This window comes from Cupriavidus sp. GW823-FHT07A04, from assembly GCF_058794615.1.
This window is the reverse complement of the sequence record NZ_JBXAHA010000001.1, coordinates 372,763-483,551: the sequence shown is the minus strand read 5'-3', so window position 1 is coordinate 483,551 and position 110,789 is coordinate 372,763. Positions and strand designations below refer to the sequence as shown.

The 110,789-nt window shown below is 66.7% G+C and carries 104 protein-coding genes and 1 tRNA gene (2 of these 105 only partly in view); 41 read left to right on the top strand and 64 right to left on the bottom strand.

Annotation, left to right across the window (positions count from 1 at the left end; translation table 11 throughout):
* The 4 genes in view from AC1Q7Q_RS02250 to AC1Q7Q_RS02235 are tightly spaced (at most 59 nt apart) and all read left to right on the top strand, a layout consistent with a single transcriptional unit that may run on beyond the window.
* Positions 1 to 348 carry the end of a c-type cytochrome gene (locus tag AC1Q7Q_RS02250; protein ID WP_492372641.1) on the top strand. The gene continues 933 nt to the left of window position 1, outside the view, so only the last 348 of its 1,281 coding nucleotides appear in the window; its start codon lies beyond the left edge, outside the window; it ends in the stop codon at positions 346 to 348.
* On the top strand, positions 345 to 854 hold the full coding sequence (locus tag AC1Q7Q_RS02245; RefSeq protein WP_492372642.1) for a (2Fe-2S)-binding protein: 510 nt from the start codon (positions 345 to 347) through the stop codon (positions 852 to 854). Before AC1Q7Q_RS02250 ends, AC1Q7Q_RS02245 begins: the two co-directional genes overlap by 4 nt.
* A complete protein-coding gene (locus AC1Q7Q_RS02240) occupies positions 851 to 3,115 on the top strand; it encodes a xanthine dehydrogenase family protein molybdopterin-binding subunit (RefSeq protein WP_492372643.1) in 2,265 nt (754 codons plus the stop codon). The genes AC1Q7Q_RS02245 and AC1Q7Q_RS02240 overlap by 4 nt, the downstream gene beginning before the upstream one ends.
* Positions 3,116 to 3,174: 59 nt before the next feature.
* Positions 3,175 to 4,338, top strand: a complete 1,164-nt coding sequence (locus tag AC1Q7Q_RS02235) for an FAD binding domain-containing protein (RefSeq protein WP_492372644.1) — start codon at positions 3,175 to 3,177, stop codon at positions 4,336 to 4,338.
* A 328-nt stretch (positions 4,339 to 4,666) separates the two neighbouring features.
* Here AC1Q7Q_RS02235 and AC1Q7Q_RS02230 read toward each other — a convergent pair.
* From AC1Q7Q_RS02230 to cysS, 6 genes are all read right to left on the bottom strand, one after another.
* A tRNA-Ser gene (locus AC1Q7Q_RS02230) sits at positions 4,667 to 4,760 on the bottom strand.
* Between the two features lie 150 nt (positions 4,761 to 4,910).
* On the bottom strand, positions 4,911 to 6,161 hold the full coding sequence (locus AC1Q7Q_RS02225; RefSeq protein WP_174422792.1) for an aspartate kinase: 1,251 nt from the start codon (positions 6,159 to 6,161) through the stop codon (positions 4,911 to 4,913).
* Positions 6,162 to 6,302: 141 nt separating this feature from the next.
* Positions 6,303 to 7,769, bottom strand: a complete 1,467-nt coding sequence (gene tilS, locus AC1Q7Q_RS02220; RefSeq protein ID WP_492372645.1) for a tRNA lysidine(34) synthetase TilS — start codon at positions 7,767 to 7,769, stop codon at positions 6,303 to 6,305.
* A complete protein-coding gene (locus AC1Q7Q_RS02215; RefSeq protein ID WP_253932783.1) occupies positions 7,735 to 8,706 on the bottom strand; it encodes an acetyl-CoA carboxylase carboxyltransferase subunit alpha in 972 nt (323 codons plus the stop codon). Before AC1Q7Q_RS02215 ends, tilS begins: the two co-directional genes overlap by 35 nt.
* 114 nt (positions 8,707 to 8,820) lie before the next feature.
* Positions 8,821 to 9,768 (bottom strand): DNA-3-methyladenine glycosylase family protein, encoded by a 948-nt coding sequence (locus AC1Q7Q_RS02210; protein ID WP_492372646.1) that lies wholly within the window; start codon positions 9,766 to 9,768, stop codon positions 8,821 to 8,823.
* Positions 9,753 to 11,141 carry a cysteine--tRNA ligase gene (cysS, locus tag AC1Q7Q_RS02205; RefSeq protein WP_492372647.1) on the bottom strand — a complete coding sequence of 463 codons (1,389 nt, stop codon included), beginning with the start codon at positions 11,139 to 11,141 and terminating at the stop codon, positions 9,753 to 9,755. The genes AC1Q7Q_RS02210 and cysS overlap by 16 nt, the downstream gene beginning before the upstream one ends.
* 251 nt (positions 11,142 to 11,392) lie before the next feature.
* Between cysS and AC1Q7Q_RS02200 the strand changes: the two genes are divergently transcribed.
* The 4 genes from AC1Q7Q_RS02200 (at position 11,393) to AC1Q7Q_RS02185 (ending at position 14,148) form a co-directional block, all read left to right on the top strand.
* Complete coding sequence (locus AC1Q7Q_RS02200; RefSeq protein ID WP_492372648.1) at positions 11,393 to 12,091, top strand: tetratricopeptide repeat protein; 699 nt, start codon at positions 11,393 to 11,395, stop codon at positions 12,089 to 12,091.
* A 70-nt stretch (positions 12,092 to 12,161) separates the two neighbouring features.
* Complete coding sequence (locus AC1Q7Q_RS02195) at positions 12,162 to 12,743, top strand: peptidylprolyl isomerase (RefSeq protein WP_492372649.1); 582 nt, start codon at positions 12,162 to 12,164, stop codon at positions 12,741 to 12,743.
* A gap of 32 nt (positions 12,744 to 12,775) precedes the next feature.
* Positions 12,776 to 13,276 carry a peptidylprolyl isomerase gene (locus tag AC1Q7Q_RS02190; protein ID WP_150983882.1) on the top strand — a complete coding sequence of 167 codons (501 nt, stop codon included), beginning with the start codon at positions 12,776 to 12,778 and terminating at the stop codon, positions 13,274 to 13,276.
* 83 nt (positions 13,277 to 13,359) lie between these two features.
* Positions 13,360 to 14,148: a UDP-2,3-diacylglucosamine diphosphatase gene (locus tag AC1Q7Q_RS02185; protein WP_492372650.1), complete on the top strand. Its 789-nt coding sequence runs from the start codon at positions 13,360 to 13,362 to the stop codon at positions 14,146 to 14,148.
* Between the two features lie 56 nt (positions 14,149 to 14,204).
* Here AC1Q7Q_RS02185 and cysE read toward each other — a convergent pair whose 3' ends face one another.
* The 3 genes from cysE to AC1Q7Q_RS02170 all read right to left on the bottom strand — a co-directional run bounded on the left by cysE (position 14,205) and on the right by AC1Q7Q_RS02170 (position 16,742).
* Positions 14,205 to 14,948, bottom strand: coding sequence for a serine O-acetyltransferase (cysE, locus tag AC1Q7Q_RS02180; RefSeq protein ID WP_006163142.1), 744 nt, complete (start codon positions 14,946 to 14,948; stop codon positions 14,205 to 14,207).
* A gap of 212 nt (positions 14,949 to 15,160) precedes the next feature.
* Complete coding sequence (locus AC1Q7Q_RS02175; RefSeq protein WP_492372651.1) at positions 15,161 to 15,736, bottom strand: PrpF domain-containing protein; 576 nt, start codon at positions 15,734 to 15,736, stop codon at positions 15,161 to 15,163.
* Between the two features lie 4 nt (positions 15,737 to 15,740).
* Positions 15,741 to 16,742 (bottom strand): RNA methyltransferase, encoded by a 1,002-nt coding sequence (locus AC1Q7Q_RS02170; RefSeq protein ID WP_492372652.1) that lies wholly within the window; start codon positions 16,740 to 16,742, stop codon positions 15,741 to 15,743.
* A 137-nt stretch (positions 16,743 to 16,879) separates the two neighbouring features.
* On the opposite strand from AC1Q7Q_RS02170, the gene AC1Q7Q_RS02165 reads away from it, so the two are divergent.
* A complete protein-coding gene (locus AC1Q7Q_RS02165) occupies positions 16,880 to 17,701 on the top strand; it encodes an inositol monophosphatase family protein (RefSeq protein ID WP_150983880.1) in 822 nt (273 codons plus the stop codon).
* Between the two features lie 39 nt (positions 17,702 to 17,740).
* On the opposite strand, the gene AC1Q7Q_RS02160 is transcribed toward AC1Q7Q_RS02165, so the two are convergent.
* On the bottom strand, positions 17,741 to 17,908 hold the full coding sequence (locus AC1Q7Q_RS02160) for a hypothetical protein (protein ID WP_492372653.1): 168 nt from the start codon (positions 17,906 to 17,908) through the stop codon (positions 17,741 to 17,743).
* A gap of 14 nt (positions 17,909 to 17,922) precedes the next feature.
* Positions 17,923 to 18,639: a pyridoxamine 5'-phosphate oxidase family protein gene (locus AC1Q7Q_RS02155; RefSeq protein ID WP_492372654.1), complete on the bottom strand. Its 717-nt coding sequence runs from the start codon at positions 18,637 to 18,639 to the stop codon at positions 17,923 to 17,925.
* 155 nt (positions 18,640 to 18,794) lie between these two features.
* Here AC1Q7Q_RS02155 and pdxR point away from each other — a divergent pair, with 155 nt between their 5' ends.
* The gene (gene pdxR, locus AC1Q7Q_RS02150; protein ID WP_492372655.1) at positions 18,795 to 20,270 is read left to right on the top strand and encodes a MocR-like pyridoxine biosynthesis transcription factor PdxR; all 1,476 of its coding nucleotides are present in this window, start codon (positions 18,795 to 18,797) and stop codon (positions 20,268 to 20,270) included.
* A 42-nt stretch (positions 20,271 to 20,312) separates the two neighbouring features.
* On the opposite strand, the gene AC1Q7Q_RS02145 is transcribed toward pdxR, so the two are convergent.
* The gene (locus tag AC1Q7Q_RS02145) at positions 20,313 to 20,438 is read right to left on the bottom strand and encodes a hypothetical protein (protein ID WP_492372656.1); all 126 of its coding nucleotides are present in this window, start codon (positions 20,436 to 20,438) and stop codon (positions 20,313 to 20,315) included.
* Between AC1Q7Q_RS02145 and AC1Q7Q_RS02140 the strand changes: the two genes are divergently transcribed.
* On the top strand, positions 20,437 to 22,404 hold the full coding sequence (locus AC1Q7Q_RS02140; RefSeq protein ID WP_492372657.1) for an APC family permease: 1,968 nt from the start codon (positions 20,437 to 20,439) through the stop codon (positions 22,402 to 22,404). The two genes, AC1Q7Q_RS02145 and AC1Q7Q_RS02140, sit on opposite strands and share 2 nt — an antisense overlap.
* A gap of 9 nt (positions 22,405 to 22,413) precedes the next feature.
* On the opposite strand, the gene AC1Q7Q_RS02135 is transcribed toward AC1Q7Q_RS02140, so the two are convergent.
* Positions 22,414 to 22,839 carry a universal stress protein gene (locus AC1Q7Q_RS02135; protein WP_492372658.1) on the bottom strand — a complete coding sequence of 142 codons (426 nt, stop codon included), beginning with the start codon at positions 22,837 to 22,839 and terminating at the stop codon, positions 22,414 to 22,416.
* Positions 22,840 to 23,134: 295 nt separating this feature from the next.
* On the opposite strand from AC1Q7Q_RS02135, the gene mutS reads away from it, so the two are divergent.
* Together mutS and AC1Q7Q_RS02125 are read left to right on the top strand one after the other, a co-directional pair.
* On the top strand, positions 23,135 to 25,849 hold the full coding sequence (gene mutS / locus AC1Q7Q_RS02130) for a DNA mismatch repair protein MutS (protein WP_492372659.1): 2,715 nt from the start codon (positions 23,135 to 23,137) through the stop codon (positions 25,847 to 25,849).
* Positions 25,846 to 26,898, top strand: coding sequence for a hypothetical protein (locus AC1Q7Q_RS02125; protein WP_492372660.1), 1,053 nt, complete (start codon positions 25,846 to 25,848; stop codon positions 26,896 to 26,898). The genes mutS and AC1Q7Q_RS02125 overlap by 4 nt, the downstream gene beginning before the upstream one ends.
* A 94-nt stretch (positions 26,899 to 26,992) precedes the next feature.
* On the opposite strand, the gene AC1Q7Q_RS02120 is transcribed toward AC1Q7Q_RS02125, so the two are convergent.
* The gene (locus tag AC1Q7Q_RS02120) at positions 26,993 to 27,526 is read right to left on the bottom strand and encodes an FKBP-type peptidyl-prolyl cis-trans isomerase (RefSeq protein WP_441633715.1); all 534 of its coding nucleotides are present in this window, start codon (positions 27,524 to 27,526) and stop codon (positions 26,993 to 26,995) included.
* An 11-nt stretch (positions 27,527 to 27,537) separates the two neighbouring features.
* On the opposite strand from AC1Q7Q_RS02120, the gene AC1Q7Q_RS02115 reads away from it, so the two are divergent.
* Complete coding sequence (locus AC1Q7Q_RS02115; RefSeq protein WP_492372661.1) at positions 27,538 to 28,746, top strand: JmjC domain-containing protein; 1,209 nt, start codon at positions 27,538 to 27,540, stop codon at positions 28,744 to 28,746.
* A gap of 199 nt (positions 28,747 to 28,945) precedes the next feature.
* Positions 28,946 to 29,179 carry a hypothetical protein gene (locus tag AC1Q7Q_RS02110; protein WP_492372662.1) on the top strand — a complete coding sequence of 78 codons (234 nt, stop codon included), beginning with the start codon at positions 28,946 to 28,948 and terminating at the stop codon, positions 29,177 to 29,179.
* A 97-nt stretch (positions 29,180 to 29,276) separates the two neighbouring features.
* Here the strand turns inward: AC1Q7Q_RS02110 and AC1Q7Q_RS02105 are convergent, their stop codons facing one another.
* From AC1Q7Q_RS02105 to AC1Q7Q_RS02070, 8 genes are all read right to left on the bottom strand, one after another.
* Positions 29,277 to 30,065 (bottom strand): MBL fold metallo-hydrolase, encoded by a 789-nt coding sequence (locus tag AC1Q7Q_RS02105; RefSeq protein WP_492372663.1) that lies wholly within the window; start codon positions 30,063 to 30,065, stop codon positions 29,277 to 29,279.
* A gap of 79 nt (positions 30,066 to 30,144) precedes the next feature.
* A complete protein-coding gene (gene bamC, locus AC1Q7Q_RS02100; protein WP_492372664.1) occupies positions 30,145 to 31,353 on the bottom strand; it encodes an NlpB/DapX family lipoprotein in 1,209 nt (402 codons plus the stop codon).
* Between the two features lie 45 nt (positions 31,354 to 31,398).
* Positions 31,399 to 32,283, bottom strand: a complete 885-nt coding sequence (dapA, locus tag AC1Q7Q_RS02095; RefSeq protein WP_492372665.1) for a 4-hydroxy-tetrahydrodipicolinate synthase — start codon at positions 32,281 to 32,283, stop codon at positions 31,399 to 31,401.
* Positions 32,284 to 32,433: 150 nt separating this feature from the next.
* The gene (locus tag AC1Q7Q_RS02090; RefSeq protein WP_492372666.1) at positions 32,434 to 33,030 is read right to left on the bottom strand and encodes a class I SAM-dependent methyltransferase; all 597 of its coding nucleotides are present in this window, start codon (positions 33,028 to 33,030) and stop codon (positions 32,434 to 32,436) included.
* Complete coding sequence (locus AC1Q7Q_RS02085; RefSeq protein ID WP_492372667.1) at positions 33,027 to 34,229, bottom strand: tryptophan--tRNA ligase; 1,203 nt, start codon at positions 34,227 to 34,229, stop codon at positions 33,027 to 33,029. Before AC1Q7Q_RS02085 ends, AC1Q7Q_RS02090 begins: the two co-directional genes overlap by 4 nt.
* 88 nt (positions 34,230 to 34,317) lie before the next feature.
* Positions 34,318 to 34,983 carry a site-2 protease family protein gene (locus tag AC1Q7Q_RS02080; RefSeq protein WP_492372668.1) on the bottom strand — a complete coding sequence of 222 codons (666 nt, stop codon included), beginning with the start codon at positions 34,981 to 34,983 and terminating at the stop codon, positions 34,318 to 34,320.
* Between the two features lie 48 nt (positions 34,984 to 35,031).
* Positions 35,032 to 35,655: an L-threonylcarbamoyladenylate synthase gene (locus AC1Q7Q_RS02075; protein WP_492372669.1), complete on the bottom strand. Its 624-nt coding sequence runs from the start codon at positions 35,653 to 35,655 to the stop codon at positions 35,032 to 35,034.
* Between the two features lie 141 nt (positions 35,656 to 35,796).
* Positions 35,797 to 36,642, bottom strand: a complete 846-nt coding sequence (locus AC1Q7Q_RS02070; protein ID WP_416048095.1) for a 3',5'-nucleoside bisphosphate phosphatase — start codon at positions 36,640 to 36,642, stop codon at positions 35,797 to 35,799.
* Positions 36,643 to 36,867: 225 nt separating this feature from the next.
* Between AC1Q7Q_RS02070 and AC1Q7Q_RS02065 the strand changes: the two genes are divergently transcribed.
* The gene (locus AC1Q7Q_RS02065; RefSeq protein WP_492372670.1) at positions 36,868 to 37,980 is read left to right on the top strand and encodes an NAD(P)/FAD-dependent oxidoreductase; all 1,113 of its coding nucleotides are present in this window, start codon (positions 36,868 to 36,870) and stop codon (positions 37,978 to 37,980) included.
* A gap of 27 nt (positions 37,981 to 38,007) precedes the next feature.
* On the opposite strand, the gene AC1Q7Q_RS02060 is transcribed toward AC1Q7Q_RS02065, so the two are convergent.
* A complete protein-coding gene (locus AC1Q7Q_RS02060; RefSeq protein WP_492372671.1) occupies positions 38,008 to 38,901 on the bottom strand; it encodes an alpha/beta fold hydrolase in 894 nt (297 codons plus the stop codon).
* Positions 38,902 to 39,051: 150 nt separating this feature from the next.
* Between AC1Q7Q_RS02060 and AC1Q7Q_RS02055 the strand changes: the two genes are divergently transcribed.
* Both AC1Q7Q_RS02055 and AC1Q7Q_RS02050 read left to right on the top strand, forming a co-directional pair.
* Positions 39,052 to 40,785 (top strand): acetate--CoA ligase, encoded by a 1,734-nt coding sequence (locus AC1Q7Q_RS02055; RefSeq protein ID WP_492372672.1) that lies wholly within the window; start codon positions 39,052 to 39,054, stop codon positions 40,783 to 40,785.
* Positions 40,786 to 41,341: 556 nt separating this feature from the next.
* A complete protein-coding gene (locus AC1Q7Q_RS02050) occupies positions 41,342 to 41,698 on the top strand; it encodes a YmdA family protein (protein WP_492372673.1) in 357 nt (118 codons plus the stop codon).
* Here AC1Q7Q_RS02050 and AC1Q7Q_RS02045 read toward each other — a convergent pair.
* Positions 41,671 to 42,591, bottom strand: a complete 921-nt coding sequence (locus AC1Q7Q_RS02045) for a ferritin-like domain-containing protein (protein WP_241754439.1) — start codon at positions 42,589 to 42,591, stop codon at positions 41,671 to 41,673. The two genes, AC1Q7Q_RS02050 and AC1Q7Q_RS02045, sit on opposite strands and share 28 nt — an antisense overlap.
* A gap of 131 nt (positions 42,592 to 42,722) precedes the next feature.
* Between AC1Q7Q_RS02045 and AC1Q7Q_RS02040 the strand changes: the two genes are divergently transcribed.
* The 3 genes from AC1Q7Q_RS02040 (at position 42,723) to AC1Q7Q_RS02030 (ending at position 44,851) form a co-directional block, all read left to right on the top strand.
* A complete protein-coding gene (locus tag AC1Q7Q_RS02040) occupies positions 42,723 to 43,247 on the top strand; it encodes a gamma carbonic anhydrase family protein (protein WP_416048089.1) in 525 nt (174 codons plus the stop codon).
* A gap of 47 nt (positions 43,248 to 43,294) precedes the next feature.
* Complete coding sequence (gene hslO / locus AC1Q7Q_RS02035) at positions 43,295 to 44,323, top strand: Hsp33 family molecular chaperone HslO (protein ID WP_492372674.1); 1,029 nt, start codon at positions 43,295 to 43,297, stop codon at positions 44,321 to 44,323.
* A 126-nt stretch (positions 44,324 to 44,449) separates the two neighbouring features.
* On the top strand, positions 44,450 to 44,851 hold the full coding sequence (locus AC1Q7Q_RS02030) for a hypothetical protein (protein WP_492372675.1): 402 nt from the start codon (positions 44,450 to 44,452) through the stop codon (positions 44,849 to 44,851).
* 123 nt (positions 44,852 to 44,974) lie between these two features.
* On the opposite strand, the gene ftsB is transcribed toward AC1Q7Q_RS02030, so the two are convergent.
* The 12 genes from ftsB to edd form a co-directional block, all read right to left on the bottom strand.
* The gene (gene ftsB, locus AC1Q7Q_RS02025; protein WP_174422818.1) at positions 44,975 to 45,313 is read right to left on the bottom strand and encodes a cell division protein FtsB; all 339 of its coding nucleotides are present in this window, start codon (positions 45,311 to 45,313) and stop codon (positions 44,975 to 44,977) included.
* A gap of 82 nt (positions 45,314 to 45,395) precedes the next feature.
* Positions 45,396 to 46,685: a phosphopyruvate hydratase gene (gene eno, locus AC1Q7Q_RS02020; protein ID WP_043344931.1), complete on the bottom strand. Its 1,290-nt coding sequence runs from the start codon at positions 46,683 to 46,685 to the stop codon at positions 45,396 to 45,398.
* A 104-nt stretch (positions 46,686 to 46,789) separates the two neighbouring features.
* Complete coding sequence (locus tag AC1Q7Q_RS02015; protein ID WP_006160203.1) at positions 46,790 to 47,080, bottom strand: DUF1330 domain-containing protein; 291 nt, start codon at positions 47,078 to 47,080, stop codon at positions 46,790 to 46,792.
* A 90-nt stretch (positions 47,081 to 47,170) separates the two neighbouring features.
* The gene (gene kdsA / locus AC1Q7Q_RS02010; protein ID WP_492372676.1) at positions 47,171 to 48,043 is read right to left on the bottom strand and encodes a 3-deoxy-8-phosphooctulonate synthase; all 873 of its coding nucleotides are present in this window, start codon (positions 48,041 to 48,043) and stop codon (positions 47,171 to 47,173) included.
* A 29-nt stretch (positions 48,044 to 48,072) separates the two neighbouring features.
* Entirely contained in the window at positions 48,073 to 49,725 is a 1,653-nt protein-coding gene (pyrG, locus tag AC1Q7Q_RS02005) for a CTP synthase (RefSeq protein ID WP_043344927.1), read from the bottom strand.
* A gap of 149 nt (positions 49,726 to 49,874) precedes the next feature.
* Positions 49,875 to 50,696 (bottom strand): alpha/beta fold hydrolase, encoded by an 822-nt coding sequence (locus AC1Q7Q_RS02000; protein ID WP_492372677.1) that lies wholly within the window; start codon positions 50,694 to 50,696, stop codon positions 49,875 to 49,877.
* A 21-nt stretch (positions 50,697 to 50,717) separates the two neighbouring features.
* Positions 50,718 to 51,539, bottom strand: coding sequence for a proteasome-type protease (locus tag AC1Q7Q_RS01995; protein WP_193692133.1), 822 nt, complete (start codon positions 51,537 to 51,539; stop codon positions 50,718 to 50,720).
* Positions 51,540 to 51,681: 142 nt separating this feature from the next.
* Positions 51,682 to 52,506 (bottom strand): transglutaminase family protein, encoded by an 825-nt coding sequence (locus AC1Q7Q_RS01990; RefSeq protein WP_492372678.1) that lies wholly within the window; start codon positions 52,504 to 52,506, stop codon positions 51,682 to 51,684.
* Between the two features lie 40 nt (positions 52,507 to 52,546).
* Entirely contained in the window at positions 52,547 to 53,500 is a 954-nt protein-coding gene (locus AC1Q7Q_RS01985; protein ID WP_441633667.1) for an alpha-E domain-containing protein, read from the bottom strand.
* A gap of 95 nt (positions 53,501 to 53,595) precedes the next feature.
* A complete protein-coding gene (locus tag AC1Q7Q_RS01980) occupies positions 53,596 to 55,068 on the bottom strand; it encodes a circularly permuted type 2 ATP-grasp protein (protein ID WP_492372679.1) in 1,473 nt (490 codons plus the stop codon).
* A 263-nt stretch (positions 55,069 to 55,331) separates the two neighbouring features.
* The gene (locus tag AC1Q7Q_RS01975) at positions 55,332 to 55,841 is read right to left on the bottom strand and encodes a gluconokinase (RefSeq protein WP_492372697.1); all 510 of its coding nucleotides are present in this window, start codon (positions 55,839 to 55,841) and stop codon (positions 55,332 to 55,334) included.
* A 188-nt stretch (positions 55,842 to 56,029) separates the two neighbouring features.
* Entirely contained in the window at positions 56,030 to 57,916 is a 1,887-nt protein-coding gene (edd, locus tag AC1Q7Q_RS01970; protein WP_492372680.1) for a phosphogluconate dehydratase, read from the bottom strand.
* Between the two features lie 318 nt (positions 57,917 to 58,234).
* Between edd and AC1Q7Q_RS01965 the strand changes: the two genes are divergently transcribed.
* The gene (locus tag AC1Q7Q_RS01965; RefSeq protein WP_416048083.1) at positions 58,235 to 59,173 is read left to right on the top strand and encodes a MurR/RpiR family transcriptional regulator; all 939 of its coding nucleotides are present in this window, start codon (positions 58,235 to 58,237) and stop codon (positions 59,171 to 59,173) included.
* Here the strand turns inward: AC1Q7Q_RS01965 and AC1Q7Q_RS01960 are convergent.
* The 4 genes from AC1Q7Q_RS01960 to AC1Q7Q_RS01945 all read right to left on the bottom strand — a co-directional run bounded on the left by AC1Q7Q_RS01960 (position 59,085) and on the right by AC1Q7Q_RS01945 (position 64,487).
* Positions 59,085 to 61,523, bottom strand: coding sequence for a DNA internalization-related competence protein ComEC/Rec2 (locus AC1Q7Q_RS01960; RefSeq protein WP_492372681.1), 2,439 nt, complete (start codon positions 61,521 to 61,523; stop codon positions 59,085 to 59,087). The two genes, AC1Q7Q_RS01965 and AC1Q7Q_RS01960, sit on opposite strands and share 89 nt — an antisense overlap.
* A gap of 73 nt (positions 61,524 to 61,596) precedes the next feature.
* Positions 61,597 to 62,478, bottom strand: a complete 882-nt coding sequence (locus AC1Q7Q_RS01955) for a TatD family hydrolase (protein ID WP_492372682.1) — start codon at positions 62,476 to 62,478, stop codon at positions 61,597 to 61,599.
* Positions 62,479 to 62,494: 16 nt separating this feature from the next.
* A complete protein-coding gene (gene lolD, locus AC1Q7Q_RS01950; protein WP_492372683.1) occupies positions 62,495 to 63,244 on the bottom strand; it encodes a lipoprotein-releasing ABC transporter ATP-binding protein LolD in 750 nt (249 codons plus the stop codon).
* Positions 63,237 to 64,487, bottom strand: a complete 1,251-nt coding sequence (locus AC1Q7Q_RS01945; RefSeq protein WP_150983847.1) for a lipoprotein-releasing ABC transporter permease subunit — start codon at positions 64,485 to 64,487, stop codon at positions 63,237 to 63,239. Before AC1Q7Q_RS01945 ends, lolD begins: the two co-directional genes overlap by 8 nt.
* A gap of 160 nt (positions 64,488 to 64,647) precedes the next feature.
* On the opposite strand from AC1Q7Q_RS01945, the gene AC1Q7Q_RS01940 reads away from it, so the two are divergent.
* Positions 64,648 to 65,772 carry a hypothetical protein gene (locus AC1Q7Q_RS01940; protein ID WP_492372684.1) on the top strand — a complete coding sequence of 375 codons (1,125 nt, stop codon included), beginning with the start codon at positions 64,648 to 64,650 and terminating at the stop codon, positions 65,770 to 65,772.
* Positions 65,773 to 65,799: 27 nt separating this feature from the next.
* On the top strand, positions 65,800 to 67,497 hold the full coding sequence (recJ, locus tag AC1Q7Q_RS01935; RefSeq protein ID WP_492372685.1) for a single-stranded-DNA-specific exonuclease RecJ: 1,698 nt from the start codon (positions 65,800 to 65,802) through the stop codon (positions 67,495 to 67,497).
* 21 nt (positions 67,498 to 67,518) lie between these two features.
* Here the strand turns inward: recJ and AC1Q7Q_RS01930 are convergent, their stop codons facing one another.
* The gene (locus AC1Q7Q_RS01930) at positions 67,519 to 68,241 is read right to left on the bottom strand and encodes a peptidoglycan DD-metalloendopeptidase family protein (protein ID WP_492372686.1); all 723 of its coding nucleotides are present in this window, start codon (positions 68,239 to 68,241) and stop codon (positions 67,519 to 67,521) included.
* 211 nt (positions 68,242 to 68,452) lie between these two features.
* Between AC1Q7Q_RS01930 and prfB the strand changes: the two genes are divergently transcribed.
* From prfB to AC1Q7Q_RS01910, 4 genes are all read left to right on the top strand, one after another.
* A protein-coding gene (gene prfB, locus AC1Q7Q_RS01925) for a peptide chain release factor 2 (RefSeq protein WP_458763439.1) occupies positions 68,453 to 69,557 on the top strand; the annotation gives its coding sequence in 2 pieces (ribosomal slippage) (positions 68,453 to 68,533 and positions 68,535 to 69,557; 1,104 coding nt in all).
* A 98-nt stretch (positions 69,558 to 69,655) separates the two neighbouring features.
* The gene (locus tag AC1Q7Q_RS01920) at positions 69,656 to 70,426 is read left to right on the top strand and encodes an SDR family oxidoreductase (protein ID WP_416048075.1); all 771 of its coding nucleotides are present in this window, start codon (positions 69,656 to 69,658) and stop codon (positions 70,424 to 70,426) included.
* 40 nt (positions 70,427 to 70,466) lie between these two features.
* Positions 70,467 to 72,005 (top strand): lysine--tRNA ligase, encoded by a 1,539-nt coding sequence (gene lysS, locus AC1Q7Q_RS01915; protein WP_043344898.1) that lies wholly within the window; start codon positions 70,467 to 70,469, stop codon positions 72,003 to 72,005.
* 272 nt (positions 72,006 to 72,277) lie between these two features.
* Positions 72,278 to 73,081, top strand: a complete 804-nt coding sequence (locus AC1Q7Q_RS01910; protein WP_492372687.1) for a glycine zipper 2TM domain-containing protein — start codon at positions 72,278 to 72,280, stop codon at positions 73,079 to 73,081.
* A 60-nt stretch (positions 73,082 to 73,141) separates the two neighbouring features.
* Here the strand turns inward: AC1Q7Q_RS01910 and iscX are convergent, their stop codons facing one another.
* The 11 genes from iscX to AC1Q7Q_RS01855 all read right to left on the bottom strand — a co-directional run bounded on the left by iscX (position 73,142) and on the right by AC1Q7Q_RS01855 (position 82,040).
* Positions 73,142 to 73,336, bottom strand: coding sequence for a Fe-S cluster assembly protein IscX (gene iscX, locus AC1Q7Q_RS01905; protein WP_006160183.1), 195 nt, complete (start codon positions 73,334 to 73,336; stop codon positions 73,142 to 73,144).
* A 66-nt stretch (positions 73,337 to 73,402) separates the two neighbouring features.
* Positions 73,403 to 73,741: an ISC system 2Fe-2S type ferredoxin gene (fdx, locus tag AC1Q7Q_RS01900; RefSeq protein ID WP_492372688.1), complete on the bottom strand. Its 339-nt coding sequence runs from the start codon at positions 73,739 to 73,741 to the stop codon at positions 73,403 to 73,405.
* Between the two features lie 42 nt (positions 73,742 to 73,783).
* Positions 73,784 to 75,646 carry a Fe-S protein assembly chaperone HscA gene (hscA, locus tag AC1Q7Q_RS01895; RefSeq protein WP_492372689.1) on the bottom strand — a complete coding sequence of 621 codons (1,863 nt, stop codon included), beginning with the start codon at positions 75,644 to 75,646 and terminating at the stop codon, positions 73,784 to 73,786.
* Between the two features lie 125 nt (positions 75,647 to 75,771).
* A complete protein-coding gene (gene hscB, locus AC1Q7Q_RS01890; RefSeq protein WP_183035675.1) occupies positions 75,772 to 76,290 on the bottom strand; it encodes a Fe-S protein assembly co-chaperone HscB in 519 nt (172 codons plus the stop codon).
* A 112-nt stretch (positions 76,291 to 76,402) separates the two neighbouring features.
* The gene (locus AC1Q7Q_RS01885) at positions 76,403 to 76,636 is read right to left on the bottom strand and encodes a DUF3565 domain-containing protein (RefSeq protein WP_150983836.1); all 234 of its coding nucleotides are present in this window, start codon (positions 76,634 to 76,636) and stop codon (positions 76,403 to 76,405) included.
* A gap of 36 nt (positions 76,637 to 76,672) precedes the next feature.
* Positions 76,673 to 76,993 (bottom strand): iron-sulfur cluster assembly protein IscA, encoded by a 321-nt coding sequence (gene iscA / locus AC1Q7Q_RS01880; RefSeq protein WP_017229301.1) that lies wholly within the window; start codon positions 76,991 to 76,993, stop codon positions 76,673 to 76,675.
* A gap of 31 nt (positions 76,994 to 77,024) precedes the next feature.
* Positions 77,025 to 77,426: a Fe-S cluster assembly scaffold IscU gene (gene iscU, locus AC1Q7Q_RS01875; protein WP_006160178.1), complete on the bottom strand. Its 402-nt coding sequence runs from the start codon at positions 77,424 to 77,426 to the stop codon at positions 77,025 to 77,027.
* Between the two features lie 62 nt (positions 77,427 to 77,488).
* The gene (locus AC1Q7Q_RS01870) at positions 77,489 to 78,712 is read right to left on the bottom strand and encodes an IscS subfamily cysteine desulfurase (RefSeq protein ID WP_492372698.1); all 1,224 of its coding nucleotides are present in this window, start codon (positions 78,710 to 78,712) and stop codon (positions 77,489 to 77,491) included.
* Positions 78,713 to 78,774: 62 nt separating this feature from the next.
* Entirely contained in the window at positions 78,775 to 79,329 is a 555-nt protein-coding gene (gene iscR, locus AC1Q7Q_RS01865; protein ID WP_183035672.1) for a Fe-S cluster assembly transcriptional regulator IscR, read from the bottom strand.
* 80 nt (positions 79,330 to 79,409) lie between these two features.
* Complete coding sequence (locus AC1Q7Q_RS01860; RefSeq protein WP_492372690.1) at positions 79,410 to 81,500, bottom strand: site-specific recombinase; 2,091 nt, start codon at positions 81,498 to 81,500, stop codon at positions 79,410 to 79,412.
* A 48-nt stretch (positions 81,501 to 81,548) separates the two neighbouring features.
* On the bottom strand, positions 81,549 to 82,040 hold the full coding sequence (locus AC1Q7Q_RS01855) for a low molecular weight protein-tyrosine-phosphatase (protein ID WP_492372691.1): 492 nt from the start codon (positions 82,038 to 82,040) through the stop codon (positions 81,549 to 81,551).
* Positions 82,041 to 82,253: 213 nt separating this feature from the next.
* On the opposite strand from AC1Q7Q_RS01855, the gene AC1Q7Q_RS01850 reads away from it, so the two are divergent.
* A complete protein-coding gene (locus AC1Q7Q_RS01850) occupies positions 82,254 to 82,589 on the top strand; it encodes a hypothetical protein (protein ID WP_492372692.1) in 336 nt (111 codons plus the stop codon).
* A gap of 22 nt (positions 82,590 to 82,611) precedes the next feature.
* Here AC1Q7Q_RS01850 and AC1Q7Q_RS01845 read toward each other — a convergent pair whose 3' ends face one another.
* Both AC1Q7Q_RS01845 and uvrB read right to left on the bottom strand, forming a co-directional pair.
* Positions 82,612 to 82,911 carry a putative quinol monooxygenase gene (locus AC1Q7Q_RS01845; RefSeq protein WP_150983831.1) on the bottom strand — a complete coding sequence of 100 codons (300 nt, stop codon included), beginning with the start codon at positions 82,909 to 82,911 and terminating at the stop codon, positions 82,612 to 82,614.
* A gap of 54 nt (positions 82,912 to 82,965) precedes the next feature.
* Positions 82,966 to 85,068, bottom strand: coding sequence for an excinuclease ABC subunit UvrB (gene uvrB / locus AC1Q7Q_RS01840; RefSeq protein WP_253930880.1), 2,103 nt, complete (start codon positions 85,066 to 85,068; stop codon positions 82,966 to 82,968).
* A gap of 157 nt (positions 85,069 to 85,225) precedes the next feature.
* On the opposite strand from uvrB, the gene AC1Q7Q_RS01835 reads away from it, so the two are divergent.
* Together AC1Q7Q_RS01835 and AC1Q7Q_RS01830 are read left to right on the top strand one after the other, a co-directional pair.
* Positions 85,226 to 86,422, top strand: coding sequence for an amino acid aminotransferase (locus tag AC1Q7Q_RS01835; protein WP_043344875.1), 1,197 nt, complete (start codon positions 85,226 to 85,228; stop codon positions 86,420 to 86,422).
* A gap of 274 nt (positions 86,423 to 86,696) precedes the next feature.
* A complete protein-coding gene (locus AC1Q7Q_RS01830) occupies positions 86,697 to 87,938 on the top strand; it encodes a polyhydroxyalkanoate depolymerase (protein WP_492372693.1) in 1,242 nt (413 codons plus the stop codon).
* 91 nt (positions 87,939 to 88,029) lie between these two features.
* Here AC1Q7Q_RS01830 and AC1Q7Q_RS01825 read toward each other — a convergent pair whose 3' ends face one another.
* Positions 88,030 to 88,665 carry a TetR/AcrR family transcriptional regulator gene (locus AC1Q7Q_RS01825; protein WP_043344870.1) on the bottom strand — a complete coding sequence of 212 codons (636 nt, stop codon included), beginning with the start codon at positions 88,663 to 88,665 and terminating at the stop codon, positions 88,030 to 88,032.
* Positions 88,666 to 88,855: 190 nt separating this feature from the next.
* Between AC1Q7Q_RS01825 and rsxB the strand changes: the two genes are divergently transcribed.
* Positions 88,856 to 89,677 carry an electron transport complex subunit RsxB gene (rsxB, locus tag AC1Q7Q_RS01820; protein WP_492372694.1) on the top strand — a complete coding sequence of 274 codons (822 nt, stop codon included), beginning with the start codon at positions 88,856 to 88,858 and terminating at the stop codon, positions 89,675 to 89,677.
* On the top strand, positions 89,677 to 90,321 hold the full coding sequence (nth, locus tag AC1Q7Q_RS01815) for an endonuclease III (protein WP_492372695.1): 645 nt from the start codon (positions 89,677 to 89,679) through the stop codon (positions 90,319 to 90,321). Before rsxB ends, nth begins: the two co-directional genes overlap by 1 nt.
* A 72-nt stretch (positions 90,322 to 90,393) precedes the next feature.
* Here nth and AC1Q7Q_RS01810 read toward each other — a convergent pair whose 3' ends face one another.
* Both AC1Q7Q_RS01810 and AC1Q7Q_RS01805 read right to left on the bottom strand, forming a co-directional pair.
* Positions 90,394 to 90,981 carry a malonic semialdehyde reductase gene (locus tag AC1Q7Q_RS01810; RefSeq protein WP_043344864.1) on the bottom strand — a complete coding sequence of 196 codons (588 nt, stop codon included), beginning with the start codon at positions 90,979 to 90,981 and terminating at the stop codon, positions 90,394 to 90,396.
* Between the two features lie 84 nt (positions 90,982 to 91,065).
* A complete protein-coding gene (locus AC1Q7Q_RS01805; RefSeq protein WP_492387125.1) occupies positions 91,066 to 92,010 on the bottom strand; it encodes a DMT family transporter in 945 nt (314 codons plus the stop codon).
* A 142-nt stretch (positions 92,011 to 92,152) separates the two neighbouring features.
* Between AC1Q7Q_RS01805 and AC1Q7Q_RS01800 the strand changes: the two genes are divergently transcribed.
* The gene (locus AC1Q7Q_RS01800) at positions 92,153 to 92,584 is read left to right on the top strand and encodes a DUF1841 family protein (protein WP_492375759.1); all 432 of its coding nucleotides are present in this window, start codon (positions 92,153 to 92,155) and stop codon (positions 92,582 to 92,584) included.
* 145 nt (positions 92,585 to 92,729) lie between these two features.
* Entirely contained in the window at positions 92,730 to 94,022 is a 1,293-nt protein-coding gene (locus tag AC1Q7Q_RS01795) for a phospholipase A (RefSeq protein WP_492375760.1), read from the top strand.
* A gap of 13 nt (positions 94,023 to 94,035) precedes the next feature.
* On the opposite strand, the gene AC1Q7Q_RS01790 is transcribed toward AC1Q7Q_RS01795, so the two are convergent.
* Complete coding sequence (locus AC1Q7Q_RS01790) at positions 94,036 to 94,476, bottom strand: thioredoxin family protein (protein WP_492375761.1); 441 nt, start codon at positions 94,474 to 94,476, stop codon at positions 94,036 to 94,038.
* 89 nt (positions 94,477 to 94,565) lie between these two features.
* The gene (grpE, locus tag AC1Q7Q_RS01785) at positions 94,566 to 95,123 is read right to left on the bottom strand and encodes a nucleotide exchange factor GrpE (protein WP_253930874.1); all 558 of its coding nucleotides are present in this window, start codon (positions 95,121 to 95,123) and stop codon (positions 94,566 to 94,568) included.
* Positions 95,124 to 95,397: 274 nt separating this feature from the next.
* Between grpE and AC1Q7Q_RS01780 the strand changes: the two genes are divergently transcribed.
* Positions 95,398 to 95,553 carry a hypothetical protein gene (locus tag AC1Q7Q_RS01780; RefSeq protein ID WP_006160162.1) on the top strand — a complete coding sequence of 52 codons (156 nt, stop codon included), beginning with the start codon at positions 95,398 to 95,400 and terminating at the stop codon, positions 95,551 to 95,553.
* 41 nt (positions 95,554 to 95,594) lie between these two features.
* Here the strand turns inward: AC1Q7Q_RS01780 and AC1Q7Q_RS01775 are convergent, their stop codons facing one another.
* The 3 genes from AC1Q7Q_RS01775 to hrcA all read right to left on the bottom strand — a co-directional run bounded on the left by AC1Q7Q_RS01775 (position 95,595) and on the right by hrcA (position 98,289).
* Positions 95,595 to 95,990: an RNA-binding S4 domain-containing protein gene (locus tag AC1Q7Q_RS01775; RefSeq protein ID WP_492375762.1), complete on the bottom strand. Its 396-nt coding sequence runs from the start codon at positions 95,988 to 95,990 to the stop codon at positions 95,595 to 95,597.
* A gap of 33 nt (positions 95,991 to 96,023) precedes the next feature.
* Positions 96,024 to 97,139 (bottom strand): ferrochelatase, encoded by a 1,116-nt coding sequence (hemH, locus tag AC1Q7Q_RS01770; protein WP_492375763.1) that lies wholly within the window; start codon positions 97,137 to 97,139, stop codon positions 96,024 to 96,026.
* 112 nt (positions 97,140 to 97,251) lie between these two features.
* Entirely contained in the window at positions 97,252 to 98,289 is a 1,038-nt protein-coding gene (gene hrcA, locus AC1Q7Q_RS01765; RefSeq protein ID WP_492375764.1) for a heat-inducible transcriptional repressor HrcA, read from the bottom strand.
* A gap of 114 nt (positions 98,290 to 98,403) precedes the next feature.
* On the opposite strand from hrcA, the gene AC1Q7Q_RS01760 reads away from it, so the two are divergent.
* The 4 genes from AC1Q7Q_RS01760 (at position 98,404) to AC1Q7Q_RS01745 (ending at position 103,408) form a co-directional block, all read left to right on the top strand.
* On the top strand, positions 98,404 to 99,321 hold the full coding sequence (locus AC1Q7Q_RS01760) for an NAD kinase (RefSeq protein ID WP_174422855.1): 918 nt from the start codon (positions 98,404 to 98,406) through the stop codon (positions 99,319 to 99,321).
* A 72-nt stretch (positions 99,322 to 99,393) separates the two neighbouring features.
* Entirely contained in the window at positions 99,394 to 101,118 is a 1,725-nt protein-coding gene (recN, locus tag AC1Q7Q_RS01755; protein WP_416048056.1) for a DNA repair protein RecN, read from the top strand.
* 40 nt (positions 101,119 to 101,158) lie between these two features.
* Entirely contained in the window at positions 101,159 to 101,596 is a 438-nt protein-coding gene (locus tag AC1Q7Q_RS01750) for a hypothetical protein (protein WP_492375765.1), read from the top strand.
* A 129-nt stretch (positions 101,597 to 101,725) separates the two neighbouring features.
* Positions 101,726 to 103,408 carry a S8 family peptidase gene (locus tag AC1Q7Q_RS01745; protein WP_492375766.1) on the top strand — a complete coding sequence of 561 codons (1,683 nt, stop codon included), beginning with the start codon at positions 101,726 to 101,728 and terminating at the stop codon, positions 103,406 to 103,408.
* Positions 103,409 to 103,521: 113 nt separating this feature from the next.
* Here AC1Q7Q_RS01745 and rrtA read toward each other — a convergent pair whose 3' ends face one another.
* Together rrtA and glnE are read right to left on the bottom strand one after the other, a co-directional pair.
* Complete coding sequence (gene rrtA / locus AC1Q7Q_RS01740; RefSeq protein WP_492375767.1) at positions 103,522 to 104,157, bottom strand: rhombosortase; 636 nt, start codon at positions 104,155 to 104,157, stop codon at positions 103,522 to 103,524.
* Positions 104,154 to 106,994, bottom strand: a complete 2,841-nt coding sequence (gene glnE, locus AC1Q7Q_RS01735) for a bifunctional [glutamate--ammonia ligase]-adenylyl-L-tyrosine phosphorylase/[glutamate--ammonia-ligase] adenylyltransferase (RefSeq protein ID WP_492375774.1) — start codon at positions 106,992 to 106,994, stop codon at positions 104,154 to 104,156. Before glnE ends, rrtA begins: the two co-directional genes overlap by 4 nt.
* Positions 106,995 to 107,222: 228 nt before the next feature.
* Here glnE and AC1Q7Q_RS01730 point away from each other — a divergent pair, with 228 nt between their 5' ends.
* Positions 107,223 to 110,789, top strand: the 5' portion of a protein-coding gene (locus tag AC1Q7Q_RS01730; protein WP_492375768.1) for a YhdP family protein. The gene runs 744 nt beyond the window's last position; only the first 3,567 of its 4,311 coding nucleotides appear in the window; it begins with the start codon at positions 107,223 to 107,225; the stop codon falls past the right edge of the window.

Sequence of the window (110,789 nt, the reverse complement as noted above, 5' to 3'; positions counted from 1 at the left end):
ACCGACCAGTCCGCCATCGCGCGCGGCGCGGCGCTCTTCACCGGAGCGTGCGCCGCCTGCCATGGTCCCGGCTCGCCAATGCAAAGCGTGGGGGCCCGGCCCAGCCTCGCCACCAGTTCCGCGGTCAACGCGAGCACGCCGCGCAACGCCATCCAGATGATGCTGCAAGGCGTGGCGTGGAACGGCGAGGACGCGATGCACTACATGCCAGCGTTCGCGCAAGCCTTCGACGACCAGCAACTTGCCGACCTGGCGGCCTACCTGCGCGCCACCTACACCCGGCAGCCGCCGTGGACCGGCGTGCAGGACACCATCGCCAACCTCAGGAAAGGGGACGAATCGAGATGATCAAGCTCACCGTCAACGGCGCCAGCCACGCGCTGGACATCGATCCGTCCACGCCGCTGCTCTATGCCCTGCGCGACGAGCTGCACCTACACGGCGCCAAGTTCGGCTGCGGCCTGGGCCAGTGCGGCGCCTGCACCGTCATCGTCGGCGACCGCGCGGTGTTTTCGTGCCTGATGCCGGTGGCATCGATCGGCGCCCGGCCGGTGCGCACCATCGAGAGCCTGGGCACCGCCGACAGGCCGGGGCCCTTGCAGAAGGCGTTCATCGACCACCAAGCGGCGCAATGCGGCTACTGCATCGCTGGCATGATCATGCGCGCGCAGGCCCTGCTGGAGGTCAACGCGCATCCCACCGAGGCCGAGCTGCGCGCGCACATGGAACCCAACCTGTGCCGGTGCGGCACCCATATGCGCATCCTGGCGGCCATCCGCGCCGTGGCCGGCACGCCTGGCGCCATGCGCCCGGGCGGGGTCAAGGCCGAGAGCAGCAATGAGGGGGCGCGATGAGCGGCCATGACGACCACATCGACCTGGGTCGCCGCACCTTCCTGGTCTCGGGTTCGCTGGTGGTGGGCTTCACGCTGCTGCCGGGACGCGAGGCCATGGCGCAGACCGTGCTGGCCGACGAGGGCGCGGCCGTGCAGATCGCGCGGCAATACCAGGCGCTGGCGGGCAGCCTGAAGACCAACCCCTATCTCGACGCCTGGATCAGGATCGCCCCCGACAACCAGGTCACGGTGTACACCGGCAAGGTCGAGCTGGGCACTGGTGTGCGCACCGCGCTGCTGCAGGTGGCAGCGGAAGAACTGCAGATGGCGCCCGCGCTGATCACCTTCCTGAGCGCCGATACCGGCCGTTCGCCGGACGAAGGGCTGACCGCCGGCAGCCACACCATGGCCGACAGCGGCAGCGCCCTGCTCAACGCGGCGGCCCAGGTGCGCGGGCTGCTGACCGACGCCGCCGCGCGGCAGCTGCGTGTCAATGCGGCGTCGCTGTCGGTCGGCAATGCGCGCATCACGGCCCCCGACGGGCGCTCACTGTCGTTCGGCGAACTGCTGCCTACGGTGAACCTGCACCGCGCGGCAACGCCCGCCTCGCCGCTGCGCGACCCCAAGTCGTTCTCCGTGATCGGCACGCCGATGCCTCGGCTGGACATTCCCGGCAAGGTCACCGGCAAGCCGAGCTATGTCCAGGACCTGGCCATGCCGGGCATGGTGCATGCGCGCGTGGTGCTGCCGCCTGCCTATGACGCTGCCCTGTTGTCGGTCGACGAGACCGCGGTCAAGTCCATGCCCGGCGTGATCGCCGTCGTGCGCGACGGCAACCTGCTCGGCGTGGTGGCCACGGGAGAATGGCAGGCGGTACTGGCTCAGCGCGCGCTCGGCGCCGCCTGCCGCTGGAGCAAGGGGCGCGCGCTGCCCCGCCCCGCCGACGTGATCGCGCAGCTCAAGCAGCTCGCCACGCAGCACATCGAGATCGCCAACACGCGGAGCGCTGTGCCGGCAGGCACCAGGACGCTGGCCGCCAGCTATTCCAAGCACTACCTGATGCACGGATCGATTGGCCCCTCGTGCGCCGTCGCGCAGATGCAGGACGGCGTACTGACCGTATGGACCCACTCCCAGGGCGTCTACCCGCTGCGCGACGGCCTGGCCGAGATGCTGTCGATGCCCAAGGACAAGCTGCGCTGCATCCACGTGGAAGGCTCGGGATGCTACGGGCACAACGGCGCCGACGACGCCGCCGCGCATGCCGCCTATCTGGCCCGCGCCCTGCCGGGAAAGCCGGTGCGCGTGCAATGGATGCGTGACCAGGAGAACCTGTGGGACCACTTCACGCCGGCCATGGTCACCGAGGTCCAGGCCTCGCTCGACGCCGGTGGCCATATCGTCGACTGGGACTACGCGCTGTGGAGCAGCTCGCATAACGAGCGCGTGGTCAACGCGGGCCGGCTGCTGCCCGCCACCCAGCTGGCCAGGCCCTTCGTCCCCGCGCCCTCGGTCCCGATGCTGCAGCCCGAAGGCGGCGGCGACCGCAACGCGATTCCGCTCTACAAGCTCCCGGCCTCGCACATCGTCAACCACTTCTCGCCGACCATGCCGCTGCGCACCTCGGCGATGCGCTCGCTGGGCGCGCACATGAACGTCTTCTCGATCGAGAGCTTCATGGACGAACTGGCCGCCGCGGCCAGCACCGACCCCGTGGCGTTCCGGCTGCGGCATCTGGAAGACCCGCGCGCGCGTGACGTGATCCAGCTTGCCGCCGCCAGGTTCGGCTGGCCCCGGCGCGGCCGCAAGCCCGGCCACGGCGTCGGCTTCGCGTTCGCCAGGTACAAGAACCTGATGGGCTATATGGCGATCGCGCTGGAGATCTCGGTGGTGCGCGACACGGGACTGGTGCGCCTGGAGCATGCGGAGGTGGCCGTCGATTGCGGGCAGATCGTCAATCCGGATGGCGTGCGCAACCAGATCGAGGGCGGCGTCCTGCAGGCCGCGAGCTGGACGCTTTACGAGCAGCTGCGCTTTGACACCGGCGGCATCGGCAGCTTCGATTGGAGTGCCTATCCGATCATGCGCTTCTCCGCCGTGCCCACCACCGTCAACGTGCACCTGATCGACCGCCCCGGCGCGCCGTTCCTCGGCGTGGCCGAAGCCGCGATGGGACCCACCGCGGGCGCCATCGGCAACGCCCTGTTCGATGCCACCGGCAAGCGCCTGCGCGACATGCCGCTGGGCGGCGAGCGGCTGCGCAGGGAAATCGCGCCGTAGCGCGCTGCGTGCCATGACCCCGGGCGCTGACCGGCGCCCGGCCCCTGAACCTCAACGCCATGACCATCATGCCCACCATGCCCACGTCCAGACCTTACCGCGCCATCGTGATCGGCGGCTCGCTCGGCGGGCTCTTTACCGCCATCTGCCTGCGCGCCATCGGCTGGGATGTCGATGTCTTCGAGCGCTCGCCGCAGCAGCTCGACAGCCGCGGCGGCGGGCTCGTGCTGCAGCCCGGCGTGCTCGACGCGCTGGCCTTCGCCGGAGTCGCGCACCCGCCAGAGTTCGGCGTGCCGTCGAAGGACCGCATCTTCCTGGACCGCAAGGGTGTGGTTCGCCGCATCGACATGCCGCAGACGCAAATCGCCTGGAACGGACTCTATGCGCTGATGAAAGGCGCGCTTGATCCGCGCATGATCCATGCGGGCGAGGAACTGGTCACGCTGGACCGCGAGGCCGATCATGTGACGGCCCGCTTTGCCTCGGGCCGCACTGAGCACGCGGATCTGCTGGTCGGCGCCGACGGACCGCTGTCGACGGTGCGGCAGCAACTGCTGCCCGGCGATGCGCCCGCCTATGCCGGCTATGTCGCCTGGCGCGGCGTGCTGCCCGAGGCAGCGCTGGGCGAGCAGGCCAGGTCGCTGCTGGTCGATGCCTTCGCCTTCCAGGACGAGCCGGGACACCAGATGCTGACCTACCTCATCCCCGGCGAGGACGGATCGGCCCGGCGCAACGAACGGCGCCTGAACTGGGTCTGGTACCGCGCGCTGCCCGCGGGAGAACCGCTGGCGGCCGTGCTGCTGGACCGCCATGGCCACCAGCACACGCATTCGCTGCCCCCGGGCGCGGTCAAGGATGCCGATGCCCAGGCGCTGCGGCTTGCTGCGGCGGACAGCCTCGCGCCCGTGTTCGCGGCACTGGTCGCATCGACCCCCGATCCCTTCCTGCAGCTGATCCAGGATTACGCAGCACCGCGCATGCGCTTTGGCCGCGCGGTGCTGCTAGGCGATGCCGCCTTCGTGGCGCGCCCACATACCGGCGCGGGCGCGGGCAAGGCGGCAGCCAATGCCGTGGCCCTGGCGCGCGCACTGCAGGCCGGCGGGGAGCGTATCGACGACGCACTCGTGGTGTGGGATCGAAGCCAGTGGGCCGATGACAAACGCCTGGCCCAGTGGGGCATCTCGCTCGGCCGGCGCATCATGGGCGTGATGCAGCCTGACTGACCGGCACGGCAGCGCGGCTCAGCGTGCCGGGACCAGTGCGATCGATTCATGCACGGTAGATGGCCCGCTCCTTGACGCTAAGGCTGCGCAAGATCTCTCGCTTGCCATAGACGCCATGCGGTCCATCGGCGCGCGCTTGCGCAGGTAGTAGATGCCGTCTCGGAGGGTGAGGTACATGCTCGCTCCCGGTCAGTCTGTGTCAGGTACACACGCGGGAGCAGCAGTGAAAGGGGGAGCAGTGAAACGGGGAGCAGTGAAACGGGGAGCACAAAAAACAAAACCCCGGAAGACCGCAATCTTCCGGGGTTCCGCCGCCATTACGATGTAGTGGCGGAGACGGAGGGATTCGAACCCTCGATCCAGGTTTTGGCCCGGATGCTCCCTTAGCAGGGGAGTGCCTTCGACCTCTCGGCCACGTCTCCCAAATCTGCCGTTGTGTGAGGGAGGCCACACAACGAAGCGCGTATTCTATCGGTCAGATTTCAATTGGTCAACGGTGATTCGATGACTAATTGAAAAAACTTGCACAGCCCGTTAGAAGCGCAGGCCGCGCGCGGCCTGCCTTGCATGGATCACGCCTGATCCAGCTCGAACACCTTATGCAGCGCGCGCACGGCGAGCTCCATGTACTTCTCGTCGATCAGCACCGAGATCTTGATTTCCGAGGTGGAGATCATCTGGATGTTGATGCCTTCTTCGGACAGCGTGCGGAACATCTTGCTGGCGATGCCGACGTGCGAGCGCATGCCCACGCCGACTACCGAGACCTTCGACACCTTCGGGTCGCCCGATACGCTGGCGGCGCCGATATGTGCCTTCACGCCATCGTTGAGGATGGCAAGCGCGCGCTGGTATTCGCCGCGCGGCACGGTGAAGGTGAAGTCGGTCTTGCCGTCGACGGACTGGTTCTGGATGATCATGTCGACGTCGATGTTGGCGTCGGCTACCGGGCCCAGGATCTGGTATGCGATGCCGGGCTTGTCGGGCACGCCCAGGACGGTGATCTTCGCCTCGTCACGGGCAAAGGCGATGCCGGAGATGACGGCTGCTTCCATTTCAGAATTTTCCTCAAAAGTGATCAGCGTGCCCGAGTGCATTTCTTGCTCGAGGGGCATCAGGGGATCGGTGAGCGACGACAGCACGCGGGTCTTCACGCGGTACTTGCCGGCGAATTCCACCGAACGGATCTGCAGCACCTTGGAGCCCAGGCTGGCCATTTCCAGCATTTCCTCGAAGGTGATCTGGTCCAGGCGGCGAGCGTCTTCGACCACGCGCGGATCGGTGGTGTAGACCCCGTCCACGTCGGTGTAGATCAGGCATTCCTCAGCCTCGATGGCGGCGGCGATCGCCACGGCCGAGGTATCGGAACCACCGCGGCCAAGCGTGGTGATGTTGCCGTTGTCGTCGATGCCCTGGAAGCCCGTGACCACCACCACGCGCCCGGCGTCGAGATCGGCCAGGATGCGCTCGTCATCGATGGACTCGATGCGGGCCTTGGTATGGGACGAGTCGGTCTTCACCGGCACTTGCCAGCCGGTGTAGCTGATCGCGTCGACGCCCTCGCTTTGCAGCGCAATCGCGAGCAACGCGGAACTGGCTTGCTCGCCGGTGGCGGCCAGCATATCCAGCTCGCGCGGGCTCGGCTGCGCCGAAATTTCCTTGGCGAGGCCAAGCAAGCGATTGGTCTCGCCTGACATGGCCGAAGGCACCACGACTACGCGGTGACCTGCACGATGCCATTTGGCAACGCGCTTGGCGACATTCTTGATGCGTTCCGGAGAACCCATCGAAGTGCCACCGTATTTGTGAACGATGAGAGCCATCTGTTTGTCGACACCAGCGATTGTGCAAACCCTTGAAAATACACGAAGGGGAGCCCCAAGGCAAGGTGTGGGCGGCTCGGACGACGGCCACGGCAAGTGGCGCGCGAGGAATATTGCGGGCGGAAAGCAGCCTGCCGAGGCTTATCCGATGGCTGCGCCCTGTCCGGGCGATGCAACCGGCTCGACCCACTCGACCCATTCGACACGCCAGCGCGGCGCGGCCGGTGCATCCGGCCAGCGCCGGTGCATGCCCAGGCCAGCCGCGAACACGAGCTGATCGCCCGACCACAACAGCGGCAGCCGCGCGCGCCGCGCCATCGGCACGCCAGCCTCCTGGTAAGCCTGCTTGAGCGCGCGCGCGGGCCCGCCCGGACGCAGCACGATGCGCTCGCCGCCTTGGCGCGCGGCGAGGCGCAGGGGCCGGCGCAGCGCTGCTTCCGGCAGGCCGAAGGTATCGTCGCGCGTAAAGCGCAGCTCACCCTGCCACGCAGGCACGGCCAGGCCTGCCTCGCCCTGCCAGTGCAGCGCCAGGTCTTCAGACTCGATGGCTGGCCCCGCGCGGCGGGCCAGCACACGGCCCCGGAAGCGGTGCAACATCAGGGTCTCGTGCTGGATGGCTGGCTCGCCGCCTTCATGCTCGATCAGTTGCGCGCGCATGGCGGACAGCCGCGCGGTGGACGGGGCCTGCGTGCCAAGCTCGCGCAGCCACAGGCGCAGCACGGCATCGGCCTCGGCCGGTGGTAGCGCGCGCAGCCCGGCAAGATCGAGTTCAGCCAGCGTGCTGGCATCGCGCGGCGTGCGCACCAGCCCCGCCATCCATTGCGTAGCCAGCGCGTCGAGCAATTCGCTGGCCTGCGCCAGGTGTGCGGCGGCTTGCGCCACATTGGCGCGCAACGCGGGAAACGCCGCGGCCAGCGCGGGCATATGCTGCCTCAGCGCGTTGCGGGCGAATCGGGAATCGTCATTGGAAGGGTCGTCGATCCAGGGGAGCGCATTCACGGCGCAGTACGCATCGATGTCGTCGCGGCCGACCTCGAGCCACGGGCGCAGCAAGACGATCTGCTGCCTTGCCCCGAGCCGGCGCAGGCGCGGCATGCCGCCAAGCCCGGCCAGCCCGGCGCCACGGAACAGGCGCAGCAGCACCGTCTCGACCTGGTCGTCCAGGTGATGGGCAAACAGCAGCAACTCCGCCCCGGCCTCGTCACACATGGCTTCGAGCGCAGCGTAGCGCGCGCGGCGCGCTGCCGCCTCCAGCCCTTCGCCCTGCCCCTGGCTGACCGAGACACGCTGGCTGTAGAACGGCAGTTGCCAGTCGGCGCACAGCGCCGCGCAGAACACGTCCCACTGGTCCGCCTCGGCCTGCAGGCCATGATGCACATGCAGCGCCACCACGCGCAGCGGCAGCGACGACGCCACCACCGCTGCACGCAGCGCGTGCAGCAGCGCGACCGAATCGCGTCCGCCGGAGAGTGCCACCGCCACCGTGCCCGCCCGTGCGCCGTCGCCAGAAACAACAAAGGCCGCACCGGCCTGAAGCGCCTGTGCGACCTTGTCGGTCAAGCCGGCGGACGGGTCAGCCCGGTGCGCCGGTTTCCTTGAACTTGCCATAGGCCAGCAGACGCTCGTTGCGACGCGCTTGCAGCTCCTTCACGCTCATGCCCTGGAACTGGCGCAGCGAATCCGCCAGCGAACGCTTGAGCATGGCGGCCATGCCCTTGACGTCGCGGTGCGCGCCGCCCAGCGGCTCGCTGACGATCTTGTCGATCAGGCTGAGCGCCTTGAGGCGGTGCGCGGTCAGGCCGAGGGCTTCGGCAGCTTCCGGCGCCTTCTCGGCGGTCTTCCACAGGATGGAAGCGCAGCCTTCCGGCGAGATCACGGCGTAGGTGGCAAATTGCAGCATCTGCACCACATCACCCACGGCAATCGCCAGCGCGCCGCCGGAGCCGCCTTCGCCGATGATGGTGGCGATCAGCGGCACCTTGAGGCCGGCCATCACGTAGAGATTGTGACCGATGGCTTCGGACTGGCCGCGCTCTTCCGCGTCGATGCCGGGGAATGCACCCGGCGTGTCAACGAAGGTGAAGATCGGCAGGCCGAACTTGTCGGCCAACTCCATCAGGCGCTTGGCCTTGCGGTAGCCCTCGGGCTTGGGCATGCCAAAGTTGCGCATCGCGCGCTCTTTGGTGTCGCGTCCCTTCTGGTGACCGATCACCATGCACGCCTGCCCGTTGAAGCGGGCCAGGCCGCCCACGATCGACAGATCGTCGGCAAAGCTGCGGTCGCCGTGCAGTTCGTGGAAGTCGGTGAAGATCTCCCGCACATAGTCCAGCGTGTACGGACGTTGCGGATGCCGGGCGATCTGTGCCACCTGCCATGGGGTCAGGTTGGCGTAGATGTCCTTGGTAAGCTGCTGGCTCTTGCCGGCCAGCCGCGAAATCTCTTCGGAGATATCGACAGCCGAATCGTCCTGCACAAATCGCAGTTCTTCGATCTTTGCCTCGAGTTCGGCAATCGGCTGCTCAAAATCTAGGAAGGTGGTTTTCATGAGACTCGCGTACCTGTCTGTGAAGGAGCGCATTCTACCGGAATTCGCCCACTAAACCGCAAGTCTGCGGATGCAGTCTCGCGCACTTCCATGCAAATTTTGCTGCCTTCCAGCCTAATACGTCACAGGCAGGGGATCAAGACTGCGCCACATGTACCAGGTGGCGACGGTGCGCCAGGGCTCCCAGTTGGCCGCCACCTCGCGCGCCTCGCTGCGCGTGACGGGCTCTCCACTGAAATAATTTGCCGAGATGGCGTTGATCAGGCCGACGTCATCGAGCGGCAGCACATTGGGCCGCATCAGGTTGAACATCAGGAACATTTCGGCGGTCCAGCGGCCAATGCCGCGGATCTGCGTCAGCTCCGCGATGACGGCTTCGTCATCCATCTCGGTCCAGCTATTCACATGCACGCGCCCTGCCTTGAAATGCTCGGCAAGGTCGACGATGTATTCCGCCTTGCGGCGCGACAGGCCGCAGGCGGCCAGGTTGTCGTGCCCCGCCTTGAGCATCTGCGCCGGCGTGAGCTTGGGACAAACCGCCACCAGCCGCTCCCACACTGTCTGCGCGGCCTTCACCGAGATCTGCTGGCCCACCACGGAGCGAGCCAGCGTGATGAACGGGTCGCCGCGCGAGATCAGGTGCGCGGGGCCGTAGGTGGGGATCATCTTGCGCAGGATGCGGTCGCGCTTCATCAGGTCGGCGCAGGCCTCGTCCCAATAAGCCGGACGCACGGCATCCACCACCGTTTCGACCGGCAGGGGCAGCGCCTCGGCTTCCGGCAGCACGGGCGCCTTGGCCGCGCGCGCGCCGATCTTGAGGGCGGGCTTGCCGTCCGCCTTGAGCACCGGGCCAGATGACTTGCCGGCAGCCTTGATAGCCGCTTTCACAGGCTTGGCGACGTTCGCCGCCGGGCTTGCCTTCTGCGGCTTTGGCGGCTTTGCAGGCAGCTTCGCGGGCGCCGGCGGCTTGGCCGCGGGCTTGGCCTTGGTGGTCGCAGCAGTCTTGGACGGCGCCGCGGGCGTCGCCGTCTTGCGCACGGCAGCGTTCAAGCGCGCCTCCACTCGGTAGCACCGCCGGGCTTGTCCTCGAGAACCACGCCGCCCGCCAGCAGCTCGGCACGGATGCGGTCGGCTTCGGCAAAATTGCGCTCGGCCTTGGCCTGCTTGCGCGCCGCGATCAGCCCCTCGATCTGCTCCGGCTCCAGGCCATCGGCCGGCTTGCCGCCTTGCAGGAACGCATGGGCGTCGCGCCCGAGCAGGCCCAGCGTGGCGGCCAGGCCCTTGAGCTGGCGCGCCATCGCGCTGGAGCCGGTGCGATTGACTTCACCGGCCAGGTCGAACAGCACGGCCATGGCGATCGGCGTATTGAAGTCATCGCCCATTGCGTCGATAAAGCGCCGCGCATGCGCCTCTTCCCAGTCCAGCGGCAGGACATCGGGCTGCACGTCCTTGAGCGCCGTGTACAGGCGCGTCAGCGAGTGACGGGCGTCTTCCAGGTGGACATTGCTGTAGTGCAGCGGGCTGCGGTAGTGCGCGCGCAGGATGAAGAAGCGCACCACCTCGGCGTCGTACTCCTTGAGCACATCGCGGATGGTGAAGAAGTTGCCGAGCGACTTCGACATCTTCTCGTCGTTGATGCGCACGAAGCCGTTGTGCATCCACAGGTTGACGAACGTCTTGCCGCTGGCGCCCTCGGACTGTGCGATCTCGTTCTCGTGGTGCGGGAACTGCAGGTCGGCGCCGCCGCCGTGGATGTCGAAATGCTCGCCCAGCAAGGCGCAGCTCATCGCCGAGCACTCGATATGCCAGCCCGGGCGGCCCGAGCCCCACTTGGAATCCCACTTGCTTTCGGCGGGCTCGCTTTCCTTGGCGGACTTCCACAGGACGAAGTCGAGCGGATCGTGCTTGGCTTCGTTGGTGGCCACGCGCTCGCCGGCGCGCAGGTCCTCCAGCGACTTGCCCGACAGGCGGCCGTAGTTGGGAAACTTGCGCACGGCGTAGTTCACGTCGCCATCGCTGGCGTGGTAGGCCAGGCCGCGGGCTTCGAGCTTGCTGATGATGTCGAGCATCTGCGGCACGTAGTCGGTGGCGCGCGGCTCATGGTCCGGGCGCTGGATGCCGAGTGCGTCGGCGTCTTCGTGCATGTAGCGGATGAAGCGGTCAGTCAGCGCGCCGATGGTCTCGCCATTCTCCGCGGCGCGGCGAATGATCTTGTCATCGATGTCGGTGATGTTCTGTACATACGTCACGTCGTAGCCGGCGGTGCGCAGCCAGCGCTGCACCATGTCGAATACCACCATCACGCGCGCATGGCCGACGTGGCAATAGTCGTACACCGTCATGCCGCAGACATACATGCGTACACGGCCGGGTTCGATTGGCACGAAAGGCTGCTTTTCACGCGCGAGCGTGTTGTAGATATTCAGAGGATGCATGAAACGAGGTGAATGAGGGATTGGCGCCATTGTCGCGCCATTCGCGAGACCGGCAACTTGGCGCCAACGCAAAGCCTGGCGCGACCCATATCTTACCGGAAGCGCCCGAGCGCGGCAGGTCGTCGCCCGCCTTGCACCGCACCACGGACAAGCCGGCTCGGGCCGGGCCAGCGCAGGCCGGCGCGCCGATACCCGGGCCGGCATGGCCGCGCTTTGCTAGAATGCCGCGGAGTATAACGGACCGCCCATACATGAGCCTGTTCCTGCCCACCATAGCAACCGTGTCATCCCAGCCCGCGCGCCAACGCATTGCGGCCGCCTCATTCGCCCTGGCGGCGATCCTGGCAGGCCTGCTTGCCATAGCGGGGCCTGCGCGAGCGCAGAACGGTCCGCTATCGCTCGCGGTGCCGGCCACGACGCCAGGCGGCGTGCGCTCGGCCGACCCTGGCATGGCGGACGCCGAGAAGGCGGCAGCGCAGAAGAAATATGGCGAGGCCATCGACCGCTTCGACCGCGTGCTGGCCACCAACCCGCGCAATGCCCAGGCCCGCTTCGAGCGGGCATGGGCCCTGGCCCAGGCCGGGCGCGAGGACGAGGCCATCGCGGCGTTGCAATCCATGGCCCAGGACTTCCCTGAGTTGCCCGAGCCGCACAACAACCTGGCGCTGCTGTACGCCAAGCGCGGGGACTTGAAGCGCGCCGAAGCGGAATTGCTGATCGCGATCGATGTCAAACCTGATTTCGCCGTGGGCTATGCCAACCTTGGCGACGTCTACCGCCGCCTGGCCGAGAATGCCTACCGCAACGCGCTGCGGCGCAATCCCAAGGATGCGGGCGCCGCTGCCGGCCTGAAGCAACTGCAGCCTGTCGCGGCCATCCAGCCGCCGGCCGACGGCACCCGAAAGCCAGGCACGGCCGCCAGCGAGCCAGCCACGGCGCCCAAGCCTTAATTACCTTGCCCAACGGGCCGGACCGCTACCCTGCCCGGCCCTATCGTTTCCCCGATCCACGGAGTCAAGCATGATCTTTTCGCGTCGCCTAGTCCTTGCCGGCATCGCCGCCGCGATGGCGCTCTCGCCGCTGGCCGCACAGGCACAGCAGACGAAAACCGAACGGGTGCAGTTCGTCACCAGCGCCGGCAAGTTCACGCTCGAGGTCTATCCGGACGCCGCGCCCAAGACTGTCGCGAACTTCATGGAGTACGTGAAGAGCGGCTTCTATAGCGGTACCATCTTCCACCGCGTGATCAATGGCTTCATGGTGCAAGGCGGCGGCTTCGACCGCGACATGAAGCAAAAGCCCACGCGCGCGGCGATCCCGCTGGAAGCCCAGAACGGGCTGAAGAACAAGGCCGGCACGGTGGCCATGGCGCGCACCAGCGATCCGAACTCCGCCACCGCCCAGTTCTTCATCAATGTGGTGGATAATTCCAGTCTCGACTATCCGTCGCCGGACGGTAACGGCTATGCCGTGTTCGGCAAGGTGGTGGAAGGCATGGATACCGTCGACAAGATGAAGAACGCGCCCACCACCTCGTATGGCCCGATGCGTAATGTGCCGGCCACGCCGATCGTGATCGAGTCGGCTACTGTCGTCAAATAACCGCCGAACAAACACCGAACAAAGGAACGCAAATGTCCAAGGTAGAGCTCCACACCAACCAGGGTGTCATCACCATCGAACTCGACGCCGAAAAGGCACCGAAGTCGGTTGAGAACTTCCTGTCGTATGTGCGCAAGGGTCACTACGACAACACCATTTTTCACCGCGTGATCAAGAATTTCATGATCCAGGGCGGCGGCTTCGAACCCGGCATGAAGCAAAAGGGCACCGATGCCCCGATCGAGAACGAAGCCGGCAACGGCCTGAAGAACGATCGCTACACGGTTGCCATGGCGCGTACCAACGCACCGCACTCGGCCACCGCGCAGTTCTTCATCAACGCGGTCGACAATGACTTCCTGAACTTCACCTCGCCGACCCCGCAAGGCTTCGGCTACGCCGTGTTCGGCAAGGTGACCGACGGCACCGACGTGGTCGAGAAGATCAAGGGCGTGCGTACCGGCAGCGCTGGCTTCCACCAGGACGTGCCGCTCGAGGACGTGGTCATCGAAAAGGCCGTAGTGGTCGAATAAGCCACGGGCCATCACCGGGACACGTTCCACCGAGCCCCGCGGGGTCGCACCATGAAGTCAGGCCAGCATCTCTTTCCAACCGCATGACTGTGACCCCATCCACGCCGGCCGCCGGTGCCCTCGCGGTGCCAGCGCCGGCGTGGTTCATTTCCGACCTGCATCTCACCCCCGGCATGCCGCGCACGCTGGCCGCCTTCGAGCACGTGCTCGAACGCGCGGCGCAAGAGGCGCGCGCCCTGTTCATCCTGGGTGATTTTTTCGAATTCTGGGTTGGCGACGAAGAAACCGACAGCCCCTTCGCGGCGCAGGTGGCCGCCAGGTTGCGCCAGCTTGCCGGACGCGGCGTCCAGGTCTACCTGATGCACGGCAACCGCGACTTCCTGCTGGGGCAGCGCTTTGCGCGCGCCGCGGGCGCCACCTTGCTGCCCGACCCCACCGTGATCGACTGCGCCGGCCAGCGCGTGGTGCTCAGCCACGGTGACATGCTGTGCACCGACGATGAGCGCTATATGCGGTTTCGCCACTGGACCCGCAAGCGCTGGGTACAGCGGGTATTCCTGTCGCTGCCGTTGGCGCTGCGGCTGCGCGTGGCGCGCCGCCTGCGCGCCGATAGCGAAGCGGGCCGCACGCAGGCCCGCCGCGACGCACCGCCAGACTACGGCGACACCACGCCGCAAGCCGTGGCCGCGCTATTGCGCGCCAGCCAGGCGCCGGCCCTGGTGCATGGCCATACGCACCGCCCCGCCCGGCACGAAAGCCCGGAAGGCGTGCGCTGGGTGCTGACCGACTGGGACCTCGACGGCAAGCGGCCGCGCGCCGCCGTGCTGCAACTCGACGCGGGCGGATTCAACGTGCTGCCGCAAGTAAGCTGACGCAAATAAGCTGACGCCGAATCCCCCTCTACGCTTCATCGACCTTCTGCATCAAACTACTTCATCAGCTTGCGCAGCTCGCTCGCATCGAAGCGGTCGTTCGGCGTGTTCTCGAGATGCTCGCCGAGCCGATCCAGCGCGGCCATCACGGTCTCCAGCCGCTCGTGCTGCTGCGCCGCGTTGTCGATCAGGCTCTTGAGCGCCAGCGAGACCGGGTCGTCCGCGTTCGGCGTGATGCCATAGGCCGAGAACTCCTGCTTGGCGCCCTGCTGCCCGCTGGGTGCGTCCGGCAGGATGATGCGCGCCGGGATGCCGACCGCGGTGGCGCCCGGCGGCACCGGCTTGAGCACCACGGCGTTGGAGCCGATGCGCGCGCCGTCGCCGATGGTGTAGCCGCCGAGCACCTTGGCCCCGGCGCTCACCACCACGTTCGCACCTAGCGTGGGGTGACGCTTCACCCCCTTGTAGAGCGAGGTCCCGCCCAGGGTCACGCCCTGGTAGATGGTGCAGTCGTCGCCGATCTCGGCGGTCTCGCCCACCACCACGCCCATGCCGTGGTCAATGAACACGCGCCGCCCCACCTTGGCGCCAGGGTGGATCTCGATACCGGTGAAAAAGCGAGCCCAGTGCGAGATCCAGCGGCCCAGCCAGTGAAACCCCGCATTCCAGCAGGCGTGCGCGAAGCGATGGAACACCACGGCGTGAAAGCCGGGATAGCAGGTCAGTACCTCCAGACGGCTGCGTGCGGCGGGGTCGCGCCGCATGATGGCGTCGATATCTTCCTTCAGGCGAGTGAACATCTTGGTCGTGTCGTGTTGCCACGCCGTGCGCCGCGCGCCCTGGGCCAGGGCTGGCGCGATCGCCGGCATGGTCATTGGCCGGTGAAAACGGGATCAGGGAGTGTAAGAGATTTGCTGCCCTGCTGCCGCCATGGACATTGGCTGCAATGACGCCGGCCGCCCCGCGGAACATGTTGGACATGCCGGATCGGCGGGACGGGCAGCGCCTGCCATCAACATCGCTCGGGCACGTGCACCAGGCCGGTCATCAGGCGGCGCGCGCTGGTGGGGGGCAACGACCCACTGGCCGGCGCGAGGTAGTCAAGCACGATCCTGGCCGCCGCGAACGGCAAGCCGTCCTCGGCAAAATCGCCATCCTCGAGCGGATGGCCATTGCGGCAAGGCACGCGGGCAACGACGGCCTGGCTCACGTTCAGCAGCCAGATGCGCACCGTGGTGATGCTATCGCGCGCCGGCACGAAACCGCGCCAGATCGCGAACGGCGCTGCCGCCGCCAGCAGCTCGCCGCCATTGCCGGCCCAGTCGATCCGCGGCTCGCCGATGGCCACCGCGCCGAACAGGCAGTCCACATCGCAATCGGGACGCTGCGAGGGGCCCACCAGCACGACATGGCTGGTGCTGGCGGTGGCGCCACCCATGCCATCGCTCTGCCGGCCATGCGGATCGGGCGAGCCGATCACGCGCAGCAGCACGGCATCGCGGTCACCCGGATCGGTGGGCAAGTCGTCAGCCAGGAAGAAGACCCCTTTGCTGGTGCCGCCACGCATGTAGTAGGCCGGAATCTCCACCTGCTCACTTCTCCTGTTTGGTTGGCGCCCGTGCGCCTTGGCCTTGCGTGGCTGCCAGCATGTGCTTGGCAATGCCCCGCAGGATATTGACCTCCTCGCGCTCCAGCCCGCTGCGCGCGAGCAGCCGGCGCAAGCGTGGCATCAGCTTCTTCGGGCTGGCCGGATCAAGGAAGCCGATGGCTTCCAGCCCAGACTGCAGGTGGCCGAACATGGCCTCGATCTGCTCGGCCGTGGCCGGTTCGCCAGCATAGCCGATCTCGGCGAGCGGCGTCGCCCTCACCTCCAGCAGTGCCAGGCGCATCTCGTAGGCCACCAGTTGCACGGCCTGGGCAAGATTGAGCGAGGTGTAGGCGGGATTGGCGGGAATGTGGGTGACTGCCGAGCAGCGGTCGACCACCTCGTTGGGCAGGCCGAAGCGCTCATTGCCGAACACGAAGGCAATGTGGGCGCCGGCGGCTTGCGCGCCTTGCAGGGTGGCTTGCAGGGCGGCAATGCGGGCGCCGGCCTGCGCCACCGCGTCGCGCGGCAGCAAACGAGGCGGCCCGAACTCGCGCTGGCGCGCGGTGAGCGCCACTGCGTAGGCGGTACCGGCCAGCGCGGCCTCGATGTTGTCGACGATCACCGAGCCTGCCAGTACGTCGTCGGCGCCGCTGGCCATGGCGATGGCATCCGGATGCTCGCGCACCGCCGGCTCACGTGGCGAAACCAGCACCAGGCTGCCCGGCACGGTGCCGAAGCCCATGGTCTTCATGGCCCGCGCGACGGCGCCGACATTGCCGGGATGGCTGGTCTCGACCAGCACGAAACGCACTGCGGCAAACGCGGCGGGGGCCATCAGGGCCGCATCGGCTGCAGCCTCCGGAGCGATAGTGGAAACTGCCTGGCAAGGCGCGCCAGATGGCGGATCAAGGTCCTGGCCGGCCTGGGTGGCGGGGGCTGCGGCGGGGGCGCCGTTGGCGTCGGCGCTCGTCTGGTTCTGCGGGTTCATATACAATTCAGGCTTCATCTTCGGTGCGCCGCCCGTTTTATGCGGTAGCGACGCGCCCGTTCTTCTACAATCCGTTGTGTTGTCAGCCGCCCCAAAGGGCAGCGCGCCGGCCTTTTGCGCCAGGCCGCGCACCTTTGGCCGGCCTGGAGAGATTCATGCATCCGATGCTAAATATTGCCGTCAAGGCAGCCCGCAAGGCAGGTTCCGTCATCAACCGCGCGTCGATGGACATCGACCGGGTTCAGGTATCGCGCAAGCAGCACAACGATTTCGTCACCGAAGTCGACCGCGCCGCCGAGGCCGCGATCGTCGAGATCATCCGCACGGCCTATCCGGATCACGCCATTCTAGCGGAAGAGTCCGGCCAGTCCTGGGCCGAGGGCGAAGAACCCACCAGCGAATACGTCTGGGTCATCGACCCGCTCGACGGCACCACCAACTTCATCCACGGCTTTCCCCAGTACGCGGTCTCGATCGCCCAGCTGCACAAGGGCGTGCCGGCACAAGCCGTCGTCTACGACCCGTCGCGTGACGAACTCTTCACAGCCAGCAAGGGCGCCGGCGCGTTCCTGAACAACCGCCGCATCCGCGTGTCGCGCCGCGACAAGCTGGCCGACTGCCTGATCGGCACCGGCTTCCCCTACCGCGACATGGAAGGCCTGGACCAGTACATGGAACTGTTCGCGCTGATGACGCAAAGCTGCGCCGGCCTGCGCCGCCCGGGTGCCGCGGCGCTCGATCTGGCCTACGTGGCCTGCGGCCGCACCGATGGTTTCTTCGAGCAAGGCCTGCACCCGTGGGACATGGCCGCCGGCATGCTGCTGGTGACCGAGGCCGGTGGCCTGGTGGGCAACTACGCCGGCGAAGCGCGCCAGCTCGAACAAGGCGAAGTGCTGGCCGGCAACCCCAAGGCGTTCGCGCAGATGGTGCGCCTGCTGTCGCCGTTCTCGGTGGACAACGCCAAGCCGGCCCGCTAAGGACCCCGGCAACGACGCAGCGCGGCCGCCTGGCCGCGCTCAGCGTGACGGACGCGGCGGCGCCCCGGCAGGATGCCATATGCCGAGCGCCACGCCGCCCACGATCATCGCCATCGCGCCCGGCAGCGGCCGCACAGGCGGTTCACCCGGCACCAGGGCCAGCAGCGCGATGGCGTCACGACGTGAAAGCGCTGCTGGGATGGCCATGGCGCGCTGCCGCCTCAAGCATCCACCGCGACCGCCCTGCCCGGCATCGTCTCGCCGGCCGCCCCTGCAATCGCCTCGGTACAAACACCCTGCCCCCAGCTTCGCACATAGTCCGGCACGCTGGGCTGCATGCCATCCGGCACCGGCCGCTGCCCCTGGAGGCGCAGCGGCAGCACGCCCGCCCATACCGGCAGCGCCATATCGGCCTCGTCATCCTTGGGCCCGCCGCTGCGGATCTTGGTGGCGGCTTCCTCCAGCCCGATGCGCAACACCGTGGTCGCCGCCAGCTCATTGGCATCTCCTGGCCTTGCTTCGCCCGAACGCCCCACCGCAATGCGCTCCAGGAAGGCATCCATCGCCGCCGCCTTCGCTGCGCCAGCCACCACTTCAAAACTGCCGTAGATCACCGCCGAGCGGTAGTTCATCGAATGATGAAATGCGGAGCGCGCCATCACCAGGCCGTCGAGGTGCGTCACGGTTACGCAGACCTGGCTGCCTGCCGCGGCCAGCTTCAGCATGCGGCTGCCATTGGAGCCATGGATGTAGAGGTGCTCGCCCTCACGCCAGCACGCGGTGGGAATGCAGTGGGTGCCGTGATCGTCGGTGAAGGCCAGGTGGCACAGGTAGGCATCGTCGAGGATCGCATGCAGTGTCGCGCGATCATAGTGGCCGCGATCGGCGACGCGCCGCACGCGGGTACGTTCGCTCGGCGGCATGGGTTTCTGGCTCATGGTGGCTCCTTGTCCTGGGGTTGTGGGTGCCGGCGGCAATCTCGTTGCGTTACGGCGATGCCGCCAAGATAGGGATTTCGTGGCACCATGACTAGACCCATCCAATGCACGGTTTTTAGAACCACGGAAACCACAGAAACCACGGAAGCGACGACATGGACTACGGCCTGCTGGTCTCGACCTTCACGCGCCAGCTCGATGGCCGCAAGCTCACCCAGCAGCGGCTCTTGTACGAGTGCTTGCGCGGCGCCATCCTCGACGGGCGAATCGCCCAGGGCAGCCAGCTGATCGCCACGCGCACGCTGGCAGCGGAGCTCGGCATGGCACGCAACTCGGTGATCTACGCCTACGAGAGCCTGGCGGCGGAAGGCTTCGTGGTGCCGACGCGGCACGGCACCACGGTGGCGCGCGTGGGCCTGGCGCAGGCCGGCCACAGCACGGAGGCGGTCAAGCGCGTCGCCGAGTTGTCGCGCCGCGTGCGCGGGCTGCAGCGCGATGCCGACGGTATGCACGACCTGTTGCCGTTCGTGCCCGGCGTGCCCGACCTGGATGGCTTTCCGCTGGCCGCGTGGCGGCGCTGCATCGAACGCGCCTGGCGCCAACTCGGCCCGCGCCATCTTGGCTACGGCAAGGTCGAGGGGCAGCCCGCGCTGCGCCACGCCATCGCCGAGTACCTGAAGGTCTCGCGCGGGGTGCGCTGCGACATGGACCAAGTCTTCATCACCGACGGCACGCAGACCAGTCTGGACCTGTGCGCGCGCATCCTGGCCGATGCCGGCGACACGGCCTGGATCGAGAATCCCGGCTACGGCGGCGCGCGGGCCGCCTTCCAGTCGGCCGGCCTCGTGCTCGAGCCCGTGGCGGTGGACGCAGACGGCCTGGCGCCCCGCCCGGAGCAGTGGCGCGACGCCCCGCCCCGGCTGATCTACATCACGCCATCCCATCAATATCCACTAGGCTCCATTCTCAGCCTGGAACGGCGCCTCAAGCTCATCGAAGATGCCCGCGCCGCCGGTGCCTGGGTTGTCGAGGACGACTACGACAGCGAGTTCCGCCGCGGCGGCGTGCCGCTCTCGGCCGTGCAGGGGCTGAGTGAGGACGCGCCGGTGATCTACCTGGGCACGTTCAGCAAGACCATGTTCCCGGCGCTGCGCCTGGGCTTCATGGTGGTGCCGCGCTACCTGGCCGCGACCATTGCCGGCACGCTTGGCGAAATCTCCCGGCGCGGCCACGTGGCCGAGCAGATCGCGCTGGCGGAATTTATCGACAGCGGCCAGTTCGCCCGCCACCTGCGCCGCATGCGCCAGCGCTACGGGCAGCGCCGCGACGCCCTGGAGGCGGCGCTGGCGCGCCACCTGCGCGGTAGCGTGACGGTATCGGCCAGCGCCGGCGGCATGCACCTGTCCGCGCGCCTGGAACTGCCGCTTGCCGACACCGTGGTCACCCGCGCGGCGCGCGCGCAGGGACTGATCGTGCAGCCGCTGAGCACCTACCGCTTGGCCGGCACGCCGCTGGCGCAGTACAACGGCTTCGTGTTCGGCTACGCCGGCGTGCCGGCCGGCGCCTTCGACGGGCTGATCGCGCGGCTGGCACAGGTAATTGACGCGCTGCCGCGAGAGCCGGTGTCGTAGCACGGTGTTGAGCCCGTTCTTGCGAATCTGCCCACTCGCCGCCTACATTACTTCCATGGGAGTGCCAAGCTCCCGGTGCTGGCGCGCGGGCAGCGGCGCCGCCGGCTGCAATTTCCGGCGCCGCGCTTTCGTGCGCTGCGCCGCAATCGCGTCCAGGGTGGCGAACATGACGGCACTGTCGAAGTGGTGGAGGCACCTGGCCGGCAAACCGCTCGACCCGCTCGCCCCGGAAACCCGCCACGCGATCGCCGTGGTGCCGGTGCTAGCCTGGGTGGGATTAGGCGCCGACGGACTTTCCTCTTCGTGCTATGGACCCGAAGAGGCTTTCCTGGCGCTTGGCACCCATACGCCGCTGGCGCTCTTCCTTGCCCTGGCCACCGCCAGCACGGTATTCATCATCGCGGTCGGCTACAACCAGGTCATCGAGCTGTTCCCCACCGGCGGCGGCGGCTACCGCGTGGCCACGGCCTTGCTGGGACCGCGTCCCGGACTGGTGTCGGGCGCGGCGTTGCTGGTCGATTACGTGCTGACCGTCGCGACGTCGCTGGCCAGTGGCGTCGACGCGTTCTTCAGCCTGCTGCCGGTAGAGGCCCAAGCCTTCAAGCTGGCCACCGAACTGGTAATCGTGATCATGATGACCGGGCTCAATTTCCGCGGCATGAAGGAATCGATCCTGGTGCTGATGCCCATCTTCCTGGCCTTCGTGGTACTGCATCTCGGGCTGATCGTCTATGGCGTTGCCGCGCACGGCGACCATCTCGGCGCGGTCGTGCCCAACGCCATCGGCGAGGCCTCCGGCATGTCGCAAGCGATGGGTCCGATCGTGGTGGCGGCGCTGCTGATGCGCGCGTTCTCGCTGGGTGGCGGTACCTACACCGGGCTGGAGGCGGTCTCGAACAACGTGAACATGCTGGCCGAGCCGCGGGTGCCGAACGGCAAGTGGACGATGTTCTACATGGCGACGTCGCTGGCCTTCACGGCGGGCGGCATCATCCTGCTGTACATGCTGTGGAACGCGGCGCCGGTGGAGGGCAAGACGCTGAACGCCGTGGTCTTCGACCGCATCATCGACCATCTTGGCTTCGGCTCGGCATGGTCCCGCCATGCGCTGCTCGCGGCGCTGCTGGCCTCCGAGGCCGGGCTGCTGCTGGTGGGCGCGCAGACCGGCTTCCTGGACGGCCCGGCGGTGCTGTCGAACATGGCGGCGGACTACTGGGTGCCGCGGCATTTCCGCGATCTCTCCGCCCGGCTGGTGCGGCAGAACGGCGTCATCGTCATGGGCCTGGCCAGCTTGCTGATCCTGTTGTGGACGCACGGCCAGGTCGCGGTACTGGTGGTGCTGTACAGCATCAATGTCTTCCTGACCTTCAGCCTCTCCTTGCTTGGCCTGTGCATCTACTGGTGGCGCCATCGCGGCGAGCCGCGCTGGATCGTGCGCTTCGGCCTGTCCCTGCTGGGCTTGTCGGTCACCGCCACGGTCCTGATGATCACGCTGGTGGAGAAATTCACCGCTGGCGGCTGGCTAACCGTGCTGGTAACGGGCCTGGTGGTTGCGCTGTGCGTCTTCATCAAGCGGCATTACACGACAACCCGCGCCGAGCTGGCCCGGGCGGATGCTCTCTTCGCCGGCAGCCCGCCCCTGGTCGATGCGAGCCGCGTGCGGCCCCTCGACCGCAGCCTGCCCACGGCGATCGTCCTGGTGGGCAAGCACCGCGGCGCCAGCATGCATGCGCTGCTCTGGGTCGAGCGATTATTTCCCGGACACTTCAAGAACATGCTCTTCCTGGCCGTGGGAGAGGTCGATGCGCAAAGCTACGAGGGCCAGGAAACGCTGCATCGCCTTCAACAGACGATTGGTGAGTCACTGCGTTATTACGTCGCCAATTGCCAGCGCCACGGCCTGGCGGCCGATTCGCGCGCGGCATTCGGCACGAACCCGGTGCTTGAGTTCATGAAGCTGGTCGATGCGGTGACGGCCGAGTACCCGAACAGCGTCTGCTTTGCCAGCAAGCTGATCTTCCAGCACGTCAATTTCCTGACAGCTTGGCTGCATAACCAGACACCCGGTGAGTTGCAGGAGCGGCTACACCTGCAAGGCAAGCAGATGGTGCTGCTGCCAATGAAAGTAGCGTGATGGCGCGGCCTATTTGACCAGCGTCACTGGCACGCGCGACATGCGTATCAGCTTGTTGGTCAGCCTGCCCGCCAGCAGCGCGCCAACAGCCGTGCGCCCGGCCGTGCCCATCACGATGGCATCGCAGTCGTTCGCCGCTGCGGCCTGCGCGATGGTCTGCGCCACATCGCCCACCTTGATCTGCGCGACATAGCTGGCCCCGGCGTCGTCCAGGATGCTGCGTGCATCGCGCAGCGCAGCCTCGCCGCTGGCCTCCTCCAGCTTGCGCAACGAGTCCAGCGAATGAAAGGCCGAGGCGCGGCCAAATTCCAGCGGCGGCTGGACATTGAGCAGAACCACCTCGGACACACAGCGGTCCCGGAACATGAAGGCGGCATGACGCACCGCATCCAGCGCGTGCACGGAGCCGTTGACGGGTACCAGAACTCTCAGCATGTCGAACCCCTTGCGTTGTCTCGATCCTCGATCGTTTCGCTACCGGCGCGTATCGCGCTGGTCATCTCGATTCCATATAAGTTCGGATCCCGCAAAGATGCTGTAAAGAGACGGATGGCCGCGTATTTTTTTTGTAAACGCCCGGCCGGCTCGGTTCCTGCCACCCTTCCTGCACCCTTCCGCCCCCTTCGGGGGCCGGCTCGCAGTAAAATGCGGGTTTTATCCGCGCCAGGCCTCCGGGCCGCCGGAGTACCCGAAAACAGGCGGCTTCGCCAAAGCCGCCCGAGAGGATTGCATGTCCGTAGAACCCCGACAGTCCGCCAAGACCGAGCCCAAGGCCGGCAGCGCGGAAAAGCACACGCCCATGATGGCGCAGTACCTCGGCCTGAAAGCCGACCATCCGGACACCTTGCTGTTCTACCGGATGGGCGACTTCTACGAGCTCTTCCACGACGATGCCGAGAAGGCCTCGCGCCTGCTCGACATCACCCTGACGTCGCGCGGCAGCTCCAACGGCGTGCCGATCCGCATGGCCGGGATCCCCTTCCATTCGGTGGACCAATACCTCGCGCGGCTGGTCAAGCTGGGGGAATCGGTGGCAATCTGCGAGCAGATCGGCGACCCGGCCACCAGCAAGGGGCCGGTGGAACGCAAGGTGGTGCGCATCGTCACGCCGGGCACGCTGACCGACGCGGCACTGCTGCCGGACAAGGTCGATACCTACCTGATGGCGGTGCACCAGCAAACCACGCGCCGCGGCGTGAGCAAGACCGGGTTGGCCTGGCTCAACCTGGCTAGCGGCGAGCTGCGCCTGATGGAGTGCGAGGTGGCGCAGCTCGGCCGCGAACTGGAGCGGATCCGCCCGGCGGAGCTGCTGTATGCCGATGGCATCGAGCTGCCTGCGCTGGAGTGCGCACGCACCCGGCTGCCGGAGTGGCATTTCGACCAGGAAGCTGGCACCCGCCGCCTGCGCGAGCAGCTCGGCGTGGCCAGCCTCGATCCGTTTGGCTGTGCCGGGCTCGGCGCGGCGCTTGGCGCCGCCGGCGCGCTACTGAACTACGCGGCTTCCACCCAGGGGCAGTCGCTGCGCCATGTGAAGGGCGTGACGGTCGAGCGCGAATCCGAATTCGTTGGGCTGGACACCGCCACGCGGCGCAACCTGGAACTGACCGAGACCCTGCGCGGCGGCGAGTCACCGACCCTGTTCTCGCTGCTGGACACCTGCGCCACCGCCATGGGCAGCCGCCTGTTGCGCCACTGGCTGCACCATCCGCTGCGCGACAGCGCCATCCCGCAGGCGCGCCAGCAGGCCATCGGCGCGCTGATCGGCCAGGGCACCGATGCGCTGCGCGCGGCGCTGCGCCGGCTGTCCGACGTGGAGCGCATTACCGCGCGCCTGGCCCTGATGAATGCGCGCCCGCGCGACCTGTCCTCCCTGCGCGACACGCTGACCGCCCTGCCCGACGTGCAGGCCTGCCTGCGCGCTGACGATGCCGCGCCGTTGCTCAACCAGACGTTGACGGAACTGGCGGTGCCCTGGGAATGCCATGCCCTGCTGGCCAGCGCGGTGGCGCCGGAGCCGGCCACCGTGGTCCGCGATGGCGGCGTGATCGCCCGTGGCTACGATGCCACGCTCGATGAGCTGCGCGATATCTCGGAGAACTGCGGGCAGTTCCTGGTCGACCTGGAAGCCCGCGAGCGCACTCGCACCGGCATCGCCAACCTGCGCGTGGAATACAACCGCGTGCATGGCTTCTACATCGAGGTGACCAACGGCCAGGCCGACAAGGTCCCCGACGACTACCGCCGCCGCCAGACGCTGAAGAACGCCGAGCGCTACATCACGCCCGAGCTCAAGGTCTTCGAGGACAAGGCCCTGTCCGCGCAAGACCGCGCGCTGGTACGCGAGAAGCAGCTGTACGACGCATTGCTCCAGCAATTGCTGCCGCATATCGGCGAGTTGCAGCGGGTGGCCGGCGCGCTGGCCCGCCTGGACGTCCTCGCGGCGCTGGCCGAGCGTGCGCAGACGCTGGACTGGACCCAGCCCGAGCGCGTAGCCGAGAACGTGATCGACCTGACCCAGGGCCGCCATCCGGTCGTGGAGGGCCAGCTCGCCGCGGAATCCGTGCCGTTCATCGCCAATGATTGCCAGTTGACCGAAGCGCGCAAGCTGCTGCTGATCACCGGCCCGAACATGGGCGGTAAATCGACCTTCATGCGCCAGACCGCGCTGATCGTGCTGCTGGCTTGCGTGGGCGCCTATGTACCGGCGCGGCGCGCGGTGATCGGCCCGATCGACCGCATCTTCACCCGCATCGGCGCCGCCGACGACCTCGCGGGTGGGCGCTCCACCTTCATGGTGGAAATGACCGAGGCCGCCAGCATCCTGCACAACGCCACGCCTGCCAGCCTGGTGCTGATGGACGAGATCGGCCGCGGCACGTCGACCTTCGACGGCCTCGCGCTGGCGTGGGCGATCGCGCGCCACCTGCTGGCGCATAACCGCAGCCATACACTGTTTGCCACCCATTATTTCGAGTTGACGCAACTGCCGCAGGAGTTCACGCAGGCGGCCAATGTCCACCTGTCCGCGGTCGAGCATGGCGATGGCATCGTCTTCCTGCATGCCGTACAGGATGGGCCTGCCAGCCAGAGTTACGGCCTGCAGGTGGCGCAGCTGGCGGGCGTGCCGCAGCCGGTGATCCGCGCCGCGCGCAAGCACCTGGCCTGGCTGGAGCAACAGTCGGCGGATGCCACGCCCACGCCGCAGCTGGATCTGTTCGCCGCGCCGCCCTCGCCCCCGGACGATGACGACGACTACCTGGAACAAGGCGAAGGCAAAGACGGGACCTTTGGCAATGGCCAGCCGGTCAATGCGATTTCCGTGCAGCAGGCCGCCTTGCTAGACGCGGTGGCCGAGCTCGACCCGGACAGCCTGACGCCGCGCGATGCACTCGACGCGCTCTATCGGCTGCGCGCGCTCGCCAAGGATGCCGTAGCCACCGCATGACGCCAACCGGGATCGTGCGCCAGCGCTGGCTGCTCCTGGCCGGACTGGCCATGCTTGGCGTGTTGCTGGCGCTGCCGGGCCAGGCGGCGAACCGTGCCCGGGCTCCGGCTCCAGCTCCAGCTCCGGCTGCCGAAACGATACGCGTGGCCCTGATCGCCGACCAGCCGCAGTGGCCGGCCGCCGAAGCGGGCACCGCCCGCCTGCTCGATTTCCTGGCCGCGCGCCGGCTGGAGTTTGTCGTCCATCTGGGCGGCATCAAGGGCGATACCGAATCCTGCGGCGACACCCTGCTTTCCGCTCGCCAGCGGTTGCTCGACCAGTCGCCGCTGCCGCTCGTCTACCTGCCTGGCGAAACCGACTGGGCGGAATGCGCTCGCGCCGCCAACGGGCGCTTCGATGCGGTGGAGCGGCTGAACCGCCTGCGCGAGCTGTTCTATCCGGCCGATACCACGCTGGGCCAGCGGGTACTGCCGCTGATGCGGCAGTCCGAACAGGCTACCTTTCGCAGCTATCGGGAAAACGTGCGCTGGCACGCTGGGCGCGTCATGCTGGTGGGGTTGAACCTGCCGGGCGACAACAATCACTATCGCTCGGAAGGCGGGCGCAATGGCGAGTTCGAGGATCGCCGCGAGGCCAACCGCCAATGGCTGGCGCGCGCGTTTTCGCTGGCGCAGCAGCAGAACCTGCCCGGCATCGTGCTGCTCATGCATGCCGACCCACAGTTCGGCAACGGCTGGGAGCAGCGCGGCAAGCCCTCCCTGCTCGATGGCTTCCTGCGCCGGCGCGCGCGCGATGGCTTCCTGGAGTTCAAGCGCCAGTTGCGCGAGCTGGCCGGGCGCTACCGTGGCCAGGTCCTGCTGGTGCATACCGGCCTGGGCGGCTTCGGCATCGATACGCCACTGAAAGATGCCAGCGGCAAGACGCTGCGCAACGTCTCCCGCGTGGTGTTGCCAGGCGGCGCGCCCGGCCAGTACACCGAACTGGTGATCACGCCGGGGTCGCCGTCGCTGTTTGAGGTCACGCTCAAGGATGGCCCCGAGGCGGAATGAATAGCGTCAGCCCAACCCCGCACCACAAAGAAAAAGCCGGCGATGCCGGCTTTATTCGTGGGACCTTCCGCAAGGGCGCGCGCGCGTGGCGCACTCAGTGCAGCGTGCGGCTGCCGTCGCCTTCGTCGTCCTCATCTTCGTCCACGACTTCGATGCCCGAGGCGCCATGCGCGTGGCCGTGCTGCACTTCGTCGCCCGTGGCTTCGCGGACTTCCGCTACCTGCAGCCAGAAACGCAGCGCCATGCCGGCCAGCGGGTGGTTGCCATCCAGCACCACCTTGTCTTCGGCCACGTCGGTCACGGTGTAGATGATCGAGTCTTCGTCGTCGCCGTCTTCGGGCACGCCTTCGAATTGCATGCCGACTTCCAGCGGCTCGGGGAAACGGTCGCGCGGCTCTACCTTGACCATATCGGCGTCGTAATCGCCGAAGGCTTCCTCGGGCTCGAGCTGCAACTGGGTTTCGAAGCCGGCTTCATGGCCTTCCAGCGCTTCCTCGATCTTGGGGAACGTGCCATCATATCCGCCGTGCAAGTAAACCATCGGCTCATCCGACTCCTCGATCAGATTGCCCTGCGCATCCGACAGCTTGTACACCACGGATACCACCGTGTTCTTAGCGATTTTCAATTCTTGACTCCATGAACGATTCCGCATTATACGCGCAGGCCTTGCCCCCCGGCCCCGTCGATCCTGACGCGCCGCTCACCCTCCTGGGTGGCATGACGCCAGCTGCTTTCATGCGCGATATCTGGCACCGCAAACCCCTGCTGATTCGACAAGCCATACCGGGAATCGTGCCGCCGGTATCGCGCGAGTCGCTTTTCCAACTGGCCGACCGCGACGACGTCGAGTCGCGCCTGGTGTCGCACTTTCGCAACCGCTGGAAGCTCGAACAAGGCCCCTTCGCCGCCGACAACCTGCCCTCCCTGAAAGCCCGTCAATGGTCGCTGCTGGTGCAGGGCGTTAACCTCCACGATAGTGCAGCCGCGGACTTGCTGGGGCAATTCCGTTTCGTCCCGGATGCGCGCCTGGACGACCTGATGGTCAGCTACGCCACCGACGGCGGCGGCGTGGGCCCGCACTTCGATTCCTACGACGTTTTTCTGTTGCAAGTATCGGGCCGGCGCCGCTGGCGCATCTCGTCCCAGACCAAGCTCGACCTGGTCCCGGACCTGCCGCTCAAGATCCTGTCGGACTTCACGGCCGAAGAAGAATGGGTGTTGGAGCCAGGCGACATGCTGTACCTGCCACCTCAGTACGCCCACGACGGCGTGGCCGACGGCGAGTGCATGACGTACTCGATCGGCTTTCGCGCACCGGCCTACCGCGAACTGGCGGGGCACTTCCTGGCCTGGCTGTCGGAAACGGTCGAGGACAACGAGGATTTGAGCGGGCGCTACGCGGATGCCGGCGAGCCGGCAACATCACATCCAGCCCAGCTGCCTGCCCAGATGGTGCGGGCGGTGACCGAGAAACTGAGCGCCCTCCGTTGGTCGGGTAGCATGGTTTCGGAGTTTCTGGGCGCGCATCTCTCCGAGCCCAAGCCAAGCGTGGAGTTTGCGGAAATATCCGAAATCACGCTGAAGAAATACAACAAACTCGCCCTGGCTCATGGCGTCGTGCTTGCGCCGGGATCCATCGCGTTGTATGACCGCACGCATTTCTTTATCAATGGCGAAGCTTACGAGCCGCCCTCGGCGCTGGCGCGCTGGCTGCGCCTGCTGGCGGACCGGCGCTGCCTGAGCGCCGTGGAAGTGGCTGCCTGCGCGGACCTGCCGGATCTGATGGAGACTTTCCATCACTGGGCGCTGGAGGGCTGGCTGCAATTCGGACCTGCTTCGCTGTAATAATCCGTAACAACCAAAAACAGGAAAAGACAGCGCTACACAAGCCGGGAAAACGCGGATATAATCACCGGCTGGCTAGTACTGTGTACCACTGCATTTGTCGGCACCCGGGAGAGCCTCTATTTTGCAGTTCAAGAGCGATAATTACCGGTAATTATTCATCGCCTGTTTTTCTGTTATTAAAGTTAAAGGACGAACAATGAAGAAGTCTCTCCTGATCGCATCGCTGCTCGCCGCCGTTGCTCTCGCCGCTTGCGGCAAGAAAGAAGAAGCCGCTGCTCCGGCACCGGAAGCTTCGGCTCCGGCTGCTGCTGCTCCGGCTGAAGCATCGGCTCCGGCTGCTGCTCCCGCTGCTGACGCATCGGCTCCGGCCGCTGCCGCTGACGCTTCGGCACCGGCTGCTGACGCATCGGCTGCTGCTGCTAAGCAGTAATCGGTCTCGACCGATAAAAAAGCCGACCTTCGGGTCGGCTTTTTTACGTCTGTAGCTTTACGTCTGCAGGCTTCGCCGGCGCATTGCCCGCCGCGTCTCAGGCCCTGACCGGCTGCCAGCCCAGTCCTTCGTGCTGGTCCGCCACCAGGATTTCGTCTGACGACACGCCCAGCGCCGTGGCCAGTGCCTGGGTGGCCAGCTCCCGGGTATTGTTCTGTTGGCTCAGGTGCGCGGCCACTACGCGCTGCAGCCCCGCATGCGCCACTCGCTCCAGGATGCCGGCCGCCACTTCATTGGCAAGGTGGCCAAAATCGCCGCCAATGCGCTGCTTCAGCGAATACGGGTAAGCGGAATTACGCAGCATCTCCCGATCGTGGTTACATTCCAGCACCAGGGCATGCACCCCTGCCAGCCGCGCGGTGACGTAAGGCGTCTCCATGCCTGCGTCCGTCAGCACGCCCAGGCGGGCGTCGCCGTCACTGAGCACGAACTGCAACGGCTCACGCGCATCGTGCGGCACGGTGTATGGGAGGATGTGGAGGTTGCCGATCGCCAACGGATGGTCGGCACCACACACGCGCACGTCGGCCTTGTCCGCCCCGCGCATATGCGAGGTGGCAAGCCAGGTGCCGTGGCTGGTATGTACCGGCAGGTCGTGACGGGAAGCAAAGGCGTAAGCCGAGCCGACATGATCGCCGTGCTCGTGGGTAACCAGCACGGCATCGAGCTGATCCGGCGTGATGCCGAGCCGCTCCAGCCGCCGCGCGGTTTCGCGAATGCCGAAGCCGCAATCGAGCAACACCCGGGTCGTGGTGGTGCCCTCTTGCGACTCGATCAACAGGGAATTGCCCTCGCTGCCGCTACCGAGGAAGGCAAAGCGCATCATGCGCCTGCCTCCCCTGGCAGCCCGGCGAGCCACCTCGCGGCAGGGCGCCGCGGGGTGGTCTGTGTGACCCGCATGCCGGTCAGCGCAGTTGCTCGTCGAGCAGCGAAAGAATGCGTTTGCCGACTTCGGTGCCTTCCGGCTGGCCCGCATCGTTCTGCACCGTCACGGTCGTGCCAGTGCCATCACCCTTCAGTGCCACGCGATACTTCTTCGCCTTCTTGCTGTCCTCGGTGCCGGTCTTGGTGAACAGCTTGGAGAAGAAACCGCGATTGTCCACGGTGTCGCGCGGGTCGACATAGCGCACGTAGTACAGGCCTTGCGCGCGGTCCCGGTCTTCCACCGTGAAATTCACGCGGTCCAGCGCCAGACCGACCGAGCGCCAGGCGCGGTCGAACGGCTCGGACAACTGCAGTGCCTGGCTGCCATTGACCTGGGTCAGGTTGGCATTGGCGCTAGGCGCTGCACCCTTTGCGGCAGTGGCGCCCGCAGCGGCGGCTGCCGGCGAAGCGGGGTTCTTGGCCATGCGGTCGGCCTGCTCCTTCTGCACGCCCAGGCGCTGCGCGAAGCGCGAAAGGAATTCGGCCTCCAGCTCCGGATCGGAGGGGCGCGGCGTCCAGGTCGTGGTCGACTTGTCGATGCCAGTCAGTTGCTCCTGCGCACCACGGTGGCTGATGAAGACTTCCAGGTTGCCGTTCTGCGAGCGCTCCACGCGCGTGCGGAACTTGTCGCGCTCGGACGTCGAGTACAGCCCGTCGAAGACCTTGCCGATCGTGTTGCGGATGAAATCCTGCGGGATCTTGGCGCGGTTCTCGGCCCAGTCGGTTTCCATGATGCCGGTCTCGGGCGAGTCCTGCACCAGCAGGAAACCGCTCTCCTGCCAGAATTCGCGCATCGACTGCCACAGCTTGTCCGCCGGCATGCCGTTGCTGATCACCAGCCAGCGCTGGTTGCCGTCGCGCTCCATGCGGATGCCTTGCGTGGAGGGCAGCACGTTCTCGGCGCCCACCTGCTGCTGCACGACCTTGTTCGACTGGTTGTAGGTCGACAAGGTGGACGTGCCGTTCTGATCCGGCACGGAGTAGCGGCGGTCGCCTTCGATCTTGGTCAGGTCCGGCGGCACGTCCAGCGTGGAGGTGCGCTTGGCAGCGGACTTGTAGTCGATCTTGTCGGGCGCCATCGCGTCGTTGATGCTGCTGCAACCGGACAACGCGCTTGCCACAAGCACGGGCAAGACCAGGGCGGCACGGCCAACTTGCGTTGCACCGTGGCGGTTAAGCTTGAGTTTCATTGACACGCAATCCTAGTTGAGGGATGACGGCAAAACACAGTGCGATCAGCCGAGCAGGCCGGCCGCCGACAGCGCCTTGCGCACCACATCGTGGTATTCCGGTGACAGCGGAGTAAGCGGGAGGCGGATGCCACCCTGCATTCTGCCCATTTGCTGGAGCGCCCACTTGACGGGAATCGGGTTGGCCTCGACGAACATCGCCTTGTTCAGCGCAACCAGTTCCATATGGATGCGACGCGCGGTAATCGCGTCGCCCTTCAGGGCAGCCACGCACAATTCGTGCATCTTGCGCGGCGCCACGTTGGCCGTGACGGAGATATTGCCATGGCCGCCCAGCAGCATCAGGGCAATCGCCGTGGGATCATCGCCGCTGTAGATGGAGAAGCCCTGCGGCGCATCCTTGATCAGTTGCGCGGCACGGTCGATATTGCCGGTCGCTTCCTTGACGCCTATGATGCCCGGCACCTGCGCCAGGCGCAGGATGGTGTCGTGCTGCATGTCGGCCACGGTACGGCCCGGCACGTTGTACAGCACGACAGGCAGGTCCACCGCTTCCGCGATCGTGCGGAAATGGCGATACATGCCCTCCTGGGTGGGCTTGTTGTAGTAGGGCACCACCTGCAGCGACGCATCGGCGCCGACCTGCTTGGCAAACGCGGTCAGCTCGATCGCTTCCTTGGTCGAGTTGCCGCCGGTGCCGGCGATGATCGGGATGCGCTTGTCGGCCTGCTCCACGGCGACGCGGATCAGCTCGCAATGCTCATCCACGTTCACCGTGGGCGACTCGCCGGTGGTGCCGACGATCACGATGCCATCGGTGCCCTCGGCCACGTGCCAGTCGACCAGGGCGCGCAGCGCGGGGAAATCCAGGCTGCCATCTTCCTGCATCGGCGTCACGATTGCGACGATGCTGCCGTTAATCTGTGTCATAACGTTTGAGAATTCGAGAAACGAATACCGCGATTGTACCGGATACCCAAGGCCTTCCGACCGCACCTTCGACCGGGGAAAACCCAAGGCAGTTCACCGCGTGAAGCCCAGGTCTCGCCGACCGGGCCCGCAAATAACCGGGGCCGCACTTCAGCCCGGCAAAGGATACCGCGGCGGCGCTCCGCCGCCCGTTTTGCCTATATCTTCGCGAATCGCGCAAATACGCTGCACAAAGGCAGCTTTAGGCACTTCCAGCACACCATCTTCGTAGGCAATCACCCGCAAGATGCCGTGCACGGCATCCAGCAACTCGCCCGGCTGCAACAGGAAATCCGGGTTCGAAGGCTTGCCCACGGTCTCGTTGCCAGCCGCGAAGGTTTCGTAAAGAAACACGCCACCCGGCGCCAGCGCAGCGAACAAATGCGCCCAAAGCGGCCTGTGCAGGTAGTTGGTGACCACGATCGCGTCGAAGCCCGGCTCATCCGCCAGCGGCCACGTGCCCTGCTCCAGGTCGGCCGCGCGCGTGGCGACGCCTTCGGGCAAAGCCGCCAGCGCGGCCAATGCCGCCGCATCGCGATCGACGCCCAGCACCGCATGGCCGCGGCGCGCGAACCAGGTGGCGTGCCGGCCATTGCCGCAGGCCAGGTCGAGCACGCGGCCGCCCGGGCGCACCAGATGCGCCCAGCGCGCCACCCAGGGTGACGGTGCGCCCAGCGGCGCGTGGGGGATGCCCGCCGCCGTGCTCACCGGTACCCCAGGCCCATGGCGGTGCGCACGTCGCGCATCGTCTCGCGCGCCACCTGACTGGCCCGGTCGCAGCCGTGGTCGACAATGGCGCGCAGCAGCGCCGGATCGTCCATGTATTTTTGCGCCCGCTCCAGCATGGGCTGCTGCTCGCGCAGGATGCCCTCGATCACCGGCTGTTTGCATTCGATGCAGCCGATGCCAGCGCTGCGGCAGCCCTTCTCGACCCACTCGCGGGTGGGCGCGTCCGTATAGACCTGGTGCAGTTGCCACACGGGGCAACGCGCCGGGTCGCCGGCATCGGTGCGGCGCACGCGCGCCGGATCGGTCGGCATGGTACGCACCTTTTTTTCCACCGACGCCTTGTCCTCGCGCATGCGGATGGTGTTGCCATAGGACTTCGACATCTTCTGGCCGTCCAGCCCGGGCATGCGCGATGCCGCGGTCAGCAGCGCCTGCGGCTCGACCAGGATAGTCTTGCGCGAACCGCCCAGGTAGCCCAGCAGCAATTCACGGTCTTCGGCGGCCAGGCTCTGCGACTGCGCCACCAGCGCGCCGCCCTCCTCGAGCGCCTCTGCCTTGCCCTGCTCCTGATAGGCGCGGCGCAGTTCCAGATAAGCCTTGGTGCGCTTGCCGCCCAGCTTTTTGGCGGCTTCCTGCGCCTGCGCCTCGAAGTCCGGCTGGCGCCCGTACAGGTAGTTGAAGCGGCGCGCGATCTCGCGCGTGATCTCCACATGCGGCACCTGGTCCTCGCCCACCGGCACACGGCCAGCGCGGTAGATCAGGATGTCGGCGGCCTGCAGCAGCGGATAGCCGAGAAAGCCGTAGGTGGAGAGATCCTTGTCCTTGAGCTTCTCGATCTGGTCCTTGTAGGTCGGCACCCGCTCCAGCCAGCCCAGCGGCGTGCCCATCGACAGCAGCAGGAACAGCTCGGCATGCTCGGGCACGCGGCTCTGGATGAACAGCGTGGCGCGCTCGGGATCGACGCCGGCGGCGAGCCAGTCGATCAGCATCTCCCAAACGGATTCGCCGATCACCTCCGGCGATTCATAGTGCGTGGTGAGCGCGTGCCAGTCTGCCACGAAGAAGAAACAGGGATATTCGGCCTGGAGCTGGACCCAGTTCTTGAGTACGCCGTGATAGTGGCCCAGGTGCAGCGCGCCGGTAGGCCGCATGCCGGAAAGAACGCGATCGGGAAACATGTCTATCTGTATTTGTGGGAATCGGTGCAGGTACGGGTACGCGTATTCGAGGTCTGCGCCGGCATGGGCGCCGGCGCCGCGGCGCGGCTTACTGCACCAGCGCCAGGATGGGTTGCAGCATCAGCAACACCAGGCTCCTGAGCGCCCCCATCACCGGCTGCATCCACACTTTGGTGATCACGCCAGCCGCCACCAGCGCCAGCACCACGAAGATGCCATAGGGCTCGATGCGCGACACCGCATGCGCGATCCGCTGCGGCAACAACGCGGTCAGGACGCGGCCGCCGTCGAGCGGCGGCACGGGGAACAGGTTGAACGCAGCCATCACCAGGTTGACCAGCACGCCGGCCTGCGCCATCTGGGTGAAGAACGGCTCCTGCACCCTGCCCACCACCAGGCCAACCGCCACCAGCGCCCACAGGAAGGCCTGCAGCACATTGCTGCCCGGGCCCGCCAGCGCCACCCACATGCCATGCCAGCGCGGATTGCGCAGGTGGTCGAAGGCGACCGGCACCGGCTTGGCGTAGCCGAAGACAAACTGCCCGCTGGTCATGAAATAGAGCAGCAGCGGCACCGCGATGGTGCCGATGGGATCGATATGGCGCGCCGGGTTAAGGCTGACGCGGCCCATCGAGTAGGCGGTGTTGTCGCCAAACAGCTTGGCCACGTAGCCGTGCGCGGCTTCATGCAGCGTGATGGCGAACAGGACCGGCAGGGCGTAGACCGCTAGGGTCTGAATCAGAGAAGAATCCATGGGTCACTATTGTACCGGGGCTGCGGCAAAGCGACTGTTCGGTGGCAATCACAGTCCAAAACGCTCGATATCGCCGCGTCCTTGCCGCACCAGCTCGGGCTCGCCGGCGGTCAGGTCGATCACCGTGGTCGGCTGCGCGGGCGCGGCGCCGCCGCAGATCACCAGTTCCAGCAGTTTTTCCAGCCGGGCGCGGATCACCTCCGGCTCGTTGAGCGGGGCTTCGTCGCCCGGCAACTGCAAAGTAGCCGAAATCAGCGGCTCGCCCACTTCGGCCAGCAGCGCCAGCGGAATGGGATGGTCGGGCACCCGCACGCCAATGGTCTTGCGGGCGGGATGCGAAAGCCGGCGCGGCACTTCCTTGGTGGCCTCGAGGATAAAGACGTAGGGCCCGGGCGTGGCGCCCTTGAGCCAGCGGTACTGCCGGTTGTCCACCCGCGCGAAGTTGCCAAGCTCCGACAAATCGCTGCACATCAGGGTCAGATGGTGCTTGTCGTCGATCCCGCGCAAGCGGCGCAGCCGCTCTACCGCGGCCTTGTCGTCGAGCCGGCAGGCCAGCGCATAGCTGGAGTCGGTGGGCAAGGCAATCAGCCCGCCCTGCCCGATGATCTGCGCGGCCTGCTTGATCAGGCGGGATTGCGGGTTGAGCGGATGGATCTCGAAGTATTGGGACATGTGCGGGCCTGGGGCGACCGGCCGCGGGATGGGCGCAAACGCCGCGCGCATTCCAGGCCAGTTCTGCGATGGGGAGAAGCGAAGGGAGCGCATGGCGGGTTCGGGAGGGCTGGGCGCGGGGCGGCCGTTGGCCGGCGCGGCTTACCAGTCATGCCAGACCGGGGTGACCGACGACGGCAGCGGCGGCAGCGAGCCCAGCTCGATCCGTCCCTCGCCCGGCCCGTGGAAGTCCGAGCCGCGCGAGCCCAGCAGGCCATAGTGATGCGCGACATTGGCATATTGGCGGTACTGCTCCGGCGTATGGCTGCCGGTGACCACCTCGACCGCGGCCCCGCCGAGCTGCTTGAACTCGTCGAACAGCGCATCGTGCTGGAGTTGCGTGTAGTTGTAGCGGCCCGGGTGCGCCATCACAGGAATGCCGCCGGCCGCCTGGATCCAGCCCACCGCATCGGCCAGTTTGGCCCAGCGGTGCCCGACATAGCCCGGGCAGCCCTCGCCGAGGTAGTCGTCAAACACTTCGCTGATGGTCTTGCACCGCCCTTCTTCCACCAGCCAGCGCGCGAAATGGGTGCGCGAGATCAGGTCGGGATTGCCGACGTGGCGCAGCGCGCCCTCATAGGCGCCCTCGATGCCGATCGCGGCCAGCGCTTCGCCGATGTCCTGCGCCCTGGCGGCCCGCCCGGAGCGCGTGGCTGCCAGGCCATTGACCAGCACCTGGCTGCCGGGGTCGATCTGCAAGCCAACGATATGCACGGTCTGCCCGGCCCACGTCACCGAGATCTCCACCCCGGGCACGTAGCGCATGCCAAGCGCCTCGGCCGCGGCCCGCGCCCTGGCCTGGCCCTTGACCTCGTCATGGTCCGTCAGCGCCCAGAACGCCACGCCGCCGGCATGCGCGCGCGCGGCCACGTCCTCGGGGGACAACATGCCGTCGGACACCGTGGAATGGCAATGCAGATCTGCGTTGATTGCGTGTGAATTTTGCATGCGTCTATTCTACTCTCGCGATAATTCCGCGCTAATCCAACTTCAATCCAACTTCAATCCGACTTTAATACCGCGCCAATGCGCGCCGCGTGGGCTGGCCCACACATCCGCGCCGATAGCCCTGCCGCCAACGCTGGCGTAGGCGGCAGGGCCGGCCCCGCGCGGTATAGTTGGGGCCTGACGACCCTCCTGCCGGGCGCCGCCACGCGCGCCGCCCGCCAAGCCATGCCGACCCAAACCCCTGCTTGCGCCACGCCTGATTCCCGCACCCCAACCGTCCCGGCCGACGTGATCCGCACCGATGTGCTGATCGTCGGCGCCGGCCCGGTCGGCCTGTTTGCCGCCTTCCAGGCGGGTGTGCTGGGGCTGAAGTGCGAGCTCATCGACGTGCTGGACCGCGCCGGCGGACAGTGCACCGAGCTCTACCCGGAAAAGCCAATCTACGACATCCCCGCGGTGCCGGGGTGCCTGGCACAGGACCTGGTCGACCGCCTGCTCGAGCAATGCGCGCCGTTCGCTTTTCCCATGCATTTCAACGAGCGCGCCAACGGCCTGGCCGAGGTCCCGCCCGAAGCTCACGGCACGGCCGGCCATGAGCACCCGCACCGCCTGCTGGTCACAACCGACACCGGCAAGCGCTTCGACGTGGCCGCAGTGCTGATCTGCGCCGGCGCTGGCGCTTTCGCCCCGCAACGCGTGGCGCTGCCCGAGGCCGCCGCGCTGGAAGACCGCCACCTGCACTACGCTGTGCGCGACACCGCGCGCTTCGCCGGCAAGCGCGTGGTGGTGGCCGGCGGCGGAGATTCCGCCCTGGACTGGGCGCTGGCGCTGCGCAAGACCGCGGCGCGCGTTACGTTGCTGCACCGCCGGGAAGGCTTTCGCGCGGCCGACGGTACGGTGGCCGAAATGCGCGCGGCCGTGGCCGCCGGCGAGATGGACTTCGTGGTGGGCATGCTGGGCGCGCTCAAGACCGAGGGTGGCTCCCTGGCCGGGGTCGACATTCGTACCCGGGAAGACACGATCAGCCTGCCTGCCGACGAACTCGTCGCGCTGTACGGCCTCGTCTCCGAGCCCGGCCCGATCGCCCAGTGGGACCTCGACATGCGCGCCGGGCGCATCATGGTGGATACCACCACCTACGAAACGTCCCGCCGCGGCATTTTCGCCGCGGGCGACATTGCCTTCTACCCCAACAAGCAAAAGCTCATCCTCTCGGGCTTCCACGAGGCAGCCCTGGCCCTGCGGCGCGCCTATCACTATGCCTTCCCGGAAAAGGCACTGGTTCATGTGCACACCAGCAACAACGCCACGCTCAAGGAAAAGCTGACGCACGCCTGAGCGCGACAGCCTGCACGGCCCACAGCCTCAGACGCAGAAAGACTCGACCAGCCCGGCCACCACCCGCGGCTGGTCGTGATGCAGCATATGGCCGGCGTCATCGACAATGGCCTCGCGGAAATCGCGAAACGCCTTGAAGCGCTGCTTGAACTCCGCCAGCGGCTGGTCCTTTGCAATGTGGCTGAGCGTTTGCGAATTGCGTGCTTCCACGTGCAGCACCGGCGCGGTGGCCTGCGCCCAGATCGCCATCACCTCGTCGAGCCGGTACAGCACCGGATTGACCATCTTGTGCGCGGCATCGCCCAGGATCTCCCAGCGGCCTTGCGCATTGCGCGCTGACCAGTGCTCGGCCAGGAAGGCGGCGCGGTCATCGGGCAGGCGCGGATTGGTCTTCTGCAGCCGTGCCGCCACCGCCCCCACGCTGTCATAGGAGCGCAACGGCTGGCGCTCGCGCAACTCGTCGAGCCAGCGCGCATAGCGCCCGGGTGCTTGCTCGGCGCGCGTGCCGGTCATGCCAAACCCCTCCAGGTCAACCACGCGGCGCACCCGCTCGGGGCGGATGCCGGCGTAGAAGCAAGCCACGTTGGCGCCCATGCTGTGCCCCACCAGGTTCACCGGCGCGTCCGGCTGGTAGTGGTCGAGCACGGCCTCGAGATCGGCAACATAGTCGGGAAACCAGTAGGACTCGGTGCCGGGATAGCGCGTAGGCCAGTCGGTCTGGCCAAAGCCGCGCCAGTCCGGGGCGATCACGTGCCAATCGCGTTCCAGCGCGTCCACCATGAACTGGAACGAGGCGGCCACGTCCATCCAGCCATGCAGCAGGAACAAGGTGGGCGCACCGGGCTCGCCCCAGTGGCGCACGTGCATATTGAGGCCGCGCAACGTGATAAATTCCGAGCGCGAGGTTTCTCTGATTGCCATGGTGTCTCCCCGGGTGCCTTTTCCCTGATCGTGGCGGACGCTTTCACCCGTGGCAACGGGGAAGCCCAAAAATAGAACGATCGTTCGTTTGCGGATTATAGCGGCAAGCCGGCCCGGCCCGCATCCCGAACGCAACCCAGGAGACCCAGCATGGCCGCACCTGCCCTGCCAGCAAGCCGGCGCGACGACTATCCCGCGCTACACTCGCAATTCCACTGGCATGTGCCGGAGTTTTTCAACCTGGCCGACGCATGCTGCGGCCGCTGGGCGCGCGACCCGGCCACGATGGATCGCATCGCGGTCCACACCGAGCACGAGGACGGGCGCCGCGCCAGCTACAGCTACGCCTTCATCCAGGCCGAGGCCGATCGCCTCTCCCGGGCGCTGCGCACGCTGGGTGTGGCGCGGGGCGACCGCGTGGGCATCGTCATGCCGCAGCGCATCGAGACGGTGATTGCGCATATGGCGATCTACCAGCTCGGCGCCATCGCCATGCCGTTGTCGATGCTGTTCGGCCCGCAAGCCCTGGCGTACCGTCTCCAGCACAGCGAGGCGTGCGTGGCGATTGCAGACGAATCCTCCATCGACAACGTGCTGGCCGCGCGCGCCGAGTGCCCGGCGCTGGCCACGGTGATCGGCGCCGGTGCCGCCGTGGGCCGCGCGGAGCACGACTGGGATGCGCTGCTGGCGGCCGAGCTGCCGGCGTTCACCGCAGTCGTGACCAAAGCCGACGAGGCGGCGGTGCTGATCTATACGAGCGGCACCACCGGCCCGCCCAAGGGCCCCCTGATCCCGCACCGCGCGCTGATAGGCAACCTCCCCGGCTTCGTCTGTTCGCAAAACTGGTTTCCTCAGGCTGACGACGTGTTCTGGAGCCCCGCGGACTGGGCCTGGACCGGCGGGCTGTGGGACGCACTGATGCCCACGCTGTATTTCGGCAAGACCATCGTGGGCTATCAGGGCAGGTTCTCCGCCCAGACCGCCTTCGCGCTGATGGCGCGCTATCGCGTCACCAATACCTTCCTGTTTCCCACCGCGCTCAAGCAGATGATGAAAACCTGCCCCGCGCCGAGCAAGCACTACCAGTTGCACCTGCGCGCGCTGATGAGCGCGGGCGAAGCCGTGGGGGAAACCGTCTTCGCCTGGTGCCGCGACGCGCTCGGCGTGGTCGTCAACGAAATGTTCGGCCAGACCGAGATCAACTACATCGTGGGCAACTGCACCGCGCAGAACAACGATGGCCAGCCAGGCTGGCCGGCGCGCCCGGGCTCGATGGGCAGGCCCTACCCCGGCCATCGCATCGCCGTGGTCGACGACGAAGGCAGGCCCTGCGCGGCGGGCGAGGACGGCGAGGTGGCCGTGTGCAGCACCGACGCCCACGGCCATCCCGACCCCGTGTTCTTCCTCGGCTACTGGCGCAACGAGGACGCCACCGCCGGCAAGTACCTGGAGCGCGATGGCCTGCGCTGGTGCCGCACGGGCGACCTGGCGCGCATCGACGAAGACGGCTACCTGTGGTACCAGGGGCGCGCCGACGATGTCTTCAAATCCTCCGGCTACCGCATTGGCCCGACCGAGATCGAGAACTGCCTGCTCAAGCATCCCGCCGTGTCGAACTGCGCGGTGGTGCCCTCGCCGGACCCGGAGCGCGGCGCGGTGGTCAAGGCATTCATCGTGCTGGTGCCATCGATTGTGCGTTCGGCGCAGGCCGACGCCGCGCTGGTCGCCGAGCTGCAGCAGCATGTGCGCGGCCAGCTAGCGCCGTATGAATATCCCAAGATCATCGAATTCATCGCGCAGTTGCCGATGACCACCACTGGCAAGATCCAGCGGCGCGCGCTGCGCGAGATCGAAGCCCGGCGCGCCGCGCCAGCCCGCCCGTAGCACTGGCAGGCGGGTGCGGCCGCAAGGCTCGCACCCGCCCCTGTCCCTGGCGCTCAAACCCGCCCTCCAAGCCCCGCCTCCCAGCGTCCGGCCGGCACAACCTGCCGCGCCACGGACAACCGATCGCGCGCATCGATATGCGTCGCCCTCCCGACAGTCAAGTTTTCGCCGAATCTGACGTTAGCAAGGACATGCGGAGCGCATCGCTATGGCGCATCCCATTCGGCAGATCAGACCACACGTTCCAGTCGCAGGAGGGGGCATCCATGCCAGCTCATTTTTTCCGAAAAATTTATAAGATTATTCGTATAAATGCCAATCGGAACCATTCCATTTTCGCCCTTTTAACAAGGGTAATTCCTATACCCCTCAGTAGCATCAGCACGGTGGATAGCAGCACATTCCGCAACCTGACCTAACAGAGTAGTGCAAAAAAAAGGGTTGGGAAAACTCGGATTATCTTGATTGTTTTTCCCAATCTTGGGAAATAAAGTTCCCAAAGAGCACGCAGAAATTTCCCAATGTGCTTCAAGTTAATGACGAACAGGAGATCACGATGAGCACGTTTGCAAGCACCGGCCGCGCCGCCTCCCACCGCTTCGCGCTCCGGCTGCCGTTGGCCCTGGCGAGTGCTTTGCTTTCGGTATCCGCGTGGGCCGCGGATGGCGTGATCTACTTCCGGGGGGCCATCGTCGCGCCGCCCTGCAATACGCAAATCAGCACGAGCGGGACCGCCTCGGTCAATTGCCCGGCAAACGGCACCCATGCCGCGGAGTCCGCCTCCCTGCCGCTGCTGCCTGGCCGGGTCGTCCAACTGGCGGCAGCGCGCGCCTCGGTCGTGCCCGTGCAATTCACAGCAGGCCCCGGTAGCGCCGGCAAGCAGGGCTATGTCGTGGTGACGGAATACAACTGAGCGGCCTGTCCCTCGAGCCACGCCAGCTCATCCTCGTCGAAACCCGCCGCGCGGCGCGCTGCCAGGTTGAAGGGCGGCCGCAGGCGCGGTGCCTGGTAGCGCGCGGCCAGTTCGGCGTAGGTGGCGACGGGGTCCAGGCCACGGCAGGCACACAGCCAGCGGTACCAGCGGTTGCCGATGGCTACGTGACCCACCTCGTCGCGCAGGATGATGTCGATGATGGCGGCGGCCTCATGATCGCCGGCGGCTGCGAGCTTGGCGCGCACCGGCGGCGAGGCATCCAGCCCGCGCGCCTCCAGCGTGCGCGGCACCAGCGCCATGCGCGCCAGCACATCGCCGGCGGTCTTGTCCGCCATCTCCCACAGGCTGTTGTGCGCCGGAAAATCGCCGTAGCGCGCGTCCAGCGTGGCCAGGTGCTGCGCGAGCAGGCTGAAATGCAGCGCCTCCTCGTCGGCCACGCGCAGCCAGTCCAGGTAGAAGGCCACCGGCATCGCGTCGAATCGCCAGATGGCATCCAGCGCCAGGTTGATCGCGTTGAACTCGATATGCGCGAGCGCGTGGATCAGCGCCGCGCGGCCGGCGGGCGTATGGATGGACCGCCTGCGCTCCACCCGCTGCGGCGCCACCAGTTCGGGCAGCGGCGGCCGGCCGGGCAGCGGCAACTCGGCCGCGATCGCCTCGCCGATGCCCAGGGCCTCCGGCGCCATGGCCTCGGCCGCCAGCCGCATCCGGCGCGTGGCCGCGGCCTTCTCGTGCGCGTCGCTCAGGCAGAGGATGGCAAGCGCCTGGCGGCGCAAGGACGGCGCCGCCACGCCGGATAAAGCGCCAGGCGCGGCACCGCGATCGGGGTCAGGGGCGCCAGGAGACGCGGCATCGGGTAGGTTTGCTGGCATAAGCGTAAAATCCGGTTTGCCGCCATTGTAGGGCCCGGCAGGTGGCACCCTATGCCAGCAGGCCCGCCCACGACCCTTTAAAGCCCGGCGGCAAACCCCATATACCCATACGAACTTGTGCAGGAGACCCCATGGCGCTTTACCAGCTCGGCGACGTTGCCCCCACCATCGATCCGGATGCCTACGTGGCGCCGGAGGCCACCATCATCGGTAACGTGATGCTCAAGGCACGTGCCAGTGTATGGCCAGGCGTGGTGATCCGAGGCGACAACGAGCCGATCGTGGTTGGCGAGTCCAGCAATGTGCAGGAAGGCACCGTGCTCCACACCGACCCCGGCTGCCCGCTGACCATCGGCGACAAGGTCTCGATCGGCCACCAGGCCATGCTGCACGGCTGCACCGTGGGCGAAGGCTCGCTGATCGGCATCCAGGCGGTGATCCTGAACCGTGCGGTGATCGGCAAGGAGTGCCTTGTCGGCGCCGGCGCCGTGGTCACCGAAGGCAAGGTGTTCCCGGACCGCTCGCTGATCCTCGGCGCGCCGGCCAAGGTGGTGCGCGAGCTCACCGAGCAGGACGTAGCCAACCTGTATCGCAATGCCGAGACCTACGCCACCCGCCAGGCCATGTACAAGACACAACTCAAACGCATCGACTAAGCGACCAAGGCGCCGCGCCAGCGGCTCCGATTTACCGACGGATCATCGTGACTGACACCACCACCCCTGACACCCTGCAGAAATTCCTGTTCGACGCGGCCCCCGTGCGCGGCGAGCTGGTACGCATGCAGGCCACCTGGCAAGAAGTGCTGCGCCGCAACCATTACCCCACGCCGGTGCGCCGGCTGCTGGGCGAAATGATGTCGGCCGCCGCCCTGCTTTCGGCCAACCTGAAGTTCAACGGCGCGCTGGTGATGCAAGTGCACGGCGATGGCCCGGTGCGCATGCTGGTGGTGGAATGCTTGTCCGACCTGTCGATGCGCGCAACGGCCAAGCTGGCCGAAGGCGTGACGCTGGCCGACGACGCCACGTTGGCGGATCTCGTCAACGTCAGCGGCCACGGCCGCTTCGCCATCACGCTGGACCCGCAGGACAAGCTGCCCGGGCAGCAGCCGTACCAGAGCATCGTGCCGCTGGCCGACAAGCATGGCCCGATGACATCCATGACCGCCGTGCTCGAGCACTATATGCAGACGTCCGAGCAGCTCGACACGCGGCTATGGCTGGCCGCCGACGACAATGTCGCTGCAGGCATGCTGCTGCAAAAGCTGCCCTCCTACGGTGGCACGCTGGAAGGCCACGCCGAGCGTGAGCCCGCGCAAGTGGGCGAAACCGGCGCGCCGCTGGCGGACACAGCCCGCGCGCAGGACCTCGACACCTGGGACCGTGCCTGCCAGCTCGGCGCCACGCTGAAGGACGCCGAACTGCTGGCCGAGACGCCGGACACCTTGCTGCGCCGCCTGTTCTGGGAAGACCTGGAAGCCACCGGCCTGCGTGTGTTCGAGCCGCTGACCCCGCACTTCCAATGCTCGTGCTCGCGCGCCAAGGTGGCGGGCATGCTGCAGAACCTGGGCCGCGTGGAGATTGAAGACATCTTGGTGGAACGCGGCGAAGTGGAAATCCAATGCGATTTCTGCGGCCAGCAGTACCACTTCGACCCGGTCGATTGCGCGCAGCTGTTCACGCCGGTCCCCGTGGCTACCGGCGCCGGCGACGGCGCGGGCCAGCAGCACTGAGCGGCAACGCGCGGGACGGCGATGCGAGCGACGGTGCGAACCATGATGCGAAGCGCAACGGCAGGAACCTTTCTGCCCTGCGCCGGGGTCCAAGCGTCAGCGCCCCACCAGAGTCAGGGAATCATCATGTCCGCTTTGTCCTCTCACCCGTGCGCCACAATCAGCGCCATGCTGCTTGGCGCCGTGCTGGCCTGCGGCGGCTGCGCCCAGTTGCCGCGCGACCTCAACGGCTCGCCGCCGACGGCCCGCCTGGCGCCCAACGCCGTGCCGCCGCCTCCCGTCACCGCGGAAGACATCCAGAAGATCGGCGAGCTGAACCGCCAGGTACTGCGCGAGCAGGATGCCGCGATTGCCCGCCAGCAACAGGCGCAAGCCATGGCGCGGGCGGCAAGCTACTATGCCTATCCCTCGCCTAGCTGGAACCTGTATTACGGCGGCTGGGGCGGCGGGCACTGGGGCGGCGGAGTCGGATTCAGCAGCCCGGGATACCGGGGCTGGGGCTACGGTGGCTATCCGTACTGGTGGTAAGCAGCGGTAAGCGGCCGACGAAACTGGTGCGGCAAGCAACCAAGGACGCGAGCATGCTTCATCCATGCCGTTGCGGAGCAACGGCGGCAGACGCTACGAGATAGAAAACGGGAAAGACGCCAGTCAGTGGCGATTGAATGCCGGGGAGTTCGCCGGTGGCGGCAGCGGCGGCGTGGCGCTGACCTTGGGGGCCGGTGCCACGAACTGCACGAACACCTCGCCATCCTTGACCATGCCCAGCTCATAGCGGGCACGCTCCTCAATGGCGCCGGTGCCATCCTGCAGGTCCTTCACTTCCCCTTCCAGCTTGGCGTTGCGCAGCTTGAGCGCCTGGTTGTGCGCGCTCTGTTCCTGCACCTGCTTGTCCATATCCCACACACGCAGCCAGCCGCCCTTGCCCAGCCATAGTGGATACTGGATGGCGAGCAACAGCACAAACAACAGCAACGAGATCAGGCGCATGGATTCTGGCGCTTAAGCGAAAAAAGGAAGTTGCGTCATGCGCCGGCCACGGCATTGTGCGCGGCCGGCGCATGGCACGAGCTTAGCGCAGATTGTAGAACGCGCTCTTGCCCGGGTAGCTGGCGATATCACCGAGATCTTCCTCGATGCGCAGCAGCTGGTTGTACTTCGAGATACGGTCCGAACGCGACAGCGAGCCGGTCTTGATCTGGCCGGCGTTGGTGCCCACCGCGATATCGGCGATGGTGCTGTCCTCGGTCTCGCCCGAACGGTGCGAGATCACGGCCGTGTAGCCGGCGCGCTTGGCCATTTCGATGGCGGCGAAGGTTTCGGTCAGGGTGCCGATCTGGTTGATCTTGATCAGGATCGAGTTGCCGATGCCCTTTTCAATGCCTTCCTTCAGGATCTTGGTGTTGGTGACGAACAGGTCGTCGCCCACCAGCTGCACGCGCTTGCCCAGCTTGTCGGTCAGCACCTTCCAGCCGTCCCAGTCGCCTTCGCCCATGCCGTCCTCGATCGACACGATCGGGAACTTGTCGCACAGGTTGGCCAGGTAGTCGGCGAACTGGGTCGAGGTCAGCTTCAGGCCTTCGCCATCCAGGTGGTACTGGCCTTCGGCTTCGTGATAGAACTCGGTCGCCGCGCAGTCCAGCGCCAGCAGCACGTCTTCGCCAGCCCGGTAGCCAGCCTTCTCGATGGCCAGCAGGATGGTGTTCAGGCACTCTTCGTTGGAAGCGAAGTTGGGGGCAAAGCCGCCCTCGTCGCCAACCGCCGTGGACATGCCCTTGTCGGACAGGATCTTCTTCAGTGCGTGGAACACTTCAGCGCCGCAACGCAGGGCTTCACGGAAGCTCGTTTGCGACACCGGCATGATCATGAATTCCTGGATGTCCAGGCTGTTGTTGGCGTGCGCGCCACCGTTGACGATGTTCATCATCGGCACCGGCATCTGCATCGCGCCCGACCCGCCGAAGTAGCGGTACAGCGGCAGGCCGGCTTCTTCGGCAGCGGCGCGGGCCACGGCCATCGACACGGCCAGCGTGGCGTTGGCGCCAAGGCGGGCCTTGTTGTCGGTGCCGTCGAGGTCGATCAGGGTGCGGTCCAAGAAGGCTTGCTCGGAAGCGTCCAGGCCCATGATGGCTTCGGAGATTTCAGTATTGATATGCTCGACCGCCTTCAGCACGCCCTTGCCGAGGTAGCGCGACTTGTCGCCGTCACGCAGCTCGATGGCTTCGCGCGAGCCGGTGGATGCGCCCGACGGCACTGCCGCGCGGCCCATCACGCCGGATTCGAGCAGGACGTCGCACTCGACCGTCGGGTTACCGCGCGAGTCGAGAACTTCGCGACCGATGATATCTACGATTGCACTCATGGATTCCTCTTGGACTGTTGATGCTTGATGACTTCTTACTACACGGGCGCCATGCCCTGGACTACCGCTGGCTACAGCTGACCGAGCTGGCTGACGCCTAAGCCTTAAGCGCCTTCCACCACGATCATGTTCATGCGCGCGGCGTGCTCGCGCGACTTGCGCGCGGCGCGGTATTCCTCGCTGTCGTGGAACGACTTTGCCGCGTCATAGCTGGGAAACTTCAGCACGACCACGCGCGTCGGGGCCCAGTCGCCCTCGAGCTTCTCGGTCTTGCCGCCGCGCACCAGTACCTCGGCGCCATGCACCTTCATGGCATGGCTGGAGAGCACTTTGTACTCTTCATACTGCTGGGGATCGGTGACATCGACGTGGGCAATGATATAGCCGCTGGCCATGGCGTATCTCCGTGTGTTCTTATGATGTTGATTCTACTTGGCTGATCATGGCCGCCCGATGACGGCCATGACCGCGGTGGCACGGCAAGCTCAGGCGCAAGCCGCCGGCCAGCCGAAATTGTCTTCCAGGAAGCCGTTGCGCTTGACCAGGGTGTCCAGGTCCTTGAGCACCGACAGCAGTTCCTTCATGCGCGACAGCGGCACGGCGTTGGGGCCGTCCGACATGGCCTTGCTCGGATCCGGATGGGTTTCCATGAACAGGCCCGCCACGCCGGTTGCCACAGCGGCGCGCGACAGCACCGGCACGAACTCGCGCTGGCCGCCCGAGCTGGTGCCCTGGCCGCCCGGCAGCTGCACCGAGTGGGTGGCGTCGAACACCACCGGCGCGCTGGTCTCGCGCATGATCGCCAGTGAGCGCATGTCCGAGACCAGGTTGTTGTAGCCGAAGGAAACGCCGCGTTCGCAGGCCATGAAGCTGTCTTCCGGCAGCCCGGCCTCGCGCGCGGCATCGCGCGCCTTGTCGATGACATTCTTCATGTCGTGCGGCGCCAGGAACTGCCCCTTCTTGATATTGACGGGGCGGCCGCTCTGCGCGCAGGCACGGATGAAGTCGGTCTGCCGGCACAGGAAGGCCGGCGTCTGCAGCACGTCGACCACGGCCGCCACCGGCTTGACCTCGTCGATCTCGTGGATGTCGGTCAGCACCGGCACGCCGATCTCGCGCTTGACGGTGGCGAGGATCTCGAGCCCCTTCTCCATGCCCAGGCCACGGAAGGTCCGGCCCGACGAGCGGTTGGCCTTGTCGAACGAGGACTTGTAGATAAAGGGAATGCCAAGCTCGCTGGTGATCGCCTTGAGCTCACCGGCCGTATCCAGCGCCATCTGCTCGGACTCGATCACGCACGGGCCGGCGATCAGGAAGAAGGGCCGGTCCAGGCCGACGTCAAATCCACAGAGTTTCATCGCTAATCTCCTGCTTGCGGTGCCGGGGCTCAGCCCGCCTTCTTCTGCTGGCTCGCCAGCGCCGCTTCCACGTAGGCCTTGAACAGCGGATGGCCATCGCGCGGGGTGGAGGTGAATTCCGGGTGGAACTGCACGCCCACGAACCACGGGTGCAGGCTTTCCGGCAGTTCCATCATCTCGGGCAGGTCTTCGGTCGGCGTACGGGCCGAGATCACCATGCCCGCCTTTTCCAGCGTCGGCACGTAGTGATTGTTGACCTCGTAGCGATGGCGATGGCGCTCGTTGACTTCCGGGCCATAGATCTGGCTGGCCTTGGTCCCGGCCTTGACCGGCACGCGCTGCGCGCCAAGGCGCATGGTGCCGCCCAGGTCGGACTCGGCGGAGCGCTGCTCGACCTTGCCTTCGCGATCCACCCACTCGGTGATCAGCGCAACCACCGGATGTTCGGTTTCCAGGTTGAACTCGGTCGAGTTGGCATCGGCCATCGCCGCCACGTGGCGCGCGAATTCGATCACGGCCAGCTGCATGCCCAGGCAGATGCCCAGGTACGGCACCTTGTTCTCGCGAGCGTACTGGATCGCGCGGATCTTGCCTTCCGTGCCGCGCTTGCCGAAGCCGCCCGGGACCAGGATGGCGTCCAGCGGCTTGAGCACTTCGAGGTGACCGGATTCGAGCTCTTCCGAATCGATGTACTCGATGTTCACGCGGGTGGCGGTGTGCATGCCGGCGTGGCGCAGCGCCTCGATCAGCGACTTGTAGGATTCGGTCAGGTCGACATACTTGCCCACCATGCCGATGGTGACCTCGTGCTGCGGGTTTTCCTGGGCATTGACCAGGCGCTGCCACATGGAAAGATCGGCCGGTTTGGGATCGATACGCAGCTCCTCGCAGATCAGGCGGTCGAGGCCTTGCTCGTTGAGCATCTGCGGGATCTTGTAGATGCTGTCCACGTCCCACACCGAGATCACGGCTTCTTGCGGGATATTGGAGAACAGCGAAATCTTGGCGCGCTCTTCGTCCGGAATCGGGCGGTCGGCGCGGCACAGCAGCGCGGTCGGCGAGATGCCGATTTCACGCAGCTTCTGCACCGAGTGCTGGGTCGGCTTGGTCTTGAGCTCGCCGGCGCTGGCAATGAACGGCACCAGCGTCAGGTGCACGAAGGCGGCGTGGTTGCGGCCCATGCGCAGGCTCATCTGGCGCGCGGCTTCCAGGAAGGGCAGCGACTCGATGTCACCCACCGTGCCGCCGATCTCCACCAGCGCGACGTCCGCCTTGCCACCGTGCGACGCAGCCGCGCCGCGCTCGATGAAGGCCTGGATTTCGTTGGTGATGTGCGGGATCACCTGCACCGTCTTGCCGAGGTACTCGCCGCGGCGTTCCTTGCGGATCACCGATTCGTAGATCTGGCCCGTGGTGAAGTTGTTCGACTTGCGCATCTTGGCCGAGACGAAGCGCTCATAGTGGCCAAGATCGAGGTCGGTTTCCGCACCGTCTTCCGTGACGAACACTTCGCCATGCTGGAAGGGGCTCATCGTGCCGGGATCGACGTTGATGTAGGGATCTAGCTTGAGGAGGGTGACTTTGAGGCCGCGCGACTCGAGAATGGCCGCGAGCGAAGCAGCAGCGATGCCCTTGCCGAGAGAAGAGACGACACCACCGGTGACGAAGACGAATTTGGTCATAAACCGAGCTTGCCGGGGAAATCGGGATTATACATGAGAGGCCGCCTGCTGCAGCGCCGCATTTGCGACAAGTCGCCTTGCCCGGCAGCCGCTGAGACGCTTTCGCCGCTTCGCACTCGCGTCCGCGCCGCCGCCTGATCCTGCCCCGCCTACGGACGCGCGCAGGCGGCGCCGTCGCCCCGCATTTGCCCGACCAGATCGCGGATCAGCCCGGCGGTCTGCCCGGGACGCTCCATCGGATACAGGTGCCCGCCCTCGATAAAGCGCAGGCGCTCGCCCACCAGCTTGCGCGTGGCGCCGAGCCCGCATTGCCGCACTTCGCGCGAACGCGTGCCGGCGACAAAGCTGACCGGCACCGGCGCGCCGCGCGCCACGCGCGCGCCCAGGCTGGTGGGCAGCGTGCGGTAGATCTGGTACTCGATCTCGCGCTCGAAGCGCAGGCGGCGTTCGGCGTCGTTGCCGGTCGGCTCCGTGCCATGCATCGCATAGTCGCGCAGCACCTCCTCGTCCCACGACGCGAACACCTGCTTGGAGCGGAAATGCTCCCACACCGCCTCGGCATCCGGCCAGTGCGTGCGCCGCCGCCGGGTCGCGGCAGCCGGGCTGGGCCGCTCATCCAGGCCGAAGCGTTGACCGGCCTTGAGCAAGGCGGCGCGCCACCCGGCAATCACGGGCGAATCCAGCATCACCACGCCGCGCACCCACTGCGGGCGGCGCAGCGCGGCCATCAGCGACAGGAAACCACCCAGCGAATGCCCCACCAGCCACACCGGCTCGCGGTACTTCTGCTCGATCGAAGCCAGCAGCTCATCGACCAGGTGCGGCCACTCGCGCGTGACCGGGAATTTCGGGTCGTGGCCATAACGGTCCACGGCGCGGATCTCGAAATCGTCTTCCAGCGTTCCGAACAGCTTGCGGTAGGTGCTGACCGGAAAGCCATTGGCGTGCGAAAAATGCAGAATGTCGCGCATCGGGGTATTCGCAGCGCGCCCTCAGTCCTGCGTGCCGGCACGTTCGCGCGTGGCGCGCACAGGCTGGCCCCAGCGGTCGCCCGCGCCCTGGCGCGCCAGCGGAAACTCGGCCGGCGCGTTGGCATCCCACTCCGGATCGTTGATCTCGCCGAAGACCTGGCGCAAGCGTTGCCCCCAGGTATCGCGGATCATGCGGAAGTAGGCGTTCTTCTCGTCAATGTTGACAAAGCGGGTCACGCGCAGCGAATCGCCTTCGTAGACCAGCAGGTCCAGCGGCAGGCCTACCGAGATATTCGACTTCAACGTGGAGTCCATCGAGATCAGCGCACACTTGGCTGCCTCGCCCAGCGGCAGCGTCGGCTCGACCACGCGATCGATGATGGGCTTGCCGTACTTGGCCTCGCCGATCTGAAAATAGCAGTTCTCGGGGGTGGCCTCGACGAAATTCCCGGCGGCGTACACATGGAACAGGCGCACGCGTTCGCCGCGGATCTGGCCGCCGAAGATCAGGCTCACATTGAACTCGATGCCGGCCTCGCGCAGCGCGTGGGCGTCGTGCTTGTGCACCTGGCGCACCGCGTCGCCAACGATGGCGGCCGCCTCGAACATATCGCGCGCCGTCCACAGCGAGCGCTTCTCATCGCGGCCCTCCGCCAGTATCTGGCGCACCGCCTGGCTGATCGCCAGGTTGCCCGCGGTCAGCAAGACCATCACCCGGTCGCCCGGCTCCTCGAACACGGTCATCTTGCGAGCGGTCGAGATCGCATCGACACCGGCATTGGTGCGCGAATCGGAAAGGAACACCAGCCCGGCATCCAGCCGCATGGCTACACAGTACGTCATGATCTTGTCTTGTAATGGTGCACATTCACGCCTGGCGCTTCGCCAAGCCTGTCGCCCGGGCCAAGGCCGCATTCTAGCGCCGCGCCGGTGCGCCCGGAAACGTGCGGCACGCCCGTTTTTGGTGCACGGCGCACCGCTTCATTCACTGCAACGGCGCAATGGCGATCTCGACCGCCAGCCGCTCGCCGCTGCCGCCTTCGCGAATCCCGCGCACCGGTGCAGCCATGCGATAGTCACGCCCGACCGCCAGCCGGATATGGCGCGCGTCGCTCAGGCAGCCGTGGGTCACGTCGATGCTGCACCACAACTCCTTGCCGGCATCCACGCAGACATCGGCCCAGGCATGGCTAGCCAATTCCGACGCGGCCGGGTCATAGAAATAGCCGCTGACGTAGCGCGCCGGCACGCCCAGGGCCCGGCAGCATGCCACCATCACCTGCGCCTGGTCCTGGCAAACCCCGCTGCCCAGTGCGAATGCGTCGCTGGCCGAGGTGTCCACATCGGTGCTATCTGACCGGTAGCGCACCCGCCCGGCGATGCCATTGGCCAGCGCCAGCAGCGCGGGCACCGTCGCCCCCGCCGCCAGGTAGGGCGCGGCAAAACGCACCATCTCCGGCTTGGCGGCGGTCAGCGGCGTGCCGCCAAGGTAATACAGCGGCGACACACGCGCCTCGCCAGCCGGCGGCGCATCGCAAAAGAACGGCCCGTCCGCATCCATTGGCGGCGTAACATCGACCACGCCGCTGGCCTCGATCACCAGCGTATGTGCTGGCCCGGCCACAGTGAAGCTGTGCACGATATTGCCGAAACCGTCACGCGCCTCGGACAGGTTGCCGGGAACGGACAACTGCCATTCCTGCACGGCCTGCAGCGGGCCCGAGCGCGGCGCGAGCCGCAGTTCGTGCACGCTGCGCAGGACCGGCTCGGCATAACGGTAGACCGTCTTGTGGTGAATCTTGTATTTCATGATGTGGCGAGGCCGGCACAACCTCCCCACTTCATATAGGTCAGGCAGCGAGCAGCGGCACGAGGAAATCCCGGCTGATGCCGTTGCCGAGGTCGCCGATGCGCTCCAGGAAACTGGTCAGGTAAGCATGCAGCCCGACGGCGAAGATGTCGTCGATGCGCGCATATTTCAAATCGGCGTGGAGTTTACCAGCCTGGCGCTCGGTCTCCGAAGAAAGGTGGTTGCCCACCAGCGCCAGGATCGACACCACCTCGTCCATGCTGGACACCAGCGAGCGCGGCATGTCGGGGCGCAGCACCAGCAGTTCGGCCACGCGCTCGGGCGTGATCACGGTGCGATACACCTTGCGGTACACCTCGAATCCCGACACCGAGCGCAGGACAGCCGCCCAGTGATAGAAATCGTTGGCGTCGCGATTGGGATCGCTATCGTCGACCGTGCTGGCCTGGAACTTCACGTCCAGAATCCGCGCGGTATTGTCGGCGCGTTCCAGGAACGTGCCCAGCCGCATGAAGTGGAAGGCATCATCCTTGAGCATGGTGCCAAACTGCACGCCACGGGCAAGGTGGGAGCGGAACTTCACCCACTCGAAGAACTGCGAAGGATCCTCGCGCAGCACGCCGTCGGCGATCATGCGCTGCACGTCGAGCCAAGTGGTGTTGATGGTCTCCCAGACCTCGGTGGTCAGCGAGCCGCGCACGGCGCGGGCGTTCTCGCGGGCCGCGCGCAGGCAGCTCATGATGGACGAGACATTGGTCATGTCGCGCACCATGAAGTCGATCACGTCGTCGCGCGTAAGCAGGCCGTACTTCTCGTCGAACACCGTGGTCAGCTCGGAGATATCGAGCATGGCCCACCAGCCTTGCTCCGCCACTTCCGCGGATTGCGGCAGCAGCGAAGTCTGGTAGTTCACGTCCAGCATGCGCGCGGTGTTCTCCGCGCGTTCGGTATAGCGCGCCATCCAGAACAGATGGTCGGCGGTGCGGCTAAGCATGGTCAGTCCCCTCGTACAGCGCTGTTCGCCCGCGCGCCGCCGGCAACGCGGCGGCCAGCGCGGGAATCACAAACAATCCTTGCGTGCGCCGCGCGTCAGCGCTCCAGCACCCAGGTGTCCTTGGTGCCCCCGCCCTGCGAGGAGTTGACCACCAGCGAGCCTTCGCGCAGCGCAACGCGGGTCAACCCGCCCGGCACCATGCGCACATCCTTGCCGGACAGCACGAACGGACGCAGGTCGATGTGGCGCGGCGCGATCCCCGATTCGACATACGTCGGGCAGGTGGAAAGCGCCAGCGTGGGCTGCGCGATGTACTGCTCGGGACGCGCGCGCACGACCTCGCGGAACGTATCGATCTCCGCGCGCGTGGCGGCAGGCCCCACCAGCATGCCGTAGCCGCCGGCCCCGTGGGTTTCCTTGACCACCAGTTCGCTCATGTGGTCCAGCACGTACTGCAGGTCGTCCGGGCGGCGGCACATGTACGTCGGCACGTTGTTGAGGATCGCTTCCTCGCCAAGGTAGAAGCGGATCATGTCGGGCACGTAGGGATAGATCGACTTGTCGTCGGCCACGCCCGTGCCAATGGCGTTGCAGATGGTGACGTTGCCCGCGCGGTAGACCGAGAGCAGCCCCGCCGCGCCCAGCGTGGAATCCGAGCGGAACACCAGCGGGTCGAGGAAGTCGTCGTCGACCCGGCGGTAGATCACGTCGATGCGCTGCGGCCCCTGGGTGGTGCGCATGTAGAGGTGCTCGTCCTGTACGAACAGGTCGCTGCCCTCGACCAGTTCCACGCCCATTTGCTGCGCCAGGAAGGCATGCTCGAAGTAGGCGGAGTTGTACATGCCGGGCGTGAGCACCACCACCGTGGGATCGGCGATGTTCTGCGGCGAGACGCCGCGCAGCATGTCGAGCAGCAGGTCGGGATAGTGCGCCACCGGCGCCACGCGATTGCGCGCGAACAGGTCCGGGAACAACCGCATCATCATCTTGCGGTTCTCCAGCATGTAGGACACGCCGGAGGGCACGCGCAGGTTGTCTTCCAGCACGTAGAACTCGCCCTCGCCAGCGCGCACTACATCGATGCCCGCCACATGGGCGTAGATATCACGGGGCACGTCGATGCCGAGCATCTCGGGGCGGTACTGCGCGTTGTTGTAGATCTGGTCTGGCGGGATCACACCGGCGCGGATGATGTCCTGCCCGTGATAGATATCGTGGATGAAGCGGTTCAGCGCCGACACCCGCTGGCGCAGGCCGCGCTCGAGCGTTGCCCACTCGCTGGCGGGGAAGATGCGGGGAATGACATCGAACGGGATGGTTCGTTCGGTGCCGCTGTTGGACTCGTCTTTTTCACCGTAAACGGCAAACGTGATGCCCACGCGCCGGAAGATGAGATCCGCTTCGGCGCGCTTGTTGTCCATGGTGCCTTCGGACTGGCGCGCCAACCAATCCGCGAACTGCTTGTAATGCCCCCGCACGGCACCTGCCGGCAGGGACTCGCCCGCGTGGATTGCTGCTGCCACGCCATCTTGCCAATCGAGCATCTCGTCGAAAAACCGCGCCGCCATGATGGCCGTTCCCCCATGATTTGGGTGCCGCCCAAACTGCCGGCTATCCCGTTTTGATTGGCTTGTTGTTCCCGGCACAGCACCTTGAGATCACCACCCGAGGCCCGGCGGCTTGGCCGCGGACCATCTCGTCATGCTTCGAAGTGCTGTCCCTATAGGATACCTATGACCACGAAAGCCGCAAGCGGCAGGCATTCGCGCCATCAAACATGGATAAGCAAGATGTCTGCCAGCCTTCGCTTCGGGCCAGCCTTGGCATCGGTTCAGCGGGCGATCGCCGCGCTTTTTTCTGCCTGCACTCCGGCCAGGATGCGCTGCACCAGCGCCTCCGGCGTCTGGCGGATATCGAGCACCAGGGCGTCGCGCGGCTCCTCCAGGGTCTCGAACTGGCTCTGCAGCAGGGCGGGATTGAAGAAGTGGTCGCTGCGCTCGGCCAGGCGGCCGCCAATGACCGTAGCATCGCCCTTCATGTAGACAAAGGTCACGCCGCCATCGGCGGGCGTCAGGCGGTCGCGGTAGGTTTGCCGCAGCGCGGAACAGGTAAAGACGTGGGTGCGCCCCTCGGCGCGGGCCGCATCGATCGCCGCGCGCATCGCGGCCAGCCAGGGCCAGCGGTCGTCGTCGGTCAACGCGATGCCGTTGTGCATCTTCGCCTTGTTGGCGGCGCTGTGGAATTCATCGGCATCGTGGAAGCCGCATTGCAAGGTCTTGGCCAGCAACTGGCCGACCGTGGTCTTTCCGCTGCCGGAAACGCCCATCAGGATGTAGATCATGTCTGCTCCAATGATCATGTTCGGATGGTTTTCCCATCCTTGTCGGTAGTCCCCGCGCCGGCGGCCGGTCGGCTCCGCAAGCGTTCAGCCATGAAGCCATGATAGGACCCGCACGGGCCGGCTCGGGGTCGTCTCCGCCAGCCATCGGCTGCCGGGGACACAAATGACACAAATTTAAGGGGCGCTGCCTATTGTGCGACGGCCGCGCCCGTTTGGACAGCGCCGGGCGCGTCGGCCTCGGAGAGGTCCAGCGCGCTGCCGCCCTCCTCCGCGATCCGCGCGTTGCGGCGGAACAGCCCGAACAGGCCCCGGCCGACGCTGAAATTCGTAAAGGCGTCGTCCGGCAGCACGGCTGAAGCACGCGTGGCCAGGTCGCCGTCGCCATTCGCGGCGCCAAGCCATTCCAGCGTGCCTGCAACGGCGTCCACGCGGATCCGGTCGCCGTCACGCACGCGCGCCAGCGGGCCGCCGGCAAGTGCCTCAGGCCCCACATGAATGACCGCCGGCACCTTGCCAGAAGCGCCGGACATGCGGCCATCGGTCACCAGCGCAACCTTGTGGCCGGCGTCCTGCAGCGACCCCAGCACCGGGGTGAGACGGTGCAGTTCTGGCATGCCGTTGGCGTTGGGTCCCTGGAAACGCACGACCGCGATCATGTCGCCCGTGAACTCGCCGGCTTCGAACGCGGCTTGCAATTGCTCTTGCGAGTCGAAGACGCGTGCCGGTGCTTCGATCACCCGATGCTCATCCGCCACCGCCGACACCTTGATCATGCCGCGGCCAAGATTGCCTTGCAGCAGGCGCAAGCCGCCCTCGGTGGAGAACGGCTCGGCCGCAGTGGCCAGCACCGTGGCATCACCGCTGACGGCGGCGCCGTCGCGCCACTGCAGCACGCCGTCGATCATCACGGGCTCTTGCGTGTAACGGGCCAGGCCACGCCCGGCCACGGTTTCCACGTCCTCGTGCAGCAACCCGGCGCTGAGCAGCTGGCGAATCACGTAGGCCACGCCGCCCGCGGCGTGGAAGTGATTCACGTCGGCCGAGCCGTTGGGGTAGACACGCGCCAGCAGCGGCGTGATGCGCGAGAGGCGGTCGAAATCATCCCAGTCGATGAGGATGCCCGCCGCGCGCGCCATCGCCACCAGGTGGATGGTGTGGTTGGTCGAGCCACCCGTGGCCAGCAGGCCGACCACCGCATTGATCACCGCGCGCTCGTCGACGATGCGCGCCAGAGGCAGGTAGTCGCCGCCCCGCGCCGTCAGGGCCAGCGCACGTTGGGCCGCGGCGGCGGTGAGCGCGTCGCGCAGGCCGCTGTCGGGATGCACGAAGGCCGCGCCCGGCATATGCAGGCCCATGATTTCCATCAGGAACTGGTTGCTGTTGGCGGTGCCGTAGAAGGTGCATGTGCCGGCGCCGTGATAGGCCTCGCACTCGGCCTCCAGCAAGGCTTCGCGGCCAACCTGGCCGGTTGCGTATAGCTGGCGCACGCGCGCCTTTTCCTTGTTGGACAAGCCCGTCGACATCGGCCCGGCCGGCACGAACACCACCGGCAGGTGGCCGAACTGCAGCGCGCCCATCAGCAGGCCCGGCACGATCTTGTCGCACACGCCCAGCATGACCGCGGCATCGAAGGTGTTGTGCGACAGCGAGACCGCCGTGGCCATCGCAATGGCATCGCGCGAAAACAGCGACAGTTCCATGCCGGCATTGCCCTGCGTGATGCCATCGCACATCGCCGGCACGCCGCCCGCCACCTGCGCCACGGCGCCAACGGCACGCGCGGCCTCCCGGATCACGCCGGGATAACGTTCGTACGGCTGGTGGGCCGACAGCATGTCGTTGTACGCGGTAACGATGCCGAGGTTGGCAGCATGCTCGACCCGCAGCTTGAGCTTGTCGTGCGTGGGCAGCGCGGCCAGGCCGTGCGCGAGGTTGGCGCAGGACAGCCCGCGCAAGGGGCCCAGCTCCTGCTGGGCGCGTTCGCAACGCGCGAGATAGGCGGCGCGGCTGCGCTGGCTGCGCGCGATCACGCGCTCGGTGACGGCGTGGACTTCGGCGTGGAGGGCTTTTGACATTGGGGGGAGTTCCTGGTCGTGATGCCTGATCGTATCCGGGAGGACTGGGGGGACTTGCGGTCGCTATTGTTTGTAGATTTTCTACATTATATCGAAAGCCAATTTGAAAACACCATGCGCGCACATCACAAAGCGCTTTATTCATGGCATATTTAGCGCACATAGGTGAAATCCCTACCCGGTAGTCACGCTGAAGCCGCGATGACCCCGCCTCTGATTATGTAGAATATCTACATGCCGCTCGATCCGTCGAGCCACGGATTCCGGGGCCAAAGCCAGAACAACTCCCCGGCACAGACAGCCCATCCCTGCCCTACCATGCGCGACCGAATTCTTGCCGTCTACGACACGCTTCGCCCCTCCGAACGCCGCCTTGCCGACTATGTCGCCCGCCACGGCGCCAGCGTGATCCGCTTGTCGATGCCCGAGCTGGCCGAGCGCGCAGGCGTATCCCAGCCCACCATTGCGCGCTTTTGCGCGGCGCTGGGCTACGACGGCTTTCGCGAGTTCAAGCTCCAGTTCGCCCAGAACGTGGGCGGCGGCACACCCTTCGTGCACCAGGACGTCAAAGCCGAGGACCGCCCCGCCGATATCGCTGGCAAGGTGTTCGACCGCACCATCGCCACCCTGATGACCGTGCGCAACGCATTGTCGGCAGACCAGATCGAACATGGCATCCAGCTGCTCGCCGCAGCCAGGCGCATCGAGTTCTATGGCTGCGGCAACTCGGGCATCGTCGCCCTGGATATCCAGCACAAGTTCTTCCGCCTCGGCATGCCGACCGTTGCCTACTCGGACTCGCACGTCTTCAGCATGTCGGCGGCGCTGCTCGGACCCGGCGACGTGGCCGTGCTGGTCTCCAACAGCGGGCGCACGTGGGACATGCTGGCCGCCGCCACGCTCGCCCGCGCCAGCGGTGCCAGCGTGCTGGCGCTGACCCACAGCGGCTCGCCGCTGGCCGCGCTGGCGGACGTCTGCGTGTTCTCGGACGTGGAGGAAGACAGCGAGGTCTACACGCCGATGACCTCGCGCATCTGCCACCTGGTGCTGGGCGACGTGCTGGCAGCGGGCGTCGCCCTTGAGCGCGCCGACACCGTCTCCGCCGGCCTGCAGCGCGCCAAGGCGCACCTGCGCGAGCGCCGCATCGCGCAGGCCGAGCCCGCGCATCTCAGCGAGGCGCAGGCGGCGCCGCGCGCCAGTAGCGCCGCGCGTGCTGGCGGTAGGCCTGCAGCGCGTAAGACTCGCCGCGCGTCGTAAGCTGGACCGCGCCGGTCTCGTCGCTGCGATAGCGGGCGATCTCGTGCGAACCGTAGCGGTCCCAGATCTCGGGCCGGGGATGCCGGTGGCGGTTGCGGTAGCCCACCTGGAACAGCGCGACCTCCGGTGCCACCACGGCCAGGAACGCGCCGCTCGATGAGGTGTTGCTGCCGTGATGCGGCACCTGCAGGAAATCCGCGCGCAAGTCTTGCGTCGACAGGCGTGCCAGCAGCGCCGCCTCGTCACGCCGGCCGATATCGCCGGTCAGCAGCAGGCTGCGCGCGCTGCCCGCCACCTTGAGCACGCAACTGCGCGCATTGCTGTCGATGGCGGCATTCTGCGCGATGCCCGGCAAGGGATGCAGCATGGCAAAGCGCACGCCGTCCCACTCCCACTGCTGCCCCGCCTCGCAGGGCTGCGCTTCCAGGTGCGCAGCGCCCGCCGGCGGCACCAGCAACCGATGTCCCGCCGGCGCGCCCGATAGCAGGCTGTCCACCGGCAGCGCCGCCATGATGTCGCGCGCACCGCCAGCATGATCCGCGTCTTCATGGCTGATCACCAGCGTGTCCAGCCTGCGCACCCCAGCGCCGCGCAAGAACGGCACGATATCGCGCGCGCCGGCGCTGTTGCCCAATTCGCCACGCGCGGCACCCCAGCCGTAAGCCGGCCCGGCATCGTAGAGCAGCACGCGCGAGCGCGTTTCCACCAGTACCGCCGTGCCTTGCCCGATATCGATCGCGGTGGCGCGAAACTCCCCGTGCGCCACCGGCTGCCGCCCCGCCAGCACCATCGGCAACAGCAGTACCACGCCATGCAGGCGCGCGCGCAAGCCACAGGGCACGGGGGCCAGCAACAGCAGCGAGCCGAGCACCGCCAGCGCCAGCGCCGCCGGCCCGGCGCGCGCGGCCTGCCACACCGCCCACGGCGGCGCCGACAGCCACTCCAGGCCCAGCACCAGCCAGTGCAGCAGCAGATGCGCAGGGCTGAGCAGCCAGCCCGCCAGCGGCGCGGGCACCGCCGCCGCCAGCAAGGCCATCGGCGTCACCAGCAGGCTGACCAGCGGGATCGCCGCCGCATTGGCCAGCGGCGAAATCACCGAGACCTGCTGGAACAGCAGCAAGGTCAGCGGCACCAGCCCGATCGTGACGGACCATTGCGTGCGCGCCGCCTGCGCAAGGCTGGCGCGAACACGCTGCCAACGCGTCAGCGCGGACTGATTGGCGGGTTGCGCCGCGGCCAGGAAGATCACGCCCACCGCGCCGAACGAAAGCCAGAACCCGGGCGACAGCACCGCCCAGGGGTCGAGCCCGATCGCCACGAACGCCGCCCAGGCCAGCACCAGCGAGGCCGGCGGCGTGCGCCCGCTCCAGAGTGCCAGCGCCGCCACCACCAGCATCGACACGGTGCGCAGCGCCGGCACCTGCATGCCCGCCAGCAGGCCGTAGACGAGGGCTGCAATCACCGCGCCCACCAGCGCGGCGCGCCGCGCCGGCCACCACAGCGGCAAGGGCCGCGGCAGCCATCGCCCGAGCCCGAACGAATGCCGCCACAGCCAATGGACGAAGCTGGAGAACAGGCCGGAAATCATGGTGATATGCAGGCCGGAAATGCTGATCAGGTGGCCGATGCCGGTGCGTGTGAACAAGATCCAGTCCCGCTGCTGGATGCCGTGCTGATCGCCAACCACCAGGGCCGCCAGCACCGGGGCGAAGCGGGCATCGGGTGGCAGGCTTTGCAAGACGTGATCGCGCACCTGCGCCCGCCATCGCGCGATCCGCCACGCGAGCCGTTCGCCGACAGCGTCCTGCGGCTCGCCGATGGCATCGCGCACGTAGCCAGTCGCGCCAAGCGCGGCCGCCATCAGCCAGAATTCGTAATCGAAGCCATGCGGGTTGGCCAGGCCATGGGGCTGCCGCAAGCGCACGGTGAAGACGTAGCGCTCGCCCGGGCGCAAGCCGGCCGGGGCATCGTCCCAGCCCAGCAAGACGCGGGGCGGCATGCCCGCCGCATCGTCAAGCGCGAACACGAAGCGCTGGCCGCGCGCGGCCTGCGCCGGCAGCCCGGCCACCACGCCACTCACCTGCAGGTCGACCCCTTCCAGCCCAGGCGCCAGCCGCTCTGCCAGACGAGCCTCGGCGCGCCACGCCGAACAGCCGAAACCAGCCAGCAGCGACAATACGATCCAGGCCACCCGCGCCCAGCCAGGCCGGCGCGTGCGCAGGCACAGCGCGAGCGCGGCCGCCAGCAGCCCGGCAGCCGCCAACACCCACGCTGCGCCGCCACGCGGCAGCGAGCCTTGTTGCTGCAACCACCAGCAGCCCGCCACGAAGGCGAGCAAGAACAGACGCATGCGGACTCCCCCAACGGGCAGATGGGATATCGGATGCGTCTGCTTATACGGCCGTTACCGGCCGCCAGACTCGTCAGGATGAAACGGATTGGTTGCCGATTGTTTCGGCCGGGGCCAATGCAGGCAATGCCGGGGGAAACATGGTTGACGCGAACGCGCCCAGCCGCGGCAAGGCCGCCACGGAGTTGCGCCACATCGCCTGCGCCAGCGGCGCGGCATCCAGCCCGCGCAACTCGCCCAGCACGCGCGCCACGCCGGCCACTTCGGCAGGCGTGTTGCGCGCCTTGTGCTGCTCGCCGAACTGGTCGTCGGACAGCCAGGCGGGCGCGATGTCGGGTGCGTCGGTTTCCAGCACGATGGCGTCGAGCGGCAGCTCCGCCGCCAGGCGCCGGATCTGGTTGGCGCGGCTGAAGGTCAGGTTGCCGCCGAAGCCCAGCTTGAGGCCCTGGTCGATAAATCCCCGCGCCTGCTGCACGCTGCCGTTGAAAGCATGGGCAATACCCTGGCGCACGCCGATGCGGCGCAACTGGGCCGCCACCTGGTCCTGCGACTTGCGCACATGCAGCAGCACTGGCAAGTCCAGCTCGCGCGCAATCTTGAGTTGCTCGGCATAGATCCAGGCCTGGTGCGCGGCATCAAGGCCGGGCACGAAGAAATCGAGCCCGATCTCGCCGATGCCAACGAAGCGCGGATCGGCCAGCGAGGCTTGCGCCTCGTTGCGCAACGCATCGAGGTCGGCCTGCCCCGCGCCCGGCGTGCACAGCGGATGGATCCCCAACGCGTAGACGCAGCTAGCGTGGCGATGCGCCAGCGCCCGCACCGCGGCAAAATTCGACACGGCCACCGCCGGCAGCACGATGCCCGTCACCCCCGCCGTGGCAGCGGCGGCGGCAACGGTGTCACGGTCGGCATCGAATTCGCCGGCGTCGAGGTGGCAATGCGTATCGATCCACATGGCGGGTTCCGCTGGTTCAGCGCTCGCGGTGGATATGCCCATCGCGCAATCGCAGCACGCGATCGCAGCGGCTGGCCAGGTCGAGGTCGTGGGTCACGATCACAAAACTGGTGCCCAGCGTGCGCGACAGTTCCAGCATCAGGTCGTAGACGCCGCCCGCGGTATGGTCGTCCAGGTTGCCGGTGGGCTCGTCGGCCAGCACGCAGGCCGGGCCGCCCACCAGCGCGCGGGCGATCGCCACCCGCTGGCGCTCGCCGCCGGACAGCTCGCCGGGCCGGTGCTGCGCCCGGTCGCCCAGGCCCACGCGCTCCAGCACCGTCATCGCCGCCGCGCGCGCCTCGGGCTGGCGCAGCCCGCGGATGCGCATCGGCATGGCCACGTTATCCAGCGCGGTGAACTCGGGCAGCAGGTGGTGGAACTGATAGATGAAGCCCAGCTCGCGGTTGCGCACGATATTGCGCTCGCTCTCGCGCAGCGCGGTGAAAGGCCGGCCCTTCAAGGCGACCCGCCCGCTGTCCGGGTTGTCGAGCCCGCCCAGCACATGCAGCAGCGTGCTCTTGCCGGAACCGGAAGCGCCCACGATGGCGACTTTCTCGCCCGCATCCACCCGGACATCCACGCCCTTGAGCACGGTCACGTCCAGGCCGCCCTGGCGGAAACGCTTGGTCAGGCCCTCGGCCAGCAGCACCGGCATATCCGAGCCGGCCTTGCCAACGGCGTCTGCGGCATTGCCGGCCGGTGCGGCGTGCATCAGGGTTTCACTCATAGCGCAGCGCCTCCGCCGGGTTGACGCGGGCAGCACGCCAGCTTGGGTAGAGCGTGGCCAGGATGGACAGCACAAAGGAGACGATACCGATGGTCGCAATGTCGTTCACGCGGGGATCCGAGGGCAGTTCGCTGATGAAATAGATGTCGCGCGGCAGGAACTGCACATGCAGCAGCCGTTCGATAAAGGGCACGATCACATCGATGTTGAAGGCGATCAAGGCGCCGCCGGCAACCCCCGCCAGCGTGCCGATAAAGCCGATGGCAACGCCCTGCACGATAAAGATCTTGGTGATCGAGCTCGGCTGGGCGCCCATGGTGCGCAGGATGGCGATGTCAGCCTGCTTGTCCGTCACAGTCATGACCAGCGTGGACACCAGGTTGAAGGCCGCCACCGCGATGATCAGCGTCAGGATGATGAACATCATGCGCTTCTCGGTCTGCACCGCGGCAAACCAGTTGCGGTTCTGCTTGGACCAGTCCCGCAGGTAAAGCTCGCCCGAGAGCGTGCCGGCCAGTTCGTCGGCCACCTGGGGGGCGCGCTGCATGTCCGTCAGTTTCAAACGCACGCCGGTGGGCCCGGCGAGGCGGAACATGGCTTCGGCGTCGCGGATATTGATCAGCGCCAGCGCGTTGTCGAACTCGAAATGGCCGGACGAAAACACGCCCACCACCGTGAACTGCTTGAGCCTCGGCAGCACGCCGGCCGGCGTGATGGTGCCCTGCGGCACCACCAGCGTGACCTTGTCGCCCACCTGCACGCCCATCGCGTTGGCCAGCTCATTGCCCAGGGCGATGCCGAACTCGCCCGGAAGCAGGCGCTCCATGCTGCCGCCCCGGAACTGCTTGCCGATATCGGAAACCTTGGGTTCTTCCGAAGGCTCGACCCCACGCAGCAGCACGCCGCGCACGGCGTCCTCGCGAGTCAGCATGGCCTGCGCGGCCACATAGGGCGCAGCACCGATCACTTCCTTGTTGCGCATCGCCTCGGCGGCGGTCTTCTGCCAGTCGGGCAGCGCCCCGGGGCCGACCACCTCGATGTGCGACAGCACGGAGAGCATGCGATCCCGCACTTCTTTCTGGAAACCGTTCATCACCGACAGCACCACGATCAGCGCCGCCACGCCCAGCGCAATGCCGAGCATGGAAATCATCGAGATAAAGGAAATAAAGGTGTTGCGGCTGGCGCGCTTGCTTGCGCGGGTGTATCGCCAACCGATCTGCCACTCGTAAGGAAAGTTCAAGAGGGTTCCTGTTGTTAAGGAGAAACGCCGGCGCCACACCGCCGACGCCGCTGATGACTTGCTGGCCGCACACCCGGGGCGCCGCTCGCGCCACTGTCGCAACCGGGCCGGGGACGATATTTCCGCCGCCAGCCAGCCGCAAGTTTACAATCTCGGCACCATGATGACGCACCTGACCCTGATTGTGCCCTTTTCTGTCCCGCCCGGCGCCGCGATCGACGCCGACGGCGGGGGTAACGACGCCATGCTCGAAGCCCTGCTGCGGCAGTTGGAGTTGCCGGCGCTGGGAAAGTTGCTCACGCGCGCCAGCCCCGGCCCGCGCGAGCGGCACGACGACCCCTTCCTGCGCGCGCTGCCGCATGAGCGCTGGCTGGCCGGGCGCGCCGGGCTCGACACGGCCCGTGTGCCCAGCGCCCCGTACATGCGCCTGGCCGACACGACCGCCGCCGGCAACGGTGCCACGGCGGACGATGGCCAGGCCTGGGCCTGCCTGCAGCCGGTGCATATCCATGCCGCGCGCGACCACCTGGTGCTGATGGACCCGGCTCAGCTGCATATCCGGGCCGAGGAGTCCGCCGCCCTGCACGCCGCGGTGGCGGCGCTGCTGCAGGAATCCGGCATTGTGCTTGAAACACCGCACCCGGCGCGTTGGTACATCCCGCAAGCCGTGTTCGGGCCACTTGTGGCCGCCAGCCCGCTGCGGGCCACCGGCCGCAATATCGATGTGTGGATGCAGGCCGGCGAGCGCGCCCGCGACTGGCGCCGGATCCAGAACGAAATCCAGATGACCTGGTACGACCATCCGGTGAACCAGGCCAGGGAAGCTGCGGGAGAGTTCTCCGTCAATTCGGTCTGGCTCCACGGCGGCGGCACCCTGCAGCCAGTGCCGCGCCTGGCAGACACGGTACTGACCGGCGACGCCTTCCTGCGCGGCGTGGCGCTGGCCGGCGGCGCGGCATGCCAGCCCCAGCCCCCGCGCTTCAAGGCAATCCAGGCGATGCAGGGCAGCGCCATGGTACTGCTGGACGACGCCATCGAGTCCCATATCGCCCAGGACTGGGGCCTGTGGATCGAGCGCATGCACACGCTCGACGCCGAATGGTTCGCGCCCGCCCTGGCCGCCCTCGAAGCCGGGCAGTTGCAGGCGGTCACGCTCATGCTGTCCGGCGACAACCACTACGCCGAGTTCACCGTGCGCCGCGCCGACCTGCGCAAGTTCTGGCGCGGCCTGGGCCAGCGCGGCGACTGGCGCGCGCTGCTGTCCGACCTCGCCTATGCCGCCTGATCCCCTGGTTTTCCGCAAGACCCCGCAATGACAAAAATCGCTGTTCGCTCTTTTTCCACCGAGCACGCTGGCAAGCTGGCCGGGTTCGGCCTGCATCCCACGCTGGCGCGCATCCTCTCGGCACGCGGCGTGCGCGAGCCGGCCGAGCTCGCCACCGAGCTGCCCGGCCTGGTGCCGCCGGCGGCCATGAAAGGCATCGACCACGCGGCCACCTACCTTGCCGACGCCATCGCCGCGGGCCGGCGCCTGCTGATCGTGGCGGACTATGACTGCGACGGCGCCACCGCCTGCGCGGTGGGCGTGCGCGGTTTGCGCATGCTGGGGGCGCGCATCGACTACATCGTGCCCAACCGCTTCGAGTACGGCTACGGCCTGACCCCGGAGATCGTGGCCCTGGCCGCCAAGCAGCAGCCGGATGTGATCGTGACGGTGGACAACGGCATTGCCAGCGTCGACGGCGTGGCGGCGGCCAATGCGCTCGGCATCGACGTGGTGGTGACCGACCACCACTTGCCCGGCGACCAGTTGCCCGACGCGGCAGTGATCGTCAACCCCAACCAGCCCGGCTGCGAATTCCCCAGCAAGAACCTGGCGGGCGTGGGCGTAATGTTCTACGTGCTGCTGGCCTTGCGTGCCGAACTGCGCCGCCGCGGCGTGTTCGACGCGCAGACCCAGCCGCGCCTGGACGCCCTGCTGGACCTGGTTGCGCTAGGCACGGTCGCCGACGTGGTCAAGCTCGACAGCAACAACCGCATCCTGGTGGCACAGGGCCTGAAGCGCATGCGCGCCGGCCGCATGCACGCCGGCGTGGCCGCCCTCTTCCGCGCCGCCGGGCGCGAGGCTACGCGCGCCAACACCTTCGACCTGGGCTTTGGCGTGGGCCCGCGCCTGAACGCCGCAGGGCGGCTGGCCGACATGTCGCTCGGCATCGAATGCCTGCTGACCGACGACGCCAACCGCGCCTGGGAGATCGCCCAGGAACTCGACGGCATGAACCGCGAGCGGCGCGATATCGAAGCTGGCATGCAGCAAGAAGCCTTGCAGATCCTGGAAGGCCCGCTGGGCGCGCTGGACCCGGCCGCGCGCTTTACCGTCAGCGTGTTCAACGACACCTGGCACCAGGGCGTGATTGGCATCGTGGCCTCGCGGCTCAAGGAAAAATACCACCGCCCCACCATCACATTCGCCCCGGGCGACGAAGACACGATCAAGGGATCGGGCCGCTCCATCCCGGGCTTTCACCTGCGCGATGCGCTGGACCTGGTGTCCAAGCGCCATCCCGGCCTGCTGAAGAAGTTTGGCGGCCACGCCATGGCGGCCGGCCTGACCCTCAGCGCCGACAGCTTCGGGCTGTTCATGGAAGCGTTCGAGGCGGTGGGGCGCGAATGGCTGAGCGACGAGCAGCTGGCGCGGGTGATCGAGACCGATGGCGACATCGAGGATGCCTGCTTCAGCCCGGAATTCGTCTCGCTGCTGGAGCAGCAGGTCTGGGGCCAGGGCTTCCCGGCGCCCACCTTCTGCGGCGAGTTCGACGTGCTGCGCCAGAGCGTGCTCAAGGGCAAGCATCTGAAGCTGCAGCTAGGGCGCGGCAGCCAGCGCTTCGACGCGATCTGGTTCAACCATGCGGAGTCGCTGGGCGCCAGCGCGCTGGTGGCCTACCGGCTCGACAACAACACCTTCAACGGCATCACGCGGGTGCAGATGGTGATCGAGCACGCGCAGTAGCGCGCCTGGCTGGCGGGTGGCTTAGCCGCGCGACGGCAGCAGCCCCGCCGGATCCACCGGCTTGCCGTTGTTGCGTACCTCGAAATGCAGCTCGCTGTCGGCCGTGCCCATGCGCCCGACCTCCTGTCCGTTGGCTACCTGCGCGCCCTCGCTGACCGAGGGCTTGTCCAGGTTGCCATACACCGTCAGCCAGTTGTCGTCGTGCTTGATGATCACCAGCATGCCATAGCCGCGCAGCTCGCCAACGTGGATGGCCTTGCCGGCGGCGGCCGCGCGCACCACGCTGCCGGGCGCCGTGTTGATACGCAGGCCCTTGCTGGCAGGTGGCCCGTAGCCGGCGGTCACGCGGCCGTCGGCCGGCCATTGCAGGCGGATGCTGGTGGCAGGCGCGCGCGACGGCGCGCTGTTGTCCACCCGCGGGGTGTCCCCGACCGCCACCGGGCCGTTGCCAGCAGCCGTGCCGGCGCTGGCGCCAGCCGGCGGGCGGACCCGCAGCAGTTGCCCAACTTCGATCCGGTCCGCGCTGGGCAGTTGGTTCCAGCGCACCAGGTCGCGCACCGAGCGCTTGTGCCGCCGGGCCACGGTGTACAAGGTATCGCCACTCTGCACCCGGTAGTAGCCATCCGGCGCGGGTTCGCTGGCCAGGGTGCCGCAGCCGGCGGCCAGGCACGCCGCAGCAGCGGCGGCCAGCAGGCCAAGCGCGCGGCGCCGCGCGTTCGTCTTGTCGTGGTTGCTTTGCTTCATCACGTACTTATCGTCCCTCCCTGTCCTTAACTTGAAGCCTGCCGGGTGGCCGGCCTTGGGCCGACGGCGCGTTCGAGTCTGCCATGACGCACCCGCAACTGTAGACCCTCCAGGGAGCAAACCGTTCGAAATCGCGCAACAGACGCGATCAGGGCCGGGGCAAAAGCCCCCGATCCGCTATAATTCAAGGTTTTGAAAGCGCAGGAACATCATGGAAGCAGAACGCCTCAACGCCATCTCCGGTGCCATCTCTGATCTCCGTTCGCGAACGGAAGATCTACGGGGGTATCTTTGACTACGATGTCAAAGTAGGACGACTCGACGAAGTCAACGGCGAACTCGAGGATCCCGAGGTCTGGAACAACCCCAAGCGGGCCCAGGATCTCGGCAAGGAAAAGAAAATGCTGGAGGGCGTGGTCGGCGTTCTCGGCAAGCTCACGGACGACCTTAGCGGTGCCGACGAGCTGTTTGAGCTCGCCCGCGAAGAAGGCGACGACGACACGCTGGAAGCCATCGAGACCGACGTTTCCGGCTTCGAGGCCATCGTCGCCGACATGGAATTCCGCCGCATGTTCTCCGGCGAAATGGACCAGGCCAACGCCTTTATCGACATCCAGGCCGGCGCCGGTGGCACCGAAGCCTGCGACTGGGCGTCGATGCTGCTGCGCCAGTACCTGAAGTATTGCGAACGCAAGGGCTTCAAGGCCGAAGTGCTGGAAGAGTCGGAAGGCGACGTCGCGGGCATCAAGAGCGCCACGATCAAGGTCGAGGGCGAGTACGCGTTCGGCTACCTGCGCACGGAAACGGGCGTGCACCGCCTGGTGCGCAAGTCGCCGTTCGATTCGTCGGGCGGCCGCCACACGTCGTTCTCGTCGGTCTTCGTCTACCCCGAGGTCGACGAATCGTTCGAGGTCGACGTCAATCCGGCGGACCTGCGCGTGGATACCTACCGTGCCTCCGGCGCGGGCGGCCAGCACATCAACAAGACCGATTCGGCCGTGCGGATCACGCACATCCCGACCGGCATTGTGGTGCAGTGCCAGAACGACCGCTCGCAGCACCGCAACCGCGCCGAAGCCATGTCGATGCTGAAGTCACGCCTGTATGAGCACGAAATGCGCAAGCGCCAGGCCGAAGCCGACAAGCTGGAGTCGTCCAAGACCGATGTGGGCTGGGGCCACCAGATCCGCTCGTACGTACTGGACCAGAGCCGCATCAAGGATCTGCGCACCAACGTGGAAATGTCCAACACGCAGAAGGTGCTGGACGGCGACCTGGATCCCTTCATCGTAGCCAGCCTGAAGCAAGGGCTGTAACCACGCAGCGGCGCCACGCCGCCGCCACGCGCCCCCGGCAAGGATCGGCGTGTGGCGGCGGCAGGTGCGGCCACTCACCTGCCGGGACAATCTTGACCATGACCGCAGCATCGACCGCAGCAACGCATCTGATCATCATCACGGGCACCTCGCGCGGGCTCGGTGCCTCGCTGACGCAGGCATTGCTCAAACCGGGCAACCGCCTGGTATGCGTGTCCCGCAGCCGCAATCCCGAGCTGGAACGGGCGGCGTCCGCCAGCGGCGTCAAGGTAGCCTGGCACTTGCAAGACCTCTCCCAAGCCGGCCCGTCGGCAACCTGGCTTGGCAGCGTCCTCGATGTCGTCGAGGAAACGCTTGCCAGCGTCACGCTGATCCTGAACGCGGGCATGATCGATCCGATCGGCCCCATCGCCAACCTGCGCGAGCCGGCGCTGGTGCAGCATCTGCTGACCAACCTGGCCACGCCGATGACCATGACCGCGGCCTTCCTCTCGCACACCGAGCGCTTTGGCTGCCCGCGCAAGATCCTGGCGATCTCCTCCGGCGCGGCGCGCCGCCCAGTCGAAGGCTGGAGCGCATATTGCGCCGGCAAGGCGGGCCTGGACATGTTTGTGCGCTCCATCAACGCCGAATACGCGCAGGCGCCGGCGGAACGCGCCGTGCGCGCGGTAGCGCTGGCGCCGGGCGTGGTCGATACCGGCATGCAGGCCACCATCCGCAACGCCGACTTTGCGCAGGTGCAGCGCTTCCGCGACCTCAAGGACAACGATCAACTGGCCTCGGCCGACGACACCGCGCAGCGTATCGCTGCGTACCTGGAGCGGCCTGACTTCGGCAGCACCGAGCTCGACGACATCCGCAATACATGAACCTCGCGCGGGCCTGGCCCGAGCGACTCACCAAGACATCATGACCGAATCCAACCGCGCTCCCGCCGAGACCAACGTCCCGGCCGCAGCCGACGAAAACAAGATCATCGCGGAACGGCGCGAGAAGCTCCAGGCCCTGCGTCAGCAAGGCCCGGCCTTCCCCAACGACTTCCGCCCGACCCACCAGGCCGCCGCGCTGCACACGCAGTACAGCGAGACCGAGCAGGCCGTGCTTGAAGCCACCCCGGTGGAAGTCGCCATCGCCGGGCGCATGATGCTCAAGCGCGTGATGGGCAAGGCCAGCTTTGCCACCGTGCAAGACGGCTCGGGCCGCATCCAGTTCTACATCAGCCGCGATGCGATTGGTGAAGACGTGTACGCTGCCTTCAAGAAGTGGGACCTGGGCGATATCGTGGCCGCCCGCGGCACGCTGATGAAGACCAAGACCGGCGAGCTGTCGGTGGCGGTGACCGAGCTGCGCCTGCTGTCCAAGAGCCTGCGCCCCCTGCCCGGCGACTACTACGGCCTGGCCGACCAGGAACAGAAATACCGCCAGCGCTATGTGGACCTGATCGTGTCGCCGGAAACGCGCGCCACCTTCCGCGCCCGCACCAACGCCATCAGCTCGCTGCGCCGGCACATGGCCAGCAACGACTTCATGGAAGTCGAAACGCCGATGCTGCACCCGATCCCGGGCGGCGCCACGGCCAAGCCGTTCATCACCCACCACAACGCGCTGGACATGCAGATGTTCCTGCGCATCGCGCCCGAGCTGTACCTGAAGCGCCTGGTGGTGGGCGGTTTCGAGCGCGTGTTCGAGATCAACCGCAACTTCCGCAACGAGGGGGTGAGCCCGCGCCACAACCCTGAGTTCACCATGATGGAGTTCTATGCAGCCTACACGGACTACCGCTGGCTGATGGACTTCACGGAGGACCTGATCCGCCAGGCCGCGATCGACGCGCGCGGCAGCGCCGTGCTGACCTACCAGGACCGCGAGCTGGACCTGTCCAAGCCATTCCATCGCCTCACCATCACGCAGGCCATCCAGAAGTTCGCGCCACAATATACCGACGCGCAACTGGCCGACACGGAATTCCTGCGCGCCGAGCTGAAGAAGTTCGGCATCAATACCGGCGCCCCGCAATTCCTCAACGCAGGCCTGGGCACCCTGCAACTGGTGCTGTTCGAGGAAACCGCCGAAAGCCAGCTGTGGGAGCCGACGTTCATCATCGACTACCCGGTGGAAGTCTCGCCGCTGGCGCGCGCCTCGGATACCCAGCCGGGCATCACCGAGCGCTTCGAGCTGTTCATCACCGGCCGCGAGATTGCCAACGGTTTCTCCGAGCTGAACGACGCCGAAGACCAGGCCGAGCGCTTCCGCAAGCAGGTCGACCAGAAGGATGCGGGCGACGAAGAAGCGATGTACTTCGACGCCGACTACATCCGTGCGCTGGAATACGGCATGCCCCCGACGGGCGGCTGCGGCATCGGCATCGACCGCCTGGTGATGTTGCTGACCGACAGCCCGAACATCCGCGACGTCATCTTGTTCCCGCATCTGCGCCGCGAGGACTGACGCGGCGCGGTTGCCTCGCCGGGCCGCCTCGCACAGCAAAAAGCCCCACCGATTTTTGGCGGGGCTTTTTGCTTGTGGCTGCGAGCTTGTTACAAACACAGCCCGGGAAGGCCATGCATTTTCACCGCCAAGCCTATGATTCAACAGAAGATTTCAGCCTACAGAAACTTACAAATTCAAACGGAAAATGGCAGTGAATTGGGCCAAACTAGGTCCATCGAATCGCTAGCCATCAGTACCGCTGACCGGCTGCGTTTTGCGAGGAAAATAATATGTCGAATCCGACCTTGCACCAATCCAACGAGCCAGCCATGCCCGCTTCCCTGCCCACCCAACGCCGCCTGCATCCGCTGGTCGGCGCCGCCGCGGTAGCCATCGTGATCGCCAGCCTGACAGCGGTCGCCGCCATGACCGGCGTGCTGCCTACCAGCAAGGCCATGCAGGGATCGCAGCAGTCCCTGACTGCGCCTGTCGCCGGCAATGGCACCGTCAACGGCACCGTCAACGGCACCATCAATGGCGCCGACACCGCGCAACTGCCGGCGCCGGGTAGCACCACGCGGCCGCCCGAGGCCGCGAACCTGGCGCAGGCGCCCGTCACCCCGGCCGCACCGGCGCCAACACCGGCACCCGCTGCACGCCGCGCCCAGGAGCGCAGCAGCGCCAGCCGCGATGCAGGCTATGGCCCCGCGACCAGCCGCAACGACAATGGCGCCTATGCTGAACGCCAGCCGGCGCAAGGCAGCGCGTATGCCGGCCGCGTCGTTGCCATCACCCCGATCGAAGCACCCAAGCCGGCCAGTGGCCTGGGCGCCGTCGGCGGCGCGGTCATCGGCGGCCTGCTCGGCAACCAGATCGGCAAGGGCAATGGCCGTATCCTGGGCACCGTGGCCGGTGCCGTGGGCGGCGGCTTTGCCGGCAACCAGATCGAGAAGACCGTGCGCAAGGACACCAGCTACCAGGTCCGCGTGCAGATGGACAACGGCAGCCACCGCACCTTCACGTATCAAGCCGACCCGGGCGTGCAGATCGGGGAACGTGTGCACATGCAGGATGGCCAACTGGTCGCTGGCTGAGCCGGCATCCGCAACAGCGAAAAAAAACCGCGGAAAACGCGGTTTTTTTCGTTCCAGCCCTTATTCCGCTTCTTCAATCCAGGCGGATTGAATCGCCTCCAGGATCTTCTCGCCCGAGCGATCGGCCACATCGGCAAAGCCGTCCAGTTCCATGACCCAGCGGTGCAGGTCGGTGAAGCGGATGGTGGTGGGATCCACGTCCGGGTACTTGTCGTACAGGGCGGCGGCGATGTCGTAGGTGTCGGTCCACTTCATGGGTATTCTCTCCGGTCAGTTCTGGTCAACTCTGGTCAGGCGAGCAAGTCGGCGAGCGCGCTGCGCTCAATGCTCTTCCTTGGCATGGTTGATCGTGTACTTGGGGATCTGCACGGTGAGGTCGCTGTCGGCCACCAGGGCCTGGCAGGACAGGCGCGAGTTGGGCTCCAGGCCCCAGGCCTTGTCGAGTAGGTCTTCCTCTTTCTCTTCGGCCTCTTCCAGCGAGTTGAAACCCTCGCGCACCACCACGTGGCAGGTGGTGCACGCGCAGGACTTCTCGCAGGCGTGCTCGATCTCGATGCCGTTGCCGAGCAACGCGTCGCAAATGCTGGTACCGGCTTTGGCTTCGAACACGGCCCCTTCGGGGCAGAGTTCGACGTGGGGCAATACGATGATCTGTGGCATGGAATGTCCTGGATATGGATAGGGTGCGATTGGCCTCGGGGATCAGCCCAGGTCCTGCACCTTGCGGCCGGCCAGCGCGCTCTTGATCGAGCGGTCCATCCGGCGGGCAGCGAATTCGTCGGTGCCGTGGGACAGCGCTTCCACCGCTGTCTTGATGGCGTGGTGATCTTCGCCTGCGGCAATGTCGCTAGCGGCCGTGATCAGGCGCTCCACGTCGGCACGCTCCTCGGCCGAGAGCAGGTCGCCATCGAGTTCGAGCGCGCGGCGCGTGGCTTCGATGAGGCGCGCGGCGTCCACGCGTTCCTCCGCCAGCGCACGGCTCTTCATGTCGTGCTCGGCTTCACGGAAGCTGTCCTGCAGCATGCGGGCGATCTCGTCGTCGGCCAGGCCGTAGGACGGCTTGACGGTGATGGTCGCCTCCACGCCGGATTGCGTCTCGCGCGCGAAGACCGACAGCAGCCCGTCGGCGTCAACCTGGTACGTCACGCGAATGCGTGCCGCGCCGGCCACCATCGGCGGGATGCCACGCAACTCGAAACGCGCCAGCGAGCGGCAATCGCTCGCCAGTTCGCGCTCGCCTTGCAGCACGTGGATGGCGATGGCCGTCTGGCCGTCCTTGAACGTGGTGAATTCCTGCGCGCGGGCGACTGGGATGGTGCTGTTGCGCGGAATGATCTTCTCGACCAGGCCACCCATGGTTTCCACGCCCAGTGACAGCGGAATCACGTCCAGCAGCAGCCACTCCTCGCCGGGAGCGCCGTTGCCGGCCAGCAGGTTGGCCTGCATGGCCGCGCCCAGGGCCACGACCTTGTCCGGGTCGAGGTTGGTCAGCGGCGGCTGGCCGAAGAAGTCTCCCACCGCCTTGCGGATGGAAGGGATGCGGGTCGCGCCGCCAACCAGCACGACGCCCTTGACCTCGTCCGCCGCGACGCCGGCATCGCGCAGCGCCTTGCGCACAGGCGACAGGGTCTTTTGCACCAGCGGCGCGGTCAGCTCGACAAAGGTCGAGGCCGACAGCGTCAGGTGCACGATCTCGCCACTGTTCAGCACGGCATCGATCACGGTCGAATCGGCCGCCGACAACGCTTCCTTGGCCGCGCGGGAGCGCACCATCAGCAGGCGCATATCCTCGGCAGACAGCGGTTGCAGGCCAGCCTGCTCGACGATCCAGCACATCAGGCGCTGGTCGAAATCGTCGCCGCCCAGGGCGGAATCGCCGCCGGTGGCCAGCACTTCGAACACGCCCCGGCTGAGCTTGAGGATGGAGATATCGAAGGTGCCGCCGCCGAGGTCGTACACCGCGTAGATGCCCTCGGAAGCGTTGTCCAGGCCATAGGCGATGGCTGCCGCGGTCGGCTCGTTGAGCAGGCGCAACACTTCAAGGCCGGCGAGCTGCGCGGCATCCTTGGTAGCCTGGCGCTGGGCGTCGTCGAAATAGGCGGGCACCGTAATCACCGCGCCGACGAGTTCGTCGCCGAGCGAATCCTCGGCACGCTGGCGCAGCGTGGCCAGGATTTCCGCCGAGACTTCCACCGGACTCTTCACGCCGGCCGCGGTCTTGATCTGCACCATCCCGGGCGCGTCGACGAAATCGTAGGGGCTGTGCTCGATATGCGCGACGTCGCGCAGGCCGCGCCCCATGAAGCGCTTGACCGAGACGATGGTGTTCTTGGGGTCGTGCACCGCTTCTTCCTGCGCGCGGTAGCCGATCTGCGTACCCTTTGGCAGGTAGCGCACGACCGAAGGCAGCAGCGCGCGGCCGCTTTCGTCGGTCAGGACTTCGGGAATGCTGTTGCGAACCGCTGCCACCAGCGAATTGGTGGTGCCAAGGTCGATGCCGACCGCGAGCCGCTTCTGGTGGGGTGCCGGCGACATGCCGGGTTCGGAGATCTGGAGCAGTGCCATGATGAATCTTCTTTATTCGTGCGGTGGCAAAAACGGCCCGTCGCACAGGCCGGCTTTGCGCCGGGGCGCCATTGTGGCATGGCTGGGGCGAACTTGCCTGGCGGCGCTGGAGTCCCTCGGGGACCCTAGCCTTCCAGGCGGTCGATCGCCTCGCTGGTGTCGTGCTCGATTTTCTCGATGAACATCAATTGCCTGGCCGCGCTGCCAGCACCCGCGTTATCGCCGGCATCGAGCAGCGCACCCAGCGCCGCGTGGCGCTCGCGCTTCTCGCCACGCAACTCACGCAGCAGCGCATCGAGGCGCGCAACATCATTCTCTTCAACCGCTTCCTGCAGGGCCTCGCGCCATTCCATCTGCTGCATCAGGAAGGCGGGCGCCATGGCAGTATTGCTCTCGGCCTGAATGTCCACGCCGCGCAGCGTCAGCAGGTAGATCGCGCGCTTGAGCGGCTGGCGCAGCGTGCGGTACGCCTCGTTGGCATGCGCGGCCCATTGCATGGCCACGCGCCGCTCGGCATCGCCGGCATTGGCAAAGCGGTCCGGGTGCGCCTGCGATTGCACGGTCAGGTAGGCGGCGTCCAGCGCCGCCTCGTCGACTGCATATCCGACCGGCAGGCCGAACAGCGCGAAATAATCGTCTTTCAACACCTTCCCCAACAAAAAGGAGCGGCTGCGCCGCCCCTTTGAACTTCCTTCAGCGTGAAAGCGGCACGCTGACCGCGCGGCACAGGCCGCAGCAATGTGGCGGCTGATCCGGTCAGGCAGCGCGCTTTGCGCCGCTGCCCGCCCAATCCGCCGGCGGCTCCGCCCGATCGCATTTCAGGCAGTTCACCAGCTCGCCCATCCTGGCCGCACGCCCCTGCGGCGTCAGCGTCCACGGACGCATCTGCCAGGGCGGGTCATGGCGCATATGCTGGCCGTGCCCGCAATCGAGTTCCGCCACCCAGTGGCTTTCCTCGTCCTGGTGAAAGCCGACAATGCTGCGTTTCATCGTTTCATCGTATCCGGCGTGCCGATGCCAGCACGCTCAAACCCGGAACGACTCTCCGCAACCGCACTCATCCTTGACGTTGGGGTTGTTGAAGCGGAACCCCTCGTTCAGGCCTTCACGCGCGAAATCGAGCTCGGTGCCATCGATATACGGCAAGCTCTTGGGATCGACGATCACCTTGATGCCGTGCGACTCGAACACGCTGTCTTCCGGCAACAGGTCGTCGACGTACTCCAGCTTGTAGGCCAGGCCCGAGCAGCCGGTGGTCTTGACGCCGAGGCGCAGGCCAACGCCCTTGCCGCGGCGGTCCAGGTAGCGCGCCACATGCTTGGCGGCCTTCTCGGTAAGCGTGATCATCGCTGCTTCATCCCTTGATTGAACGCGGAACTCAGGCGGCCTTCTGCTCGGCGCCTTCGTGCTTCTTCTTGTAGTCCTCGACCGCTGCCTTGATGGCATCTTCGGCCAGGATGGAGCAGTGGATCTTCACCGGCGGCAACGCCAGTTCTTCGGCGATGTGCGTGTTCTTGATTTCCAGTGCCTGATCCACGGTCTTGCCCTTGACCCATTCGGTCACGAGCGAGGAGGACGCGATGGCCGAGCCGCAGCCATAGGTCTTGAACTTGGCGTCTTCGATCACGCCAGCTTCATTGACCTTGATCTGCAGCTTCATGACGTCGCCGCAAGCGGGCGCGCCAACCATGCCGGTGCCCACCGCGTCGTCGTTCTTGTCGAACGAGCCAACGTTGCGGGGGTTTTCATAGTGGTCGAGAACCTTGGTGCTGTATGACATTTTGGCTACCTCTTGGCGTATCGGTATTTATGGGGTCTTGCGTGGGTCTTGGCGCTTGGTGCTTAGTGCGCGGCCCACTGGATGGAATTCAGGTCCACACCGTCCTTGAACATTTCCCACAGCGGCGATAAATCGCGCAGCTTGGAGATCTTGCTCTTGAGCAGTTCCACGGTGTAATCGACTTCTTCCTCGGTGGTGAAACGGCCCACCGTGAAGCGGATCGAACTGTGCGCGAGTTCGTCGTTGCGGCCCAGGGCGCGCAGCACATACGAAGGCTCCAGCGACGCCGAGGTGCAAGCCGAGCCCGACGACACCGCCACGTCCTTGATCGCCATGATCAGCGATTCGCCTTCGACGAAGTTGAAGCTGACATTGAGGTTATGCGGCACGCGTTGTTCCAGGTCGCCGTTCAGGTAGACCTCTTCCATGCCCGACAGGCCACGCCACAGGCGATCACGCAGCATGCGGATACGTTCGTTTTCCGTAGCCATTTCCTCACGGGCGATGCGGAAGGCTTCGCCCATGCCCACGATCTGGTGCGTGGCCAGCGTGCCCGAACGCATGCCGCGCTCGTGACCGCCGCCGTGCATCTGCGCTTCCAGGCGCACGCGCGGCTTGCGGCGTACGTACAGCGCGCCCACGCCCTTCGGGCCGTAGGTCTTGTGTGCCGAGAACGACATCAGGTCGCACTTCAGCGTGTTCAGGTCGATCGCTACCTTGCCGGTGGCCTGGGCGGCGTCGCAATGGAAGATGATGCCCTTGGCGCGGCAGATCTCGCCGATCTGCGCCACGTCCTGGATCACCCCGATCTCGTTGTTGACCAGCATCACCGACACCAGGATCGTGTCAGGGCGGATCGCCGCCTTGAGCACTTCGATGTCGACCAGGCCATTGTCCTGCACGTCGAGGTAGGTCACCTCGAAGCCCTGGCGCTCCAGCTCACGGGTGGTGTCGAGCACAGCCTTGTGCTCGGTCTTCACCGTGATCAGGTGCTTGCCCTTGCCCGAATAGAAATTGGCCGCGCCCTTGATGGCGAGGTTGTTGGACTCGGTTGCGCCCGATGTCCACACAATCTCGCGCGGATCGGCGCCCACCAGTGCCGCCACCTGCTCACGCGCTTCTTCCACCGCGCGCTCGGCATCCCAGCCGTAGGCGTGGCTGCGCGAAGCCGGATTGCCAAACTGTTCACGCAAGTACGGAATCATCTTGTCCGCCACGCGCGGGTCTACCGGCGTGGTGGCTGAGTAATCCATGTAGATGGGGAAATGTGGGGTGCTCATCGTTATGACTGCCTTTTAGGGACCGCTATGCTTGACGTTGCTCTCTGTTCTCTTGCCGGCTGCCCGTCTTACGACTGAGCCAGGCTGAAAACCGAATTCACCACCCGCGCACGCGCGGGCTTTTCCTGCTTGTCCGCCTTGCCGATCGGCGCGGCCACGGTTTGCGCAGCCGACTCCTCGCGCATGTCGTGCAACACCGCGGGACACTTGGCGCGCTGCTGGTCGACCAGGTTCTTCAGGGAGACGGAATCGAGATACTCGACCATTTTCTGGTTCAGCGTGGCCCACAGTTCGTGGGTCATGCAGCGACCGGTTCCCTCATCTCCGTTACAATTACCCTTTCCGCCGCATTGCGTGGCGTCGAGCGGCTCATCGACCGCGATGATGATGTCGGCCACCGTTACGTCTTCCGCCTTGCGGGCAAGACTGTAGCCGCCGCCCGGGCCGCGCACGCTTTCCACGATCTCGTGGCGGCGCAGCTTACCGAACAGCTGCTCGAGGTAAGAGAGGGATATTTTCTGGCGCTGGCTGATGCCCGCTAGCGTAACGGGGCCCTGATCCTGGCGCATGGCCAGGTCAATCATGGCGGTTACCGCGAAGCGGCCTTTGGTCGTCAGTCTCATGATGCTGGGGAGTACTTGATCATTTTGGTCAAGTATAAAAGAAGTCGACTAATTCAGTCAAGTACCCCTGCCGCATCGCATCAAACCTGCCCCTGCTCCGCCGAGGCCGCGCCAACGGGCGCGCGCGGCGGCACGATCAGCGACCAGGGGTGTTTCAGGATGCGCCGCCGCACAGCCGAACTCAGCGCCCGGCGATCCACCCGGCGCAGGCTGCGTGAGCGCAACGCCATATTGAAGGCCAGCGCGAAGCTCACCGCGACGTTCAGCAGCCCCATCAGCGCAATGCCCGCCACCGCCAGCCAGAACGACGGCATCTTCAGCACGGCAAAGCCCAGCACGCCGATCGCGGTGCCCACCGAGCCGGTCGACAAGGTGACGTGCCGCACTTCCATGTGGGGGCCGAAGAAGCTGAGGATCTCCGGTCCCAGCCCGAGCAGCAGCCCCAGCGACACATTGGCAGCGATCCCCGACATATTGCGCTTCCAGAAGTCCGCCATCCGCGTGGCGCCCTGCGCGCCCAGCACATAGCGCAGGCGGCGGTTGTACGCCATCACGTCATGCACCTTGTGCAGCGCGAACCAGTTGTCGGCCCAGCCCGCCACGAGGCTGGACAGCCACAAGAGTACCCCCGTGAAGATCGCGTAGATCGGCGTGGGGCCAAGAATGGAAAACGACTCGATGGTGGCGATCGCCTTGGCGGGTGTGATCAGGTTGGCGCCCAGGATGCGGTTGGCGAGCCACTGGATGCCCATCGCCACCGGGAACACCACCACCAGGTTGCCGAAAATCGCTGCGGCGTTTGAGCGGATCATGGCGATGGTGTCGTCAACGAAGATCTCCCGCCCCTCCGGCCTGCCGACCGCATCGAGCCGGTGCGCCAGCGCTGGGCCGGTCATCGCCGGCTGCTTGGTGGCCAGCGTGAAATGCGCGAAGTGGATCACCAGGAAGCTGCCCGCATAGTTGAGCGAGGCCAGCAGGCCCTCGATGAACTTATCCAGGTGCAGCCCATAGATCAGGAACTTGAGATAGACCGTGCCCACGGTGATCAAGCCGCCACCGGCAGCGGCCCGCATCAGTTCGCGATACTCGCGGCGATCGCGGGTGATGTAGTGCTCGCCGGTCTCGGCCGAGCGCTCAACCACCTTGCGCGCCAGTTGCGAAAACGAGGTGCCCGCCAGGTGCCCGATACTGCGCCGCGCCTGGGTGGAGCGAATCAGCGCCGCGATCAGGTGGGCGTGCCGGCCGCGCCGCTGCGGCTCAACCCAGGTCGCCAGCAACAGCTCGATGCGCGCGAGCCGGACCTTCATGCGCTCGATCTGGAACACCACCTCCACCGATACGCCGTTCTCCTCCAAGTCGTCGTACACGCGCTGAGCCGCCTGGTGGCAGCCATCGAGCAGCGCGCGGAAATAGTTGAGCCGGTGCGCGAAAGCCTCGCCGCCGTGCGCCGCCTCCTCCTCTTCGCACAAGGCTTGCACAGCGCTGTCCAGCCGGAAAAACGGCGTGTCCTGCACCTTGCCCTTGAGGCGAGAGCGAATCGCCTGGCTCAGTCCGGTAGCACGCACCTGGCTGACCAGCACCTGGATGCTGGTGGCCAGTGTGCGGTCGAAACGATCCCATTCGGGCGGCGCTGCAGCTTCGCCCGGCGCTTGCGGGTCGTCGGTGCGCAGCACGGCAGCCAGCCGCTCGAGCAGGTCGCCATCGAGCGCCTCGACCCAGTCGGCATCGTTATCATCGATAAACAGCAGCGCGAACAGGCCCGCCATATCGCTACGGTTGGGCGGAGGGGGCAGGAACCGCGCCTGCAGCCGGTTCAGCACCTCGCTCCAGAAGCCCGGGTGGGAAGCCACGCCGGTGTCGCACAGCAAAGTGACCGGATCGTTATCGCGCACGATGGAACGCACCATGCGGGCAAAGCGCCCCGCCACTTCCGGATTGCGGCCAAGCACCTGTAGCAGGTAGCGCAGCCGCACGTGCTCCCGGCGACTCTTGTCGGCCGCCACACCTTCGGCGCCTGGCAGCCCGTCGCGCCGGATCCAGTAGCCCAGCTCGATCAGCCAGCCGTTACGGTCCGCCAGCGGCGCCTCCGGGTCCGCTGCCGCCAGGATTGCGTCGAGTTGCAGGCTGGCATTGCGCGACTCGCGCCATTTGCGGAACAGGGAACGAAACATGAATCCTCGTGAAAGTAATGGAAAGGCTGCAAGGGCGGGCGAGCGCGATCAGGTGGCGCCGCCAAGCCCCTTGGCACGCAGCATGGCGATCACGCCATCGCAGGCGTCCTCGACATAGTCGAGCACGCGCTCGAAGCCATCACCCTCGCCGTAGTAGGGGTCCGGCACTTCGTCCGCGGCGTGCCGGCTGGCGAAACTCATCAGCAGGCGCAGCTTGTCCTGGCTGCCAGGCGGACAGATGGCGCGCAGCGCGGCCAGGTTGTCCTGGTCCATGGCCAGCAGCAGGTCGAAACGGGCGAAATCCTGCACCAAAGCCTGGCGCGCGCGTTGCGCGCGGAGGTCATAGCCACGGGCCAGCGCATGACGCTGGGAGCGCGCATCCGGCGCGCGCCCGATGTGATAGCCATGCGTGCCGGCGGAATCCAGCTCGACCAGATCGGCCAGGCCGACCGCCTCCAGCTTGGCGCGCAGCACGCCCTCCGCGGTCGGAGAACGGCAGATGTTTCCCATGCAACACATCAAAATGGCGTATTTCTTCATAGGGGTGTGGCACTATCCAGCGCCGAAAGCTAGACGACAAAACGCGGCACGCGCGATGAGCTTGCAGCCAGCGCACCGGGCGCGGCTGCCACAACGAAGCCGGATTCTACAGCCCTGCCCACAAGGCCGCGCTCACGGGAGCGCCAGCACGCCGGTCGAAGTCGCCTGGCAAAAAAGCTGACGCAAAGGTGGCGCCCACCGCATAATCGCGCGGTGAACCTCCACCTCAGCCCACTCCTCCTGGCGCCCCTTCTGCTTTGTGCAAGCCTGGCCGACGCCGCCGAACGGTCCGCGGACGCCGCCTCCGGCGCAGGCTGCGAAAGCCTGCTCACCGTGGTCCGGCATAGCCTGGAGAAAGAAATCGGTGCGGCCTGCGCTGCCTCTGCGTCAGCCGCTGCCTCGACACCGGCCACCGCATGCGCCGCGCAACGCGAACCGCTGCACGCCATCGTGGACTTTATCAGCGAGCGCGAGGCCGCCAGCGCCGACCAGTGCGACACCCTGCTGGAAGTCAACAAGCGTTTGCGCTCGCTGCCCCCGAAGGGCTGATATGACTAGCAGGCAAATCGGCTCAGGGCAGCTTGGCCGCCAGCACATCCAGCTTTTCGATAGAAGGCGGTTTGGCGAACAGGTCGGGCGCCTTGGCCATCAGGGCCTCGGCCACCTTGCCCGAGAGATGGGCGTTGCGCCCGGCCTCATCGGGAAACGCATCGAAGATGCCGAACATGGATGGCCCGAGCCGCAGCGCAAACCATGCCGTGGTGCCGGCTTCGGCCTGCACCAGCGGCAAGCCTGCGAGCAGGAATTCCTCGACTTCCTTTTCCTTGCCGGGCTTCGCATGCAGCGGAACCCACAGAGCGAACTTGACCATGGACCATCTCCTCACCACCGTCCGGGATTCCAACTATAGACGGTCGCCAGCCCGTCAGGACGCGGCAGCGGCAGCCGGCGGCAGGTGCTCCCCATCGCCGCTGGCGCCAAAGATCTGGCGCTTGAGCTTGGCCAGCTGGTCGCGCACCTGCCCGGCCTTCTCGAACTCGAGATTCTTGGCGTGCTCGAACATCTGCTTCTCCAGCCGCTTGATCTCCTTCGCAACCTGCTTCTCGCTCATGTCCTCGTACTTGGCGCGTTCTTCCGCGGCCAGCAGCTCGGCCTTGACCTCGCCCGGGTCGTAGACCCCGTCGATGATGTCCTTGATGCGCTTGACCACGCCGCGCGGCACGATGCCATTGGCTTCATTGAACGCGATCTGCTTGGCGCGGCGGCGCTCCGTCTCACCGATCGCCCGCTTCATCGAATCGGTCATCCGGTCCGCGTACAGGATGGCGGTGCCGTTGACGTTACGGGCCGCGCGGCCGATGGTCTGGATCAGCGAACGCTCGGCGCGCAGGAAACCTTCCTTGTCAGCGTCGAGAATCGCCACCAACGAGACTTCCGGAATATCCAGGCCCTCGCGCAGCAGGTTGATGCCGACCAGCACGTCGAAGGTACCCAGGCGGAGGTCGCGAATGATCTCCACGCGCTCCACCGTATCGATGTCCGAGTGCAGGTAACGCACCTTGACGCCGTTCTCTGTCAGGAACTCCGTGAGCTGCTCGGACATGCGCTTGGTCAGCGTGGTCACCAGCACGCGCTCACCGACGGAGACCTTCTGGTGGATCTCTGACAGCAAGTCGTCAACCTGCGTGGTCGCGGGACGCACGTGGATGATCGGATCGACCAGGCCGGTGGGCCGCACCACCTGCTCCACCACCTGGCCCGCATGCTCGTTCTCGTAATTGGACGGCGTGGCGGAGACAAACATCACCTGCCGCATCTTGCCCTCGAACTCCGAGAACTTGAGGGGGCGGTTGTCCAGAGCGGACGGCAGCCGGAAGCCATAGTCGACCAAGGTCGTCTTGCGCGCCTTGTCGCCGTTGTACATGCCATTGAACTGACCCATCAGCACGTGGGACTCGTCCAGGAACATCAACGCGTCCTGCGGCAGGTAGTCGACCAGCGTGGGCGGCGGCTCGCCCGGCTTGGCGCCCGACAGGTGGCGCGAGTAATTCTCGATGCCCTTGCAGAACCCGAGCTCGGAGAGCATTTCCAGGTCGAAGCGGGAGCGCTGCTCCAGCCGCTGCGCCTCCACCAGCTTGTTCTCCTTATAGAAGAAATCCAGGCGCTCGCGCAGCTCGACCTTGATGTCTTCGATCGCCCGCAGCACGGTCTCGCGCGGGGTCACGTAGTGGCTCGACGGATAGACCGTGAAGCGCGGGATCTTCTGCCGCACCCGCCCGGTGAGCGGGTCGAAGAACTGCAGCGAATCGATCTCGTCGTCGAACATGTCGACGCGCACCGCCAGCTCGGCATGCTCGGCCGGGAAGATATCCAGCGTATCGCCGCGCACGCGGAAGGTGCCGCGCTGGAAATCGGTCTCGTTGCGGGTGTACTGCATGGCGATCAGGCGCGCGATCACATCGCGCTGGCTGATCTTGTCGCCGGTGCGCAGTGTCAGGATCATCTTGTGATACTCGGACGGGTTGCCGATACCGTAGATGGCCGACACGCTGGCCACGATGATGGTGTCGCGCCGCTCCAGCAGGCTCTTGGTGGCCGACAGCCGCATCTGCTCGATATGCTCGTTGATCGAGGAATCCTTCTCGATGAACAGGTCGCGCTGCGGCACGTAGGCTTCGGGCTGGTAGTAGTCGTAGTAGCTGACGAAATACTCCACCGCGTTGCGCGGGAAGAACTCGCGGAACTCGGAATACAGCTGCGCGGCCAGCGTCTTGTTGGGCGCGAACACGATGGCCGGACGGCCCAGGCGGGCAATCACGTTGGCCATGGTGAAGGTCTTGCCTGAACCGGTCACCCCCAGCAGGGTCTGGTAGGACAGGCCGTCCTCCACACCCTCGACCAGCTGGCGGATCGCCTCGGGCTGATCGCCCGCCGGCAGATAGGGCTGGTAAAGCTGGAACGGCGAGCCGGGAAAGGTCGCGAACTTCTCTTCATCCAGCGCGGGCGCGACTTCAACGAGATTCGACATAGGCTGGTAGGGGAAAACCTCAGGAAAACGGGCAGATACGCTAGAATCTTGGGGTTGGCGGCCCGGTATCAAGATGGGGGTCGCCCGCACTCCCGAGCGCAGTCCGGAGCATTCTACGCCTTCCCGTTTTGTTACATAGCTGACCACGAGATCCCAAATGAGTTTGTTTTCTGCCGTCGAGATGGCCCCGCGCGACCCGATCCTGGGCCTGAATGAAGCCTTCAATGCCGATACCCGTGCCACCAAGGTCAATCTGGGTGTTGGCGTGTACTTCACCGACGAAGGGAAAATCCCTCTGCTGCGCGCCGTGCAGGAAGCCGAGAAGGCCCGCCTGACCACCGCCACCCCGCGTGGCTACCTGCCGATCGAAGGCATCGCCGCCTATGACCAGGCCGTGCAGACCCTGCTGTTCGGCAAGGAATCGCCGCTGATCACCGAAGGCCGTGTTGTGACCGCCCAGGCACTCGGCGGCACCGGCGCGCTGAAGATCGGCGCCGACTTCCTCAAGCGCCTGTACCCGGATGCCAAGGTCGCCATCAGCGACCCGAGCTGGGAAAACCACCGTGCCCTGTTCGAGGCAGCCGGTTTCCCCGTGATCAACTACGCCTACTACGATGCTGCCAGCCACGGCCTGAATTTCGCCGGCATGGTGGAGTCGCTCAAGTCGTACGCCGCCAACACCATCGTGGTGCTGCACGCCTGCTGCCACAACCCGACCGGCGTCGACCTGTCGGCCGAGCAGTGGAAGCAAGTCGTGGAACTGATCAAGGAACGCAACCTGATCCCGTTCCTCGACATGGCCTACCAGGGCTTCGCGGAAGGCATCGAGCCGGACGGCGCCGCCGTGCGCCTGTTCGCCGAATCCGGCCTGCCGTTCTTCGTGTCGAGCTCGTTCTCGAAGAGCTTCTCGCTGTACGGCGAGCGCGTGGGCGCGCTGTCGATCGTCACCACGGGCAAGGAAGAAGCCCAGCGCGTGATGTCGCAGGTCAAGCGCGTCATCCGCACCAACTACTCCAACCCGCCGACCCACGGCGGCACCGTGGTCGCCACCGTGCTGAACAGCCCGGAGCTGCGCGCCATGTGGGAACAGGAACTGGGCGAGATGCGCGACCGTATCAAGCTGATGCGCCATGCGCTGGTGGACAAGCTGGCCGCCAAGGGCGTGCCGGGCGACTTCTCCTTCGTCAAGTCCCAGCGCGGCATGTTCTCGTACTCGGGCCTGAACTCGGCCCAGGTCGACGTGCTGCGCAACGAGCACGGCATCTACGCCGTGGGCACCGGCCGCATCTGCGTGGCCGCGCTGAACAGCCGCAACATCGACGCGGTGGTCAACGCCATCGCCGCCGTGCTGTAACGCAATACGCGTAAAAGTGCACAAAAAGGCGGCTTCGGTCGCCTTTTTCGTATCTCATGGCAATTTTTCACGTTCTTTTGCATTTGTCATCGAGAAGTACAGTGTTTGTCCTATTGTCTTTTTCCGATGCGAGCGTACCTTAGGGTATATGCTGCATCGCACGATCGTTCGATTACGCGCATAATCGGTAACACATTAGCAACTGTGTTTGTTGTATTTGTATTGTCCAGGCGTTGAATTCCAGCTTCGCCCCCAGCCTGATAGGGACCACGTCATGCTTTACCAGCTGCATGAATTCCAGCGCTCGATGCTGCACCCGCTTACCGCATGGGCGCAGGCTACGGCCAAGACCTTTACCAATCCCCTGAGCCCGATGTCCCTGGTGCCCGGCGCCACGCGACTGGCTGCCGGCTACGAGTTGCTGTACCGACTCGGCAAGGAATACGAAAAACCCGAATTCGATATCAAATCGGTACGCTCCAACGGCCGGGACATCCCGATCGTCGAACAGACGATCATCGAAAAGCCCTTCTGCAAGCTGGTGCGCTTCAAGCGCTATGCCGACGATCCGGAGACCATCAAGCTGCTCAAGGATGAGCCTGTGGTGCTGGTGTGCGCCCCCCTGTCGGGCCACCATGCCACGCTGCTGCGCGATACCGTGAAGACCTTGCTGCAGGACCACAAGGTCTATGTGACCGACTGGATCGATGCCCGCATGGTCCCGATCGAGGACGGCCGTTTCCGCCTGGCGGACTACATCCACTACATCCAGGACTTCATCCGCCATATCGGCGCTGAGAACCTGCACGTGATCTCCGTGTGCCAGCCCACGGTCCCGGTGCTCGCGGCCATCTCCCTGCTGGCATCGGCCGGCGAGAAGACGCCAAAGACCATGACCATGATGGGCGGCCCGATCGACGCACGGCGCAGCCCGACGGCTGTGAATTCGCTCGCGACCAACAAGTCGTTCGAGTGGTTCGAGAACAATGTGATCTATACGGTGCCGGCGAACTACCCGGGCCATGGCCGCAAGGTGTATCCGGGCTTCCTGCAGCACGCCGGGTTCGTAGCGATGAACCCCGACCGCCACCTGTCCTCGCACTACGATTACTACCTGAACCTGGTCGAGGGCGATGCCGACGACGCGGAAGCCCACGTGCGCTTCTACGACGAGTACAACGCCGTGCTCGACATGGACGCCGAGTACTACCTCGACACCATCCGCGAAGTGTTTCAGGAATTCCGGCTTGCCAACGGCACCTGGGAGATCGATGGCCAGCCGGTGCGCCCGCAGGACATCAAGGGCACCGCGCTACTGACGATCGAGGGCGAGCTGGACGACATCTCGGGCGCCGGCCAGACCGCCGCCGCGCATGAGCTCTGCGCGGGCATTCCCAAAGCGCGCAAGCAACACATCACGGCAGCCAAGTGCGGCCACTACGGGATCTTCTCCGGCCGCCGCTGGCGCCAGGAGATTTACCCGGAGCTGCGCGATTTCGTGCTCAAGCATCGTTGAGCCACGGCGCTTAAGCTGCACGCCGCCACGCCGCACCCATAAAAAACGCCCGCAAGCTGCGGGCGTTTTTTTTATGGGGCTGCAAGCTGCCTTAGCGGCGCTCCAGGTAAGCCAGCAGCATATCGGTGTGCAACTCGGCAAAGCGCTCGTGCTCATCCTGCGCCGCCACGTCGCGCCCGATCACCGCGCTGATGGTGTAACGATTGGACAGCACGTAGTAGCCAAGCGCGGAGATCGTCAGATATAGCTGCGAGACATCGACGTTGTCGCGGAACACCCCCTGCCGCTGGCCCCGCTTGACGATATCCGCGAGCACGTTAACCACCGGGTTGATCAACTGGTGCAGCTGGGTGGACTTCTTCAGGTGGCGCGCCTCGTGCAGGTTCTCGCTGTTGACCAGCCGGATGAACTCGGGATTGCGGTAGTACCAGTCCCAGACAAAGCGAGCCAGCGTGCGGACCGCCGCAACGGGATCCTCTTCGACGATGTGCAACTGCTCCTCGGCGGCGCGAAACTCCGCATATTGTTTTTCAAGGACGGCCAGGAACAAACCCTCCTTGCTGCCATAGTAGTAATACAGCATGCGCTCGTTGGTCTCGGCGCGGCGCGCGATCTGGTCGACACGCGCCCCTGCCAGGCCGCCCTTGGCAAATTCCTCGGTGGCCGCATCAAGGATGCGGCGGCGTGTTCCCTCGGGGTCCCGCTTGGTTCTGGTTTCGTTTCGCATGCGACGGCTGGTGAATCGTTGCGCGGATTATGGCACAGGGCAACTTGCGCGCAGCGGCCCCGGCAAAGGGCGCATCATCGCGCGTTTCTGCACTGCGGCGAAATCGGGGATAATCCCTGCCGCGTGCCCGTTCCGGCCAGGAAAAAAGAGAACGGCATCCGCGCCGTACCCGCAAACCCCAAAAGCTGTCGTGACCGCCATTTCCCAGACCCTCGCCGATCGCCTCGAAGCCCTGCTGCCGCAGACCCAATGCACCAAGTGCGGCTTCGACGGCTGCCGTCCCTATGCCGAAGCCATGGCGGCGGGCGAAGCAGCCGGCAATCGCTGCCCGCCGGGCGGGGAAGAGGGCATCCGCCGCCTGTCGGCGCTGCTCGGCGCGCCGCCGCAGCCGCTGGACCCGGAGCGCGGCGTGGAGCAGGCCCGCGCGGTGGCAGTGATTGACGAAGCGCTATGCATCGGCTGCACGCTGTGCATCCAGGCTTGCCCGGTCGACGCCATCGTTGGCGCGCCCAAGCAGATGCATACCGTGCTGGCGGACTGGTGCACGGGTTGCGACCTCTGCGTGGCCCCCTGCCCCGTCGACTGCATTGCCATGGTTCCCGTCAGCGCGCAGCGCACCGGCTGGGCAGCCTGGTCGCAGGTGCAAGCGGACGAGGCCCACGCGCGCTACCTCGCCCGCCGCTCGCGGCTCGTGCGCGAGCGCGAGGAGAACGATGCACGCTTGGCGGCCAAGGCGGCCGCCAAACTGCAGGCGCTGCAAGCCGAAGCGCCGCAAAGTGAAGAGGAACGCTCGGCGCGGGCACGCAAGCAGGCCATCATCCAGGCCGCCATCGAGCGGGCGCGCCTGAAGCAACAAGCGGTGCAGCCGCGCAATACCGAAAACGTCTCCCCTGCCGTGCAGGCACAGATCGACGCCGCCGAGGCCCGCCGCGCCAGGGCCGGCCTCACCGCCACACCGTGCCAGGCCGATCCCGATGCCGTGCCCGGCTCCAACCCAGCCCCCGAGGACTAATGAACGCTGCCAAGTGCCGCGCCTTGTTCGAGACACTGCGCGAAGTCAACCCGACCCCGGTCACCGAGCTGGAATACAGCTCGCCGTTCGAGCTGCTGATTGCCGTGCTGCTGTCCGCGCAGGCCACTGACGTGGGCGTGAACAAGGCCACGCGCAAGCTCTACCCCGTGGCGCACAGCCCGGAGCAGATGCTGGCGCTGGGCGAGGACGGGCTGATTGAGTACATCAAGACCATCGGCCTGTACAAGACCAAGGCCAAGCATGTCATAGCGACCTGCCGCATCCTGGTCGAACAGCACGGCGGCCAGGTGCCGCGCGACCGGGTCGCGCTGGAGGCTTTGCCGGGCGTAGGCCGCAAGACGGCCAACGTGGTACTGAATACCGCGTTCGGCGAGGCCACCATTGCCGTCGACACGCATATCTTCCGGGTAGCCAACCGCACCGGCCTGGCGCCCGGCAAGAACGTGCAAGTGGTGGAGCAGAAGCTGCTCAAGGCCGTGCCGCAGGAGTTCATGCACGATGCGCACCACTGGCTGATCCTGCATGGGCGCTATGTCTGCAAGGCGCGCAAGCCCGAGTGCTGGCACTGCGCGATCGAGCCGCTGTGCGAGTACCGCGAGAAGACCGAGGCGCCACGCATCTGAGCGCAGGCGCAACGGACAGGCAAAAAAAGACCCGCGCGAGGCGGGTCTTTACCTATCTGGCAGCGCTTGCGCTCAGACGATGCGGCAGGCTTCGTCGAACGACAGGCGCGGGCTGCGCGGGAACAGTTTGTCGGCCTCGCCATAGCCCAGGTTCACCAGGAAATTGACCGACCATTTGCCATCGGCGAAGAAGGCGGCATTCACCTTGCCAGCATCGAATCCGGCCATCGGGCCGCAATCCAGGCCGAGGGCACGCGCGGCCAGAATGAAATAGCCACCTTGCAGCGAGCTGTTCATCAGCGCGTCGCGGGCGATCTTTTCCGGCTGGCCGGCGTACCACGAGCGCGCATCGGCGTGCGGGAACAGCTTGGGCAGCTGATCGTGGAAGGCGTTGTCGAATGCGACGATGGCGGTAACCGGTGCCGAGCGGGTCTTCTCGACGTTGCCTGCGGACACGCACTCGACCAGGCGAGCCTTTTCCGCCGCGCTCTTGACGAACACGATGCGGGCCGGCGAACCGTTGGCAGCCGTCGGGCCAAACTTCATCGCGTCATAGATCTGGTGAAGCACGGCATCGTCCACTTGACGGTCTTGCCACACGTTGTGCGTACGCGCTTCGGTGAACAGCTGGGCGATTGCAACCTGATCGATCGGTTTCATGCGGTCGGTTCCTGAACAGAAAGTGAGAACCGGATTGTATCTAAGACGCCGCGCCTCGCCACGCAAGCGATTTGAGCAAGGGGTTCAATTCTGTTGCACATCCTGCGCGCCGGAACCCTTGCTGGTCAGCCAAAGCACGCCCGCCAGGATCAAGCCGCCGCCCAGCGCCTGCGTCATCCCGACATGCTCCCCGAGCAAAAGCGCCGCCAACACCACCGTCACCACCGGCTCGAGGGTGGACAACATCGAAGCCCGCGCCGCGCCGAGCCGTTGCAAGCCGGCAAAAAAGGCCAGGATCGCCAGAACCGTAGACAGCAGCGCGATCGCCAGCAGCGCCAGCCAGCCTGCGGCACTCTGTGGGAACTGCGGCGGCACGCCAGCGCCCGCGCGCAACACCCCCGCCACGATATAGACCACCGCGGCCGCACTGCACACCACGGTGGTAGTGGCCAGCGGATTGACGCCCGCCGTCACGCGCGCGCCCACGATGATGTAGACCGAGTAGATCGCGGCCGAGGCCAGGCCAAGCCCGATGCCCAGCGCCGAGCCCTGGCCACCCCCCACCGTCAGCCCCGCCCCCACCGAGCACAGCACGAGCGCGATCACGGATGCGGTGCCGAGCCGTTCCTTGAGGAAAACGGCGGCAAGGATGGTGACAAAGAGCGGATACAGGTAAAGCAGCAAGGCCACCAGGCTGGCCTGGGCATGATTGAGCGCGGTGAAAAAGCAGAACGACTGGCCAACATAGCCGATGCCGCCCATGGCAGCCAGCGCCAGCACCTTGCGCCAGCCCGGCAGGCTGACGCCGCGCAGGCGCATCGCCAGCGCCAGCGCGCCCGCGGCCAGCACGAAACGCACCGCCAGCAGGCCGTAGACATCGGTGCCCGCGTCGTAAGCAAAGCGCGCGAAAATTGCCATGGCGCCAAAGGCGCTGGCCGACAGGGCGATCAGCAACACGCCCGCGAGCTGCTCGCGGGCATGGCGCACGGGCTGCCGGACACGGGCGGCGGAGGAACGGGGAACGGACATGGTGGCGCGCTGGCAGGAAATGGACCCGGCGACGCCGGGCAACGCCGCATTCTAGTGGCTGGCAGGCCGATTCGGTCAGCTTGCGGGGGCCGGTTTGCGCTGCGCTGCAGCAGTGGAAGAGCTCGTTTACAATAGCGCCATCATGTTCAATCCCTCCCGCGAAGAAGTCCGCCGTTTTTTCTGTGAAGCCTGGCAGAAGCAACGCGCAGGCAGCGTCCTCACCCCCCTCGAACTCATTGCCGTCGACTGGATCGGCGAGCATCCCGAGTACCACAGCCTGCTCACCGACACGGAGGGCGCGCTGACCCAGGACTACACGCCTGAAGGCGGCCAGACCAATCCCTTCCTGCACTTGGCCATGCACCTGTCGATTTCCGAGCAGGTTTCCATTGACCAGCCCCCCGGCATCCGCCGCGCCTACGAATCCCTGGCGCAGCGCCTGGATTCACCGCACGAAGCGCAGCATCAGGTCATGGAATGCCTCGGCGAAATGCTCTGGCAGGCGCAACGCACCGGCATGCCGCCGGATGGCGAGCAATACATTGCCTCGATCCAGCGCCGCGCTACCCGCTAGGTGACGTCCCAGCCCCGCCCGGGTTGCGTACAAATCATCACAGAATTCTGGCGCATGGCGTGATAGGCACGTGATAGGCTGTACCGCGTCACAATATCCTGCCGCGTGCGCATCACCTCTTCACGTGGATGCGCTGCCGCCTCCCATGCTGCTCAGCACGCTCAAGCCCGAGATCCGCCGCGCCACGGCCAAGCCACCTGCGCTCCTGCTCGCCCTCGCCCTCGTGGCGGCCGGGCCGCTATCGAGCCATGCTGCCGTCGCGCTGCTGCAACCGCCGAAGGTGGTCGACGGCACCAAGCCCCTGACCCTGACCTTGTTGCTGAGCGCCGACGGTGCGAGCCGCAGCTTCCTGGTCCCCCAGGCGATCGACGTCACGGCTTCGGCCGATCTGCAGGCCCCTGTCAGGCTCAGCATGCAGCGTGTCAGCGCCGGCCCTTCGACGATCAAGCTGCGCAAAGGCGAGCACCGCACCGTCGAGTACAGTGCGCCGTTGCCGCCCAACCTGCGCGGCGTGGTCCGGCTGGATCCCGTGGACATCGACGCCGCGCCCGTGCTGGTCACGCTCAATCGCGCCCCGCGCGCCGACGATCCGCCGTCGGCCCAGGTCGCGGCGACCCCGGTGCCCGCCACAAGCGCCGAAGGAAGCACCCCGGCTGCACCTGTTGTACCTGTCATTCCGGTAGCAGCCGCCAGCCAGGCGTCGCCCGTCCAGCCAGACCTGAAAGACCAGGGCCGGCTGACCTTCAACGATCCGATGTACTTCATGGTCGGGGCGCATGGCGGGGCCAACGCCAAGTTCCAGTTCAGCTTCAAGTTCCGCATCTACCAAGGCGAGAATCCGGCTTCGCACGGCTTGCTTGAGAACCTGTACTTTGGCTACACGCAGTTCTCCCTGTGGGACCTGTCGAGCGACTCACGGCCGTTCCGCGACACCAACTACCGCCCGAGCCTGTTCTATTACCTGTCGGATACCGGCCTGCAGAACCGCGTGATCAGCCGGCTCTCGCTCGCGGCTGGCCTGGAACATGAGTCGAATGGCCGCGATGGCGCCCAGTCGCGCAGCATCAATACGGTGTTCGTCAAACCCACGTTTTACCTGGGGGACATGAGCAACTGGCACTGGAGTGTGTCGCCCAAGCTGTACTACTACGTCGAGAAGAACGACAACTCGGACATTGCCAGCTATCGCGGCTATATGGACCTGAAGCTGGCCTATGGCAAGCCGGACTCATGGGAGTTCGCCACCACCCTGCGCAAAGGCACGCAGAAGTATTACGGCAGCGTCGACGCATCGGTGACGTATCCGCTGGCCAGGCTGATCCCCGGCACGGCGGGTTACCTGATGGCAGGTTATTTCATCGGCTATGGCGAGAGCTTGCTGGACTACAACCGCAAGCTGCCTTGGCAATTCCGGCTGGGATACGCGCTGTCACGCTGACGCGCGGACGCGCCTAACCAGCCAGCGGCTTGCCACTAGCCTTCAGCCGTGCGTTAGCCACCGCCGCGGCAAACTGGCCCTGCCCATGCCAGCCGGTGGCCCGCCCCAGCTTCTTGCCCTTGTGGAAGAACATGAAGACCGGAATGCCGTGCAAGCCGAATCGCTTGCCCATATCCGGGTGCGCATAGACGTTAGCGTGCAGCCAGTGCAGCTCCAGCGCCCGCACCGGGTCTGGATTGGCCAGCATGGCTTTCTTGGCCATCTCGCAATTGAAGCAGTCTACGCCCCAGAAAAACACGCAGACCAGTGCATCGCCGGCGGCGGCGATAGCGCCATCAATGCCGGCGCCGTCCACCTCGCGCATGCCGAACACTTCGAAGGCGCGATGGTCGAGGTGCGCCGCCGGATCCACAGTGATGTCGGGCGTGACGGCATTGTCTGGCTTTGTGGACATAGATGTCTCCAGCAATAAAAAACGCCCGGGCCAGCGGCACCGGGCGTTGCTTGTGCCAGTCCGCCGGGCGGACCGCAACGAGGTGGCGCTTACTTGGGTGCGGACACCGTGACCAGCGCCGGGCGCAGCACGCGATCGGCGATCGTGTAGCCGCGCTGCAGCACCGTGACCACGGTGTTCGGCTCCTGCGGCGCCGGCACCATCGAAATGGCTTGGTGGCGGTGCGGGTCGAACTTCTCGCCAACCGGGTTCAGCTCGACGATCTTGCCCTTCTCAAAGGCGCTGACGAGCTGGCGGGCGGTCAGTTCGACCCCTTCGCGCAGCTTGGCGATATCGCCCGACCCGTCGGCCAGTGCCGCCTGCAGGCTGTCCATCACGGGCAGCAGGTAGTCGGCAAAGGTCTCGATGGCGAATTTATGGGCCTTGGCGACATCCTCCTGGGCGCGGCGGCGAATGTTCTCGCCTTCCGCGGTAGCCCGCAGGAACATGTCGTAGTTCTCCTTGGCCTTGGCTTCAAGCGCGGCCAACTGGGCCGCCACGTCCACGGCGGCGGCGTTATCGGCCTGGCCGGCCGGGGCGGTGTTCAGCTCCTCGCTGGCGGGCGTGAGCGGCGGCGTGGTGGATGGCGTCTGCTTCTGTTCTTCCATGTCGATCCGTATCAAACAAAGGCGCGGCCTGCCTGGTGCAGGCCGCCGGGTGGTCAATCGGCAAATGTAGCCTGCAGTTGGTGGCAGGCCCCCGGATTTTCAAGAGCGCACCGCGACAGTGCACTGAAATACAAGGTTACAAAGAGGGGTCTACGGAAATAGGGGTCATATTGCTTTGCTGCAGCGCACCCCCTAAGATGAAACCGTATAAAAATGACAAAAATAACGGGGTCGAAGATGCAACTCAAGTGGGGCCACTCTCGAAAGGTTAGCCATGCATAAGCTGCCTGTTCTGACGGTCTTCCTTCTCGCCGCATTATCGGTGATGACAGTCTTCATCTGCCTCTCCGGCGCCTTCACGCCGCGAGACACCGAATACGGCAGTGGCAAGGCGGTATTCAAACACTACATCATTCCCTACGTTCGCTGACCCAGCCGGGTGAGTCCGTACAGCTTGAATCGCCGTGCGCCTCACCCCCTGACGCCGTCGATCTGGCGGCGATCGCGCTTGGTCGGGCGCCCCTGCAGCTTCGATGCAGGCTCCACGTTAAGCCGCCGGTTCTCGGCGTCCTGCCGCCGGCGCGCCTCGCTGGCCTCGGTTTCCGCATAAAGCGTCTGGGCTACCGCGGCCGGGCCGCGTAAGCACGCAATCCCTTTCACCACGACTTCCCAGCGTTGCTGGTGCGCCTCCAGGACGACGGTGTCGCCCGGCTTGACCTCGCGCGAATTCTTGCACGCCTGGCCGTTGACCTGCACCTTGCCACGGTCCACCGCCTCGGCAGCCAGCGAGCGAGTCTTGAAGAAGCGCGCGCACCACAGCCATTTGTCGATGCGCAGGCGGGCATCGGCCTCGAAAGATACACTCATGTCATCACCCCCTTCCGTTGGGCAGCGCCGCGCTCATGCTGCGGCGCCGCGCGTCTGCGCGTGCGTGCGGCGGGCCTCCAGCTCATGCGGATGCGGCAGCCGCAGCGGCCAGCCCTGCAAGTGCTGCAAGCCGATCTCCGCCAGCCCGGCAATCCAGCTTTCCGAATCGTTGAGGCAGGGAATGTAGTGGAACACCTTGCCGCCTGCCACGTGGAACTCGGAGCGCCCTTCCACGGCGATCTCTTCCAGCGTCTCCAGGCAATCGGCCGGAAAGCCCGGGCAAAACACGTCTACCCGGCCGGTGCCGACCTTGCCGAGCTCCTGCAGGGTGGGCGCGGTATAGGGCTGCAGCCATTCCGCCTTGCCAAAGCGCGACTGAAAGGTAACCTGGTACTGCCCAGGCTGCAGGCCCAGCGCCTCGCCCAGCAGGCGCCCGGTCTTGAGGCACTCGCAATGGTAGGGATCGCCGAGCTCCAGCGTGCGGCGCGGTACGCCGTGAAACGACAGGATCAGCTTGTCGCCCCGCGCGAAATCCGGCGTGCCATGCTGCGCCCAGTATGCCCCCACCTGCTGGTGCAAGGCGGCAATATAGGCCGGATGGTCGTGGAAATGCTTGACCAGCCGCAGCTCCGGCTGGTTGCGCCACTGCTTGAGTACCCGGAACACCTCGTCGAAGCCCGTCGCCGTGGTGGTGCCGGAGTACTGCGGGTACAACGGAAGCAGCAGGATGCGCTCGGTCCCCTGGCGGCGCAGCGCTTCCAGCACCGAGCCGATCGAGGGATTGCCGTACCGCATGGCGCACGCCACCGTCACCTCATGGCCTTGCTGGTTCAGCAGCAGTTGCAAGGCGTGAGCCTGGCGCTCGGTGTGCACCAGCAGCGGGGAACCCGTCATATGCGCCTCCCGCAGCCAGATCGACTCATACTTCATCGCCGAGGCGCGCGAGCGCAGTGGCACGATGATGCCGTACAGCAGCGGCAGCCACGCCGCGCGTGGGATCTCCACGACGCGCGGGTCGGACAGGAACTGCTTGAGGTAGCTGCCGACCGCCTTCGGCGTTGGCGCATCCGGGGTGCCAAGGTTGATCAGCAGGATGGCCGTGCGCGGCGCCTGGCCATGCTGGTAGGCCGGTTCAGGGGTGAGCGTCATGTAATTTCCGGTGTGGCGGGGCGGCGCGGGCACAGGGCGCGCGGCCGCCAGGTCTCGCCGAGCTTACAGGATGAGGGGAACAGGCAGTTTGTGAGACCGGGCCGGGCCAACACTAGTTCTGGCTGAGCGCGCTGGACAACAAGCGCGCGGTGATGTCGACAATCGGGATCACCCGCTCGTAGGCCATGCGGGTCGGCCCGATCACCCCGAGCGTGCCGACGATCTGGCCGTCGACTTCGTAGGGCGCGGTAATGACCGCCATGTCTTCGAGCGGCACCAGCTTGCTCTCGCCGCCGATGAAGATCTGCACGCCCTGGGCGTGGCTGGAGACATCGAGCAGCTTGAGCAGGCCGGTCTTGTGCTCGAACACGTCGAACAGGCGGCGCAGCTTTTCCATGCTGGAGGACAGGTCTTCCACCTCCAGCAGCTTGCGCTCGCCCGAGATGAAGACGTGGTCGTCCTCCCCCTCGGCCATGGCATTGCTGCCCGCCTCCACCGCGGCCTGCATCAGTTGCGACATATCCATGCGCAGCGCCTGCAGCTCGCCGCGCAGGTGGTCGCGCACATTGTCGAAGCTCATGCCGGCAAAGTGCGAGTTGATGAAATTGGCGGCTTCGACCAGCTGGGACGGGGTGTACGGCAGCTCGGTCTGGATGATGCGGTTCTGCACGTCGCCCTCGGGGGTGACGATGATCAGCAGGATGCGCTTGTCCGAAAGCCGCATGAACTCGACCTGGCGGAACGCCTGGGCGCGCCTGGGGGTCATCACCACACCGGCGAACTGCGACAGGTTGGACAAGGTGTGCGCCGCCGACGTGATCATCCGCTGCGGCCCGAGCTGCTGGCCGTGCAGCTGGCCCCGGATCTTGCCGGTCAGCTCGGCCAGGTTGAGCGCGCCATCCAGCGGCTGGGCGGTCAGCATGGTATCCACGAACAGCCGGTAGCCGCGCGGCGTGGGGATACGCCCGGCCGAGGTATGCGGGCTGGCAATGAACCCCATTTCCTCCAGGTCGGACATCACATTGCGGATGGTGGCCGGAGACAGGTCGAGCCCCGAGTACTTCGACAAGGTCCGTGAGCCCACGGGCTGCCCCTCGGCGATGTAGCGCTCGATGAGGGTTTTGAGAAGCGTTTTCGCACGTTCATCCATGATGTTCCTGATTTTACGCAAGTTTTCACCATTCGGGCGGCTCATCGGCGATCCGGCCCGGCGCCAAGCGCCCTCCTGCTGACAATGGTCACGGCGGTATGGTCTAATCCCGGCATGTCTTCGCTCCCCAAGCCCGGCGCCGCGCGCGCCCCATTTCGCACCGTCGCCCTGATCGGCAGGTACGCCACAGCCGGCATCGAGGGCCCGCTGGAAGAGCTGGCCGCCTGTATCCTCAGGAACGGCCAGGATGTGGTGTTCGAGCGAGACACTGCCCTGGCCACCGGGCTGACCGACTATCCGGCACTGGCGCCCGACGAGATCGGCAAGCATGCCGATGTGGCGGTGGTGCTCGGCGGCGACGGCACCCTGCTGGGCCTGGCGCGCCAACTGGCCGGCTACCCGGTGCCGCTGATCGGCGTGAACCACGGGCGCCTTGGCTTCATGACCGACATCCCCTTGCAGGACGTGCACTCGGTGCTGCCCGACATGCTGGCGGGCCGCTACGAGTCCGAGACCCGCATGCTGCTGGAGTCCCAGGTGGTGCGCGACGATGGCGTGATCTTCTCCGCGCTGGCCTTCAACGACGTCGTGGTCAACCGTTCCGGCATTTCAGGCATGGTCGAGCTGGCGGTGTCGGTGGACGGCCATTTCATGTACAACCAGCGCTCCGATGGCCTGATCGTCTCCACGCCGACCGGCTCGACCGCCTATGCGCTGTCGGCGGGTGGCCCGATCCTGCACCCGACCCTGTCGGGCCTGGTGCTGGTGCCGATTGCCCCGCATGCGCTGTCCAACCGCCCGATCGTGCTGCCGCACGACGCCGAAGTGTCGATCGAGGTCGCCACGGCGCGTGACGCCAGCGTGAACTTCGACATGCAGTCGCTAACCTCGCTCTTGCCCGGCGACCGCATCGTGGTGCGGCGCTCGGCCAAGACCGTCAACCTGCTGCACCCGATCGGCTACAACTATTACGCCACGCTGCGCAAGAAGCTGCACTGGCATGAGTACCCGAGCGAAGACAACCGGCTCTGATCCGCCCCGGCCCGCACCGATCCGGCCCAGATCCGTCCCCTGACATCACCCAGCCCCGACCCGTCGACCACGATGCTGCGCAGCCTGTCCATCCGCGATTTCGTCATTGTCGATACCCTCGACCTCGACTTCTCCCCGGGCTTCACCGTCTTCACCGGCGAGACCGGCGCCGGCAAGTCGATCCTGATCGATGCGCTGGCCCTGGTGCTGGGTGAGCGCGCCGACGCCGGCGTGGTCCGCGAAGGCGCCGCCCGGGCCAGCATCAGCGCCACCTTTTCCACCCCGGCCGGGCTCGACGCCTGGCTGGCCGAACACGATCTCACCGGCGACGAAGGCACGGTGCTGCTGCGCCGCACGGTAGACGCCAGCGGGCGCGGCAAGGCCTTTATCAATGGCGCCGCCGCCACGCTGGGCCAGCTGCGCGACATCGGCGACCGCCTGGTCGATATCCACGGCCAGCATGCCCATCAGCTGCTGCTGCGCCCCGACGCCCAGCGCCTGCTGCTCGATGCCCATGCCGGGCTCACCGCGCAGGCCGGCGCGGTAGCCGAAGCCTGGCGCTCGTGGCGCGCGTGCGTGCGCCAGCGCGAAACCGTCGAGCACCGCTCGCGCGAGATGCAGCTGGAACGCGAGCGTCTCGAATGGCAGGTCGGCGAGCTCGAGAAGCTGGCGCCGCAACCCGGCGAATGGGAAGACATCCAGGCCGAGTACAACCGGCTGTCGCACGCCGCCGGGCTGATCGAGGGCAGCCGCGCCGCGCTCGAGGCGCTGTCCGAGGCCGATGGCTCGGTGCTGTCCGGGCTGAACAGCGTGGTGCAGCGCCTGCGGCAGATGGCTGACGTCGACCCCGCGCTGGGCGACGTACTGGCGGCGCTGGACCCGGCGCTGGTCCAGGTCGAGGAGGCCGCTCACTCGCTCAACCGCTACGTCGACCGGATCGACCTGGACCCCGAACGCTTGCAGGTGGTGGAGGCGCGCATGCAGGCGCTGCACACCACCGCGCGCAAGTACCGGATGCCGCCCGAGCAGCTGCCGGACGAACTGATGGCGCGCCGCCAGCAACTGGACGATCTCCAGTCCGCGCAGGACCTGAACAAGGCGATGGCGCGCGAAGCCGCGGCCCGCGCCGCCTACCTCACCATCGCCCAGCACCTCGGCGCTGCCCGCAAGGTGGCGGCCGAAAGCCTGTCGGCCGCCGTGACGGATGCCATGCAGGGCCTGTCCATGGCGGGCGGCAGTTTCGCGGTGGCGCTGCACCCGCTCGACGAAGGGCAGAGCCACGGCCTGGAACAGGTCGAATTCCTGGTGGCAGGCCATGCCGGCGTCAGCGCGCGCCCCTTGGCCAAAGTGGCGTCGGGCGGCGAACTGGCCCGGATCAGCCTGGCGATTTCCGTCATTACCAGCGAGGCCGCGCCCACCCCCACCCTGATCTTCGACGAAGTCGACACCGGCATCGGCGGCGCGGTGGCCGAGGTGGTAGGCCGCCGCCTGCAGGAACTCGGCCGCGCCCGCCAGGTGTTGTGCGTGACCCACCTGCCGCAGGTGGCCGCCCAGGCCGGCGCCCACCTGCTGGTCAGCAAGGAGACCAGTCAGCGCGATGGCACAGGCTCGGTCACCCGCTCGCGCATCCGCGCCCTCGACCCCGCCGGCCGCGTGGTCGAAACCGCACGCATGCTGGGTGGGACCACGGTGACGCCCACCACAGTGCAACACGCCGAGGAGATGCTCGCGCAAGGCCTGCGCGGCACCACCGGCACGGCCCGGGAGGCGCGCCGCTCGCGGCGCAGCGCAGGCTGATCGCCTGCGCCCTGGCCCGTAACCATTCAGGAGTTTCCCCATGTCACTCGGCAAACAGCCACACTCCCGCTCACTGGCTCGCCCTCTGCGGATCACCGCCGCCTGCGGCCTGCTGGCCTTGCTGGCCCTGACCGCTTGCCAGGCGCAACAGCGCCCGTCGGCGCCACCGCTCAACAGCATCAGCGCCGATCGCGCCGTAGGCGACATCATGGTGCGCTTCTCCGCGCCGCCCGTCACCGTGTCCGAAGACGCCGATCGCTTGCTGGCGTCGATTGCCGGGCCGATCCGCTTCGTCGTCAAGCGGCCCATGTCGGGCGGCGTGTGGCTGGTCACCGCGATCTCCGCGTCGGCCGATGCCACGATCGACCAGGCGCTTGCCACGCTGCGCGGCACCCCCCGCATCGAGCTGGCCGAGCCTGACCGCGTGCTCAAGCCGAACCGCACCCAGCCCATTGGCCGCGACATGCCGGCGAGCTGATTCCGGCGGCGACCCGATTCCTGTCGTCGGAATCCATGACTTGGACGTTGAAGGTTGAAAGCTGAAGGTGGAAGGTTGAATGCTGTAACCGCGGTCAGTCCGAAGCGGCATCAACGGGAGAAGGCAGACATGCAGGCAAAGCGTCAATTCCAATCTGGCGAAACGCGGCGCGTGGCGCCCCATGTCGCCCTGCTGCTGGCGCTGGGCGCCGCCCTCTGGCTGGGTGCGCCGGCCGCAGCCAGCGCAGCCCCCGACCCCGCCGCGCGCCCCGCGCCGCACTACACCGGCAACTTCATCGTGCGCTGGCGTGACGGCAGCACAAGCACAACCGCCGGCGCAAGCGCCACCAGCGCCAGCGACAGCGCCGCTGCCAGCGGCCTGTCCGAGCGCATGCTGAGCGTGCGCCAGAGCACCGGCGTGGCGCTCTCGGTCAAGCGCCAGATGGGCGGCAGCCTGCAACTGCTGAGCGTCTCCGGCAGCGATGCCGCCGACCCGGAAGGTACCGCCGCCCGGCTGCGCCAGGATCCGCGCATCGCGGAAGTGGTGCCGGACCGCTGGCTGCGGCTGCACGACACCGTGCCTAACGATCCCGAGTTCGCGCTCAACCAGCCCTACCTCGGCACCCCCGCCCAGGTGGTGGGCGGCGTGAACCTGCCGCCCGCATGGGACCGCACGCGCGGCAGCAGCAGCCTGGTGATCGCCGTGCTCGATACCGGCTACCTGCCCCACCCCGATCTCGCTGGCCGCATTGTGCCAGGCTATGACTTCATTACCGATCCGGCCATCGCCAACGACCGCGATGGCCGCGACGCCGATGCCACCGACGCCGGCGACGGCGTGCCGGCGGGCTTCACCTGCCCAGGCACCACCACGCCGACCACGACCGCAACCAACAATAGCTGGCACGGCACCCGCGTGGCAGGCACGCTTGGCGCACTCACCAATAACGGGGTGAATATCGCCGGTGTGGACTGGAACGCCCGCATCCAGCCGGTGCGCGTCTCCGGCCGCTGCGGCGCGCTGCTCTCGGACACGGTGGATGGCATGCGCTGGGCTGGCGGCCTCTCCGTACCCAATGTGCCGGCCAACCCCACCCCGGCGCGCGTGATCAACGTGAGCCTGGGCGGCGGGACCTGCTCCAGCATCGAGCAGCAAGCCGTGACCGACCTCGCCGCGAATGGCGTGGTGGTGGTTGCCGCCACGGGCAACAGCGCCGGCGCGGTCGAGGCACCCGCCGACTGCGCCGGCGTGGTCGCCGTAACGGCACATGCCAATGACGGCGAGAACGCCAGCTATGCCAATGTGGGGCCGCAGGTTGCGCTGAGCGCGCCGGGCGGCGGCTGCGGCAACTCCAAGGTGTCGGGCGGCAAATGCTCGGTGGCGGAGTCGTTCATCCGGACCCTGTCCAATGACGGCACCACTTCGCTTGGCAACTACAACGTCATCAACTCGCAAGGCACCAGCTTTGCCGCGCCGCTGGTATCGGGCGTGGTGTCGCTGATGCTCGCCGCCAACCCGGCCCTAACGCCCGCCCAGGTGCTTGCCACCTTGAAGAGTTCGGCACGGCCCCATCCGGCTGGCACCTATTGCACGGCCGCCGCCAATGCCGGCATCTGCGGCGCAGGCCTGCTCGATGCCAATGCTGCCGTGGCCGCCGGCACGCAGGTGGTCCAGCCGGCCCCCGCCGCGCCAGCCGCCTCCTCGGGCGGCGGCGGCGGCGCGATTTCGTGGCCGCTCGCGCTCGGGCTGGGCGCGCTTGGCTTGCTGTTGAACTGGGTCGGACGCCGCCGGCGCCCGGTACGGTCGCGCTGAAACCGCGCTGAAACCGCGCTGAAACCACGCTGAAACCACGCTGAATTCGCGCTGAATTCGCGGCGCGCGGGGCACCGTCCGGCCTCCGCCCGGCGCGCCCCTTGTCCGCGCGCCTATGCCGGTGGCTCGCCCCGGCGGCGCTGCCACCACTCCTGCACCAGCCATAGCCCCAGGCCGGCCAGCGCGCCGGCCGCGTGCGAGATGCGCACGACCCCGAACCCCCACTGCGGGTCGAACACCACGGGCGCGAGCCACGACTGCTCAAGCCAGGTCTTGACCAACACGCCAAGGCAGAGCGCCACGCCGAGCACGCGCGACACGCCGCTTCCATAGAGCAGCCGCAGCCCGCCCCACAGGGCCAACCCGTGCAACGCGCCGGACAATCCGCCATACCAGCCCACCGACGGCACCCGGCATAACGCCAGTTGCACCGCAACGCCGCAGGCGAACAGGACCGCCAACATCGCGCCGGCGCGCGCCTCGCGGCCAATCAGCAGGAACAGGCCCGCGGCGGCCAGCAGGTCCGCCAGCCAGTGCTGCCAGCCAAGGTGGACCCACATTGCCGTCAGCAGGCGCCACCACTGGCCCGCCACGCCGTGGCCCATGACCGCATCGCGCAGATAGAGCCCGTGCGCGTGCAGCCACGGAATGAAGGTAAAAGCGGCACCCAGGGCGGCCGTGAGCGCCAGTACGGCCAGCACGCCCGGCCATCCCGGCCGGCGCGCCGCGCCAGCCGCCGGCACGTTCATTTGCCGCCGGCGGCAACCGGCTCGCCGAACACCGCTTGCCAGAGGGTGCGCACGTGTTCCGCCTGCTGCGCCACCACGGCCGGCGCAACCCGTGCGTGGACCTGCCCGTCCAGGCGCAGCTGGTGCTGGCGGGCACGGAACAGGCGATAGGCATCGCCCACTTCGCGCGCCAGCGTGGCATCGATCAGGCCGATTTCGCCGGCCGTGCGCAGCAGCGCGATATTGCCGGCATTGCGCGTGAGCGCGGGATGATCGTGGCTGTGCAGCAGCACGAGGTATTGCACCGTGAACTCGATGTCGACCATGCCGCCGCGATCATGCTTGAGGTCGAACAATCCGCTTGGATTGGGATGGCCATCGGCCACCTTGTGGCGCATGGCGACGATCTCGCCGCGCAGCGTGGCGGCGTCGCGCGGCTGGCGCAGGATCTCGTCGCGCAGGCTCTCGAAATGCGCGCCGATCTCGGGGTCGCCCGCGCAAAAACGCGCGCGGGTAAGGGCCTGGTGCTCCCACACCCACGCGGTGTTGTCGCCCTCGCGCTGCTGGTAGCGGCGAAAGCCCTCGAAGCTGGTCACCAGCAGCCCGGCCTCGCCGTTGGGGCGCAGGCGCGTGTCGACATCGAACAGCGTGCCGGCCGCGGTATGGCTGGTCAGCCAGGTGATCAAGCGGCGCGCGTAGGCGGCATAGACGTCAGGCGCGCGCTCGTGCTCGTCCTCGTAGAGGAAGATGATGTCGAGGTCGGAGGCATAGCCCAGCTCCTTGCCGCCCAGCTTGCCGTAGGCGATCACGGCAAAACGCGGCTGCTCGGCATGCCGGGTCGCCAGCTGGCGCCAGACGGCCTGCAGGGTCACCTCGAGCATGGCATCGGCCAGGTCCGACAGCCGGTCGGCGATCTGCTCGACGGTCAGCATGCCTTGCAGGTCTTGCAACAGGACGCGGAAAGTCTCGGCGTGGTGCTCGCGGCGCAGGATGTCCATCTGCGCTTCGATCTGCCCGTCGGCCGCGTCGAGGCGCGCGGCAAGGCGGCTGCGAAAGCCAGCCCAGTCGGGCGCGCCCGCCAGGGCATCGCTGTCGAGCAGTTCGTCGAGCAGCTGCGGGTGGCGGGTCAGGTAGGCGGCGGCCCAGCTCGATGCGTGCAGCGTGTCGGCCACGCGCGCCATCGCCTGCGGGTACTCGGAAAGCAGCGACAGGTAGGACGCGCGGCGGCTGATGGCATCCAGGAAATCGACAAAGCGGGCGATGGTGCGGTCGGCATCTTCCTGGCGCGAGGCCAGGTCAAGCGCGCGGTTGACCAGCAGGTCAAAACGCACCCGGCTGGGCTCGGACAGCGCACGGTAGCGCAGCGAGCCGCCGATGGCGCGCAGGCGGTCGAGCAGCCCGGTGCAATCGCCGAAGCCGGCTGAGGCCAGGCGTTCGCACGGCGGTTCATCCTGTTCTTCCTGGATCAACGCCGGCCACAACGCCTCGCACGGCGCGTGCGCTTCATCGGGGTCCGAGAAGGTGGCCTCGAACTGTTGCGCCACCGGATCCTGCAGCGACGCCAGCCGCTCGAGCAAGGCCGGCCAGTCGGCGCAGCCCATCATCTTCGCCACCGCCAGCTGCTCCTCTTCCGAGGTTGGCAGGTGGTGCGTCTGGGCATCGTCGCGATACTGCAGGCGGTGCTCGAGCTGGCGCAGGAAGCGGTAGGCGTGCGCCAGTTGCTCAGCCTGGCCCGCAGGCAACAGCCCATGCTCCACCGCCACCGTCAGCACCTCCAGGGTGGGCCGGATGCGCAGCGCCGGGTCCTGGCCGCCGCGGATCAGCTGGAAGACCTGTGCCATGAACTCGATCTCGCGGATGCCTCCGCGGCCGAGCTTGATATTGAAGGCACGCTGGTTGACGCGCTGGCCGCCGCCTGGCGCCGCCAGCCCGCCGCTGCGCTTGGCCGCCTCGGCGCGAATCTGCGCGTGCAGCGAGCGGATCGCCGCAATCACGCCGTAGTCGAGGTAGCGGCGGAAGACGAAGGGCGTGGTCAGGCTGGCCAGTTGCGCGGCGGTACGCTGCGCATGCGGGGTATCCAGCGCCGACACCACCCTGCCCTTGATCCAGGCGTAGCGCTCCCACTCGCGCCCCTGCACCATCAGGTATTGCTCCAGCATGCCGAAGCTGCAGGCCAGCGGCCCGGCGTCGCCATTGGGGCGCAGGCGCATGTCGACGCGGAACACGTAGCCGTCTCCGGTCACGTCGGCCAGCAGGTTGATCAGGCGCCGTCCCAGGCGGATGAAGTACTCGTGATTGGACAGGCTGCGTTGCCCGCCACGCGTGTCGCCGTCTTCGTCGTACAGGAAGATCAGGTCGATATCGGACGACACATTGAGCTCGCGGCCACCCAGCTTGCCCATGCCGACCACCACCAGCTCCTGGACTTCCCCACTGCTCTGCCCGACTGGACGGCCGTAGGTCGGGGCGAGGTCCGCTTCCAGCATGGCCAGGCCGTACTGGATGCCGAGCTCGGCCAGATCCGTCATCGCGCCGGTGACTTCGCCCAGCGTCGACTGCCCGCGCAGATCGCGCTCGATCACCACGCACATCACTTCCGCGCGCAAGCGGCGCAGCGCGCGCTTGATGGCGTCGTCCACGTCGGCCGACGGCGCATGCAGGACCTTGAGCCGTGCCTCCATCCAGGCGCGCGTGAGCGGCTGGTCGCGCGCGAGCGCGACGATGTCGGCCAGCTCGGGACGGGCCTGCACCATGCGGCGGGTGTAATGGGAATAGGCGGGCGAGTACAATGCCATGCCGGCGCAATCGACCGGCACGAGTTCAACGGCGGCCACCACCGCGAACGGGCCGGTGGCCATGTCGGCCACGGCCTGCCTGGCAGCGCTGGAAGTGTTGCCGGGCGCATGTTCGCCGGCAGCCCCATCGGTTGCGGCGGTATCGGGCGCGGCTGCGGAACTCGTCGGATCAGTGGAAGTCATTCCTGTTACTTGGTAGCGCGTGAGCCGGCCCTGGGCCGGCGCGCGCGTTATGCACGGCCGGTCAGGCACCGAATTGGAGAGCGCCTAGTATTGTCGGATAATCTGCGCATGTCCAGCCGCGCCACCCCACCTGCCGATCCCTCCGCCGCCACCGCCGGCGGCACGCCGGCACTCGAAGGGGCCGCCGGTGCAGGCTCACCCCCATCGCAGCAAGGCAGCCTGCGCGCGCTTGCGTTTGTGCGTGCTTGCGGCCGCGCCCTGCTCGCAGGCTTGCGCCATCCCGTCTGGCGCGGCCTGGGACGCGTGCTGGTGCGCCTGGCACTGGCGCTGGTGCTGCTGGCGCTGCTCGCCGGGCTCCTGATCCGCTTCGTGCTCTGGCCGCAGGCCTCGGCCGCGCGCACCTGGCTCGAGCAGCGCGGCTCGGTGGCGCTCGCGGCCCATTTGAGCATCGGCCAGCTGGATACCTACTGGGATGGCTGGCACCCCGCTTTCCATGCCCGCGACGTCAAGGCCGTCGATGCCGAGCAGCGCGTGCTGCTGGCGGCGGGCGAGCTTGACGGCAAGCTGTCATGGCGGTCTCTGTTCAGCATGGACGTGCTGTTCCAGCGGATCTCCGCCAGCCGGACCGACCTGCTGATCCGCCGCTCCGCCGACGGCAAGCTCAAGGTGGCCGGCATGGCCGTGGATACCACCGGCGCCCAGCCGCAGGACAACCGGCTGTTCGACTGGCTGCTGGCCCAGGGCAAGGTCGAGCTCACCGACGGCAAGCTGCGCTGGCTCGACGACAAGAACAAACTGCCACAACTGGACGTGGGCGATATCCAGCTCAGCGTGCAGCGCCACGGCTCGCGCCACACGTTCAAGCTCGAAGCGCAATCGGCCACGCTTGCGCCACGCCCGCTAGTGGTGCAGGCGGACTTCCGCCATGAGTACCTGCACCGCACCGGCGACTGGCACAACTGGTACGGGCAGGCCAGCTGGGATCTTGGCCGGCTGGAGCTCCCGGTGCTGCAGCGCTATCTCGCGGTCTTCGACCGGGTCACGCGCGGCACCTTCAGCACCGACGGCACCATCGAGTTTCGCGGTGGCCAGATCACCCGCAGCCAGGCCCGGCTGCGCGCCAGCAGCGTGGACCTGAAGCTCTCCGGCGCGCCCGAAGCGCTCAAGCTCGCCAGTGCCCAGGCCTTTGTCCTGCACCGCGCGGGGCGCGACCGCGACAACATCCTCACCATCGACACCCTGCTGTGGCAGCCCGAGCCCGCGGAAGGGCCGGCCGTGCCACCGGCACAGCAAGCGCAGGCGGCTTCCGCAGCCGCGGCCTCCCCCCCCGGCGGCGCCAGCGGCGAAGGCGCCTGGCGCGAGGGCATGCGCAAGGTAGTGGTCGGCTGGGCCACCGACAACAAGGGCGCGCTGCGCAAGTTCACGCTCAAGGCACCCACCTTCGACCTGAACACCGTGCGCGCGCTGGCCACCTCGCTGCCGCTCGACACCGCTTTGTCGCGCCAGCTGCGCGCGCTCCAGCCCTCCGGTCACGTCGACAACCTGGACGTGAACTGGACCCGGGATCGCCAGGGCATGCTGAGCCGCCGCGATGGCCAGCGCCACTTCAACGTGCAGGGCACGCTGCGCAGTGTCTCGGTGCTTGGCCAGCCCGCCAACCCGCCCGTCGGCGCGAATGGCAAGCCCCACCTGGGCGTGCCGGGCTTTTCGCGGATCTCCGGCAGCTTCAGTTTCGACGAACGCCAGGGCAGCGCCCGTTTTGAAGGCAACAACGCCGCGCTGATGCTGCCGGGCATGTTCGAGGATCCGCGCCTGTCGTTCGACCAGATCAACGGCGAAGTGCGCTGGACCAACGACAATGGCAAGCTGGCGGTGCGCACCGACGGCGTGCAATTCGCCAATGCGGATACCGCTGGCAGCGTACGCGGCACATGGCACGCCGGCGGCGACGGGCACGGCGGCATTGCCGACCTGACCGGCGAACTGACCCGCGCCCAGGTCAGCCGTGTGCCGCGCTACCTGCCCATGGGCATACCCGCCTCCACGCGCCAGTACCTGGCTGGCGCCCTGGTCGGCGGCGATGCCAGCGGCGTCAAGTTCCTGCTCAAGGGCGACCTGGAGCACTTCCCCTTCCACAGCCCGTTCGAGGGCGCCGGCGACTTCCGGGTCGAGGTGCCCATCCAGCATGTCAGCTACCAGATCGCGCCCCATGTCAGCGCGCCGGCGGGCAGCGCTGCCAGCGCCAGCAATGGCGGCAAGGCCTGGCCGAACTTCACCGACATCAACGGCCACTTGCTGTTCGAGCGCGGCGGCCTGTCGTTCGTCGCGCAGCGCGCCGGCGTGCAAGGCGCCACCGGCGTCACGCTGCAGGACGTCAATGGCCGCATCGCCGACCTCGGCGAGCATGGCCGCCTGGTGCTGGACGGCAGCGCCAGCGGGTCGATGGCAGGCTTCCTGCGCTTCGTTGCCGCCAGCCCGGTGCGCGACTGGACCGGCCAGGTGCTGACGGATATGCGCGCCCAGGGCAACGGCGAGCTTCGGCTCAAGCTTGACCTGCCCCTGACCGAGGCGCAGGCGACCAAGGTCGACGGCCAGTTCCGGCTGCCCGGCAACGAGGTGGTGCTGATCCCGCAATTGCCAGTGCTGGCCGGCACCACCGGCGTCGTCGCCTTCAACGAGCACGGCTTCCAGCTCAACGACCTGCGCGCCCGCTTCCTGGGCGGTGAGATTCGCGCTGGCGGGGGCAGCCAGCCCGACGGCACGATCCGGGTCAATGCCGGTGGCAACCTCACCGCCCAGGGCATCCGCGAAGCGTTTGGCGCCTCGCCGGCGGCCGGGCTGGTACAGAAGCTCGAAGGCAGCACCGCCTACAGCGCCGTGATCGGCGTGCGCGATCACCAGCCCCAGATCACGGTCGCATCGGAGCTGGCCGGGCTGGCGGTGAACCTTCCCGCACCCATGGCCAAGAGCGCGGCGCAGGCCGTGCCAATGCGCTTTGAGCTGCGCCCGTCGCCCGCCCGCGCCGGCAGCGAGGAGATGCTGGCGCAATACGGCAACGTGCTCAATGCACGCTACCTGCTGCGCCGCAATGGCGACGCTGTGGAAGTGCAAGCCGGCGGGATCGGCATCGAGCAGCCGGCACCGCAGCCCGCCAGCGGCGTCACCGCGGCGCTCACGGCCAGCCGCTTCGACCTGGACGCGTGGCGCGCCCTGCTGGCGGAAGCCAGCAAGGCCAGTGCAGGCAATGCCGCACCGGTGTCCGCCTACCTGCCGGAACGCATTTCCGCGCGCGCGCGCGCGCTGCACGCCTTTGGCCGCGAGTTTGACGATGTCGTGCTCGAGGCCACCCGCGAAAGCGCTGGCTGGGGCATGCAGATCGAGTCCCGCCAGGTGGCGGGGAACCTGCGCTGGCGCAGCGATGCGGCCACCCCCGCAGGCGCGCTCACGCTGCGCCTGTCGCATCTGAGCATTCCGGACACGGGCGACGCCGCCAGCGCCGGCGATCCGCTCGACGGCAGCACCAGCGACCTGCCCGCGCTGGACCTGGTTGCCGATCGGTTCGAACTGCACGGCCGCGACTTCGGCAAGCTGGAGGTCAAGGCGCGCTCCAGCGAAGACGGCGGCGAGCCCGTATGGACACTGGACCGTCTGGTCATCGAGCAACCGGGCGCGACA

Excerpts from the sequence above, each read along its gene's own strand:
- AC1Q7Q_RS02245 (WP_492372642.1), top strand. The coding sequence starts at position 345 with ATGATCAAGCTCACCGTCAACGGCGCCAGCCACGCGCTGGACATCGAT.
- AC1Q7Q_RS02240 (WP_492372643.1), top strand. The coding sequence starts at position 851 with ATGAGCGGCCATGACGACCACATCGACCTGGGTCGCCGCACCTTCCTG.
- AC1Q7Q_RS02235 (WP_492372644.1), top strand. The coding sequence starts at position 3,175 with ATGACCATCATGCCCACCATGCCCACGTCCAGACCTTACCGCGCCATC.
- AC1Q7Q_RS02225 (WP_174422792.1), bottom strand. The coding sequence starts at position 6,161 with ATGGCTCTCATCGTTCACAAATACGGTGGCACTTCGATGGGTTCTCCG.
- tilS (WP_492372645.1), bottom strand. The coding sequence starts at position 7,769 with ATGGCAAGTTCAAGGAAACCGGCGCACCGGGCTGACCCGTCCGCCGGC.
- AC1Q7Q_RS02215 (WP_253932783.1), bottom strand. The coding sequence starts at position 8,706 with ATGAAAACCACCTTCCTAGATTTTGAGCAGCCGATTGCCGAACTCGAG.
- cysS (WP_492372647.1), bottom strand. The coding sequence starts at position 11,141 with ATGCATCCTCTGAATATCTACAACACGCTCGCGCGTGAAAAGCAGCCT.
- AC1Q7Q_RS02200 (WP_492372648.1), top strand. The coding sequence starts at position 11,393 with ATGAGCCTGTTCCTGCCCACCATAGCAACCGTGTCATCCCAGCCCGCG.
- AC1Q7Q_RS02195 (WP_492372649.1), top strand. The coding sequence starts at position 12,162 with ATGATCTTTTCGCGTCGCCTAGTCCTTGCCGGCATCGCCGCCGCGATG.
- AC1Q7Q_RS02190 (WP_150983882.1), top strand. The coding sequence starts at position 12,776 with ATGTCCAAGGTAGAGCTCCACACCAACCAGGGTGTCATCACCATCGAA.
- AC1Q7Q_RS02185 (WP_492372650.1), top strand. The coding sequence starts at position 13,360 with ATGACTGTGACCCCATCCACGCCGGCCGCCGGTGCCCTCGCGGTGCCA.
- cysE (WP_006163142.1), bottom strand. The coding sequence starts at position 14,948 with ATGTTCACTCGCCTGAAGGAAGATATCGACGCCATCATGCGGCGCGAC.
- AC1Q7Q_RS02170 (WP_492372652.1), bottom strand. The coding sequence starts at position 16,742 with ATGAAGCCTGAATTGTATATGAACCCGCAGAACCAGACGAGCGCCGAC.
- AC1Q7Q_RS02165 (WP_150983880.1), top strand. The coding sequence starts at position 16,880 with ATGCATCCGATGCTAAATATTGCCGTCAAGGCAGCCCGCAAGGCAGGT.
- AC1Q7Q_RS02160 (WP_492372653.1), bottom strand. The coding sequence starts at position 17,908 with ATGGCCATCCCAGCAGCGCTTTCACGTCGTGACGCCATCGCGCTGCTG.
- AC1Q7Q_RS02155 (WP_492372654.1), bottom strand. The coding sequence starts at position 18,639 with ATGAGCCAGAAACCCATGCCGCCGAGCGAACGTACCCGCGTGCGGCGC.
- pdxR (WP_492372655.1), top strand. The coding sequence starts at position 18,795 with ATGGACTACGGCCTGCTGGTCTCGACCTTCACGCGCCAGCTCGATGGC.
- AC1Q7Q_RS02140 (WP_492372657.1), top strand. The coding sequence starts at position 20,437 with ATGACGGCACTGTCGAAGTGGTGGAGGCACCTGGCCGGCAAACCGCTC.
- AC1Q7Q_RS02145 (WP_492372656.1), bottom strand. The coding sequence starts at position 20,438 with ATGTTCGCCACCCTGGACGCGATTGCGGCGCAGCGCACGAAAGCGCGG.
- AC1Q7Q_RS02135 (WP_492372658.1), bottom strand. The coding sequence starts at position 22,839 with ATGCTGAGAGTTCTGGTACCCGTCAACGGCTCCGTGCACGCGCTGGAT.
- mutS (WP_492372659.1), top strand. The coding sequence starts at position 23,135 with ATGTCCGTAGAACCCCGACAGTCCGCCAAGACCGAGCCCAAGGCCGGC.
- AC1Q7Q_RS02125 (WP_492372660.1), top strand. The coding sequence starts at position 25,846 with ATGACGCCAACCGGGATCGTGCGCCAGCGCTGGCTGCTCCTGGCCGGA.
- AC1Q7Q_RS02115 (WP_492372661.1), top strand. The coding sequence starts at position 27,538 with ATGAACGATTCCGCATTATACGCGCAGGCCTTGCCCCCCGGCCCCGTC.
- AC1Q7Q_RS02110 (WP_492372662.1), top strand. The coding sequence starts at position 28,946 with ATGAAGAAGTCTCTCCTGATCGCATCGCTGCTCGCCGCCGTTGCTCTC.
- AC1Q7Q_RS02105 (WP_492372663.1), bottom strand. The coding sequence starts at position 30,065 with ATGATGCGCTTTGCCTTCCTCGGTAGCGGCAGCGAGGGCAATTCCCTG.
- bamC (WP_492372664.1), bottom strand. The coding sequence starts at position 31,353 with ATGAAACTCAAGCTTAACCGCCACGGTGCAACGCAAGTTGGCCGTGCC.
- dapA (WP_492372665.1), bottom strand. The coding sequence starts at position 32,283 with ATGACACAGATTAACGGCAGCATCGTCGCAATCGTGACGCCGATGCAG.
- AC1Q7Q_RS02085 (WP_492372667.1), bottom strand. The coding sequence starts at position 34,229 with ATGTTTCCCGATCGCGTTCTTTCCGGCATGCGGCCTACCGGCGCGCTG.
- AC1Q7Q_RS02080 (WP_492372668.1), bottom strand. The coding sequence starts at position 34,983 with ATGGATTCTTCTCTGATTCAGACCCTAGCGGTCTACGCCCTGCCGGTC.
- AC1Q7Q_RS02075 (WP_492372669.1), bottom strand. The coding sequence starts at position 35,655 with ATGTCCCAATACTTCGAGATCCATCCGCTCAACCCGCAATCCCGCCTG.
- AC1Q7Q_RS02070 (WP_416048095.1), bottom strand. The coding sequence starts at position 36,642 with ATGCAAAATTCACACGCAATCAACGCAGATCTGCATTGCCATTCCACG.
- AC1Q7Q_RS02065 (WP_492372670.1), top strand. The coding sequence starts at position 36,868 with ATGCCGACCCAAACCCCTGCTTGCGCCACGCCTGATTCCCGCACCCCA.
- AC1Q7Q_RS02060 (WP_492372671.1), bottom strand. The coding sequence starts at position 38,901 with ATGGCAATCAGAGAAACCTCGCGCTCGGAATTTATCACGTTGCGCGGC.
- AC1Q7Q_RS02055 (WP_492372672.1), top strand. The coding sequence starts at position 39,052 with ATGGCCGCACCTGCCCTGCCAGCAAGCCGGCGCGACGACTATCCCGCG.
- AC1Q7Q_RS02050 (WP_492372673.1), top strand. The coding sequence starts at position 41,342 with ATGAGCACGTTTGCAAGCACCGGCCGCGCCGCCTCCCACCGCTTCGCG.
- AC1Q7Q_RS02045 (WP_241754439.1), bottom strand. The coding sequence starts at position 42,591 with ATGCCAGCAAACCTACCCGATGCCGCGTCTCCTGGCGCCCCTGACCCC.
- AC1Q7Q_RS02040 (WP_416048089.1), top strand. The coding sequence starts at position 42,723 with ATGGCGCTTTACCAGCTCGGCGACGTTGCCCCCACCATCGATCCGGAT.
- AC1Q7Q_RS02030 (WP_492372675.1), top strand. The coding sequence starts at position 44,450 with ATGTCCGCTTTGTCCTCTCACCCGTGCGCCACAATCAGCGCCATGCTG.
- ftsB (WP_174422818.1), bottom strand. The coding sequence starts at position 45,313 with ATGCGCCTGATCTCGTTGCTGTTGTTTGTGCTGTTGCTCGCCATCCAG.
- eno (WP_043344931.1), bottom strand. The coding sequence starts at position 46,685 with ATGAGTGCAATCGTAGATATCATCGGTCGCGAAGTTCTCGACTCGCGC.
- AC1Q7Q_RS02015 (WP_006160203.1), bottom strand. The coding sequence starts at position 47,080 with ATGGCCAGCGGCTATATCATTGCCCACGTCGATGTCACCGATCCCCAG.
- kdsA (WP_492372676.1), bottom strand. The coding sequence starts at position 48,043 with ATGAAACTCTGTGGATTTGACGTCGGCCTGGACCGGCCCTTCTTCCTG.
- pyrG (WP_043344927.1), bottom strand. The coding sequence starts at position 49,725 with ATGACCAAATTCGTCTTCGTCACCGGTGGTGTCGTCTCTTCTCTCGGC.
- AC1Q7Q_RS02000 (WP_492372677.1), bottom strand. The coding sequence starts at position 50,696 with ATGCGCGACATTCTGCATTTTTCGCACGCCAATGGCTTTCCGGTCAGC.
- AC1Q7Q_RS01995 (WP_193692133.1), bottom strand. The coding sequence starts at position 51,539 with ATGACGTACTGTGTAGCCATGCGGCTGGATGCCGGGCTGGTGTTCCTT.
- AC1Q7Q_RS01990 (WP_492372678.1), bottom strand. The coding sequence starts at position 52,506 with ATGAAATACAAGATTCACCACAAGACGGTCTACCGTTATGCCGAGCCG.
- AC1Q7Q_RS01985 (WP_441633667.1), bottom strand. The coding sequence starts at position 53,500 with ATGCTTAGCCGCACCGCCGACCATCTGTTCTGGATGGCGCGCTATACC.
- AC1Q7Q_RS01980 (WP_492372679.1), bottom strand. The coding sequence starts at position 55,068 with ATGGCGGCGCGGTTTTTCGACGAGATGCTCGATTGGCAAGATGGCGTG.
- AC1Q7Q_RS01975 (WP_492372697.1), bottom strand. The coding sequence starts at position 55,841 with ATGATCTACATCCTGATGGGCGTTTCCGGCAGCGGAAAGACCACGGTC.
- edd (WP_492372680.1), bottom strand. The coding sequence starts at position 57,916 with ATGTCAAAAGCCCTCCACGCCGAAGTCCACGCCGTCACCGAGCGCGTG.
- AC1Q7Q_RS01965 (WP_416048083.1), top strand. The coding sequence starts at position 58,235 with ATGCGCGACCGAATTCTTGCCGTCTACGACACGCTTCGCCCCTCCGAA.
- AC1Q7Q_RS01960 (WP_492372681.1), bottom strand. The coding sequence starts at position 61,523 with ATGCGTCTGTTCTTGCTCGCCTTCGTGGCGGGCTGCTGGTGGTTGCAG.
- AC1Q7Q_RS01955 (WP_492372682.1), bottom strand. The coding sequence starts at position 62,478 with ATGTGGATCGATACGCATTGCCACCTCGACGCCGGCGAATTCGATGCC.
- lolD (WP_492372683.1), bottom strand. The coding sequence starts at position 63,244 with ATGAGTGAAACCCTGATGCACGCCGCACCGGCCGGCAATGCCGCAGAC.
- AC1Q7Q_RS01940 (WP_492372684.1), top strand. The coding sequence starts at position 64,648 with ATGATGACGCACCTGACCCTGATTGTGCCCTTTTCTGTCCCGCCCGGC.
- recJ (WP_492372685.1), top strand. The coding sequence starts at position 65,800 with ATGACAAAAATCGCTGTTCGCTCTTTTTCCACCGAGCACGCTGGCAAG.
- AC1Q7Q_RS01930 (WP_492372686.1), bottom strand. The coding sequence starts at position 68,241 with ATGAAGCAAAGCAACCACGACAAGACGAACGCGCGGCGCCGCGCGCTT.
- AC1Q7Q_RS01920 (WP_416048075.1), top strand. The coding sequence starts at position 69,656 with ATGACCGCAGCATCGACCGCAGCAACGCATCTGATCATCATCACGGGC.
- lysS (WP_043344898.1), top strand. The coding sequence starts at position 70,467 with ATGACCGAATCCAACCGCGCTCCCGCCGAGACCAACGTCCCGGCCGCA.
- AC1Q7Q_RS01910 (WP_492372687.1), top strand. The coding sequence starts at position 72,278 with ATGTCGAATCCGACCTTGCACCAATCCAACGAGCCAGCCATGCCCGCT.
- iscX (WP_006160183.1), bottom strand. The coding sequence starts at position 73,336 with ATGAAGTGGACCGACACCTACGACATCGCCGCCGCCCTGTACGACAAG.
- fdx (WP_492372688.1), bottom strand. The coding sequence starts at position 73,741 with ATGCCACAGATCATCGTATTGCCCCACGTCGAACTCTGCCCCGAAGGG.
- hscA (WP_492372689.1), bottom strand. The coding sequence starts at position 75,646 with ATGGCACTGCTCCAGATCTCCGAACCCGGCATGTCGCCGGCACCCCAC.
- AC1Q7Q_RS01885 (WP_150983836.1), bottom strand. The coding sequence starts at position 76,636 with ATGAAACGCAGCATTGTCGGCTTTCACCAGGACGAGGAAAGCCACTGG.
- iscA (WP_017229301.1), bottom strand. The coding sequence starts at position 76,993 with ATGATCACGCTTACCGAGAAGGCCGCCAAGCATGTGGCGCGCTACCTG.
- iscU (WP_006160178.1), bottom strand. The coding sequence starts at position 77,426 with ATGTCATACAGCACCAAGGTTCTCGACCACTATGAAAACCCCCGCAAC.
- iscR (WP_183035672.1), bottom strand. The coding sequence starts at position 79,329 with ATGAGACTGACGACCAAAGGCCGCTTCGCGGTAACCGCCATGATTGAC.
- AC1Q7Q_RS01860 (WP_492372690.1), bottom strand. The coding sequence starts at position 81,500 with ATGTTTCGTTCCCTGTTCCGCAAATGGCGCGAGTCGCGCAATGCCAGC.
- AC1Q7Q_RS01855 (WP_492372691.1), bottom strand. The coding sequence starts at position 82,040 with ATGAAGAAATACGCCATTTTGATGTGTTGCATGGGAAACATCTGCCGT.
- AC1Q7Q_RS01845 (WP_150983831.1), bottom strand. The coding sequence starts at position 82,911 with ATGGTCAAGTTCGCTCTGTGGGTTCCGCTGCATGCGAAGCCCGGCAAG.
- uvrB (WP_253930880.1), bottom strand. The coding sequence starts at position 85,068 with ATGTCGAATCTCGTTGAAGTCGCGCCCGCGCTGGATGAAGAGAAGTTC.
- AC1Q7Q_RS01835 (WP_043344875.1), top strand. The coding sequence starts at position 85,226 with ATGAGTTTGTTTTCTGCCGTCGAGATGGCCCCGCGCGACCCGATCCTG.
- AC1Q7Q_RS01830 (WP_492372693.1), top strand. The coding sequence starts at position 86,697 with ATGCTTTACCAGCTGCATGAATTCCAGCGCTCGATGCTGCACCCGCTT.
- AC1Q7Q_RS01825 (WP_043344870.1), bottom strand. The coding sequence starts at position 88,665 with ATGCGAAACGAAACCAGAACCAAGCGGGACCCCGAGGGAACACGCCGC.
- nth (WP_492372695.1), top strand. The coding sequence starts at position 89,677 with ATGAACGCTGCCAAGTGCCGCGCCTTGTTCGAGACACTGCGCGAAGTC.
- AC1Q7Q_RS01810 (WP_043344864.1), bottom strand. The coding sequence starts at position 90,981 with ATGAAACCGATCGATCAGGTTGCAATCGCCCAGCTGTTCACCGAAGCG.
- AC1Q7Q_RS01805 (WP_492387125.1), bottom strand. The coding sequence starts at position 92,010 with ATGTCCGTTCCCCGTTCCTCCGCCGCCCGTGTCCGGCAGCCCGTGCGC.
- AC1Q7Q_RS01800 (WP_492375759.1), top strand. The coding sequence starts at position 92,153 with ATGTTCAATCCCTCCCGCGAAGAAGTCCGCCGTTTTTTCTGTGAAGCC.
- AC1Q7Q_RS01795 (WP_492375760.1), top strand. The coding sequence starts at position 92,730 with ATGCTGCTCAGCACGCTCAAGCCCGAGATCCGCCGCGCCACGGCCAAG.
- AC1Q7Q_RS01790 (WP_492375761.1), bottom strand. The coding sequence starts at position 94,476 with ATGTCCACAAAGCCAGACAATGCCGTCACGCCCGACATCACTGTGGAT.
- grpE (WP_253930874.1), bottom strand. The coding sequence starts at position 95,123 with ATGGAAGAACAGAAGCAGACGCCATCCACCACGCCGCCGCTCACGCCC.
- AC1Q7Q_RS01780 (WP_006160162.1), top strand. The coding sequence starts at position 95,398 with ATGCATAAGCTGCCTGTTCTGACGGTCTTCCTTCTCGCCGCATTATCG.
- AC1Q7Q_RS01775 (WP_492375762.1), bottom strand. The coding sequence starts at position 95,990 with ATGAGTGTATCTTTCGAGGCCGATGCCCGCCTGCGCATCGACAAATGG.
- hemH (WP_492375763.1), bottom strand. The coding sequence starts at position 97,139 with ATGACGCTCACCCCTGAACCGGCCTACCAGCATGGCCAGGCGCCGCGC.
- hrcA (WP_492375764.1), bottom strand. The coding sequence starts at position 98,289 with ATGGATGAACGTGCGAAAACGCTTCTCAAAACCCTCATCGAGCGCTAC.
- AC1Q7Q_RS01760 (WP_174422855.1), top strand. The coding sequence starts at position 98,404 with ATGTCTTCGCTCCCCAAGCCCGGCGCCGCGCGCGCCCCATTTCGCACC.
- recN (WP_416048056.1), top strand. The coding sequence starts at position 99,394 with ATGCTGCGCAGCCTGTCCATCCGCGATTTCGTCATTGTCGATACCCTC.
- AC1Q7Q_RS01750 (WP_492375765.1), top strand. The coding sequence starts at position 101,159 with ATGTCACTCGGCAAACAGCCACACTCCCGCTCACTGGCTCGCCCTCTG.
- AC1Q7Q_RS01745 (WP_492375766.1), top strand. The coding sequence starts at position 101,726 with ATGCAGGCAAAGCGTCAATTCCAATCTGGCGAAACGCGGCGCGTGGCG.
- rrtA (WP_492375767.1), bottom strand. The coding sequence starts at position 104,157 with ATGAACGTGCCGGCGGCTGGCGCGGCGCGCCGGCCGGGATGGCCGGGC.
- glnE (WP_492375774.1), bottom strand. The coding sequence starts at position 106,994 with ATGGCCACCGGCCCGTTCGCGGTGGTGGCCGCCGTTGAACTCGTGCCG.